This is a genomic window from Propionivibrio sp. (genome assembly GCF_041441355.1).
In the GTDB taxonomy this organism is placed as follows: domain Bacteria; phylum Pseudomonadota; class Gammaproteobacteria; order Burkholderiales; family Rhodocyclaceae; genus Propionivibrio.
Window position 1 is genome coordinate 111,020 of the sequence record NZ_JASDTF010000004.1, and the last position, 115,343, is coordinate 226,362.

The 115,343-nt window shown below is 64.3% G+C and carries 98 protein-coding genes, 3 tRNA genes, 1 pseudogene and 1 CRISPR repeat array (2 of these 103 running past the window's edge); of the genes and pseudogenes, 42 read left to right on the forward strand and 60 right to left on the reverse strand.

Features of this window, described 5'->3' with window-relative positions; translation table 11 throughout:
• The 5 genes from QMB55_RS01285 to motA form a co-directional block, all read right to left on the reverse strand.
• Positions 1-786, reverse strand: partial view of a chemotaxis protein gene (locus QMB55_RS01285; protein ID WP_497586843.1) — the 5' portion only. It extends 186 nt beyond the left edge of the window; the window shows 786 of its 972 coding nt (coding positions 1-786); it begins with the start codon at positions 784-786; its stop codon lies off the left edge, out of view.
• A 249-nt stretch (positions 787-1,035) separates the two neighbouring features.
• Entirely contained in the window at positions 1,036-1,689 is a 654-nt protein-coding gene (locus QMB55_RS01290) for a chemotaxis protein CheB (RefSeq protein ID WP_497586844.1), read from the reverse strand.
• Positions 1,664-2,560 carry a CheR family methyltransferase gene (locus tag QMB55_RS01295; RefSeq protein WP_497586845.1) on the reverse strand — a complete coding sequence of 299 codons (897 nt, stop codon included), beginning with the start codon at positions 2,558-2,560 and terminating at the stop codon, positions 1,664-1,666. Before QMB55_RS01295 ends, QMB55_RS01290 begins: the two co-directional genes overlap by 26 nt.
• Positions 2,561-2,597: 37 nt before the next feature.
• Complete coding sequence (motB, locus tag QMB55_RS01300; RefSeq protein WP_497586846.1) at positions 2,598-3,599, reverse strand: flagellar motor protein MotB; 1,002 nt, start codon at positions 3,597-3,599, stop codon at positions 2,598-2,600.
• A 39-nt stretch (positions 3,600-3,638) separates the two neighbouring features.
• On the reverse strand, positions 3,639-4,496 hold the full coding sequence (gene motA, locus QMB55_RS01305) for a flagellar motor stator protein MotA (protein ID WP_497586847.1): 858 nt from the start codon (positions 4,494-4,496) through the stop codon (positions 3,639-3,641).
• A 210-nt stretch (positions 4,497-4,706) separates the two neighbouring features.
• Between motA and QMB55_RS01310 the strand changes: the two genes are divergently transcribed.
• Positions 4,707-5,267 (forward strand): NUDIX hydrolase, encoded by a 561-nt coding sequence (locus tag QMB55_RS01310; protein ID WP_497586848.1) that lies wholly within the window; start codon positions 4,707-4,709, stop codon positions 5,265-5,267.
• 7 nt (positions 5,268-5,274) lie between these two features.
• On the opposite strand, the gene QMB55_RS01315 is transcribed toward QMB55_RS01310, so the two are convergent.
• On the reverse strand, positions 5,275-6,075 hold the full coding sequence (locus tag QMB55_RS01315) for an energy transducer TonB (RefSeq protein WP_497586849.1): 801 nt from the start codon (positions 6,073-6,075) through the stop codon (positions 5,275-5,277).
• A 263-nt stretch (positions 6,076-6,338) separates the two neighbouring features.
• Here QMB55_RS01315 and QMB55_RS01320 point away from each other — a divergent pair, with 263 nt between their 5' ends.
• From QMB55_RS01320 to QMB55_RS01350, 7 genes are all read left to right on the forward strand, one after another.
• A complete protein-coding gene (locus QMB55_RS01320; protein WP_497586850.1) occupies positions 6,339-7,298 on the forward strand; it encodes a cation diffusion facilitator family transporter in 960 nt (319 codons plus the stop codon).
• A 5-nt stretch (positions 7,299-7,303) separates the two neighbouring features.
• The gene (locus QMB55_RS01325) at positions 7,304-9,358 is read left to right on the forward strand and encodes a nucleoside recognition domain-containing protein (RefSeq protein ID WP_497586851.1); all 2,055 of its coding nucleotides are present in this window, start codon (positions 7,304-7,306) and stop codon (positions 9,356-9,358) included.
• A 108-nt stretch (positions 9,359-9,466) separates the two neighbouring features.
• Positions 9,467-10,030, forward strand: a complete 564-nt coding sequence (locus QMB55_RS01330; RefSeq protein ID WP_497586852.1) for a hypothetical protein — start codon at positions 9,467-9,469, stop codon at positions 10,028-10,030.
• 81 nt (positions 10,031-10,111) lie between these two features.
• Positions 10,112-10,756 (forward strand): hypothetical protein, encoded by a 645-nt coding sequence (locus tag QMB55_RS01335; RefSeq protein ID WP_497586853.1) that lies wholly within the window; start codon positions 10,112-10,114, stop codon positions 10,754-10,756.
• A 112-nt stretch (positions 10,757-10,868) separates the two neighbouring features.
• The gene (gene udk / locus QMB55_RS01340) at positions 10,869-11,504 is read left to right on the forward strand and encodes a uridine kinase (RefSeq protein ID WP_497586854.1); all 636 of its coding nucleotides are present in this window, start codon (positions 10,869-10,871) and stop codon (positions 11,502-11,504) included.
• Between the two features lie 134 nt (positions 11,505-11,638).
• Positions 11,639-11,962 (forward strand): hypothetical protein, encoded by a 324-nt coding sequence (locus tag QMB55_RS01345; protein WP_497586855.1) that lies wholly within the window; start codon positions 11,639-11,641, stop codon positions 11,960-11,962.
• A complete protein-coding gene (locus QMB55_RS01350; protein ID WP_497586856.1) occupies positions 11,959-12,507 on the forward strand; it encodes a GNAT family N-acetyltransferase in 549 nt (182 codons plus the stop codon). The genes QMB55_RS01345 and QMB55_RS01350 overlap by 4 nt, the downstream gene beginning before the upstream one ends.
• On the opposite strand, the gene QMB55_RS01355 is transcribed toward QMB55_RS01350, so the two are convergent.
• Together QMB55_RS01355 and QMB55_RS01360 are read right to left on the reverse strand one after the other, a co-directional pair.
• Positions 12,440-13,594: a YbdK family carboxylate-amine ligase gene (locus tag QMB55_RS01355; protein WP_497586857.1), complete on the reverse strand. Its 1,155-nt coding sequence runs from the start codon at positions 13,592-13,594 to the stop codon at positions 12,440-12,442. The genes QMB55_RS01350 and QMB55_RS01355 overlap by 68 nt on opposite strands.
• A complete protein-coding gene (locus QMB55_RS01360) occupies positions 13,591-14,805 on the reverse strand; it encodes a cation:proton antiporter (RefSeq protein ID WP_497586858.1) in 1,215 nt (404 codons plus the stop codon). Before QMB55_RS01360 ends, QMB55_RS01355 begins: the two co-directional genes overlap by 4 nt.
• Positions 14,806-15,152: 347 nt before the next feature.
• Between QMB55_RS01360 and QMB55_RS01365 the strand changes: the two genes are divergently transcribed.
• A complete protein-coding gene (locus QMB55_RS01365) occupies positions 15,153-15,632 on the forward strand; it encodes an SRPBCC family protein (protein WP_497586859.1) in 480 nt (159 codons plus the stop codon).
• An 18-nt stretch (positions 15,633-15,650) separates the two neighbouring features.
• Positions 15,651-16,085, forward strand: a complete 435-nt coding sequence (locus tag QMB55_RS01370; RefSeq protein ID WP_497586860.1) for a DUF3788 family protein — start codon at positions 15,651-15,653, stop codon at positions 16,083-16,085.
• Between the two features lie 59 nt (positions 16,086-16,144).
• Here the strand turns inward: QMB55_RS01370 and QMB55_RS01375 are convergent, their stop codons facing one another.
• The 6 genes from QMB55_RS01375 to QMB55_RS01400 all read right to left on the reverse strand — a co-directional run bounded on the left by QMB55_RS01375 (position 16,145) and on the right by QMB55_RS01400 (position 24,203).
• A complete protein-coding gene (locus QMB55_RS01375; protein ID WP_497586861.1) occupies positions 16,145-17,767 on the reverse strand; it encodes a methyl-accepting chemotaxis protein in 1,623 nt (540 codons plus the stop codon).
• Between the two features lie 187 nt (positions 17,768-17,954).
• Positions 17,955-18,995, reverse strand: coding sequence for a type II asparaginase (locus QMB55_RS01380; RefSeq protein ID WP_497586862.1), 1,041 nt, complete (start codon positions 18,993-18,995; stop codon positions 17,955-17,957).
• 195 nt (positions 18,996-19,190) lie between these two features.
• The gene (locus QMB55_RS01385) at positions 19,191-19,958 is read right to left on the reverse strand and encodes a hypothetical protein (RefSeq protein WP_497586863.1); all 768 of its coding nucleotides are present in this window, start codon (positions 19,956-19,958) and stop codon (positions 19,191-19,193) included.
• Positions 19,959-19,993: 35 nt separating this feature from the next.
• Entirely contained in the window at positions 19,994-20,947 is a 954-nt protein-coding gene (locus tag QMB55_RS01390) for an esterase/lipase family protein (RefSeq protein ID WP_497586864.1), read from the reverse strand.
• 360 nt (positions 20,948-21,307) lie between these two features.
• On the reverse strand, positions 21,308-21,583 hold the full coding sequence (locus tag QMB55_RS01395) for a hypothetical protein (protein WP_497586865.1): 276 nt from the start codon (positions 21,581-21,583) through the stop codon (positions 21,308-21,310).
• Between the two features lie 256 nt (positions 21,584-21,839).
• Positions 21,840-24,203, reverse strand: coding sequence for a putative bifunctional diguanylate cyclase/phosphodiesterase (locus QMB55_RS01400; RefSeq protein ID WP_497586866.1), 2,364 nt, complete (start codon positions 24,201-24,203; stop codon positions 21,840-21,842).
• 238 nt (positions 24,204-24,441) lie between these two features.
• On the opposite strand from QMB55_RS01400, the gene cas9 reads away from it, so the two are divergent.
• The 3 genes from cas9 to cas2 are packed head-to-tail and all read left to right on the forward strand — an operon-like array spanning position 24,442 to position 28,985.
• Entirely contained in the window at positions 24,442-27,759 is a 3,318-nt protein-coding gene (cas9, locus tag QMB55_RS01405) for a type II CRISPR RNA-guided endonuclease Cas9 (RefSeq protein ID WP_497586867.1), read from the forward strand.
• A complete protein-coding gene (cas1, locus tag QMB55_RS01410) occupies positions 27,746-28,648 on the forward strand; it encodes a type II CRISPR-associated endonuclease Cas1 (protein ID WP_497586868.1) in 903 nt (300 codons plus the stop codon). The genes cas9 and cas1 overlap by 14 nt, the downstream gene beginning before the upstream one ends.
• A gap of 28 nt (positions 28,649-28,676) precedes the next feature.
• A complete protein-coding gene (gene cas2, locus QMB55_RS01415; RefSeq protein ID WP_497586869.1) occupies positions 28,677-28,985 on the forward strand; it encodes a CRISPR-associated endonuclease Cas2 in 309 nt (102 codons plus the stop codon).
• A 62-nt stretch (positions 28,986-29,047) separates the two neighbouring features.
• A CRISPR array of direct repeats spans positions 29,048-30,490; the repeat unit is 37 nt; unit sequence GATTGTAGCTTTCCGGGGTGAGAGAGGGAGCTACAAC.
• A gap of 34 nt (positions 30,491-30,524) precedes the next feature.
• Here cas2 and cuyB read toward each other — a convergent pair.
• The gene (gene cuyB / locus QMB55_RS01420; RefSeq protein ID WP_497586870.1) at positions 30,525-31,889 is read right to left on the reverse strand and encodes a cysteate racemase; all 1,365 of its coding nucleotides are present in this window, start codon (positions 31,887-31,889) and stop codon (positions 30,525-30,527) included.
• Between the two features lie 224 nt (positions 31,890-32,113).
• Here cuyB and QMB55_RS01425 point away from each other — a divergent pair, with 224 nt between their 5' ends.
• Both QMB55_RS01425 and QMB55_RS01430 read left to right on the forward strand, forming a co-directional pair.
• A complete protein-coding gene (locus QMB55_RS01425) occupies positions 32,114-33,658 on the forward strand; it encodes an acyl-CoA carboxylase subunit beta (RefSeq protein ID WP_497586871.1) in 1,545 nt (514 codons plus the stop codon).
• A gap of 12 nt (positions 33,659-33,670) precedes the next feature.
• Positions 33,671-33,988 carry a biotin/lipoyl-containing protein gene (locus QMB55_RS01430; protein WP_497586872.1) on the forward strand — a complete coding sequence of 106 codons (318 nt, stop codon included), beginning with the start codon at positions 33,671-33,673 and terminating at the stop codon, positions 33,986-33,988.
• A 260-nt stretch (positions 33,989-34,248) separates the two neighbouring features.
• On the opposite strand, the gene QMB55_RS01435 is transcribed toward QMB55_RS01430, so the two are convergent.
• The 10 genes from QMB55_RS01435 to QMB55_RS01480 form a co-directional block, all read right to left on the reverse strand.
• Positions 34,249-34,647, reverse strand: a complete 399-nt coding sequence (locus QMB55_RS01435; protein ID WP_497586873.1) for a VOC family protein — start codon at positions 34,645-34,647, stop codon at positions 34,249-34,251.
• Between the two features lie 143 nt (positions 34,648-34,790).
• A complete protein-coding gene (locus QMB55_RS01440) occupies positions 34,791-36,314 on the reverse strand; it encodes a tripartite tricarboxylate transporter permease (RefSeq protein ID WP_497586874.1) in 1,524 nt (507 codons plus the stop codon).
• A 13-nt stretch (positions 36,315-36,327) separates the two neighbouring features.
• A complete protein-coding gene (locus QMB55_RS01445) occupies positions 36,328-36,798 on the reverse strand; it encodes a tripartite tricarboxylate transporter TctB family protein (protein ID WP_497586875.1) in 471 nt (156 codons plus the stop codon).
• Between the two features lie 179 nt (positions 36,799-36,977).
• Positions 36,978-37,970, reverse strand: coding sequence for a Bug family tripartite tricarboxylate transporter substrate binding protein (locus QMB55_RS01450; RefSeq protein ID WP_497586876.1), 993 nt, complete (start codon positions 37,968-37,970; stop codon positions 36,978-36,980).
• 672 nt (positions 37,971-38,642) lie between these two features.
• Positions 38,643-39,818 (reverse strand): beta-ketothiolase BktB, encoded by a 1,176-nt coding sequence (gene bktB / locus QMB55_RS01455; protein ID WP_497586877.1) that lies wholly within the window; start codon positions 39,816-39,818, stop codon positions 38,643-38,645.
• Positions 39,819-39,890: 72 nt separating this feature from the next.
• Entirely contained in the window at positions 39,891-41,330 is a 1,440-nt protein-coding gene (locus QMB55_RS01460) for a short-chain fatty acid transporter (protein ID WP_497586878.1), read from the reverse strand.
• Between the two features lie 71 nt (positions 41,331-41,401).
• Positions 41,402-42,061, reverse strand: coding sequence for a 3-oxoacid CoA-transferase subunit B (locus QMB55_RS01465; RefSeq protein ID WP_497586879.1), 660 nt, complete (start codon positions 42,059-42,061; stop codon positions 41,402-41,404).
• A gap of 1 nt (position 42,062) precedes the next feature.
• Entirely contained in the window at positions 42,063-42,728 is a 666-nt protein-coding gene (gene atoD / locus QMB55_RS01470; RefSeq protein ID WP_497586880.1) for an acetate CoA-transferase subunit alpha, read from the reverse strand.
• 316 nt (positions 42,729-43,044) lie between these two features.
• Entirely contained in the window at positions 43,045-44,439 is a 1,395-nt protein-coding gene (locus QMB55_RS01475; RefSeq protein ID WP_497586881.1) for a sigma 54-interacting transcriptional regulator, read from the reverse strand.
• Positions 44,436-46,304, reverse strand: a complete 1,869-nt coding sequence (locus QMB55_RS01480) for an ATP-binding protein (RefSeq protein WP_497586882.1) — start codon at positions 46,302-46,304, stop codon at positions 44,436-44,438. Before QMB55_RS01480 ends, QMB55_RS01475 begins: the two co-directional genes overlap by 4 nt.
• A gap of 188 nt (positions 46,305-46,492) precedes the next feature.
• On the opposite strand from QMB55_RS01480, the gene QMB55_RS01485 reads away from it, so the two are divergent.
• The gene (locus tag QMB55_RS01485) at positions 46,493-47,041 is read left to right on the forward strand and encodes a carbon-nitrogen hydrolase family protein (protein ID WP_497586883.1); all 549 of its coding nucleotides are present in this window, start codon (positions 46,493-46,495) and stop codon (positions 47,039-47,041) included.
• 268 nt (positions 47,042-47,309) lie between these two features.
• A complete protein-coding gene (locus tag QMB55_RS01490) occupies positions 47,310-47,936 on the forward strand; it encodes a class I SAM-dependent methyltransferase (protein ID WP_497586884.1) in 627 nt (208 codons plus the stop codon).
• Between the two features lie 27 nt (positions 47,937-47,963).
• On the opposite strand, the gene QMB55_RS01495 is transcribed toward QMB55_RS01490, so the two are convergent.
• The gene (locus QMB55_RS01495; protein ID WP_497586885.1) at positions 47,964-48,518 is read right to left on the reverse strand and encodes a deoxycytidylate deaminase; all 555 of its coding nucleotides are present in this window, start codon (positions 48,516-48,518) and stop codon (positions 47,964-47,966) included.
• Positions 48,519-48,761: 243 nt separating this feature from the next.
• Here QMB55_RS01495 and hflX point away from each other — a divergent pair, with 243 nt between their 5' ends.
• On the forward strand, positions 48,762-50,177 hold the full coding sequence (gene hflX / locus QMB55_RS01500; RefSeq protein ID WP_497586886.1) for a GTPase HflX: 1,416 nt from the start codon (positions 48,762-48,764) through the stop codon (positions 50,175-50,177).
• A 22-nt stretch (positions 50,178-50,199) separates the two neighbouring features.
• Here hflX and QMB55_RS01505 read toward each other — a convergent pair whose 3' ends face one another.
• The 10 genes from QMB55_RS01505 to fdxA form a co-directional block, all read right to left on the reverse strand.
• Entirely contained in the window at positions 50,200-50,598 is a 399-nt protein-coding gene (locus QMB55_RS01505) for a YkvA family protein (RefSeq protein ID WP_497586887.1), read from the reverse strand.
• 13 nt (positions 50,599-50,611) lie between these two features.
• Positions 50,612-51,091 (reverse strand): anti-virulence regulator CigR family protein, encoded by a 480-nt coding sequence (locus tag QMB55_RS01510; protein ID WP_497586888.1) that lies wholly within the window; start codon positions 51,089-51,091, stop codon positions 50,612-50,614.
• 93 nt (positions 51,092-51,184) lie between these two features.
• Positions 51,185-52,087: an amino acid ABC transporter substrate-binding protein gene (locus QMB55_RS01515; RefSeq protein WP_497586889.1), complete on the reverse strand. Its 903-nt coding sequence runs from the start codon at positions 52,085-52,087 to the stop codon at positions 51,185-51,187.
• Between the two features lie 141 nt (positions 52,088-52,228).
• Positions 52,229-53,773 carry a phosphopyruvate hydratase gene (gene eno, locus QMB55_RS01520; protein ID WP_497586890.1) on the reverse strand — a complete coding sequence of 515 codons (1,545 nt, stop codon included), beginning with the start codon at positions 53,771-53,773 and terminating at the stop codon, positions 52,229-52,231.
• 269 nt (positions 53,774-54,042) lie between these two features.
• Positions 54,043-54,387 carry a DUF190 domain-containing protein gene (locus QMB55_RS01525; RefSeq protein ID WP_497586891.1) on the reverse strand — a complete coding sequence of 115 codons (345 nt, stop codon included), beginning with the start codon at positions 54,385-54,387 and terminating at the stop codon, positions 54,043-54,045.
• A gap of 29 nt (positions 54,388-54,416) precedes the next feature.
• Complete coding sequence (gene crcB / locus QMB55_RS01530) at positions 54,417-54,815, reverse strand: fluoride efflux transporter CrcB (protein ID WP_497586892.1); 399 nt, start codon at positions 54,813-54,815, stop codon at positions 54,417-54,419.
• Positions 54,816-54,831: 16 nt separating this feature from the next.
• Positions 54,832-56,505 carry a long-chain-fatty-acid--CoA ligase gene (locus QMB55_RS01535; RefSeq protein WP_497586893.1) on the reverse strand — a complete coding sequence of 558 codons (1,674 nt, stop codon included), beginning with the start codon at positions 56,503-56,505 and terminating at the stop codon, positions 54,832-54,834.
• 160 nt (positions 56,506-56,665) lie between these two features.
• Positions 56,666-60,076, reverse strand: coding sequence for a UvrD-helicase domain-containing protein (locus tag QMB55_RS01540; protein ID WP_497586894.1), 3,411 nt, complete (start codon positions 60,074-60,076; stop codon positions 56,666-56,668).
• Positions 60,069-62,936 carry a PD-(D/E)XK nuclease family protein gene (locus tag QMB55_RS01545; protein ID WP_497586895.1) on the reverse strand — a complete coding sequence of 956 codons (2,868 nt, stop codon included), beginning with the start codon at positions 62,934-62,936 and terminating at the stop codon, positions 60,069-60,071. The genes QMB55_RS01540 and QMB55_RS01545 overlap by 8 nt, the downstream gene beginning before the upstream one ends.
• 20 nt (positions 62,937-62,956) lie before the next feature.
• Positions 62,957-63,280: a ferredoxin FdxA gene (gene fdxA, locus QMB55_RS01550; protein ID WP_497586896.1), complete on the reverse strand. Its 324-nt coding sequence runs from the start codon at positions 63,278-63,280 to the stop codon at positions 62,957-62,959.
• Positions 63,281-63,433: 153 nt separating this feature from the next.
• On the opposite strand from fdxA, the gene QMB55_RS01555 reads away from it, so the two are divergent.
• A complete protein-coding gene (locus QMB55_RS01555; protein WP_497586897.1) occupies positions 63,434-65,500 on the forward strand; it encodes a molybdopterin-dependent oxidoreductase in 2,067 nt (688 codons plus the stop codon).
• Here QMB55_RS01555 and QMB55_RS01560 read toward each other — a convergent pair.
• A complete protein-coding gene (locus QMB55_RS01560; protein ID WP_497586898.1) occupies positions 65,467-65,736 on the reverse strand; it encodes a hypothetical protein in 270 nt (89 codons plus the stop codon). The two genes, QMB55_RS01555 and QMB55_RS01560, sit on opposite strands and share 34 nt — an antisense overlap.
• Here QMB55_RS01560 and trxA point away from each other — a divergent pair.
• The 4 genes from trxA (at position 65,719) to QMB55_RS01580 (ending at position 69,804) form a co-directional block, all read left to right on the forward strand.
• Positions 65,719-66,045 carry a thioredoxin TrxA gene (trxA, locus tag QMB55_RS01565; RefSeq protein ID WP_497586899.1) on the forward strand — a complete coding sequence of 109 codons (327 nt, stop codon included), beginning with the start codon at positions 65,719-65,721 and terminating at the stop codon, positions 66,043-66,045. The genes QMB55_RS01560 and trxA overlap by 18 nt on opposite strands.
• A 201-nt stretch (positions 66,046-66,246) precedes the next feature.
• The gene (gene rho / locus QMB55_RS01570; protein ID WP_497586900.1) at positions 66,247-67,503 is read left to right on the forward strand and encodes a transcription termination factor Rho; all 1,257 of its coding nucleotides are present in this window, start codon (positions 66,247-66,249) and stop codon (positions 67,501-67,503) included.
• Between the two features lie 129 nt (positions 67,504-67,632).
• Positions 67,633-67,845: a 50S ribosomal protein L31 gene (rpmE, locus tag QMB55_RS01575; RefSeq protein WP_497586901.1), complete on the forward strand. Its 213-nt coding sequence runs from the start codon at positions 67,633-67,635 to the stop codon at positions 67,843-67,845.
• 186 nt (positions 67,846-68,031) lie between these two features.
• Positions 68,032-69,804, forward strand: a complete 1,773-nt coding sequence (locus QMB55_RS01580) for an ArnT family glycosyltransferase (protein ID WP_497586902.1) — start codon at positions 68,032-68,034, stop codon at positions 69,802-69,804.
• A gap of 9 nt (positions 69,805-69,813) precedes the next feature.
• Here the strand turns inward: QMB55_RS01580 and orn are convergent, their stop codons facing one another.
• The gene (gene orn / locus QMB55_RS01585) at positions 69,814-70,359 is read right to left on the reverse strand and encodes an oligoribonuclease (protein ID WP_497586903.1); all 546 of its coding nucleotides are present in this window, start codon (positions 70,357-70,359) and stop codon (positions 69,814-69,816) included.
• A 35-nt stretch (positions 70,360-70,394) separates the two neighbouring features.
• Here orn and QMB55_RS01590 point away from each other — a divergent pair, with 35 nt between their 5' ends.
• Genes QMB55_RS01590 through QMB55_RS01600 form a run of 3 tightly spaced genes read left to right on the forward strand, consistent with a single transcriptional unit; the run spans position 70,395 to position 72,799 of the window.
• On the forward strand, positions 70,395-71,630 hold the full coding sequence (locus QMB55_RS01590) for a M48 family metallopeptidase (protein WP_497586904.1): 1,236 nt from the start codon (positions 70,395-70,397) through the stop codon (positions 71,628-71,630).
• Complete coding sequence (gene rsgA, locus QMB55_RS01595; RefSeq protein ID WP_497586905.1) at positions 71,627-72,505, forward strand: ribosome small subunit-dependent GTPase A; 879 nt, start codon at positions 71,627-71,629, stop codon at positions 72,503-72,505. The genes QMB55_RS01590 and rsgA overlap by 4 nt, the downstream gene beginning before the upstream one ends.
• A gap of 15 nt (positions 72,506-72,520) precedes the next feature.
• On the forward strand, positions 72,521-72,799 hold the full coding sequence (locus tag QMB55_RS01600; RefSeq protein ID WP_497586906.1) for a polyhydroxyalkanoic acid system family protein: 279 nt from the start codon (positions 72,521-72,523) through the stop codon (positions 72,797-72,799).
• Positions 72,800-72,994: 195 nt separating this feature from the next.
• On the opposite strand, the gene QMB55_RS01605 is transcribed toward QMB55_RS01600, so the two are convergent.
• On the reverse strand, positions 72,995-73,687 hold the full coding sequence (locus tag QMB55_RS01605) for a hypothetical protein (RefSeq protein WP_497586907.1): 693 nt from the start codon (positions 73,685-73,687) through the stop codon (positions 72,995-72,997).
• Positions 73,688-73,923: 236 nt separating this feature from the next.
• Between QMB55_RS01605 and QMB55_RS01610 the strand changes: the two genes are divergently transcribed.
• Positions 73,924-74,364, forward strand: a complete 441-nt coding sequence (locus tag QMB55_RS01610) for a ProQ/FINO family protein (protein ID WP_497586908.1) — start codon at positions 73,924-73,926, stop codon at positions 74,362-74,364.
• 114 nt (positions 74,365-74,478) lie between these two features.
• Here the strand turns inward: QMB55_RS01610 and QMB55_RS01615 are convergent, their stop codons facing one another.
• The 6 genes from QMB55_RS01615 to ccoN form a co-directional block, all read right to left on the reverse strand.
• On the reverse strand, positions 74,479-74,997 hold the full coding sequence (locus QMB55_RS01615) for a FixH family protein (protein ID WP_497586909.1): 519 nt from the start codon (positions 74,995-74,997) through the stop codon (positions 74,479-74,481).
• The gene (gene ccoG / locus QMB55_RS01620) at positions 74,994-76,433 is read right to left on the reverse strand and encodes a cytochrome c oxidase accessory protein CcoG (RefSeq protein ID WP_497586910.1); all 1,440 of its coding nucleotides are present in this window, start codon (positions 76,431-76,433) and stop codon (positions 74,994-74,996) included. The genes QMB55_RS01615 and ccoG overlap by 4 nt, the downstream gene beginning before the upstream one ends.
• Positions 76,434-76,568: 135 nt before the next feature.
• On the reverse strand, positions 76,569-77,501 hold the full coding sequence (ccoP, locus tag QMB55_RS01625) for a cytochrome-c oxidase, cbb3-type subunit III (RefSeq protein WP_497586911.1): 933 nt from the start codon (positions 77,499-77,501) through the stop codon (positions 76,569-76,571).
• Positions 77,498-77,695 carry a cbb3-type cytochrome oxidase subunit 3 gene (locus tag QMB55_RS01630; RefSeq protein WP_497586912.1) on the reverse strand — a complete coding sequence of 66 codons (198 nt, stop codon included), beginning with the start codon at positions 77,693-77,695 and terminating at the stop codon, positions 77,498-77,500. The genes ccoP and QMB55_RS01630 overlap by 4 nt, the downstream gene beginning before the upstream one ends.
• Positions 77,696-77,699: 4 nt before the next feature.
• On the reverse strand, positions 77,700-78,317 hold the full coding sequence (gene ccoO / locus QMB55_RS01635; protein WP_497586913.1) for a cytochrome-c oxidase, cbb3-type subunit II: 618 nt from the start codon (positions 78,315-78,317) through the stop codon (positions 77,700-77,702).
• An 18-nt stretch (positions 78,318-78,335) separates the two neighbouring features.
• Positions 78,336-79,760 (reverse strand): cytochrome-c oxidase, cbb3-type subunit I, encoded by a 1,425-nt coding sequence (ccoN, locus tag QMB55_RS01640; protein WP_497586914.1) that lies wholly within the window; start codon positions 79,758-79,760, stop codon positions 78,336-78,338.
• Between the two features lie 511 nt (positions 79,761-80,271).
• Between ccoN and QMB55_RS01645 the strand changes: the two genes are divergently transcribed.
• Both QMB55_RS01645 and QMB55_RS01650 read left to right on the forward strand, forming a co-directional pair.
• Positions 80,272-80,886, forward strand: a complete 615-nt coding sequence (locus QMB55_RS01645; RefSeq protein WP_497586915.1) for an OmpW/AlkL family protein — start codon at positions 80,272-80,274, stop codon at positions 80,884-80,886.
• 105 nt (positions 80,887-80,991) lie between these two features.
• Positions 80,992-81,708, forward strand: coding sequence for a Crp/Fnr family transcriptional regulator (locus tag QMB55_RS01650; protein ID WP_497586916.1), 717 nt, complete (start codon positions 80,992-80,994; stop codon positions 81,706-81,708).
• Positions 81,709-81,800: 92 nt separating this feature from the next.
• On the opposite strand, the gene ccoS is transcribed toward QMB55_RS01650, so the two are convergent.
• Both ccoS and QMB55_RS01660 read right to left on the reverse strand, forming a co-directional pair.
• Positions 81,801-82,001: a cbb3-type cytochrome oxidase assembly protein CcoS gene (ccoS, locus tag QMB55_RS01655; protein WP_497586917.1), complete on the reverse strand. Its 201-nt coding sequence runs from the start codon at positions 81,999-82,001 to the stop codon at positions 81,801-81,803.
• 25 nt (positions 82,002-82,026) lie between these two features.
• Complete coding sequence (locus QMB55_RS01660) at positions 82,027-84,498, reverse strand: heavy metal translocating P-type ATPase (RefSeq protein WP_497586918.1); 2,472 nt, start codon at positions 84,496-84,498, stop codon at positions 82,027-82,029.
• A 299-nt stretch (positions 84,499-84,797) separates the two neighbouring features.
• On the opposite strand from QMB55_RS01660, the gene QMB55_RS01665 reads away from it, so the two are divergent.
• The 4 genes from QMB55_RS01665 (at position 84,798) to ispH (ending at position 90,076) form a co-directional block, all read left to right on the forward strand.
• Positions 84,798-85,730 (forward strand): bifunctional riboflavin kinase/FAD synthetase, encoded by a 933-nt coding sequence (locus QMB55_RS01665; RefSeq protein WP_497586919.1) that lies wholly within the window; start codon positions 84,798-84,800, stop codon positions 85,728-85,730.
• 9 nt (positions 85,731-85,739) lie between these two features.
• Positions 85,740-88,535, forward strand: a complete 2,796-nt coding sequence (ileS, locus tag QMB55_RS01670) for an isoleucine--tRNA ligase (protein WP_497586920.1) — start codon at positions 85,740-85,742, stop codon at positions 88,533-88,535.
• Positions 88,522-89,028 carry a signal peptidase II gene (gene lspA / locus QMB55_RS01675; protein ID WP_497586921.1) on the forward strand — a complete coding sequence of 169 codons (507 nt, stop codon included), beginning with the start codon at positions 88,522-88,524 and terminating at the stop codon, positions 89,026-89,028. Before ileS ends, lspA begins: the two co-directional genes overlap by 14 nt.
• A 124-nt stretch (positions 89,029-89,152) precedes the next feature.
• Complete coding sequence (gene ispH / locus QMB55_RS01680) at positions 89,153-90,076, forward strand: 4-hydroxy-3-methylbut-2-enyl diphosphate reductase (RefSeq protein ID WP_497586922.1); 924 nt, start codon at positions 89,153-89,155, stop codon at positions 90,074-90,076.
• A gap of 74 nt (positions 90,077-90,150) precedes the next feature.
• Here ispH and QMB55_RS01685 read toward each other — a convergent pair whose 3' ends face one another.
• The 8 genes and pseudogenes from QMB55_RS01685 to QMB55_RS01720 all read right to left on the reverse strand — a co-directional run bounded on the left by QMB55_RS01685 (position 90,151) and on the right by QMB55_RS01720 (position 99,185).
• On the reverse strand, positions 90,151-93,777 hold the full coding sequence (locus QMB55_RS01685; protein ID WP_497586923.1) for a pilus assembly protein: 3,627 nt from the start codon (positions 93,775-93,777) through the stop codon (positions 90,151-90,153).
• A 38-nt stretch (positions 93,778-93,815) separates the two neighbouring features.
• The gene (locus QMB55_RS01690; RefSeq protein ID WP_497586924.1) at positions 93,816-94,499 is read right to left on the reverse strand and encodes a pilus assembly PilX family protein; all 684 of its coding nucleotides are present in this window, start codon (positions 94,497-94,499) and stop codon (positions 93,816-93,818) included.
• Entirely contained in the window at positions 94,496-95,818 is a 1,323-nt protein-coding gene (locus tag QMB55_RS01695; protein ID WP_497586925.1) for a PilW family protein, read from the reverse strand. The genes QMB55_RS01690 and QMB55_RS01695 overlap by 4 nt, the downstream gene beginning before the upstream one ends.
• A gap of 26 nt (positions 95,819-95,844) precedes the next feature.
• Positions 95,845-96,327, reverse strand: a complete 483-nt coding sequence (pilV, locus tag QMB55_RS01700; protein ID WP_497586926.1) for a type IV pilus modification protein PilV — start codon at positions 96,325-96,327, stop codon at positions 95,845-95,847.
• Positions 96,324-96,863, reverse strand: coding sequence for a GspH/FimT family pseudopilin (locus QMB55_RS01705; protein ID WP_497586927.1), 540 nt, complete (start codon positions 96,861-96,863; stop codon positions 96,324-96,326). The genes pilV and QMB55_RS01705 overlap by 4 nt, the downstream gene beginning before the upstream one ends.
• Complete coding sequence (locus tag QMB55_RS01710) at positions 96,857-97,300, reverse strand: type IV pilin protein (protein WP_497586928.1); 444 nt, start codon at positions 97,298-97,300, stop codon at positions 96,857-96,859. The genes QMB55_RS01705 and QMB55_RS01710 overlap by 7 nt, the downstream gene beginning before the upstream one ends.
• A gap of 181 nt (positions 97,301-97,481) precedes the next feature.
• A pseudogene (locus QMB55_RS01715) lies at positions 97,482-98,366 on the reverse strand (IS3 family transposase); the annotation flags it as partial.
• 153 nt (positions 98,367-98,519) lie between these two features.
• Positions 98,520-99,185 carry a restriction endonuclease gene (locus QMB55_RS01720; RefSeq protein ID WP_497586929.1) on the reverse strand — a complete coding sequence of 222 codons (666 nt, stop codon included), beginning with the start codon at positions 99,183-99,185 and terminating at the stop codon, positions 98,520-98,522.
• 537 nt (positions 99,186-99,722) lie between these two features.
• Between QMB55_RS01720 and QMB55_RS01725 the strand changes: the two genes are divergently transcribed.
• Positions 99,723-99,798 (forward strand) — tRNA-Thr (locus QMB55_RS01725).
• A gap of 143 nt (positions 99,799-99,941) precedes the next feature.
• On the opposite strand, the gene QMB55_RS01730 is transcribed toward QMB55_RS01725, so the two are convergent.
• The 3 genes from QMB55_RS01730 to QMB55_RS01740 form a co-directional block, all read right to left on the reverse strand.
• Complete coding sequence (locus QMB55_RS01730) at positions 99,942-100,187, reverse strand: tyrosine-type recombinase/integrase (RefSeq protein WP_497586930.1); 246 nt, start codon at positions 100,185-100,187, stop codon at positions 99,942-99,944.
• Between the two features lie 368 nt (positions 100,188-100,555).
• Positions 100,556-100,649: transfer RNA gene (locus tag QMB55_RS01735), tRNA-Ser, on the reverse strand.
• Positions 100,650-100,705: 56 nt separating this feature from the next.
• Positions 100,706-101,932 carry an aspartate kinase gene (locus QMB55_RS01740; RefSeq protein WP_497586931.1) on the reverse strand — a complete coding sequence of 409 codons (1,227 nt, stop codon included), beginning with the start codon at positions 101,930-101,932 and terminating at the stop codon, positions 100,706-100,708.
• A gap of 264 nt (positions 101,933-102,196) precedes the next feature.
• Here QMB55_RS01740 and QMB55_RS01745 point away from each other — a divergent pair, with 264 nt between their 5' ends.
• A complete protein-coding gene (locus QMB55_RS01745; RefSeq protein WP_497586932.1) occupies positions 102,197-102,499 on the forward strand; it encodes a helix-turn-helix domain-containing protein in 303 nt (100 codons plus the stop codon).
• Between the two features lie 27 nt (positions 102,500-102,526).
• Here QMB55_RS01745 and QMB55_RS01750 read toward each other — a convergent pair whose 3' ends face one another.
• Positions 102,527-103,393: a radical SAM protein gene (locus QMB55_RS01750; protein ID WP_497586933.1), complete on the reverse strand. Its 867-nt coding sequence runs from the start codon at positions 103,391-103,393 to the stop codon at positions 102,527-102,529.
• Between the two features lie 190 nt (positions 103,394-103,583).
• Here QMB55_RS01750 and queD point away from each other — a divergent pair, with 190 nt between their 5' ends.
• Complete coding sequence (gene queD / locus QMB55_RS01755) at positions 103,584-104,039, forward strand: 6-carboxytetrahydropterin synthase QueD (protein ID WP_497586934.1); 456 nt, start codon at positions 103,584-103,586, stop codon at positions 104,037-104,039.
• Positions 104,040-104,203: 164 nt separating this feature from the next.
• On the opposite strand, the gene QMB55_RS01760 is transcribed toward queD, so the two are convergent.
• Positions 104,204-104,277: transfer RNA gene (locus QMB55_RS01760), tRNA-Thr, on the reverse strand.
• 103 nt (positions 104,278-104,380) lie between these two features.
• Here QMB55_RS01760 and QMB55_RS01765 point away from each other — a divergent pair.
• From QMB55_RS01765 to QMB55_RS01790, 6 genes are all read left to right on the forward strand, one after another.
• Complete coding sequence (locus tag QMB55_RS01765) at positions 104,381-106,180, forward strand: GGDEF domain-containing protein (protein WP_497586935.1); 1,800 nt, start codon at positions 104,381-104,383, stop codon at positions 106,178-106,180.
• 50 nt (positions 106,181-106,230) lie between these two features.
• On the forward strand, positions 106,231-107,733 hold the full coding sequence (locus QMB55_RS01770) for a class I SAM-dependent methyltransferase (RefSeq protein ID WP_497586936.1): 1,503 nt from the start codon (positions 106,231-106,233) through the stop codon (positions 107,731-107,733).
• The gene (locus QMB55_RS01775) at positions 107,730-109,007 is read left to right on the forward strand and encodes a glycosyltransferase (protein WP_497586937.1); all 1,278 of its coding nucleotides are present in this window, start codon (positions 107,730-107,732) and stop codon (positions 109,005-109,007) included. The genes QMB55_RS01770 and QMB55_RS01775 overlap by 4 nt, the downstream gene beginning before the upstream one ends.
• A gap of 62 nt (positions 109,008-109,069) precedes the next feature.
• A complete protein-coding gene (locus QMB55_RS01780) occupies positions 109,070-109,483 on the forward strand; it encodes a sugar 3,4-ketoisomerase (protein ID WP_497586938.1) in 414 nt (137 codons plus the stop codon).
• Positions 109,480-110,583, forward strand: a complete 1,104-nt coding sequence (locus tag QMB55_RS01785; RefSeq protein ID WP_497586939.1) for a DegT/DnrJ/EryC1/StrS family aminotransferase — start codon at positions 109,480-109,482, stop codon at positions 110,581-110,583. The genes QMB55_RS01780 and QMB55_RS01785 overlap by 4 nt, the downstream gene beginning before the upstream one ends.
• A 248-nt stretch (positions 110,584-110,831) precedes the next feature.
• Positions 110,832-115,343, forward strand: partial view of a glycosyltransferase gene (locus tag QMB55_RS01790; protein WP_497586940.1) — the 5' portion only. The gene runs 936 nt beyond the window's last position; the window shows 4,512 of its 5,448 coding nt (coding positions 1-4,512); the start codon lies at positions 110,832-110,834; its stop codon lies off the right edge, out of view.

Sequence of the window (115,343 nt, forward strand, 5' to 3'; positions counted from 1 at the left end):
CTTGATTCGTTTGGTCAGGATGTAACCGTCCATTTCGGGCATTTCGACGTCGGTCAGCACCAGGCTGACGAGATCGGTCACGGCCTGCCCAGAAGCCTGGGCGAAGGCAGCGATTTTTTCCAGTTCGTTCCAGGCCTCGCGCCCGTTGATCGAGCCGTTGTACTTGACGTGCATGGCATCGAGGGTCCGCATGATCTGCTTGCGCGCAACGATCGAATCGTCGGCGAAGAACACGGTCAGGTCGGGCTTATTGAGCGGCTTGATGTTGCGATACACCGCCTCCTCGTCGTAGTTGGTGGTCTCGGAGAGCACCTTCTCGACGTCCATCATCATCACCAAACGCCCGTCGGCAAGCTCGGTGACCGCCGTCACCAGACCGCCCATCTCGGCGACCAGCATCTCCGGCGGCACCTTCATCTGGCTCCAGTCGAGACGAAGGATGGTATCGACCGCCTCGACCAGAAAACCCTGCGTATGCCCGGCGTATTCGGTCACGATCATGATGTTGCGCGGCGTGTCGGTGTCGATGCGCGTGTAGCTGGCGAGGTCGACGACCGGAACCAGCGCGCCGCGCAGACTGACCATGCCCTCGACGGACGGCGGCATCTCCGGCGCACCGGTGATCGGCGGCGTGCGCATCACTTCGCGCACCTTGAACACATTGATGCCGAAGGTCTCGCGTCGACCGGTGCGCGCATTCGTGCCCAGCGTGAACAGCAGAATTTCGAGCTTGTTCGTGCCGGCCAGTTTGGTGCGGGCATCAATGCTCTTGAGCAGTTCTGACATGCCTAAACTCCCATTTGGGCGAACCCCATTGCTTTATTAGTTACATCTTAATCGATCAAACTTCAATTCACCACCCGAGTACACCGGGGAAAATCCCGCAAAGCCCCGAAAAATCTGCACTTGGCGAACGTCTCCCGCACCGGCTCATGCAAAACACAAGCGTTTTCTGCGCAATGGGATAAAGCGTCATGCCCGCGTCGACGAGCGGGGCATGACGACAGCGTCTTTACGGCCCCGGCCGCGTTTTCTTTAGGCGCCCGAGGACGCGGCAACCCGGCCGAGCAGCATCAACACCCGGCGCGACAGTTCGCCGAGTGGCGCCTCGTCCTCGACCGCACCGATCAGCGCCGCTTCACGCGGCATGCCATAGACCACGCAGGACGCCTCGTTCTGCCCCAGCGTCCGCGCCCCGGCCTTGCGCATGTGGAGCAGCCCGAGCGCGCCGTCCTTGCCCATCCCGGTGAGGATGATGCCGACCGCATTGCGCCCGACCACCTCGGCGGCCGAATCGAAGAGCACGTCCACCGAAGGACGGTGGCGATTCACCGGCGGCGTCGCCTGCAGCTCGGTGCAGTAGCCCGAGGGCGTACGCCGAACACGCAGGTGCGAATGTCCCGGCGCCACGTAAACCATCCCCGACTGCAGGCTCTCGCCGCCTTGCGCCTCGATGACGCGTGGACGACACAGGGTGTCGAGGCGCGCCGCGAAAGAGGCGGTAAAGGACTCGGGCATGTGCTGGACGATCAGGATCGGTGGGCAATCGACCGGCATCCCCAGGAGGAAGGTCTTGACGGCCTCGGTGCCCCCGGTCGACGCACCGACAAAGACAATGCGGCTCCCGGCCCCCACCGCCACGCCGACGCCCGGGCGGTGCGGATCAGTCGCGTTTTCGCGCAAGTTCATAGACCGTCTTGCCCTTCGAGTGGAACACGTCGGCGGCGTGCAGGAAGCTTTCGGAATGCCCTGCGAACAGCAGGCCGTCGTGACTCATGAGCGGCGCAAAACGCGTCAGGATTTTGTGCTGGGTCGGCTTGTCGAAATAAATCATCACGTTGCGACAAAAAAGCACGTCGAGCGGGCCGCGCACCGACCAGTTCGGTTCGAGCAGGTTGATGCGCTGAAAGGTGATCAGGCGACGCAACTCGGGCTTCACGGTATAGCTTTCGCCCGGCCCCGCCGCCCCCTTGGTGAAGAAGCGCGACAGCCGTTCGGGCGAGAGCTTGTCGACCCGGTCGCGAGGATAGACGCCCTTCATCCCGAAAGCCAGGACATTGGTGTCGAGATCGGAAGCAAAGATGGACACCGGGACATTGAAGCTGTTGAACGCCTCGACCACGGTCATCGCGATGCTGTAGGGCTCCTCGCCGGTCGACGCCGCCGAGCACCAGATCTTGATTTGCGAACGCCCTTGCGTCTGCAGTTTTTTCAGATGCTCAGCCAGGATCGGGAAGTGGTGCGGCTCGCGGAAGAAGGAGGTCAGGTTGGTGGTCAGCGAATTGACGAATTTTTCCCACTCCGCCTTGTCGCCGCGCTCGAGCAGGGCGAGGTAGTCGCCGAAGCTCTTCAGGCGCGTCTCGCGCAGGCGCCGCGCCAAGCGGCTATAGACCATGTCCTGCTTGGCCGGCGAAAGGGCGATTCCGGCGTGGGCGTAGATCAGCTTGCGCACGCGCTCGAAGTCGGCCTCGGTAAAAACGAATTCGCGCTCGGCAGCCTCGCGGGAGGCAAACGAGAAGGCCGGCGCAGCGGCCGGAGCGGTCGGTTTTTTTTCGATCATCGCTACCTCGTGAATGTCGGCGGACGGGCCGCCATCATCATCCGCCTCGCGTCGGCGCCGGTGGCGCCGCAGGGCTCGCCGGCACGGCGGGCGGCGCGGCAGGAACGGCGTTGGGCGCCGCCTCGCTCGGCGCCTCGTCATCGGCTTCGACGGTCACATTGCCGTCTTCCTGCAACATGGCTTCCTCGGTGCGCTTGTTGAGCACGACGATGTTGATCCGCCGGTTGCTCGCCGAAAGCGGGTCATTCTTGTCGAAGAGCACCGTCGACGCCAGGCCGACGACGCGTAGCACCTTGTTCTCGTCCATTCCGCCGGAGATCATTTCGCGCCGCGCCGCGTTGGCCCGGTTGGACGACAGCTCCCAGTTCGAGAAGCCGCGCTCGCCCGAGCCGTACTGCGCCGCGTCGGTGTGCCCGGAGAAGCTGACCTTGTTGGGCACGGCGTTGAGCGCCTGCCCGATCTCGCGCAGGATCACCCGCGAATACGGCTTGAGTTCGGCGCTGCCGGTGTCGAACATCGGCCGGTTCTTCTCGTCGAGGATCTGAATGCGCAAGCCTTCCGGGGTCACGTCGATGAGCAGCTGGTTCTTGAACTGGCGCAGCGCCGCATTGCCGTCGATGAGTTTTTCGATGCTCTTCTTGAGCTCGCCGAGCATCGCCTTCTCGCGTTTCTCAAATTCGCGCTTGAGTTCCTCGGAACGCGCGTCGCGGACGTTGGGCGTCTTGCGCGTCGCCTGCACGTCGCCGTCCTTGACCTGGCCGGCGCTGCTGGTGAGCACCTTGCCGCCGCCCTTGAGGATGCTGGTTGCGTCGCCCGCGCCCGAGCCGCCGGAGAGGCTGACCTTGAGCGGGTTCTGGAAGTAGTCGGCCAGCCCTTTGAGGTCGCCGGTCGAGGTCGAGCCGAGCAACCACATCAGCAGGAAGAAGGCCATCATCGCCGTCACGAAGTCGGCATAGGCGATCTTCCAGGCGCCACCGTGGTGGCCGCCGGCGACCTTCTTGATGCGTTTGACGACGATGGGGCGGACGTCTTCGCTCATCCCTGCTCCAGTTCCAGTTGCCGTTCGCCGGGCGCCGGCTTACTTGCCCTTGCGGGCCTTGAGTTCGGTTTCGAGTTCCATGAAGGTCGGCCGGTCGGTCGAGAACAGCACCTTGCGCCCGAACTCCACCGCCACCTGCGGCGCGTAGCCCGACATCGACGCCAGCAGCACGACCTTGATCACCTGATAGATCTTCGAGCCCTCATGCGCCTTCTGCTCGAGCAGCGAGGCGATCGGCGCGATGAAGCCGTAAGAGACGAGAATCCCGAGAAAGGTGCCGACCAGCGCGCCACCGATCATCTTGCCCAGCACGGCCGGTGGCTCGCCGACCGAGCCCATGACGTTCACCACGCCCATCACCGCGACGACGATACCGAAGGCCGGTGTCGCATCGCCGGTCTTGGCCATCACATGCGCCGGCACTTCGGCCTCGTGGTGGTGCGTCTCGATTTCGATGTCCATCAGGTTCTCGATTTCGAGCGCGTTCAAATTGCCGCCGACCATCATGCGCAGGTAGTCGGTGATGAACTCCATCACGTGATGGTCGTGCGAGATTGCCGGATATTTGCTGAAGATCGGGCTGTCGTGCGGGTTCTCGACGTCGTTCTCGATCGACATCAAGCCTTCCTTGCGCACCTTCGAAAGCACTTCGAAGAGCATCGCCAGCAGGTCCACATACAAGGCCTTGTTGTACTTCGAGCCTTTGAAGATGCTGGGCAGGGCGCCGACCGTGGCCTTGACGACCTTGATGTCGTTGCCGCCGACGAAACCGCCGAGGGTGAGGCCGACGATGGCGATGTACTCCAACGGCACCCAGAGCGCGGCCAGACTGCCGTGGACGGCGTAAGTGCCGACCGACGAAGCCAAAATGATGATGTAGCCGACGATCAAGAACATTAAGAATCCCCCTGTCATCGTGCGCGCATCGCCAAACCTCCGGGCGCCGCGCACCTATTCGTCGGTATTGTAGCGGCTGGGCCCGCGCCAGGAAAAGGAAAAGCGCGGGAAACGCGCGGAAAACACGCGCCTTGCCCGGCCTTTCCGTATCGCCGCGGCGACGGCGCACGGCGTCGTATAGAATCGAAGCCTCCGCCGAACGATCCCGCCATGAACTTCTGCACCCACTGCGGCACCCGCCTCGAACACCGCATCCCGCCGGGCGACAACCTGCCGCGTCACGTCTGCCCCCACTGCGGCGAAATCCATTACCGCAACCCGAAAATCATCGTCGGCTGCGTCGCCGAATGGGACGGTCGGCTGCTGTTGTGCCGGCGCGCCATCGAACCGCGCCTCGGCCACTGGACGCTGCCCGCCGGTTTCATGGAAGTCGGCGAAACGACGGCGCACGCGGCCACCCGCGAAACGCACGAGGAAGCCGGCGCCGACGTCGACATCGACGCCCTGTTCGCCGTGGTCAACGTGCCCCACATCGACCAAGTGCATCTTTTCTACCGCGGCCGCCTGCGTTCGCCGCAGTACGCCGCGGGCGAGGAAAGCCAGGCCGTCGAACTGTTCGCCGAAGCCGAGATTCCGTGGCCCGAACTCGCCTTCCGCAGCGTCGAAGCATGCCTGCGCGCCTACCTCGCCGACCGCCGCACGGGCCGCTTCGGCCTGCACGAGGTCGAACTCGGCCCGCTGCCGGCGCACGACCCGCGCACGGCGTACTAATCCCGCCTCAGCGCTCGTCTTCGAGGCTGAAGCGCACCGGCAGGTCGATGCGCAGGTCGCGCCCGCGCAGGCCGCCCGGCACCTCGGCGACGCGCACCGCCTGCGCCACCATGTCCATCGCCTGCGCGTCGAGCAGCTCGCGCCCGCTCGAGCGCATCAGGCGCACGTCCGGATGCGGCACGCCGGCGCGCAGCACGACGGCGACTTCGCTCGTCCCTTCCCAGCCGCGCTCGCGCGCCAGCGGCGGATAGCGTTTGAAGCGCCGCGCCGCCGAGGCCAGCGACACCCGGTAATGGCGCAGGTCGTCCGCCCGCACTTCCCCGCCTGCAACGCCCCCGACCCGCCCCTCGCCTGGCGTCCCGGCCGCCGGACGGCGCCCGTCGCCCGCCTTCGTCTCCATCGGCGCATCGCGCGCCGCCCCGAACGGCGCAAGGGCCGGGGCGGTTTCGGGCGCGGGCGCGGCGCGCGCTGCAGCGACCACCGGCCTGGACGGCCCATCCGGCGCGGCCTCCAGCGCCGCCAGAACGGGCGTCCCGCGCGGCGTCTGGCGCGGTTTTGGCGTGGCGGGCACAGGCAGCGTGGTCACCACGGCCGACGGCGGACGCGAGGCCGCCGTCGGCGCCTCGGCCCGACCGGCAGCCGAGGGCGCGCGCAGGCTCGCCTGGACCCGCGCTTCGCCCGCCGTCGGCGCCAGTGCCAACGGCAAAGGCACGGCCACGCCGACGAGCAGCAGCGCATGCGCGAGCGCGGACAACGTCAAGGCTCGGACGAGCGGACGGTGGGCGCGGTCGGGACGAGGGCGGGACATCAACGGATCGAAGAACGGAGCGGAAAATAGACGAAAAAAGCAACAATGAGGCAACAATGCAACGCCCCATCCCTCTGGAATGAAAGGCCGCGTCGGGCAGGCACGGCGCCCTGCGGTAAAATCCCCGCCGGACAAAACGACACGGCCGCCGGCTCAACGGGAAAACGCGCGCAAGAAACGACGCGACGCAAGTTTACCACCCGCCCGCCCTTCCCCACCGGGAGAGGCGTTTCCGCCGACGGCCGTCAAAACAAGGAGCTGGCGTGCCCATCCCCCATTTCGACCAGGACAACACCACCGAAGACACCGCCGCCACTGCCGCCGACCGCGCGGCGGCGGCCTCACGCAGCACCTGGGTCAGCGTCGGCGTCAACACCGTGCTCACCGTGGCACAGATTGCGATCGGCTTCGTCACCAAGTCGCAGGGCCTCGTCGCCGACGGCATCCACTCGCTCTCCGACCTCATTTCCGACTTCGTCGTCCTCGTCGCCAACCACCACAGCCAGAAGGAGGCCGACGACGACCACCCCTACGGCCACCAGCGCTTCGAGACCGCCGCCTCGCTGATCCTCGGCACCCTGCTGCTGGCCGTCGGTGTCGGCATGCTCTGGTCGGCCTTCGTCAAGATCCAGGCGCCGCACGAGTTGCCGGACATCCACGTCACCGCGCTATGGACGGCGCTCGCCGCGCTCGTCGCCAAGGAGCTGCTCTTCCGCTACATGCTCGCTGTCGCCAAGCGCGTCAAGTCGAGCATGCTGGTGGCCAATGCCTGGCACGCGCGTTCCGACGCCGCCTCGTCGCTGGTCGTCGCCCTCGGCATCGTCGGCAACCTCGCCGGCTACCCCATCCTCGACCCGATCGCGGCGCTGATCGTCGGCGGCATGGTCGGCAAGATGGGCTGGGATTTCGCCTGGGACGCGCTGCACGACCTGATGGATCGTTCGGCCGACGAGGCCGAGGTCGAGGCCATCCGCGAAACCATCCTTGCCACGCCCGGCGTGCTCGGCGCGCACGACCTACGCACCCGCAAGATGGGCGACATGGTCGTCGCCGAGGCGCACGTCGAGGTCGAAGCCACGCAAACCGTCGAGGCCGGGCACGAGATCGCCGTCGAAGTGCGTGCCCGCGTCCTGCGCCGCCATCGCGTGCTCAACCTGATGGTGCACGTCGACCCGGCGCAGCGCCCGGACCGGGACCATACCCCCCTTCTCCCGACCGCCTGACCGCCATGCCTGCCGCCACCGCCAGCATTCCCCTGCACGGCCCGCTGCTGCGCGGCGAGCGCCGTCCGCGCGTGGCGCTGATCGGCCGCTTCGGCGCAGGCAAGAGCAGCATCTTCGAAGCCGCCGCCAGCCCGGTGGTGCAACACGAGCGCCTGGCCGGCATCGGTGGCGCCTACCGCGAATGCGTGGTCGACGTCGGCCTCGACCAGATCTCGCTCGTCGACCTGCCGTCGATCGCCTCGCTGCACCAGCTCAACGGCCACGACCAGACCGTCCTCCAATACCTGCTCTGGGGCGACCGCTGGCCGCCGTCGGCCCGCCCCGAGCACGCCCCACCGCCCCCCGAGGCCAGCGCCTTCGCCGCGCCCGACGTGATCGTGCATGTCGTCGACGCCACCGCACTGGAAAAAGACCTCGAACTCGCGCTCGAACTCAACCTCTTCGGCCGCCCGCTGGTGGTGGCCCTCAACCGCGTCGACGAAGCCCGGCGCAAGGGCCTGTACATCAACGTCCAGGCGCTCTCCGAGCGCCTCGGGGCGCCCGTCGTGCCGACCGTGGCGCACATGGGCAAGGGCATCGCCGCGCTCTTTGCCGCCGTGCTCGCCGCCGCCCGCGAAAAAGCCTGCCCGCTGCCGCAGCCGCCGGCGCGTCACATCGGCGAAAGTCTCGCCGCCCTCAAGGCCGTGATCGCCCGACCGGAGATCGAAGACGTCTTCCGCGTCCCGCGCGCCCTCCTGCTCGCACAGCTCGCAGAGAACGACGACTACTTCCGCTCCGCGCTCGACGCCCAGTTTCCCGACCTCGCGCCGGCCATCGCCGCCGCACGCAGCGAAGCCGACGCGCGCCTGCCGCGCCCGCTCGCCGAAGAAGTCCATGCCGACCGCCACCACCGCGCCGCGCTCTTCTACGAAGCCGTCACCAGCGCCCGCGGCGCCGACACCGGCCAGGGCTGGCGACGCGCGCTCGACGAACTCTTCCTGCACCCGCGCTGGGGCCTCGTCGGCAGCCTGCTGGTCTTTGCCGCCGTGCTCTTTCTCGTCTTCGAGCTCAGCACCGTGCTCGACGGCCTCAGCTCGGCACGCCTCGCCGCCTGGGTACAGGAATGGCAGCCGCAATCGGCGCCCGGCGTCGTCGGCCGCGCCGTCGCCGACGGTCTGGTCGGCCTCGTCGGCATCGTCGTCCCCTACATGCTGCCGCTCGTCGTCCTGCTCGTCGCCCTCGAAGAATCGGGCGTCATGCACCGCGTCGCCTTCGTCGTCGACCGCGGCTTTCACCGCATCGGCCTGCACGGCGGTGTCGCCGTGCCCTTCCTGATCGGGCTCGGCTGCAACGTGCCGGCGATCTCCGCCGCCGCCACCAGCGGCTCGCGCCGCGAACGCATCGCCGCCGCCATCCTCATCACCTTCGTCCCCTGCTCCGCGCGCTCGGCGATCATCCTCGCCATCGGCGGCAAATACTTAGGCGGCCTGGGCGTCTTCGCCCTCTTCGCCCTCGTCCTCGCCACCATCGCCGCGCTCGGCAAGCTGCTCGCCCGGCGCCTGCCCGACCACACGCCGGGCCTCGTCCTCGACATCCCGCCTTACGCCCGCCCGACCCTGCGCGCCATCGCCGCCAAAACCTGGGAACGCACCAGCGACATCGTCACCATCGTCACCCCGCTGCTGGTGCTCGGCAGCGTCGTCCTCGCCCTGCTCGGCCACTACGGCGCCGACGCCCTGATCGACACCCTGCTCACCCCGATCACCGCCTGGTGGCTCGGCCTGCCGCCCGAACTCGGCGTGCCCATCCTCTTCGGCGTGCTGCGCAAGGAACTCTCGCTGCTCATGATCCAGCAGGCGCTCGGCACGCCCGACGTTGGCGACGTGCTGAACACCGGGCAGATCTTCACCTTCCTCGTCTTCCTCACCTTCTACGTCCCCTGCCTGTCGACCTTCGCCGTCATGCTCAAGACGCTGGGCCGGCGCGAAGCCTGGCTCTCGGTCGGCGTTTCGCTCGCCTGCGCCCTGCTGATGGCCGGGGTCGTTCGCCTGGGCGCCGCACTCCTCGGGCTCTACAGCTAGGCTGCAAGCCGCGCCACGCCTGGCGCGCAGGCCCGAGGTTGAACAAACCCCTCCGGCGGTGGAAGAATAGCGCCACCCCGCCTGCCGCACGCGCCCCCGGAGAGGACGATGGACGACCATCTGATCAAGGATCACGCGACGCTCGAACTCTACGCTTGGCTCGACCCCGAGGCCGACCTGCCGGGCTGGGACGTGCTGACCGGCAACCCCTTCGGCGTCTCGCTGCCCGAAGACCACTTCACCACGGTGCAGAACTACTTCGCCGAATACCACCTCGAGTACTACCGGCAGCGCCTCTACAAGCACTTTCCCAGCCGCCTGCACGCCCTGCTCCTCTTCGCCACCCGCGTCGACGCCGAGAATTTCCGCAGCAAGCACCCCGGCCGCGTCTTCGGAAAAACCCTGGCGCGCGCCCGCAGCGCCGGCCCCTACACCGTCTCCTTCCACGATTCGAGCTGGCTCGACTACCTGCGCCTGCCGCACAACCTGAGCCTCGAAACGCTCGACGAAGTCTCGCGCCACTACTGGTCCGGCACCCTGGTCGAAGAAGTCGGCCTGCGTTTTCTCGAAGAACGCTGGCGCGAGCCGCCGGTCATCGAAGCGCTCTTCCAGGGCACGCTCGAACCGCTGCACAAGCCGCAACGCTCGGCGTGGCTGCCGGGGTTTTCGTGAGCACGAAACAGCAGGCAGCAGGGCTAAAGCGCGCAGCCCACTCCAAACTTATTTGCGATCATTTTCAGAGCTAGATTTCACATGAACGCTTGGGAAACAATCCTACTTGCCATCGGCGGAAACGCCGCACTCCTTGCCTTGCTTGGCTGGCTAGCCCGCTCATTACTGGGCCAACTTGTCGCGAAGGATTTGGAACGATTCAAATCCGAACTAGCGAGCGCTTCCTCAACCGCCGCCGACCAGTTGCGGCATCAACTGCAGTTGGTAGCACAAGAGCACCAAATCGTAGTGGCAAAACTGCACGAGAAACGAGCCCAAGTTGTAGCCGAAGCATACGGACTGCTTGTTGAGGCACAATGGGCTGGTCAGGAATTTGTCTCGCCGATGGAATTTGCTGGTGAGCCGAGCAAACGGGAGAAGTACCACACGGCAATGAACAAATCGGCTGAGTTCTATCGATATTTTGATAAGAATCGAATCTATCTTCCTGCCAACCTCTGCCAACAAATTGACGAGCTTTTGCAAGCTATGCGCAGCAAAGTCATTGGGTTCGGTATCTATGCCCACAGAGAGGACAGCGAACTACCAGAGCAAACCTTGACCAAGAAGCATGAGTCTTGGAGTGAAGCTTCCGAACACTTCAATTCAGCAGTTCCAAAAGCGAGGAAAGCGCTTGAAGAAGAACTCCGAAAAATCATTGGCTCCGAAGCAAAAGATAAGAATTAATTTAGGTTGACGGTAACGACGTCCCCGGAAATACTCGCGATCACACCCACAAAAAAAGCCTTCGGTACGACTTCGGGCGTCTGATGAATCGACACAAAAACGGAGCCCCCGCATGACCCCCGATAAAGCCCTGCTCATCGGCATCGTCGGCGGCAGCGGAAGCGGCAAGACCTCAATCGCGCAGGAACTGATCCGCCGACTGGGCCAAGCCCAGGTCGAGACCTTGTTGCTCGACATGGACGCCTACTACGCGCCGCTGGAAGTCGTACGCGGACGCTTCGGCGAACGCCCGGTCAACTGGGACCATCCGCACGCCTTCGACCTCGAGCTGATGGCGACGCATCTGGCGGCGCTCAAGCGCAGCCAGCCGATCCGCAAGCCGGTCTACGACTTCTCGATCAGCGACCGCATCGGCTGGAGCGAGCCCATCCGGCCCGGACGCGTGGTGGTGCTGGAAGGGCTGCTCCTCTTCGCCCTGCCCGAACTCCGCGAGCAGCTGGACGTGAAGATTTTCGTCGATACCGACGCCGACATCCGCATCCTGCGCCGCATCCAGCGCGACACGCTGGAGCGCGGGCGCACTCTGGAAAGCGTCGTCGACCAGTACCTGAACTCCGTCCGCCCCATGCACCTCGAGTTCGTCGAACCCAGCAAACGCTGGGCGGACCTCATCGTCCCCGTCGGCGCCGAGAACGAGCGGGCGCTGGAAATGCTGCAGCACCACATTCTCGGCGTACTCAAAGCCTGAAGGCCTGAGCCGGCAGCCACCGGGCGCGGGCGGTATTTCGCGCCCCACGGCGGCAGCAATGTCTTTATCATGGCGTTGCCAGAGATCGGAACGCGCCGCCGCGCGTTCCCGTTCAAGCTTGCCGGGAGAACCTCATGCATGAGAATTCTGAGCCTGCGCCGCGCACCGATCTGCAAACCGTGAAAACGCTGCTACTGCGCAAGATGGGCAGCGACGCCAAGGCTTACCCGAAGGTGATCGAACAGAAGTTTCCCCACCTGCTGGCCCTTTTTGCCGATCAATGGGGCACACCGGCGCTGGACCGCTCGCTGATCGACCTGATGCTCTGCGACCGCGAGCAGCGCCAAGGTTTTCCGCCCGAAGTGGCGTCGGAGATTTTTGCCCTGCTCAACGTTCACCGCCGGCTGGGGCTAAGCCCGAAGGAATCCTGGCAGGATTGGGTGGGGATCGAGGAGTGAAGCTTCGCCCGGCCAGCCCCGAGGACCAGGATTTCCTCTGGCGGGCGCAAAGCCACGCGGCGCTGCTCGAAGCCGAGGACGACCCGGTCGGCACGGTGCGCCGCCACCCGATGCTCGCGCGCTACGTCGAGGGTTGGGGCCGGGCCGGCGACCTGGGCGTAATCGCCACACAGGCCGAACACGCCGGCGAGCCGATCGGGGCGGCGTGGTGCCGGTGCTTTCCGCGGACGGCCCCGGGCTGGGGCTGGATCGACACAGAAACGCCCGAGCTTTCGGTGGCCGTGTTGCCGTCATTCCGGGGCTTGGGCCTGGGCACGGCCCTGCTGACCGAGCTGCTGCGCATGACCGACGCGGCCGGCACGGCGCTCTCCCTAGCGGTACGCTCGACGAACCCGGCGCTACGACTCTATCTGCGCTTAGGTTTTTGCATCCTGCCCGAACGCGATTTCCTCAATCGCACCGGCATCCTTTCGCACGTCATGCTGCGGGCGCGCCCTCAGCTTCCCCGCGAAAACGGTGCGAAGCCGCCCGGACCACGTCGTTGAGGTTCTGCAAGCGATCGAACTGTGCCCGCACCCATGCGGCGTCGGGCGGCTGTGCGCCGCTCACCCGGGCCCGCAGGCGATCGATCCACGGCCGGCAAGCAAGGGCGTCGGCATCGTCTTCAGTCGCCCGGATAATCTCCTCGACCCAGGTGCGCAGGTCGATCTGGATGCGGCGCAGCGGATCGGACACCTTGGCGTCGAGCCCATAGCGGCAGGCCTGGTATTTGTTGTAGCGGGCCACGTGCAGGTTCAGCGCGGCATCCATCTCCGGCCGGGTGCGCAGCAGCCAGCGAGCGACGCATTGGGCAAATGCGGTCAGGCTGGTCGCCTGCTCGATCGTCAAGGGCGTGTCGAAAACCCGGATTTCAACCGTGCCAAACTCGGGCTTGGGGCGCACGTCCCAGTACAGGTCCTTGATGCCGGAGACGATGCCGCACGCCGCCATGAAGTCGAAGTACTCGACAAAGGCGTTCCAGTCGCGCAGGGGCGGACACTGGCCGCTGAGCGGAAAGGCTGAGACGGCGTTCAAGCGCGCCGACTGGAAGAAGGTGTCGACGCCGTCGACGTAGGGCGAAGCGGCGGACAGCGCGATGAAGGCGGGAACGTAGGGGCACAGGGCTTGCGTCAACCACACCGCGTCGTCGGCCGACTCACAGCCCAGATGGACGTGCTGGCCGAACACGGTAAATTGCTTGGCAAGATAGCCGTAGCGGCGGTAAGTCTGGTCGTAGCGCTCGCCCGGGCAGATCCGGCGGTCCGGCCAGTGGTGGAAGGGGTGCGTCCCGCCGCCGCAGACCGCGATGTTGTTCTGCGTTCCGCATTCGAGCAGGACGGCGCGCAAGCCCTGCAGGTCGAGGTGAATGCCATCGACGTGCGTCCGCGGCAAGGTGCTCACTTCGATCATGCTCTCGGTGACCTCAAGCTTGATCTCGCCGTAGCGCTCGTCGTAGTCGAGGGCATGCAGCAGATCGGTGGCCGCCCGGGTCAGGTCGTAATCGCGCAGCGACAGGAGCTGCAGCTCCAATTCGACGCCGAGGCTCAAGGCCGGGCTGGCCTTGAATTCCGGCAAACGGGGTGAGGTCGTCATCCGAGTCCTTTCGAGTGGGTTTCTTCCGCCGTTTCGCCGGCACTGCGCAGAGCAAAGCGGCACAACAAAGGCCCGGCCAGTTCCATGATCGTGGCGGCGAACAGGGGAAGCGCCAGCGCCGAGCGCCCCACTTCGGGATACAGGGCGGCGAGTTCGTAGGCCATGAAGATTGCCGTCGCCGACAACGGCTGGATGCCCAACCCGACGCACCAGCGCTTTCCGAACGGCAGGTCGCGCGCCAGTCCGGCGACGACCAGACATTTGCTCAGCCCGCGCACCAGCAACAGCCAGAAGGCCAGCATGCCGGACCACAGGCTGAAGTCATGCCACGGCAGCCAGGCGCCGACCACGACGAAGAGCAGGATGGAAAGCAGCCAGTGTGCATCGGGAAGGTTGGTGTAGCTGAGCACGTTCTGCGCGTCGCGCCAGGACAGCACGACGCCCATCATGAACAGCGTCAGGAAGACCGGCACGGCGACCATCCGCGCCACCCCGACGGCGAGCAGCGCTGAAGCGATGAGGACGAAGACCTGCGACAGCGAACGTTTGGCCAGCAAGGCGGCGACCTTCAAGGCCAGCGACGCCGCCAGCCAAGCGATCAGCGTCGCCCCGCCGCCGACCCAGAGCGGATGGACGAAGGCGCTCAGCCAGTCGTCGTTCTGCTGCGCATGGACGACGCCGAGCACCAGGGCGAAGACGAAGAACGACGCGGCCGAACTGAGCGCCGTGAGCAGGACGATGCGCTCGGTGACCTGGCCTTGCGCCTTCGTTTCGTCGGTGATGAGCAGAACCACGGCCGGCGCCGACGCCATGGTAACGGCGGCCGCCGCCGCGGCCCAGGCCACGCTCAGGCCGGCGATGTAATAAGAAAAAATGAAGACCGCGAGGAACGACACGACGATGTCGCCCAAGGCCACCCGCAGCAAGCGCCGGTTGCGCAGCAACCAGCCAAAATGGAGGCGTCGCCCCATTTCCAGCATCAGGATGCCCAGCGCCGCGTCGGCGATCGGGCGCATCTTGGCCACGGTTTCAAGGCTGATCCAGCCGAGCAGGCGCGGCCCCAGCACCGCCCCGGCCAACACGTAGCCGATCATCCGCGGCCAGCGCAAGCGGGCCTGCAGCCATTCGCCAGCGAGCAAGCCCAGAATCAGCAACAGGCTCACCGTCGCCAGAACATCAAAATGGTCCGGGAAAGGTGGTAAGAAAAACAATCTATCCTGAACGGCGGCCCACCCCTCTCGCAAAGGAGACAAAAGTGCATCTGCCATGAATGATCGGCTCCATTGAGGCCAAATTCTGTAAAAAGGAAAGCACAATTACATTTAAGGCAAATGTTCTTTTAACACGCATACGCCCGAACCACAAGCATTCGCGGTGTCCGCCGGCCGCCCTCAAACCCCTGATAACGCAACGGTTTCTCTTGACGCCTGCCAGCCCAACCCGCCCGCCAAGATGCGCCGCTTGACCCGTCTATCGCTTCACGGTTCACCCTGGCGCCAGCGCCGTCCCCGGCCCACTCTGCACGCCACCGCTCACCCACGTTTCGCCGAGGTCCATCATGCTCATCCTTCCTCCCGTCCGCGCTGCGCACACCTACACCCAGCACCTCGCGGCACCGCCCGAGGCGGTCTTTCCCCTGCTCTGCCCGGTGCGCGAGGCCGAGTGGATCCGGGAATGGGCCCCGACACGGGTGATTTCCGCCTCGGGCGTCGCCGAACGCGACTGTGTCTTCGTCACCGCCGACGACGAGGATGACGCCGATGGCGACGAAGCAGTGTGGTACGTCACCCGCCACGAGCCGGCGTCGGGTTTCGTCGAGATGCTCAAGATCACCCCGGCGGTCACGGCCTGCCGGCTGACAATTCAGCTGCGCCCGGCCGACGGGGGATGCACCGCCGAGATCGGCTACCAGCACACCAGCCTCGGGCCACGCGGCGACGCCTTCGTCGCCGAATTCACGGCGGAGGCGTATCGTCGTTTCATGACCGAATGGGAAGAGCGCCTGAACCATTACCTGCGGCACGGCAGCGCGCTGTAAGCCTAGGCGGCCTGCGCCATGACGCGGAACACACCGATGAACGCCCTGCGCGACTCCGCCATCGAACCGAACGACGCCGTCCTGGCCAAGGCCCTTGCCACGGCCCACCCGGCTTACGGCGCATTCATCGCCGCGCTCGGCGTACCGCCGCTCGAGCTGGGCGCGGACTGGCGCTATTACCGTGACGTGCGCGCCTGGCTTTGCCGCATCGTCGCCGGAAAGCGGACCGTGTCCTGGCTCTCCGTTTGGCCGGGCTATTTCAAGGTCACGACCTACTTCGGCCCCAAACAGGCCGAAGCGGCCCACCGGCTGGCGGTCGATGCCGCCCTCCTCGCCGCCTTCGAGGCGAGCGGCGAAGGACGGAAGAACCGCTACTTCATGATCGACGTCGCCGACGCGGCGCAACTGCCGGATCTCTACCGCATCCTGCGCTTCAAGCGTGAGTGCCGATAAAGGGCCTTTCCCCAAGCGCGACGACCTCAGCCACCTCGTGCGCTTGGGAAGAGAACGCCTCAGCCCACCCGGAAACGCTGCACCGACTGACGCAACACGGTGGACAGTGCTTCCAGTGCGCCGACGCGTTCGTTCGCCGAATTGACCGAGGCCGCCATCGAGTCGACCATCTGAGCGATCTGTTCGACGCTGCGCGCGATGTCCTCGGTCGCGCCTTTCTGTTCGGCCGTCGAGTGGCTCACTTCGCGCAGGTTCTCCAGCGTCACCCCGGTTTCATTGCGGATCGCTTCGAGCGAACGCCCGGCTTCACTGGCGATCTCGACCCCACGCGCCACCTGCGGCGAAACCGCCTGCATGCTGTCAACCACGGCCGCGGTGTCGGTCTGGATGTTGCGGATCATGCCCGAGATGCGCCCGGTCGCCTGCGCCGTCCGTTCAGCCAGCTTCCGCACTTCGTCGGCAACCACCGCAAAACCGCGCCCCTGCTCGCCCGCACGGGCGGCCTCGATGGCGGCGTTGAGCGCCAGCAAGTTAGTCTGATCGGCGATCTCGGCGATTTCTCGGGTGATGCCGCCGATCTCCTGGGTGCGGGAAACCAACTCGGTGATGCGCGCCGACGAATCGCCGACCTGGCGGGAAATTTCCGCCATTTCGCTCGTCAGATTACGCACCAGGGTCTCGCCGTTGCCCGCCAACTCGGAGGACTTGTGCGACAACGCCTCGGTGTTGCGCGCCGTTTCTGAGATGAGGCCGATGCTCACCGTCATCTCCTCGATCGCCGCCGCGGCTGAACCGGTGGAGGACGACGAATTCTGCGCCACGCCGTTGATCTGTCCCATCAGCCCGCTCAGCGAAGCGCAGGCCGCCGCCAGCGTATCGGCGCCGTCCTTGATCTGATGGACCATGGTGCCGAGGTTCTGGCGCATCTCGTCGACCGTCGCCAGCAGGCTGCCCGCCGGCGCGGGCGTGCGCAGGGTGTGCCCGAGGTTGCCCTGGGCGATGGCGCGCGCCACTTCAGCGACGTAGGCGGGCTCGCCGCCGACCCCGCGATAGATGCCCTTGACCAGCGCCACGGCGAGTCCGATCACGGTGAACACCAGCAGAACGCCGAAGGCGGCGAACTCGATCACGTAGAGGCGGAAGCTGGCGTCGATGTCTTCGAGGAAAACGCCGGTGCCGATCAGCCAGTTCCAGCCCGGCACCTTGGTCACGCCGTTCACCTTGGGCAGATCGACTTCACCACCCGGCCGCTTCGAGGTATTGAACAGGAAGCCGACCTCCTGTTTCTCGAGCGTTTCCAGATAGCCGGTCAACACTTTCTTCTTGCCGCCGGGCAGGAAGCCGCCGTCCGAGACTTTGCCTTCGAAACGGCTGTCCGGGTGCGCCAGCATGGTGGTGAAATTCTCGCCACCGCGCACGAACACGTAGTTGTCGCCCTTGCTCAAGCCGCGCATGGCTTCGAGCGCAGCGCGCTGCGCTTCGTCCCGCGAGAGCTTGCCGCTCTTTTCCATCTCCTGATAACGCCCGACCTGCCGGGCCGCCAGTTGCAACAGGATGCTCATCCCGGCCTTGCGCTCTTCGAGCATCGTTTCTCGGATTTTGTAGACCGCGAACCCGCTCACCGCGGACAGACCGAGCACCACTGCGGCGACGATCAGAATCAATCTGCTGGAGAGTTTCATCCCCGTGTTTCCCCCTTTTGCTTTCCATCGCCGGCCGGACCGCAAATGGACGACATCGACGATCGAAAGGGCATGAATTCTGCATGAAAGCAACAACCCGAATCAATCGAAACACCCATCCGGCGCGGCCTGCGTAAAAAAACGGGGAGCCAAGCTCCCCGTTTGCGATGCGAGACCTTACGATCGATCAGGAACCGAAGTAGGCCTTGATCTTCTCCATCGACGCGCCTTCGGCGAGCGCCAGGGAGAGCAGGATGCGCGCTTTCTGCGGGCTGTAGTAGCCGGCGCCGATGCCTTCCTGCTTGCTGGTGACAAAACCCGTGCCGACGCGCGAGGAGCGGACGACCGGGATGCCCTTGTCCATGATCTCGACCAGCTTGGCCTTGAGCGCGCTCGGCACCGAGCCGTTGCCCGTACCGGCGATGACGATGCCCTTGGCGCCGTCGGCGACCGCGGCGTCGAGCAGGGCGACGTCCTGATCCTGGTAGCTGTAGAGGATCACGACCTTAGGCAGGGTTTCGTACTTCGAGACGTCGAACTGGGGCTTGCCGATGGGCTTGGCCGGCTCATAGTAGAAACGCGGCACCAGGCCGACCATCGCGCCGAGGTAGCCCTGGTCGTAGCTGCGGAAGGTGTCGGGCGTCGTGGTGTTGGTCTTGGTGACGTAGAAGGCCGACGAGATGCGGTCGCCGAACATCACCAGCGTGCCGCGGTTCTCGGCTTCCTTGCTCGCCGCGAGGGTCACGGCTTCAAGCAGGTTCATCGGGCCGTCGGCGCTGATCGCCGTGGCCGGGCGCATGGCGCCGACCACCACCACCGGCTTCTTGCTCTTGACCGTAAGGTCGAGGAAGAAGGCGGTTTCCTCGAGCGTGTCGGTGCCGTGCGTGACGACCACGCCATTGGTGCCGCGCTCGCCGAGCTTGGCGTTGATCGACTTGGCCATCTTGAGCAGGATGGCCTGATTGATGTCGCCGCTCGCCACGTTGGAAATCTGTTCGCCGCTGACGTCGGCGACGTTCTTGATCTCGGGAACTGCATTCAGCAGGATGTCGATGCCGAGCGCGCCGGCGGTGTAACCGGTGGTGTCGGTCGCGCTCTTGGCCGAGCCGGCGATGGTGCCGCCGGTGGCATAGATCATCACGCCGGGTTTTTGGGCGAAAGCGAGGCCCGAGGTCGCCAGGAAAGCAGCGGCGATCAGGGAGGAGAGAATCTGACGCTGGTTGTTCATCGATCTGACTCCGAAAGAAAATTCGAATCCGCTCGCGCCTCATCTTGTGTCATGGCGGCAAGCGGGCTTGCCCGGCGATTATGCGCCGGACCGGGCCAGAAAGAGTGGCTTTTTACATCTTAAAAAAGCAATAACACCCCGACTTTCCGGCCCCCTGCGCAAGAACCGTTTTCGACCGGTAATCCGAGGGGATGGTCAAGGGGTATCGCGTCGCAACAGCCCGGCTTTCGGCGCCGCCGGGGACGGCGAAGTCGAGGGCATGCCCGGTTTCGGCTCAAGCGCCACACCGGGTTGCAGGCTCACGGGCTGACGGGTCGGCGGCGGCAGGGTCGCGCCCGGCAGGACGGGGCGCGGCTGGGGGTGTGGCGGCAGGTTGAGGCGCGAGGCATGGCGCAGGTAGAAACTGACCGGCGCCGCCTGGCGCAGCACGCGCCCGTCGCCGTCGACGATCGCCGCGTCGAGCTGCATGCGCTGGTTGGGCGGCGGCAAGGTGTCGCCCCAAAACTCGGGCGGGATCATGAACTCAGTGGCGGTGAAGCGGCGTCCAACCGGCTGGCCGTTGAGGCTGACCGTCACGGCGTGTCGGGCGCCGAGCTGGAGCGGCGGATCGACGGCCACGCGCACTTCGAAGACGGCGGTGTTGGCGACGACACTGCCCTCGTTCTCGGGGAAGACGATGGCGAAGCTGCGGTACACCGGTGGCGCGGCATCGGGCGTGGCCGTGCCGCTTTCGCTCGGCCGTGGCGGCGCGGTGCCGGAAGGACTGGCCCGGTCGCTCGACGTATCGATGACGTTGAGCGGCGGCAAGCTGACTTCGCGCGCGCCGGGTTGCGGCTTGTCGGAGAACACCGGCCCCTGCGCGCCTTGCGACTTGTACACGCCCTGGGCCTGCGCCGCCCCCAGGCTCAACGCCGCCAGCACCAGCGCGGCAGCAGCGACCCCACGCCCGAACCTTGCGTCCATGGTGTTTCCTCCTCGCCCCCGTCGCCGGCAAACGCTCAACGCTTCCAGCACAGGCGCTCCTCGTGACCTGATGCCTCGGACGCCTCGCCCGCCGCAACGGCGCGTGGCGCCGAGGCCGGCGCCAGTTCGGCGAGCAGCCGTCCGGCGACCTGCCCGGAATAGAGCAGCGACAGGTGACCGATGCCCTCCAGCACGATCCGCCGCGCCCCGGGCAGCTGCAGATGCGCCGACGGTGCCACGTAGTTGTCGTGCTCGCAGTAGAGGGTGAGCGTGTCGACCGGTGGCGGGCCGCCGGCGTTGAGCGCCGCCAGCCACTCGTTGCCGGGTTCCATCTGGCGGCCGTTGCGCCCCGGCGCGAGATACGCCAGGCGCGAGCCGCCGTGCGGCGTCCCCAGGGTGATCAGGCGCTGCACGCGTTCGCTGCCGTTGCGCGCGAGCCAGGCCCGTGCCACCAGCCCGCCCATGCTGTGCCCGATCAGGACGACCTGGGTGGCGCCGGTCTGGGCCAGCACGGCGTCGATGCGCCGGGACAGTTGCGGCAAATAACGCTCGATGTCGACGTAGAGCGGTTCGAGGCTGAGCGTTGCGACGTTGAGGCCGGCCGCATCGAGCTTGCGGCGCAGGAACCACCACGCGGCGCGGGAACAACTGAAGCCGTGGATCAAGATGACCGGTGGCGACCGACGCGCCGGATCGAGCCGGTCGTCGCCCATCCACCAGCATTCGAAAGGCGAAACGAGCAGGTAGTTGGCGACGAAGGCCGCGTATTCCCGCCCCCAGAGGCGCAAGCGCGCCGCGGCCCCGAGCGAGGGCCGGCCGCCGGCGGTCAGCAGAAAGGTCAAACCGCAGAACAGCAGGCGCACCACCAGTACGGCCACAACGCCCCACAGCAACAGCACCAGCCCCGTCTTTCCGTAAAACCGGCTCACCAGGCTGCCGTACAGCAGCACTTCGAGCGCCAACGCAAACCTGAGAATCCAAGCCAACATCGTCGTGTCCCCTCCTGATGTCCAGAGCGTCCTTGGCCAGGGCAGCGCGCGTGGCGGCACGCTGTCGCGTGCGGTCGACCAGCGTTTTTAGTGTTCTAGAGAAAGCCGCTGAGCCGGACCGGCAGGGGAAGAGCATCCTCCAAGCGCGCTTTTTGCGCAAGCCGCCCGGACTTTAGGCACTCCGGCCAAGGCCATCGGCCGCGCCCCACCGCACGTATCGGCGCGCCGTGGCGGCAGGCTGGAGGGCAATCAGGACGGCGCTTCCAGCGGCATGAAGCCCCCGAGCGCCCGTGAAACGGGCGCTCGGCCAGGACGCAGGGACAACAAACGCCGCATCCTGCCCCGGGACGCGTACGGGGCTTAGTTCTCGAGCACGTCGCTTTCGATCAACGCAAAGCTGCGCTCGGCATAGGCCGCGCCGAGGTCTTCGGAGTAGCTGAGCGACTTCCAGAGCGGCTCACCCGGCCCACCCGCGGCCGTCGGCATTTTGGCGAGCAGTTCCTCCGGATCGAATTTCAGCGCCGCGGGCTGGTCGGCAAAGCCGTCGACCATGACCAGCTCCGGCAAAACCTCCTCACGCAGGCATCCGCCGACGAGGAGTGCGACCGCAACCACCACCAGGGAAGCGTTTTTCATCACCGACTCCTTTCGATTCCAACCAGTCGTGCCGGGAAGGCGTGTCCCGGCGGACACGGAACGGCGCAAGCGCCGCCCGTATCGTTGACTGTTTTGCTCGGAATTAGTTCGGCTCGAAGCGGACGCCGGCGCCGCCTTTCGCAACGTCGACTCAGCAAGGGCAGAAAACAAAAACCCTTGCAACCTCAGTGGCTTGGACAGAGCAAACGGGCATCACCCAGCCACCGGGACGTGGCGCGAAGCGCCGGCCTAGGGCCTAGGCGCCCTGCGGGAACGCCTGCGCGTAGCCAGGCACCGAGCCCTCGGTTTTGAACGGGGCGGCGAACGTAAGCGCCGGCGCCACTCCGGCAAAAATGCGCTCGGCAAAGGCCTCGAATTCGCCGACCGGCATCGGCCGCCCGATCAGGTAGCCCTGACAGGCGGAACACCCGACGCTGGACAGGAAGTCGCGCTGGGCATGAGTTTCGACGCCCTCGGCGATCACCCCCAGGCCAAGGCTGCGCCCGAGGGCGACGATCGAACGAACGATGGTTGCGTCGCCTGCATTGCGCAACACGTCGCGCACGAAAGATTGGTCGATCTTGAGCTGTTCGAACGGCAGGCGGCGCAGGTAGGCGAGCGAGGAGTAGCCGCTCCCGAAGTCGTCGAGGGCGAATCCGACCCCGCGCGCCTTGAGCATTTCCATCTTCCCGATCAAGGACTCGACGTCGTGCACCAACAGGCTCTCGGTCAGTTCCAGCTTGAGCCGGCGCGGATTGGCGCCGGTCTTGCGCAGGGCGGCGAGCACCTGGTCGACGAAATAGTGCTGGCGGAACTGGTAAGCGCTGACGTTCACGGCGATGGTCAGCCCGGCCTTGGCCGGATCGGACGACCACAAGGCCAGCTGGGCGCAGGCGGCTTCAAGCACCTGGTAACCGATGGCGACGATCAGCCCGGTGTCTTCGGCCAGAGGGATGAACTCGGCGGGTGAAATCAGCCCGCGCCGCGGGTGATTCCAGCGCACCAGGGCCTCGGCGCCGACCAGACGCTGGTCTGCGACCTGAGGTTGATAGACGTTGAACAGCTCCCCGCGTTCGAGGGCGCGACGCAGGTCGACCTCCAGGGCGGTACGCTGACGGATGCCGCGCTCGATCATCGGATCAAAAAAGCGCACGGTATTGCGGCCAGCCCCTTTGGCCGCGTACAAGGACATCTCGGCCTGCTTGAGCAAATCCTGCGCCGAAGTCGCCGAGCCGCGGAACAGCACCACCCCGATGCTCGCCGAGGCGACCCGGTCGAAGAGGTGGAACTCGGTCAGCGATTCGAGTGCGTGCCGACATTTCTCGGCGATCAGGCTGGCCGCGCTGCCGGCGTCCTCGACGCTCGTCCCCAGCCCCCCGAGGACCAGCACGAACGCATCGCCGCCGGTACGACCCACCGTATCGCCTTCGCGCACGCTGCCCTGCAGCCGCTGGGCGACTTCGGCCAGCAGGCGGTCGCCGGCCTCGTAACCGAGCGTGTCGTTGATCATCTTGAAATGGTCGAGGTCGATCGCCATCAGCGCGCCGTAGAAACCGCTGCGCGCGCTGACGTTGATCGCCTGGCGCAGGCGGTCGTCAAGCAGGCGCCGGTTGGGCAGGCCGGTGAGCTGGTCGTGGAACGCGAGGTCGTGGATGCGCTCTTCGGCCGACTTGCGCTCGCTCATGTCGCGGACCTGGACGATCACGCTGTTCCCGCCCAGGTCGCGGAACGTGGCGACCGACACCTCGGCCGGGAACTCCGGCCCGCAGGCCGGGGTGAAACGGCATTCGAAAGTCTCCGGCGCCGCACGCCGCGCCCCCTGCGCGCCCAGACCGACACGCCGCACGAAGACCGCGGCTTCGTTCGTCGAGGCGCAGACGACCGCGATGTTGCGGCCGACCAGATCGTCCGGCCTCGCCATGCCGGTCAGCGCAAGCAGCGCGTTGTTGGCGATCAGGATGCGCCCGTCGACATCGCAGACCATCACCGCATCCGGGAAATGGCGGATGACGCGCTCAAGGCGGCGCTGCGAACGGCCGGCGGTGTAGAACAGCAGCACCAGCGCCAGCAGCAGGTGTGCCACCCACTGGACGTAGAACACCGCTTCGCTCTGCGCCGGGGTCGAAAAATAGGGCCAGTCGGTCAGCTTGTACAGGAAGGCCAAGGCCTCGAGCATGAACGCCACGCCCACCCAGACATGACGCAAGCGGAAAAGAAACTGCACGGCCGCCGCGGCGTAGCCGGAGACGAAGAGCACAGTGACCAGCACGCGCGCAGCGAGATCGCCGTAGGCGTACGAGACCACGACCAAGAGCACGGCGACGCCAAGCACCGCCGCGCCGACGCCGCCCAGGCGAACCTTGCGCCCGCCCATCAGCAGGGCGCCGACGCCGACCGCGACGAGGGAAATCGAGGTCGCCAACAGCGCCACGCCGCACAACCACAGGCTGGCCGCTTCCAGGTGGCGGAATCCCGACACCGCGGCGACCGCGAGCGCCAGATAGGACGCGCCCCAGGCCAGCGTGGCCCGGTTCGAACGCTCCCCACCCCAGACGAAGCAAAACGCCGCGCCTATGGCCATCAAGGTCGCGGCGACCACATCGTAAATCGGAAAGTACATCTTCCCCTTGACTCCCTCTGCACGACCCGGCGCTCTCTGTCGCCTGGGTCCGAAGGCGCATCATGCCACAGGCCGCTGATACGCCGAAGCAAAAGGGAAAGGCCCGAGCGGATGAACCGCTCGGGCCTTTGGGTACGGTCGCCGTCCGAAGACGGCACCTTATTGTAGCAACGGCTCTCACCCCGGAAAGCTACAAGGCTGATATTCTATGCCTCTCGGATATCGGAGTGCAAGGCATATGGAATCCCATACCATTGGCCTCGACATCGGAATCGCCTCGGTCGGCTGGTGTGTCCTCGGAGAGCGTCGGATTATCGATTTGGGCGTACGCGCCTTTGATAAAGCCGAAACCGCCAAGGAGGGCGAATCGCTCAACAAGGTGCGGCGCGATGCACGCCTGATGCGACATCGGCTGCAAAACCGCGCTTGGCGCCTGACCAAGCTGGCACGCCGACTAAAAAAATACGGTTTGATTGAGAACATCGCGGTGCTCAAAGCGCCACCGTGCAACGGCCAGAAGACCCCGAATTTATGGGCGCTACGCGTTGCCGCCCTTGACCGCTGCTTGTCACCCGAGGAATGGGCACGGGTTATCTACCATCTCTGCAAGCACCGCGGGTTCCACTGGATCAGCCGCGCCGAGGAAAAGAAGGCCGACGAAGACAAAACCGGCGAAGGCGGCAAGGTCAAGCAGGGGCTGGCTGGAACGAAAAAGCTGATGGCTGAGAACGGCTACCGCAGCGCAGCCGAGATGGTTGTCGCCGAATTCCCGACGGCCCAACGCAACAAGGCCGGCGACTACGGCAAGGCGCTCTCGCGGGTACTTCTGGCCCATGAGCTGGCACAGCTTTTTCAACGCCAGCGTGAACTCGGCAACCGGCACGCGGATTCGGGACTAGAAGAAGCCATCCTGGGCCAAGGCGACCGCCAGGGCGGTCTTTTCTGGCAGCAGAAGCCAGCTTTAGCCGGGGCGCAACTCCTTGCCATGCTGGGAAAATGCACCTTCGAGAAAAGCGAATACAGGGCACCCAAGGCCAGCTTCACCGCCGAGCGCCACGTCTGGCTGACACGACTCAACAACCTGAGAATTGTCGTCGACGGCAGCACGCGCCCGCTGAACGAAGCGGAACGCCTGCACGCCCTGCCGCTCCCTTACAAGCAAGCCGGCGACTTCACCTACAAACAATTGCATGCGGCACTGGCCAAAAAGGGCTTGCTGCCCGAATCGTTTGCCTTCGCTGGACTGCGCAGCAGCAAAGGCAAGGATCCTTTGAGCGAGAGACTCGTCAAGCTCCCGGCATGGCAGGAACTGCGCAGCGCGTTCAAGAAGGCGGGCTTGGAAACCGAGTGGGAAGGTCTGGCCGGCGCCGCGATGAGCGGCAATCCCGAAACTCTCGACCGTATTGCCCGGGTGTTGACCGTCTTCAAAGATGGCGAAGAAGTGGAACGTGAATTGCGCGCCCTGGCCCTGCCGGGCGCTGAAACAACCGTGCAAGCCTTGCTCGACCTCGGCTTCAGCGACTTCCACGCGCTATCGCTCAAAGCGTTACGCAAAATCGTACCGCTCATGGAGCGCGGCCTGCGCTACGACGAAGCCGTCACCGCCATCCCCGAGTACGGGCATCACAGCCAACTGGCCACCCCACTGCAAGGCAAGCAGCGTTATCTGCCGCCTTTCTACGCCAAGCGCGACGAAAAGGGGCGCATGGTTTTTGCCGAAGACCTCGACGTACCGAAAAATCCGGTCGTCCTGCGCGCGCTCAACCAGGCGCGCAAAGTGGTCAACGCCATCATTCGTGAATACGGCCCGCCACAAGCCGTGCATATCGAAATGGCGCGCGACCTCTCACGCCCATTGAATGGCCGGTGGACAAAAGAAGGGCGGTTTATCGAAGGGCGTAGAGATGTTGAAAAAGAGCAGGAGAATTTCCGCGAACGCAACGAAAAAGACAAAGCCGATTTTGCCGAGTTTTTCGGTCGACCGCCCAAAGGCAATGAATTCGAGAAATACCGCCTGTACCGCGAACAACACGGCCAGTGCGCCTACAGCCAGCAGCCGCTCGCGCCGAACGGCAACGTCGCGGCGATCTTCGCCGACGGGGCAACCGAAATCGACCACGCCCTGCCCTACTCGCGCAGCTTCGACGACAGCAAGAACAACAAAGTCCTCGTCCTGTCCAAGGAAAACCGTGACAAGGGCAATCTCACTCCGTTCGAATACTTCTACCGGGTCGACGGCGAGGCCGGCGGCCCGCGCTGGCAACGCTACGTAGCCTATGTTGAGGGCAACAAATCGTATCGCCAAGCCAAGCGTACCCGACTGCTACGCAAGGACTTCGGCGACAAGGAGGCTGAGGGCTTCCGTGAGCGCAACCTGAACGACACGCGCTACATCTGTCGTTTCTTCAAGAATTTCGTTGAACGTTACCTGCAACTGGCCGACGACAGCACCGCCAAGCGCTGCGTAGTCATCAGCGGCCAGCTCACGGCCTTCCTGCGCGCCCGTTGGGGCCTGCACAAAGTGCGTGGCGACAGCGACCGCCACCATGCGCTCGACGCCGCCGTGGTCGCCGCGTGCAGCCACGCGATGGTCAAGCGCTTGTCCGACTATGCCCGACACAAGGAACTTGCAGACGTGCGGAACGGGTTCCCCGATCCGGAGACGGGCGAAATCATCGACCCCGCGCTGTTCCGGCAAATACACGAGCACTTCCCCGATCCCTGGCCACACTTCCGGCATGAATTGCTCGCACGACTCAATACCGACGATCCGCGATTGCTCCGCGAAGACATGGCCCGCTTGGGCACCTACCCGGAAACCCCGCTTGCTTCACTACGGCCGCTATTCGTATCGCGCGCGGCTCAGAAGCGTGGCAGCGGACCGATTCATGAAGAAACGATTCGCTCCGCAAAACTGATTGACAAAGGCAAGAGCTTTGTTCGAACGCCTCTTTACAAGTTGAAACTGGCAGATCTCGACAATATTGTCGGAGCCACGTTTTCACACAATCATAAGATGATCGCGTTACTTCGAGAGCGCTTAACAACCCATGGAGACGATGGAAAAAAAGCGTTTGCAGACCCCGTATTCAAACCGTCGTCATCAGATATCCGTGGGCCTGAAATCAAGAAAGTGAAGGTTATTTCGACGCAGAAAGGAGGGGTGCGTATTCGGGGCGGAGTTGCGGAACTCGGGCCAATGCACCATGTTGATGTGTATCGACTTGGGAAAGGCTTTCAGATATATCCTGCCTATATCGCCAGTCATACCACGCGAATCAGCAATGAGGTACCGCCCGATAACGCAGTCTTCTGCTTCTCATTAACCAAGCACGATTACGTTGAAATTTCATTCGGTGACAAGAAATGCTCGGGCTACTTCGTGATGTACGAAAGCGATGGGCGCCTCACACTTCGCGCGCACGACCAACCGATACCCGATAAGAACTACTTCCGAAAATCGGTCCTATCTGCAACAAACATGCGGAAATTCAACGTCGACGTCTTGGGCAACATCTACCCCGCGCCAGTAGAGGCACGACGTGGGCTGGCGTAGCCTGCTGATCACCCGCCCGGCCCGGCTGCGGCGGGAGCATTTTTCGCTGGCCATCGAACAGGAAGAGACGGCCTACGTCCCTTTCGAGGACATCGCCGTCATCGTCCTTAATCACCGCGAGATCAACCTCACCCACTCCGTGCTCGCGGCCTGCGCGGAATACGGCATCGGCCTTTACGCCACGGGCGACAACCACCAACCGTCCGGTGTTTTCCTACCGTTCTTGCCTCACTCGCGCACAAATCGCTTGCTGCGCCTGCAACTCGACATCGCCCGCCCCTTGGCCAAACAGGCGTGGGCCGCAATCGTTCGGCGCAAGATCGAGAATCAGGCGCTCTGCCTGCGTTTGGCTGGACTCGACGGTGCCGACCGGCTTGACTCTTATGCCCGCCGCGTCCGCTCGGGCGATCCGGACAATCTCGAGGGCCAAGCCGCCGCCTACTACTTTGCACAACTCTTCGGCCCCGCCTTCTATCGCGCCGAAGAACGCTGGTGCAATGCCGCACTCAATTATGGTTACGCCGTGTTGCGTGGTTCCATCGCGCGCGCTCTGGTCGCGCATGGCCTGCACCCGACCATTGGTCTCTTTCATGACAGCGAACAAAACGCTTTCAACCTCGCCGATGACCTCATTGAACCTTTTCGCCCAATCGTCGACCTGCACGTACGCAAAAATCTTCCATCCGCCGAAGGCGAATTGACGCCCACGGACAAAGCGGCGTTAGTCGCGCTGCTTAACGTCGACACGGGCATGCCGCAAGGAAGCATGGCTGTACTTTCATCGATCGAATACGCCGCTCAGAGCCTGGTGCGACTCTTCGAGCATGACGACAGTACGCTCCATCTCCCGACACTGACCGGGCTCCAGGCACACCGCCTGGAATGCTGACGCCGTGGGTGAGGAGACACGCCGTTTCATGCGCCTACTCGTGTTCTTCGACCTCCCCACGGTGACCAAGGTCGAAAAACGTGCCTACGTCCAATTCCGCCGCTTCCTGATCAACGACGGTTACGACATGATCCAGTGGTCGGTCTACGCGCGCCTGCTCAACGGTGCCGACGCTCAGGAAAAACATCTCAAGCGCTTAGTCGACGCGCTTCCTCCAGCCGGTTCGGTACGCTGCATGACTGTCACCGAAAAACAGTTCACCGGCATCCGGCTACTTGTCGGCCTGCCTCTTTTCCAGGAAAAAAAGGTCAATGCTGATCAAATGCTACTGTTCTGAGACATTCTCCAAGAAAAAATCCCGCTCCCAGCCAAGGCTGGGAGCGGGATTCATGACTGCCAGATTGTAGCTTTCCGGGGTGAGAGAGGGAGCTACAACGGCTCGGGCAACGAGCCGATGGGCGTGCTCGATTGTAGCTTTCCGGGGTGAGAGAGGGAGCTACAACCTGCGCGCGGCCTCTCGTACTGCACGCTGGGATTGTAGCTTTCCGGGGTGAGAGAGGGAGCTACAACTGGTCGTGGTCGAGGTCGAGCCGTCCGGAAGATTGTAGCTTTCCGGGGTGAGAGAGGGAGCTACAACGGAGGGTCAAACCGCCTGATTAACCGCGTGGATTGTAGCTTTCCGGGGTGAGAGAGGGAGCTACAACTGAATCGGTCCTAAGGAAGAACCACCATGGGATTGTAGCTTTCCGGGGTGAGAGAGGGAGCTACAACTTCCGCCTGGAGAACACGCCGGTGCTGCGCATTGTAGCTTTCCGGGGTGAGAGAGGGAGCTACAACCGCAACCGGGATACGACAGCAGAGCATAGCGATTGTAGCTTTCCGGGGTGAGAGAGGGAGCTACAACGCGCAGGCGACGATGAAAAGGAGCGCGCTGGATTGTAGCTTTCCGGGGTGAGAGAGGGAGCTACAACGGCAGCGTCCCGACGGCGCACGCGGAGGGGGATTGTAGCTTTCCGGGGTGAGAGAGGGAGCTACAACACATCCGATGCAGTCTATGCCTTCGTGCGCGATTGTAGCTTTCCGGGGTGAGAGAGGGAGCTACAACTGCCGAACTGGGAGGGGCGTGATGCTTGAAGATTGTAGCTTTCCGGGGTGAGAGAGGGAGCTACAACCGTATCGCGTGGCGGGAAAGCAACAGACAAGATTGTAGCTTTCCGGGGTGAGAGAGGGAGCTACAACCGAAAGGGGCAGACGGCGGCAACAGGCGGCGATTGTAGCTTTCCGGGGTGAGAGAGGGAGCTACAACTCCCAGGTAGGTTGTTTGCCCTGCGGTAGGGATTGTAGCTTTCCGGGGTGAGAGAGGGAGCTACAACTGAATCGATCCTTAGGAGAACCACCATGGAGATTGTAGCTTTCCGGGGTGAGAGAGGGAGCTACAACTACCTTCATGTTCGGCCCGACCGGCGCGGGGATTGTAGCTTTCCGGGGTGAGAGAGGGAGCTACAACTTGCCGACCACGACCAGTACTGGCTGCGCCGATTGTAGCTTTCCGGGGTGAGAGAGGGAGCTACAACCTTCGCGGTGATGAAGGACGCGCTGACGAAGATTGTAGCTTTCCGGGGTGAGAGAGGGAGCTACAACGTTCTACGGCCTCTTCATCATCGAGGAAGTGATTGTAGCTTTCCGGGGTGAGAGAGGGAGCTACAACGACGTAGCGCGCTCGGCCAACTCGGCAAGCGATTGTAGCTTTCCGGGGTGAGAGAGGGAGCTACAACCGCTGGCCGATCGCGTCCTCGCGCTCGACTGATTGTAGCTTTCCGGGGTGAGAGAGGGAGCTACAACGTGCTTTTTGTTTCAGCGACGACGAACGGCGATTTCACGCCCGCGCCAGCGCGACGCAGGTGCGGGCCAGGATGGTCGTCGGGTCGAGCAGAACGACGCGGCGGTCGCCAACGGCGAAATTTTCGTCCATGGCCAGGATGAGCGGCAGCTCGGTGCAGCCGAGGAGCGCCACTTCGGCGCCGCGGTGGACGAGGTGTTCGAGGGCGCGCATCAGGTCATCGCGGCACGGGCCGGACGTAAAGCCGGCCTTGACGCCGTGCTCGCCGTAGATGGCGCGCATGACGAGCGCCTGATGCTCGGCGTCGGGCACCAGGATTTCCAGCCCCGCCGCCTCGACGATGTTGTGGTAAACACGGCTGGCGATGGTGCCGTTGGTGCCGAGCAGTCCGACGCGACGGCACTGCGGGTGCTGGGCGCGAATGTAGGCAACCGTTTCGGCCAGCATATTAACCACCGGAATCGAGAGGCAGGGTTGCACGCGGGCGACGAAGGCGTGTGCGGTGTTGCAGGGGATGGCAATGAAGTCGGCGGCGTCGAGTTCGAGCTGACGGCAGGTGGCATAAAGTTCACCGGTCGGGTCGACGCCGTCGCCGACGAGGTGGGCGGTGCGGTCGGGAATCTGCGGATTCATCTCGATGACGAGCTTGACGTGGTCCTGGTCACGTCCGGCCGGGGTGTTGCGCACGATCTTGTCGGTGAAGTCGACGGTCGCTGCCGGCCCGACGCCGCCGACGACACCGATCTTGCGCGGCTGCGTGCGCGGCGCAGCGTCGAGTTCGAGCGCATAACGGGCATAGACGAGGTTGAGGTCGACAAGTGGATAACCGCGCTCACCGAGGGCATCGACGGCCAGCGCGTAGCGGGCTTCGCCGGTGAGGATCAGCGCCGCGCCCTGTGCCCGTAGTTCGGCGCAGGCCTGCGCCAGACGCTCGATGCCGGCCTGGCTGAGAACGGCGACGTCGTCGGCAGGCAGATCGGCCGCCGCATCGGGGTAACACTGGGGCCAGCGCTCAAGACGCGCCGCCAAGGCGGCGCGCAGCGTCGGATCGGCGCCGAGCACGCCCAAGCGGAGGCCGCCGGGAGCAAAACGTTCGAGGTGCGCACGCACGGCGGCAAAGAGATCGACAAGCGCTGCAGGCGCCGGCGAATGCAGCCGGGCGTGATCCCCCAGGCCGGGCAACAGCACGCGCTCGGCGCCCTGCCGGCCGAGCGCTTCGAGGGCGTCAGCCACGATTTCGGGCGTGGCTACGACACGTTCAGCGTACAGGAGGTCGAGCGCACCGGCACCGGCACCGGCACCGTCGCGCGCCCGCGCCAAGCGACGCAGTTTGAAGACCAGATCCGCTCCAGCCAGACCGGCCTGAGCGCCAAAAACGCCAAAACAGTACTTCCGAGCCACCGAAACACTCCTTTGCTTTTTTGCCAGTTACCCGCCGTTCGGGGCACGTTTATGACCCGTTAGCGAACGATCAGCGATTTTACTAAGCCCTTTGAAAACGCAAGAAATATTTGCATTTTCACACATTAAAACACTTACTAGGTCCGTCTGCTCAATGCTGTTAAACTGCCGCGTTTTCAAGAATAACAACACTGTCGACTCACCTATATTGGAGAGCAAGTTCCATGTCATTCACTCAAAGAATCATCGACTTTTTCAGCCGTAAAAGCACCGCGTCCAAGGGCGGTGGCGACAAGGCGATCAGCAAACAGAAGGCCGGTGGCAAGCTTACCGCACGCGAACGGATCGAGGCCCTGCTCGACCCCGGTTCCTTCCACGAATACGATCTTTTCGTCCAGCACAAATGCAAGGATTTCGGCATGGACGGCAAGGAGCTCGCTGCCGACGGCGTGATCACCGGCACCGGCACCATCTCGGGTAAACCGGTGTGCATCTACGCGCAGGACTTCACCGTCGCCGGCGGCTCGCTCGGCAACATGCACGCGCGCAAGATCACCAAGGTGATGGACCACGCGATCAACCTCGGCATCCCCATCATCGGCATCAACGACTCGGGCGGCGCGCGCATCCAGGAAGGCGTGAACTCGCTCGCCGGCTACGGTGAGATTTTCTACCGCAACACCCTCGCCTCCGGCGTGGTGCCGCAGATTTCGGTGATCCTCGGCCCCTGCGCCGGTGGCGCCGTGTACTCGCCGGCGCTGACCGACTTCGTGTTCGTCGTCGACCAGATCTCCAAGATGTTCATCACCGGCCCGGAAGTCGTCAAAACCGTGCTCGGCGAGGAAATTTCGATGGAAGACCTGGGCGGTGCGCGCGTCCAGGCCGAGACCTCGGGCAACGCACACTTCTTCGCCCGCAGCGAACAGGAATGCTTCGACCAGATCAAGCGCCTCTTCGCCTTCCTGCCGGCCAACTACCGTGAGCGCTCCGAGCCGCTGGCGGTCAAGGAGCCGAAGCGTCAGTACAAGATCGAGTCGGTGATTCCGAAGGACTCGAAGGAACCGTTCGACGTGCGCGACGTGATCCGTGCCCTGGTCGACGACTCGGAATTCATGGAAGTCTATGAACTCTTCGCCCCCAACGCGGTGATCGGTTTTGCCCGCGTCAATGGCGAGACGGTCGGCATCATCGGCAACCAGGCGCTCTACCTCGCCGGCGTGCTCGACATCGACGCCTCGGACAAGATCGCCCGCTTCATCCTCTTCTGCAACGCCTTCAACATCCCGCTGCTGACCCTGATGGACATCCCGGGCTACCTGCCGGGTTCCGACCAGGAACACGCCGGCGTCATCCGCCACGGGGCGAAGGTGCTCTACGCCTACAGCGAAGCCTCGGTGCCGAAGATCACGGTGATCCTGCGCAAGGCCTACGGCGGCGGTTACATCGCCATGTGCTCGCACCACCTGCGCGCCGACTTCGTCTTCGCCTGGCCGACCGCCGAAGTCGCGGTCATGGGTCCGGAGGGCGCGGCCAACATCATCTTCCGCAACGAGATCATGTCCGCCGACAACCCCGACGAAATGCGCAAGCAGAAGGTGCAGGAATACACCGAGAAGTTCGCCAACCCCTACGTCGCCGCCTCCAACGGCTACGTCGACGCGGTCATCAACCCGGAAGAGACGCGCGCCTACATCGCGCACGCGCTCAAGGTTTCGCGCAACAAGAGCGAAACGCGTCCGGCGCGCAAACACGGCATCCCGCCGCTGTAAGCGAGGCCTGCCATGAGCGAACAGGAAAAGCTCGCCGTTCTCAGCCTCGAGGGCGGCACCTACGAAACGCGGCTGACCGAGAAATTCGCCCAGCGCCGCCGTTTCGAACCGCAGGACCCGCGTGTCATCAAGGCCGCGATTCCGGGCGTCATCGACACGATCGAAGCCACGCTCGGAAAAACGGTGAACGCGGGCGACACGCTGATGATCCTCGAGGCGATGAAGATGCGTAACCGCATCAAGGCGCCCCTGGCCGGCAAGGTCAAGGCCGTGCATGTCGCCGTCGGCGACAAGGTGGTCAAGGGCCAGACGCTGATCGAGATCGAATAAGCCGCGGCGCCTCAGGCGCCGTCCGAACAAAACGCCGGAAAGACCATCGAGCGGTCTTCCCGGCGTTTTTTTGCGCCGCATTCGGCCTTCATCCGGCCTTGCTTACGCAAAGCCCATTCCATGCGCCCTCTCGCCCGGCTGGAAGGCGCATGGAATGGACCGTTCAGGCCGCCATCCTGGCGATGGCGCGGCCAAAAAAAGACGCCCGCCGGAGGCCGTCCAAACGGGCACGGCCAACCGGCGGGCATCAGGACAATGGCTTAGGCGCCGGTGTAGAACTCCTTGTACTCGGAACTCGGCTCACGTTCGGTGTAAATGTAGAGCAGGACGCCGTTCGGGTCCTGGATGCTGAACGCCCGGTCGCCCCAGGGATGGTCGGTGATCGGCATGATCGGTTCGATGCCGCTGGCCAGAATGCGGGCGCATTCCATATCCACGTCTTCGACATGCAGGTTGTAGGTCAGCCCGGCCGGTGCGCACAAGGCCTCGCCATGCTGCGGTTTCATGAACTGCAGGCAGGCGCCGCGCTCGCCGAATTCGAGGTTGATGTACCAGCCGCAATCGAAGGTCACCCGGGCACCGAGGTGCTTGATATAGAACGCGCGGGTTTCTTCCAGCCGATCGGTGGTAATGCAGGCAGATATATCACGGACTTGCATGATCGTCTCCTCGTTCAACGGCACACGGAAAAAGCCCATGCACCTGTCCTGACTTTAGGCTTCTGTCGAACGGGCGTCTACCCCCACGCGCACCAGACGTGAAAACGCCTGCCCGCAGGCAGGCGTGGTCGGGAGAAATGCGCTCAGGCGGCCGGCGTTTCGTTCGCGCGCTCCTGCTCGCGCGCCGCCGCCTTGACCGTCTGCCAGACCGAATACGCCAGCGACAGGGCCGCCAGCGCGATGAAGAACAGGGCAATCGGCTTGTCGAGGAAGACCGAGAAACTGCCCGACTTCTCAACCATGGCCATGCGGAAATTCTTCTCCAGCGTGCTGCCGAGGATCAGCCCGAGGACCATCGGCGGGATCGGAACGTCGAGCTTCTGCATCGAGTAGCCGAGCAGGCCGAAGAGCACCAGCAGCACGAAGTCGAAGGCGCTGTAGTTCATCATGTAGGTGCCCATGAAGGCGAGACACATGATGATCGGGATCAGCAGGCGTTGCGGCAGGGCCAGCAGTTTGGCGATGTAGGGGACCATCGGCATGTTCATGAACACCAGCACGATGTTGCCGATGAACATGCTGGCGATGACGCCCCAGGCGACGTCCGGGCGCATCTCGAAGAGCATCGGCCCGGGCTGAACGCCGAGCATCATCAGCGCGCCGAGCATCACCGCGGTGGTGCCGGAACTGGGGATGCCGATCGCCAGCATGGGAATGATCGACGCCGTCGCCGAGGCATTGTTCGCCGCTTCCGGCGCGGCCACGCCGACGATGTCGCCCTTGCCGAAATCCTCGGGATTCTTGGCGAGCTGACGCTCGGTGGTGTAGGCGATGAGCGAGGTCATCGAACCACCAATGCCGGGCAGGCAGCCGAGCAGGAAGGCGACCGGCGTGCTGCGGATGATCGGCGTCTTGATCCGGTTCCAGTCCTCGCGGGTGATCATCACCCGGCCGATTCTCTTGGTATCGATCTCGTGCTTGACGTTCATCTCGGCGTAGCTGCTGAACACCTCCGAGAGCGCGTAGGCGCCGATGATCGCCACCAGGAAATCGACGCCGTCCTGCAGCACGTCGAGCCCCATGGTGAAGCGCACCAGGCCCGATTGCCCGTCGATGCCGATGCTGGCGACGACCAGGCCGGCGAAGAGCGAGGCGAGGCCGCGCAAGAGCTTGCCTTCGGCCAGCGTCACCGCCGCGGTCATGGCAAAGAGGATCAGCGCGAACATCTCGGCCGGGCCGAACTTGAGCGCGAAACTCGCGGCCAGTTGGGCGAGCAGCACGACCATCACGCAGGCGATCATGCCGCCGATGAAGGAGGCGATGGCCGATGTCGCCAGCGCCGCCCCCGCACGCCCGTTCTGCGCCATGCGGTAGCCGTCGAAACAGGTGACGATGGACGAGGCGTCGCCCGGGGTGTTGATCATGATCGAGGCGATCGAGCCGCCGAACATGGCGCCGTAGTAGATCGCGCACATGGTGATCAGCGCCGTCGTCGGGTCCATGCCGTAGGAGACGGGGATCAGGATGGCGATGCCGGTGGCCGGGCCGACGCCCGGCAGCATGCCGACGAGCGTGCCGAGGAAGCTGCCGATGACCACCCACATCAGGTTGGTCAGCGAAAGCGCGTTCTGGAACCCGAGGCCCAGGTTGGAGAGGACTTCCATCATGGTCGTGTCTCCCTCAGAAGGCCAGAATGCCGCGCGGCAGGCTGACTTCGAGCAGGACGAAGAACAGCACGTAGGTCGTCACCGCGAAGAGCAAACCGATCGAGAGGTTGAAGAGGTAGCGCCCGCCGTAGGTGATGAACATCATCGCGCTCATGAACAGGAAGGTCGCGATCAGGTAGCCGAGCGGCTCGAGGATCACCCCGAACACCAGGCCCGCGAGGCAGGTCAGGCCAATGCGCAGCATCAGCGGCTTTTCGGTCTTCAGGTCGAAGATCACCGCCCGGTTTTTCTCGCTCGGTTTCTCACGCTTGAGCACCAGCAGCAGGCCGACGCAGAGCAGCCCGAAGGAAACGAGATAGGGAAAGGCTTTGGGACCGATCGGATCGGCCACCGGTGGAACCACCAGGCAGCTCGTTGCATAAAGATAAAGGCCGCCGAGGATCAGGGACACGATCCCGGTCAGCCGGTTTTTGGTCAACGTCACGAAGTCACCTCAGAAATTGTGCTGTCCTGCTTAACCGGGACGCGGGCGCGCCCACCCTTCCGCCCGCGGCGGAAGCGGAAACCGCGATCGAGATCGCCTCCCCCGGTGCTCTTGTTCTCTGCACATCGGGCGAGCCGTCGCGGCCCACACCGCAACGACCCGCCGCGACAAGACTGCGTTTATTGCGCTTTCTTCAGGCCGAGTTGCTCGACCAGCGGCGCCAGGGTGGCGTTCTGATCGGCCAGGAAACGACGAAACTCGAGCGAGCTCTTGTACGTCACCTGCTGGTTCATCGACTCCATCGTCTTCACGAAGGTCGGGGACTTGGCGATCCGGGACAGGGCGTCATCCCAGTACTTGATCTGCTCCGCCGTCATTCCCGGAGGGCCCATCACGCCGCGCCAGTGCGGGAAGACCATGTCGATCCCTTGCTCCTTCCAGGTCGGAATCTCCGGCGCCATGCTCGAACGCTGGTCGGCGCTGATCGCCAGGATGCGCAGCTTGCCAGCCTTGTGCTGCTGCAGGGTTTCGGACATCGCCGTCGTTGCCGCGCCGAGGTGGCCGCCGAGCAGGCCCATCACCAGATCGCCGCCGGCTTTCTCATACACCACCCACTTGAGCTTGCTGACGTCGACGCCGGACGCCTTGGCGACGCGGATGAAGGACAGGTGGTCGTTGTTGCCGAGCGAGGGGCCGACGCCGACGGTGATCACGCCCGGATCCTTCTTCAGCGCCTCCATCAGTTCCTTGCCGGTCTTGTAGGGCGAATCGGCCTTGACCGCGACGCTGATCCACTCGCTGGTCAGCATCGCCAGCGGGGTGAAGTCCTGATAGCTCAGCTTGCTGCTGCCGAGCAGGTTGTTGAGCAGAACCAGCGACGAGTTCATCGCCAGATAGTGTCCGTTGCCTTCCTTGCCCTTGAGGTAGTTCCAGCCGGTCGCACCGCCGCCACCCGGCTTGTTCGAAACGATGATGTTCTTGCCGACGATCTTGTCGCTCGTCGCCGCCCGTTGCAGTGCGCGTGCAGTCAGGTCCCAACCGCCGCCCGGCCCGGCCGGAGCGATGAATTCGACGGTGGTGTCCGGCTTCCAGGCTTTATCCGTCGATTGCGCCTGGGCAGCGCCGAAGGTCAAAGCGGCCATGGCCATAATCAGGTATTTCGCGCTTCTCATTGTGTTGTCCTCGGTAAGAAATATCTGCATACAAATAATCCCCCCAACCCTGCGATCGACTTCGCGTCCCGAGCCCTCCCCGCCGCCGGAGCGGCGCCTCGAGAAACGGACCTCGGTCCGCTTCGCTCCTCGCATCACTGCAGTACAACAACACCCGACGGACGCCTCAACGCAGCGTTCCTGCGTCGAGCCTCGGCTCCGCATCGTGCGCGGCAGCCGTCCGGCGAAGCCGCCAGGGCGCATGGCGCTGGCGACCGGCTCGTCCGCTTTGATTTACAATCGGTAACACAGTTCAACCAATCGTAACCAAATCTATCGTGCTCCCGCGCCGACACCCGAGACGCCGGAGACACTGGCAAAAAAACGCCTGCCAAGCGACAGGCGAAAGTCATGACCAAACCGGCAACGGCGGCTCACTTCCCACACGCAAGCACAGGCTTCGCACGCTAACTTTCTTTCCGCACACGAAGCGCGATCACCAAGCACGCGACACACCACAACGTTTGCTTGGTTTACATTTTGTAACACAAGTCAAAGACTTATTACATTTGATTTTCGAATACATCCGCCGGAGGCCGTCGGACGGACAAAAAAAGCCCGCCGAAGCAGGCGGGCTGACAAGCGTCCGGGATTCGTGATCCCGGATAGGGGTACTGGCGAACTTCAATCCGTCTAGCAACGTTCCCAGATCGTGGCGATGCCCTGACCGCCGCCGATGCACATGGTGGCGAGGCCATAACGGGCGTTGGTGCGTTGCATTTCGTGCAAGAGCTTGGTGACGATCACCGCGCCGGTGGCGCCCACCGGGTGCCCCAGGGCGATCGCCCCGCCGTTCGGGTTGGTCTTCACGGGGTCGAGGCCGAGCCCCTTGGCCACGGCCAGCGCCTGCGCGGCAAAGGCTTCGTTGGCCTCGATGACGTCGATCTGGTCGAGCGAGAGGCCGGCGCGCTTGAGCGCCAATTGCACCGCGGGAATCGGGCCGTCGCCCATCACCCGGGCTTCGACGCCGGCCACGGCCTGGGCGACCAGCCGGGCCATCGGTTTGCGCGCCCCCACTGCGGCGCCGTCGGCCAGAACCAGGAAGGCTGCGCCGTCGTTGATCCCCGAGGCGTTCCCCGCGGTCACCGTTCCACCGTCCCGCTTGAACGCGGGCTTCATCTTGGCCAGCGCCTCAAGGGTGGTCGCGCGCGGATGCTCGTCGGTATCGAACACCACCTCGCCCTTGCGGGTCTTGAGCGTGATCGGAACGATCTGCGATGCGAACCGCCCTTCGGCGATCGCCTGCGCCGCGCGTTGCTGCGACACGAGGGCGAATGCATCCTGTTCTTCGCGGCTGATGCTCCACTTCTCTGCCTGGTTCTCGGCCGTCATGCCCATGTGGCCGGCGCCGAACGGATCGGTCAGCGCGGCGACCATCATGTCGACCATCTTGCTGTCGCCCATGCGCGCGCCGCTGCGCATCGCCGGCGACAGATACCCCCCGGCCGACATCAGCTCGACGCCCCCCGCCAGGCCGATTTCGGCATCGCCGGCCCGGATGGCCTGCGCCACGCTGATGATCGCCTGCATCGCCGAACCGCAGAGCCGGTTGCAGGCCATCACCGTCGACGTCATGGCCATCCCGGCATTGACGGTCAACAGCCGCGGTACGTAGGGGAAATTCACCCCGCAGGGGATCACGTTGCCGACCACGGCATAGGTCGCTTGCGCGCCGTCGATGCCGGCACGGACAAAGGCTTCACGGGCGACGGTGGCCCCGAGTTCCTCGGGGGAGAGCGTGGCGAGCGAGCCGCCAAAGGCCCCGATGGCGGAACGCGCCGCGCTCAGGGCAAAGACTTCATGGGTCATGAGGACAACTCCTTCTTTCTTCGTTGAGGCTTTCGCCTGCCCGGTCCTGGCCCGGGCAGGCGACGATCGGATTTACAGGTGCGGTGCAGTGTACGGCAGCGTGAGACCCAGCAACCAGAGCATGATCAGGACCACCGGCGTGTGGAAGATCAACTGCAAGGTCGAGTAACCGGCCAGGTCACGCGCCTTCACCCCCGTCAGCCCCATCAGCGGCAGCATCCAGAACGGGTTGATGAAGTTGGGCAAGGCTTCTGCCGCGTTATAGACCTGCACCATCCAGGCCAGGTTTACCTTCAGCTCGGTCGCTGCCTGCAGCAGGTAAGGCGCTTCGACGACCCACTTGCCCCCGCCCGAGGGCAGGAAGAGCCCGAGGATGGCCGAATAGATGCCGCCGATCACGGGCAGGGTTTCGGCAGTCGAGATCGAGACGAAGAAGTGCGCCAGCACTTCGTTCAGCCCGGACCCCATCATCACCCCGAAGATCCCGGCATAGAGCGGGAACTGGAGCAGCACCCCGCCGGTCATCGGCACCGATTTCGCCGCCGCGCGCAGGAAGGACTTGGGCGTCCAGTGCAGCAGCATGCCGAGGATCAAGAACATGAAGTTGTAGACGTTGAGGTCGAGCGCGGCGAGCCCGCCCTTGGTGCGGAAGACGTCGAACAGGTAGATCAGGCCCAGGGCGACGACGACCAGCGTCAGCACCGGGCTGTATTCGAGCTTCTCGCCCGGCGTCTGCGGCGTGCCGATGTCTTCCTGGCCGTCGTCCTTGTAGGTGATGCCGGCCATCTCGGCGGTCTTGGCGTGCTCAGCGTCGGGCGTCGAGACGTAGCAGATCCACATCGAGAGCACCACGAGGACGACGATCATCACCAGGTTCTGCCAGGTAAACAGCGTCTCGCTCAAGGGAATCACGCCGCTGATGTTGAGCAGCGCGGGCGGCAGCGAGCCTTTGGTGGCCATCAGCAAGGCGGCCGACGACGACAGGCCCAGCGCCCAGACGCTGCCCAGGCCCAGATAGCCGGCGGCGCCCATGGCGCGGTAGTCGATGCCCGGAACGCGGCGGCTGATCTCGCGCAGCAGGATGCCGGCGAAGATCATGCTGAAGCCCCAGCTGAGCAGCGAGGCGACCATTGCCATGAAGGCCACGTAGGTCACCGCGCCTTTCGGCGTCTTCGGGTAGCGCGCCAGGAACTGGATCACGCGGCGCACCGGCGGCGCGACCGCGACGATGTAGCCGCCGATGACCACGAAGGCCATCTGCATGGTGAAGGGGATCAGGTTCCAGAACGACTTACCGAAGTCGACCGAAATCTGCACCGGCGTGCGGCCCATCGCCAGCGCGGCGGCGGCCGTCACCAGCACCGCGATCGCCGCGAAAACGTAGGCATCGGGAAACCACTTCTCGCTCCAATCCGCGAGTGTTGCGCCAAGGCGGGCCATCGCCCCCTGCTCGGGCCCTTTGTCGTCGCGCGCAGCGCCGGTCGACTTGGGCGTGTTGCCATCACTCATCATTTGACTCTCCTCATTGGTGTTGTCGATTTTTCGGCGACCGCGACCATCCTGCGCGGCCGCCGGGATGCGGCCTACAGGCCGGCTGGAAGGCGCATGGAATGGCAATCCGGGGCCACCTCGAACTCGGCCTCGGTTTTGGCGCGCACGTCTTCGACGCTTACGCCGGGCGCCGTTTCGGTCAGCACCAGGCGTCCGTCGATGAAGCGGAACACCGCCAGTTCGGTAACGATGGCCGAGACCTTGCCCGCTGCGGTGAGCGGCAGCGTGCACTGCTTGAGGATCTTGGCGCCGCCGTCCTTGGTCGCGTGTTCCATGGCGACGATGACGTGCTTGGCGCCGGTGACGAGGTCCATCGCCCCGCCCATGCCCGGCACCATCTTGCCCGGCACCATCCAGTTGGCGAGGTTGCCGTGCTGGTCGACCTGCAGGCCGCCGAGCACGGTGGCGTCGACATGGCCGCCGCGGATGATGGCAAACGACGTCGCGCTATCGAAAAAGACCGTTCCCGGGACCATGCCGCAGGGCTTGCCACCGGCATTGACGAGGTCGGGGATCGGTTCGCCTTCGAGCAACCCCATGCCGAGGAAACCGTTCTCCGACTGCAGGGTAATGCTCACCTCCGGCGAGAGGTAGTTGGGCACCAGGGTCGGCAAGCCGATGCCGAGGTTCACCACGTCGCCGTCCTTCATTTCCTGCGCCACGCGGCAGGCAATCAGATTCTTCGCGTCCATCTCATTTCCCTCCGCTCAGGATCAGGGCGTCGACCACGACGCCCGGCGTCATCACGAGATCGGGGTCGATCTCGCCGGCCTCGACGATCTCGCACACCTCGGCGACCACGAAATCGGCGGCCATGGCGATCAGCGGATTGAAATTGCGCGCCGCGCGGCGGTACATCAGGTTGCCCTTGGTGTCGGCCTGGTGGGCCTGGACGATCGCCAGATCGGCACGCAGCGCCTGCTCGACGAGGTAATCGACGCCGCCGATCCTGAGTTTGGTCTTGCCCTCCTCGACCACGGTGCCGACGCCGGTCGGCGTCAGCACGCCGCCGAGGCCCGCGCCGCCGCAACGGATGCGCTCGGCCAGCGTGCCCTGCGGCACCAGTTCGACCTCCAGTTCGCCGGCAATCATCTGGCGGCCGGTCTCGGGGTTGGTGCCGATGTGCGAGGCGATCACCTTGCGCACGCGGCGCTGGGCGATCAAGACGCCGATGCCGAGCTCGGGGGTGGCCGTGTCGTTGCCGATCACCGTCAGGTCCTTGACGCCCGAGTCGAGCAGTTCCTTGACAATGCCTTCCGGCGTGCCGCAGGCCATGAAGCCACCGAACATGATGGTCATCCCGTCCCTGAAGTGCGGCCGCAAGTCGGCGTAAGCGATCTGCTTGCGGTGTGTGCTCATGGATTTCACTCCTTTGTTATGAAATGCAAACCATGTCACCTACAGCAGCATGCATGCCAGGTGCCGCAAGCACTTATTTAATCTACATAAATCACTTTTTCAGCTGTTTTTTTCGCCCCCAAGACCGCGCAAAAAACAGCGCACAAGAATCTGTCCTTTACGGCAGAAAAAAACACCAAAGCCTCTTGCCGACGTACGCCCGGGAGCCCCCTGACCGCGTGCAAGCTCAGGCCGCCTCACGAAGCGGGGACGAAAAAAAGGCCGCGATCGCGGCCTTTGGCGAGGGGGCACATATCACCCGGCTGGGTGCGCAATTTTATTCACAGGGAATACCCGAAAGTGCGCACTCGCCGTCGTCGAGATTGAGCTCGTGCAGCTTATAGAGCAGGGCCCGGCGACTGATTCCGAGTTCGTTGGCCGTACGCGAGCGGTTGTCCTGATTGCGGTCGAGCGCCTGACGAATGACGCCGGCCTCGAACTCGCGCAGCAGGGCCTTGAGCGTGCGCGCGGCGACTTCGGGCGCTGCGCGGCTGGCGGCGACGACCGGCAAAGGCAGGTCTTCGGCGAAGATCGTCGAACCGCTGCTCATCACCACCGCCCGCTCGACGGCATTGGAAAGTTCGCGCACATTGCCCGGCCAGGCATAACGCTGCATCACGGCCAGGGCATGGTCGTCGAAACCGTCGATCTCGCGCCCATGCTCGGCCGTGAATTTGCGCAGGAAATGCGCCGCCAGCACCGCGATGTCGTCGATGCGTTCCCGCAGCGGCGGCACGGTCAGGCTGACCACGTTCAGACGGTAGAAAAGATCGCTGCGGAACGTGCCCTCGGCGACCATGGCTTCGAGGTCGCGGTTGGTCGCGGCGACGAGGCGAACATCGACGCGCAGCGTCTTGTCCCCGCCGACGCGCTCGAACTCGCGGTCCTGCAGGACGCGCAAGAGCTTGACCTGCAAGGCAAGCGGCAGCTCGCCGATCTCGTCGAGGAACAGCGTGCCGCCGTCGGCATGCTCGAAGCGCCCGGTCCGCCGGGCCACGGCGCCGGTGAAGGCGCCTTTCTCGTGGCCGAAGAACTCGCTCTCCAGCAGCCCTTCGGGAATCGCCCCGCAATTGACCTTGACGAAGGGCTTTTGCGCCCGCGGGCTGTTGTAATGCAACGACGCCGCCAAAAGCTCCTTGCCCACCCCGCTCTCGCCGTGGATGACCACCGTGGCGTTGCTCGAGGCAATGCGCGCCACCGACTCGCACAGCGAGAGCATGCCCGGATCGCGCGTCACGATACGGTCGAAGCGGTAGGCCTGCGAGAGCTCGTGCTGCAACTGGCCGATCTGGCGCCGCATTTCGCGCATCTGGAAGGCGCGATTGACGAGCAGGCCGATCTCGGCGAGGTCGAAGGGCTTGATGACGAAGTCGAAAACGCCGTTCTTGATCGCCCGCACCGCCGTATCGAGGTCAGCGTAGGCGGTCATCAGGATCACCGTCGCGCCGGGGCGCAGCTCGAGCATCGCGCTCATGGCCTCGATTCCCGAGAGGCCGGGCATGCGGATGTCCATCAGCACGATGTCCGGCGACTGGGCGCGGAACACGGCCAGCCCCTCCTCGCCGCTGCCCGCGGTTGAAGTCTGGAAACCGTCGCGCGCCAGCACGGCGGCCAGCATGCGGCGAATGCTTTCGTCGTCGTCGACGATCAGGATCTGGTAATCGGCTCTCATGGTTTTCCGGGAGATGTCGAGGCCTGCGGCAGGATCAGGGTCACCGTCGTGCCGAGGCCTTCCTCGCTTTCAATGTCGATGCTGCCCTTGTGGCGTTCGATGATGCGCCGAGCAATTGCCATGCCCAAACCGGTTCCGGCGGGCTTGGTCGAGAAAAACGGTTCAAAAATCCGCTCACGCACCGCCGCCGACATCCCGCAGCCGTTGTCGGCGACGCTCAATGCGACGCCCGCAGGGTGCGCCGCGCTGACGATGCACACCGTCCCTTCGCCACCGGCCAGCGACTGGATGGCGTTAACCACCACGTTGAGCAGCACCTGCTTGAACTCGCCGGCGTCGACCTCGATCTGCGGCAAGCCTTCGGCCAGTTCGACGACGAATTCGACGCGCCCGGCGCGCGCACAGTCGCGGGCCAGCAGCAGGATGTCGCGCACCATCTGGTTGAGATCGGCTGGCGCGGCATGCAGCGGTCGCGAACGGACGAGGTCAAGCAATTCCGAGACGATGCGGTTCAAGCCATCGACCTCGCGTACGATGATGTCGCCGTATTCGCGCCACTCCTTGGGATCGGTCGAGCCTTGCAGGTACTGGACGAAGCCGCGGATCGAGGTGAGCGGCGTGCGCAACTCGTGGGCGATCCCCGCCGCCACCTCGCCGACCGCGGCCAGACGGTCGGCCCGGATCACCTGCAAGCGCAGAGAGTGCGTCTCGCTAATGTCGCGCACCACCGCCACCGCGCCAAGCTGGCGGCCACGCCCGTCGAACAGCTGGCTGGTGCTGACCTGGACGTGCGGCGTACGCTGCGGCAGCGGATAGTCGAGCTCGACGCCGCGATGCTCATGCCCGGTTTCCAGGGTATCGACGACGAGGCTGCAGAAATTGGCGTCGGGCCGAAAGAGCGCCGCATACGGCTGCCCGACCACGGCCGCGGCCTCGCAACCGAAGAGGGCGCAGCCGGCCGGATTGATGTAGGTCACACGATGCTCGGCATCGACGGTGATCACCGCATCGGCCAGGCTGTCGAGAATGTTCTGGTGCATCGACCGCGCCTTGAGCAAATCCTGCGCGAGGTCGTTGATCGCCTCGCCGATCTCGCCGATCTCGCCGCGCACCGGCGGAATCGAGGCGCGCAGGTCGAAACGCAGGGCATTCAGCCCGTCCTTGATCGAAGCCACCCCCCGCGTCAGCTGCGTAATGACGAAATAGACCACGCCCAGCGACAGAGCAAAGCCGAGCAGGGTCATCGAATAGACCGCCAGGCGCATCGTCCCGGCCTGACGGTCGATGGCGTCGAGCAACTCGTTGGCCCAGATGTAACCGACCACCTCGCCGTTTTCGACGATGGGGCGCATCACGTTCATGATGTTGCCGCGCACCAGCCCGCCGCTCACCGTCATCGGCGTCCGCGTCGCCATCACCTGCCAGCCCGGATGCTCAGGCGGGATGGTCATGCCCACCGTGTCGCCGTACTGAGCACTCGGCCCGTAAGTGACGATGGCCTGCATCCCCCGGTGGAAAAAGCCGACGCCGACCTCGGGAAAGGCGCGCGCCACCTCATCGGTGTACGGGCGCAAGCGCTCGTTGAGAAAGGCCAGTTGCGCCGCACGGTCGTCCGGCGCGCCGACATACCCCGCGAGCAGGCCGGCATAACCGCCCTGTGCCGCGAGGTGCGCCGCAAGCAGATCGCCGACGCCGGCCAGATGCACCTGTTTTTCCTCGACGATGGCTTCATGCCCGCGCAGCTTGAGCATGTAGCCGGTAGCGATGATCGGCAGACCGACGACCGGCAACAGGACGATCATCAACTGCAAGCGCAAGGATGACGGCCAGAAGCGGAAGAAGAAACGCAAAACGGAGCGCAGCATGGTCGGGACCGCAGCGAAACGGCACGCCCGGAGGGCAATGAAACCGCCGATGGTAACGCGCCCGGCCCGACGAAGCCATCCCCATCGCATACATCACGCACCGTTTCGAGGAAACCGAAGACGAGCCCAGCAGCATTTGACACAAGCGATCCCGGCCCACGAGAATCCGGATTTCGCGCGAAACTCCGATGCCGCCCTCCGACGCAGCCCACCGCCCCAGTTTCGCCTGCGCCGCCGCACAGATCGCCGTGCGCCGAGTCGACAGCGCGACCGACTTTGCCGCCAACCTGGCCGCGCACCGACGGGCGATGACCCATGCCGCCATGGCCGGCGTCGACGTCCTCGTCTTCCCCGAACTCTCGCTCACCGGCTACGAGCTCGACCGCCTCGCCGCGCTGGCCCTCGCGCCGGACGACGCGCGCCTCGATCCGCTGGCCGAACTCGCCGTACGCCACGGACTGACTGCGCTCATCGGGACGCCACTCACCAATGCTCGCGGCCAACCGCACATCGGCACCGTCATCCTGCACCCGGACGGCACGCGCAGCGCCTACGCCAAACAACACCTGCACGCCAGCGAAAATGCATATGCCACACCCGGCTCGTCAGGCGTAAACACCTTCTCGGTGGCCGGCCAAGTCTGCGCACCGGCGATCTGCTACGACACCGAACACCGTACCCATGCCGAGGCTGCGGCGCACGCGGGCGCCTCGCTCTACCTTGCCGGCGTATTGTGAAGCGAAGCGGGCTACGCCGCCGACGCCGCCACCCTGGCCGGACACGCCCGCGATTTCGGCCTCTTGGCCCTGGAAGCCAATCACGGTGCGCCTTCCGGCGGCTACCGGAGCGCCGGCCGAAGCGCTGTCTGGGCCCCCGGCGGGGCCCAGCTGGCGTGCGCGCCGGCTGTCGGCGACGCCCTGGTCGTCGCCCGCACCCACGGGGCGCATTGGCAGGGCGAAGTCCTGAACCTCGCCGACGCCTGAAAACGAAAAGAAAGGACGTGATTTGAGCCCCACGCCACCGCAAAATCCGGACGCACCCTTCGTCGCCCACGCGCACGACCGCTGGCTCGAACGCTGGCTGCCGCGCCTGCGCGAACGCACGGCCGACGCCCCCGTCCTCGAAATCGGCTGCGGCTACGGTGAAGACAGCGCCACGCTCTGCGCCGCCGGATTCGCACTCACCGCCTTCGACCTCGACGCCGAATGCGTCGCCGCCGCGCAGGCGCGCGCCCCGCAGGCCCGCATCTTCCGTCACGACACGCGCGACCCCTGGCCTTGCGCGCCGGCCAGCCTGGGCGCCGTGGTCGCCAGCCTGTCCCTGCATTATTTCGACTGGGCGACGACCGAGGTGATCGTCGCCCGCATCCATGCGGCCCTGCGTCCCGGCGGGATATTGCTCTGCCGCCTCAACTCAACCGAAGACCATCACTACGGGGCCAGCGGCCACCCGGAAATCGAGGCGCATTACTACCGCGTCGATGGGCAGCCCAAGCGTTTCTTCGACCGCACCGACCTCGAACAACTGTTCGCGCAGGGCTGGCGGGTGCTCGACTGCACGCACGGCGTCATCGGCAAGTACGCCCATCCCAAGGCGCAGTGGGAAATCGTCCTCGAAAAAGCAGACGTGTAAAGCAGGTCTGACCTGCGACCGAGGGGCTCAGCGCTGGCGCAGCGCGGTGACCGCCCAGGGCGCAACCGGGTCCTCGAAGTCCGGTAGCTGCACCACGTCGATGCGCGCCAGCAGTTTGGCGTATTCGGCCCGCATCGCCTCCTCCATCGCCGGGTCGGGGTTGGTCGGCAGCCACGGGTGCAGGTAGATCACCTTGGCGATCTTGGCCTGGACGATCTCCTTGGCACAGCCGTAACACGGCTGCATGGTGGTGTACATCTGCGCCCCCTCGACCGAGATGCCGAAACGCGCCGCCGCCAGCAGCGCATTCTGCTCGGCGTGCACGCAGATGCACAGATCGTAGCCCGTGCCTGTCTTGAACTGCCCGTTGGGGTTGTTGCAGCGCAGGCAACCGCCGTCGAGGCAGTTGGGCATGCCCGCCGGCACACCGTTGTAACCGGTGGCGATAATGCGTTTGTCCTTGACGATGACGGCGGCGACGCGGTTGCCCTTGCAATTGGCCTTGCGCCGCACGGCCAGGGCCACGCCCATGAAATAGTCGTCGTCGCTCGGCGGCGTGGGCGGGTCGAAACGGAGGGACATGGTTTTACCTTCGGGCAGCGGACAAGAATGAAAGGGTCGGCCCCAGCGCGGACAGGCCACGATGAACGGCTTCGGGCGGCCATTATGCCCAGAGGCGCCCGCCAGCGGCAACGGCGAAGCCGTGGCGCGGGCCCCGAACCGCGTTTCGTCGCGCCAAAATACCCCGCGGTACACTTTCACCACGGCAAAGCCGGCGTTAACGGGTACCATCCGCGCTTTGCTTCTTCCCCAGCCCCCTACCGCATGCAGACTGAAGGTCAAAAGCAGGCCGTCCGCGCCGTCGTGGCCGCCGTTCAACTCCCCAGCGTCAGCGACATCGAGTTCGACGCTTCGCTCACCGAATTGCGCGAACTCGCCAAGACCCTGGGCTTCACCGTCGTACGCACTTTCGTCCAGAAGCGCAACGCCTTCGATGCGATGGCTTACGTCGGCGTCGGCAAGCGCGAGGAAATCCGCCGTTTCGTCGATCCCGAGGCCGAAGCCGAGCTTGGACTCGACGACGATGCGGCGTTTTCGGACGCGGCGGAAGACGAGGCCAATGATGCCCCGGACCCAGCGGCCGCCGTCAGCGCCGAGCCCATCGACATCCTTCTGGTCGACCACGAGATCTCCCCTTCGCAAGCGCGCAATCTCGAAAAGGCGGTCGGCTGCGAGGTGATGGACCGGACCATGGTCATCCTCGAGATTTTCCACCGCAACGCCCGCTCGCGCGCCGCCCGCGCCCAGGTCGAAATCGCCCGCTTGGGCTACATGGCCCCGCGCATGCGCGAAGCGGCCAAGCTCGCCGGGCCGCAGGGCCGTCAGCGCAGCGGTCTGGGCGGACGCGGCGCCGGCGAATCGGCGAGCGAAATGGACCGCCGCAAGATCCGCGACCGCATCGCCGAACTGCAACTCGAAATCGCCGCCATGGAGGTCGAGCGCAAGACGCAGCGCGCCCGGCGCCAGGAGCGTAAGGGCCTGGCCAACGTGGCGCTGGTCGGCTACACCAACGCCGGAAAATCGACCTTGATGCGCGCCCTCACCGGCAGCGAAGTGCTGGTCGCCAACAAGCTTTTCGCCACGCTCGACACCACCGTGCGCACGCTCTACCCCGAAAGCGTGCCGCGGGTGCTGGTCAGCGACACCGTCGGCTTCATCAAGAACCTGCCGCACGGCCTCGTCGCCTCGTTCAAGTCGACCCTCGACGAAGCGCTCGACGCTTCGCTCCTGCTGCACGTGATCGACGCCAGCGACCCCGGCTTCGAACGCCAACGCGAAGTCACCGACCACGTGCTCGGCGAGATCGGCGCCGCCGAGGTGCCGCGCCTGCGCATCTTCAACAAGATCGACCACGTCGGCGACGCCGAGGCCCAAGCCGCCTGCACCGCCGCATTGCGCGCGCAGTACCCGGACTGCATCGTGATGAGCGCCCGCAACCCGGACGACGTCGCCCGCCTGCACCGGGCCATCGTCGCCTTCTTCCAGCAAGACCTGACCGAGGCAACGATCTTCCTGCCCTGGACGGCGCAGCAGGCGCGCGGCGAAATCTACGCCCACTGCGCCGTGCTCGAAGAGCGGGCCGACGCCGAAGGCGCCTATTTCCACGTGCGCGGCGAAGCCGACACGATCAACCGCCTGCAAGCCCGCTTCGGCTGCGGCGACGCGCGCGCGGAGATTTGAGGCAGGCGAGGGCTGACGCCGCTCAGGGCGCGCCCGCCAGCCAGCGCCAGGTGGCACGCAGCAAGGCCACGCCGACCACCAGCCAGAACAGGGCGATCAAGGCTCCGGCGAGCCAGCTGACCGGTTTGCGCGCCAGGTGGGCGGCCCGCTCGCTCGCCGCCGCCAACACTTCGGGGGGCGTCAGGCGCAGCACCAGCCAGAAGCCGAGCGGAATCAGCAGCGCGTCATCAAGGTAACCGAGGACCGGGATGAAATCCGGAATCAGATCGACCGGGCTCAAGGCGTAAGCCGCGATAAACAGCGCCAGCAGGCGCGCGCCCCAAGGCGTGCGTGGATCGCGGGCGACGAAATAGACGGTCAGCGTCTGCCGTTTGCCGCGCGCCATCGCCGTGCGCAAGCAGCGCAACACGCGCACGGACATGACGCCTCCGGGCTCAGCGGAAGACGTCTTTCAGGACGTCGGCGACGACGGCCGTCCCGGCCTGCACGAGGATGAGGTCGGTGCCGGCGAGCTGCCAGTCGTACCCTGGATGCTGCGGCAAGCGGGAGAGCATTCCTGCGGGAGCGGCTTGCTTGGCGATTCCCGGCGGCAAGGGTTTGCCACGTGCGAGGTTCTTGCGGATTCCGGGCGGCAGCGGTTTGTAGGCTCCGAAATCGAGGCGTGCATCCTGCGCGTACTGGCGGGCGAGCGAGATGCTGATCCCGGCCGACGCCAGCGCCGTACCGCCGCTGTCCTGAGACGCGCTCTTGTGCCCTTTGCCCCCCTTCTCGGTTTTCTCTGCCTTTTCAGACTTTTCTGCCTTCACGGCCTTGTCGGGCTTGCCTTTGCCCTCGGGCGGATCGGCCAGCGCCCCACCGGCCAGTCCGAGGCACAGCACAAACCCGAGCACACCCTGCCATCTGCGACACATCATCTCCATCTCCCGGCGATCAGACTCCTGTTCCACCATAGCACACAAAAAAAACGCACCGCCGCGGCGGTGCGTTTTTCAACCGGTTGAAACCGTTCAGAACACCGACCAGTCGACCGAGTAGCCGCTCGGATTGCTGAACATGTCGGCGGTCAAGGTGTTCGGCGCGACATTCAGGTTGAAGCTGCGTTGCGGCAAGGGCGACTGGAACCACTTGCTGTACAGCTTGCGCATCTGGCCCGACTTGTAGAGCTGCGCCATCTCGCGCTCGACGAGCGCGGCGAGGTTGCGGTCTTCCTTGCTGAACATGATCGCCAGCGGTTCGATCGACAGGCCGGCACCGACCACGGCAAGCTTCTCCTTGGCTTGCGCCTTCAGGCCGTAGAGCTGGATGTCGTCCTGGATGAACGCGTCGGCGGCCTTGCTCTCGACGGCGCTCAAGCCTTCGAGCGCATTCTCGACGAAGACGATCTTGAGGTTGGAGAGCGCGGCGCGGCGCGATTCGGCGATCTGCGCCCCGGTCGTGTTTTTTTGCACGGCCAGGGTCTTGCCGCCGAGGCTATCGATGCTGGTGATTCCTGAGCCTTCGCGCACCAGCAGCTTCGCCGAAGCGAAATACACGGGCATGCTGAAGGCCACCTGGTCGCGACGCGCCTTGGTGTTGGTAACGCCGGCACAGACCAGATCGACCTTGCCTTCAAGCACCTGGGGAATGCGGGTTGCCGCGGTTACCGGCACGAAACGCACCTCGACCGACTTGAGCTTGGCGTCGTTCTTGATCGCCTCGACGAGATTCGAACACACCTCGATGCTGTAGCCAGGCGGCGTGCCGCCTTCCGCGGGCTTGTAGGAGAACGGCAGGCTTTCCTGATAACCGATATGCACGACCCCGGTCTGCTTGATGCGTTCGAGCGTACTGGCCTGGCTGCTGGACAGACCAACGAACAACAGGGCGGCCGCGCAAGCCACTCGCGCCACGGCGTTGATTCCGGAATTCACGACGAGACTCCACGAAAAAGGGAAAAGCGGAATTTTACCGCCGACGGACGTCTATAACCATTCGCATATCGAATGCATCCATGCAGAAGCCATAAAAAAAGCACCGCCGAAGCGGTGCTTTTCCGGACCGAGGTTGACGGCTTAGTAGCCGGCACCCTTGATCGACTTCAGGCCCTTGTAGATGGCCTTGGCGCCGAGCTGCTCTTCGATGCGCAGCAGCTGGTTGTACTTGCAGATGCGGTCGGTACGCGAGATCGAGCCGGTCTTGATCTGGCCGGCGCCGGTGCCCACCGCGAGGTCGGCGATGAAGGAGTCTTCCGTCTCGCCCGAACGGTGCGAGGAGATGACGCCGTAGCCGGCTTCCTGGGCCATCTTGATGGCATCCAGGGTTTCGGTGACGGTACCGATCTGGTTGACCTTGATCAGGATGGCATTGGCGGCGCCCATGGCGATGCCCTTGCCCAGACGCTCGGGGTTGGTGACGAAGAAGTCGTCGCCGACGATCTGCACCTTCTTGCCCAGGGCCTTGGTGAGCTTGACGTAGCCGTCCCAGTCGCTCTGGTCGAGGCCGTCTTCGATCGAGACGATCGGGTACTTCTTGCACCACTCTTCGTACTTGGCAATCATGTCGTCGGAGGTGAAGAGCTTCTCCGGGTTCGACTTCCAGAACTTGTAGCCCTTGCGGCCGCCTTCGTCGTACAGCTCGGACGAAGCGCAGTCCAGCGCGATGGCGATCTGCTTGCCGGGCTTGTAACCAGCGGCGGCGATGGCCTGCATGATGACTTCAAGCGACTCGTCGTTCGACAGGTTGGGCGCAAAGCCGCCTTCGTCGCCGACGGCGGTCACGTGGCCGCCCTTCTTCAGGATCGACTTCAGGGCGTGGAAGATCTCGGTCGTCCAGCGCAGGCCTTCGGAGAAGGTCTTGGCGCCGACCGGCATGATCATGAATTCCTGGAAGTCGATCAGGTTGTCCGCGTGCTTGCCGCCGTTGATGATGTTGGCCATCGGGGTCGGCAGCACGAATTCCTTGTTCTTGTGCAGCTTGCCGATGTACTTCCAGAGCGGCATCTTGCTGACGTTGGCGGCGGCGACGGTGATCGCCATCGACGCGCCGAGCAGCGCGTTGGCGCCGAGCTTGGACTTGTTCGGGGTGCCGTCGAGGGCGATCATCGCCTCGTCGAGCTCGCGCTGCTTGAGCGGGTTCTTGCCCTTGAGCAGCTTGGCGATCGGGCCATTCACGGCGGCCACGGCCTTGGTCACGCCCTTGCCGAGGTAGACCTTCTTGTCGCCGTCGCGCAGTTCGCAGGCTTCGAATTCGCCGGTCGAGGCGCCCGAGGGCACGGCGGCGCGGGCCAGGAAGCCGTTGTCGAGCAGGATGTCGACTTCAACGGTCGGGTTGCCGCGCGAGTCGAGAATCTGACGACCGACAACCTTGCTGATCTTGACGAACGGGGCTTCGACCTTGACCGGGGCAGCGACCTTCTTGGCCGGAGCGGCGGCCTTCTTGACCGGGGCCGCAGCCTTCTTGGCGGGAGCGGCGGCTTTCTTGGCCGGCGTCACTTTCTTGGCGGCCAAGGCCTTGGTGGCGGCGGGTTTAACGGCAGGCTTTACGGCGGGCTTGCTGGCAACAGCCTTCTTGGCAGGAGCGGCTTTCTTTGCCGGGGAGGATTTTTCAACCTTGGCCATTTGGATTCCCTAATTCAAATAAAAGTTGGAAAGATAATACGAGTGATATATGACTATTGTTTTAATCGCAATGAATACCGTCGACGACCGATATCGAGGTGACCTCCATCTCTTTATCCCGGCGCCGGAAAAACCGCCAGGAATCAGGCCACGACGGCATTACTGCCTCCTGAATACATCTCCGCCAGTATACACCACGCAACAACGCCGCGCCGCCGCAAAAGCGCGCGACCAGTCGTCGGATTTGGCATTTTTACGTGCACGCCAACTCACGTTGACGCGGAGGTGTCGCTCTTGAATACACAGACGCTGACCGGCCATTGGGCAGCGATCGGATTCAGCCCGTTGGCCGCGATTTCGGCGCGCAAACGCTGGGCGGCCTCACCGTCAAGCACGAACTCGACGATGACGGTTTCATGACCAGCGAGTTCGACGAAACGGCTCTCGTGCAGCACATGCCGGCGACCGAAACCGCCGATGGCGCGCAACGCGGTTCCGCCCGGGAGGCCGAGCCCTCGCGCGGTCTGCAGCAACCACTCCCAGAGCATTACGCCGTCATGACGAGCGCCTTCCGCCACGTAGAAGCGGAGCATCATTCCTTCGTTGTCCTGCATGCAGCCTCCTGACTCTGGAGTCATGCCGCCTAGACCAGACCGCGCACGCTCCGGATGAAATGAACGGTACCGATGCCGGCCAGGGTCAACAGCAACGAGCCGGTGACATGCACCGCGATGGCCCCGGCCGCCCAGGCAAAACGCCCTTGCTGCAGCAGGGTGACGACCTCGACCGAGAAAGTCGAAAAGGTCGTCAAACCGCCGCAGAAACCGGTGATGAGCAGCAGCCGCCATTCGGGCGACAGTGCCGGCCACTGCGCGAAGAACGCCACGCATACGCCGACGACATAAGCGCCGACGAGGTTCGCGGTCAGCGTCCCCGGCGGCACGGTCGGAAACAACGCATTGAGGCGCTCACCGAGCTGCCAGCGCAGAAGCGCGCCGCCCGCGGCCCCAATGGCGATGGCGAAGACCGTTTTCCACATCATTCCACCCGATCCTCGCTCAGGCCTTACCCTGCACGTCGCGCAGTTCGCGCCGCAAGATCTTGCCGACGTTGGTCTTGGGCAGTTCATCGCGGAATTCAACGTGGCTCGGCACCTTGTAGCCGGTCAGGTTGGCGCGGCAGTGCGCGATGACCTGGGCGGCGGTGAGGTTCGGGTCCTTGCGCACGATGAAGACCTTGACCGCCTCGCCGGCCTTCTCGTCGGCAACGCCGACCGCCGCCACCTCCAGAACGCCGGGATGCAGCGCCAGCGCGTCCTCGACCTCGTTCGGATAAACGTTGAAACCGGAGACCAGGATCATGTCCTTCTTGCGGTCGACGATGCGCAGATAGCCCAGCTCGTCCATCACCGCCACGTCGCCGGTGCGCAGGAAGCCGTCGGGCATGAAGACGTTGGCCGTTTCCTCGGGACGCTGGTAGTACCCCTTCATCACCTGCGGCCCGCGCACGCACAATTCGCCGCGCTCACCGAGCGGAACGTCGGCGCCGCTGTCGTTGCGGATGGCGATCTCGGTCGACGGAATCGGCAGGCCGATCGAGCCCGTGTACTCGGGCACAGTCAGCGGGTTGATGGTGACGATGGGCGAGGTTTCGGTCAGCCCGTAGCCTTCCATCAACGGCAGTCCGGTGGCTTTCTTCCAGCGTTCGGCCACGCCACGCTGCACGGACATGCCGCCGCCGAGCGCGACCTTGAGGGTGGAGAAGTCGAGTTTTGCGAAGTTGGCGTTGTTGAGCAGCGCGTTGAACAGGGTATTGACCCCGGTGATCACCGTGAACGGGTACTTGGCGAGTTCGGCCACGAAGGCCGGGATATCGCGCGGATTGACGATCAAAAGGTTGGTCGCGCCGATGCGCAGGAAGAGGAAGCAGTTCGCGGTCAGCGCGAAGATGTGATAGAGCGGCAAGGGAGTGACGACCAGCTCGCAGCCTTCGCCGACCACCGGCGACACCCAGGCGTGCGCCTGAGTCAGGTTGGCGAGCATGTTGCCGTGGCTGAGCATCGCGCCCTTGGAGACGCCGGTCGTGCCGCCGGTGTATTGCAAGAAAGCAAGGTCGTCCCGGGTGACGCGCACCGGGCTCAAATGGCCGGCGGCGCCGCGCGCCATGGCCGCGGTGAAGTCAACGGCCCCCGGAATTTTCCAGGCCGGCACCAGGCGCTTGACGTACTTGACGACGAAATTGACCACCGCCCCCTTGGGAAAGCCGAGCAGGTCGCCCATCCGGGCGATGACGACGTGCTTGACGTCGACCCGCGCCATCACCTGCGCCAGCGTGTGCGCGAAGTTCTCGAGCACGACGATGGCCTCGGCCCCCGAATCCTTGAGCTGGTGCTCAAGTTCGCGCGCCGTATAGAGCGGGTTGCAGTTGACCACCACATAACCGGCGCGCAGCGCGCCGAACAGGCACACCGGATACTGCAGGATGTTGGGCATCATCAGGGCGATGCGCGTCCCCGGTGGCAAGGCGAGCGAATTCTGCAGATAGCTGGCGAAATCGCGCGAAAGCCGGTCGAGTTCTCCGTAAGTCAGTTGCGCGCCCATGCAGACGAAGGCCGGGCGATCGCGAAAACGCGCCACGCTTCGCTCGAACAGTTCCCCCAGAGACTGGTGCTCGTCGAGGCCGATTTCAGCCGGCACCCCGGGTTGATAACTGCGCAACCAGATCTTCTCCATCCGTCCCTCGCTCAGACCATTATTATCGTGTCGTCAGGATATCATCGGCGCGCGCCGCGACGCGGGCGCGCCTACGTCCACAGACGCAGCGCGTGGACATTCGTTCCGAAAACCCCGGGATGGTATGCCATGCCCGGCGCGCTGAAAAGTCGTCGGCGGCTTATTCGACCGCCAGCAGCGTGCCGTCGGCGAAGAGCAAGGCCCCGCGCACCACGCATCCCGGAAAGGCCTCGGCCAGCGCACGGCAATAGCCGGCCACCTGGGCACGGTACTCGGGCAGGCGCGGCGTGTCGCTGCCCGAACTCTTGTAGTCGAGGACATGGTAACCGTCATCGCTTTCGACCAGGCGATCGAGGCGCAACACACCGCCCTGGCCATCGCCCACCTCGACTTCGTTCCAGGCGCGCCGGTAGCGCGTCGGGTCAAAGTAGGCCTGCGCTGCCGGCAAGGCCAAGAGGCGTTCGGCGACCGGCAGGACGCGCCGGTATTCTTCCGGCGTGAAGCCGAGTGCGCGCCACCATTCGCCGTCGGCCGCCAGCGCTTCAGCGGTGCGCCGTTCGAGCAAGGCGTGCAACAAGGTGCCGAAACGCGCACCAGCCTCAGGCGTGGCGCGGCGTTCGCCGACCGGCGGCAGGGCCGCGACCGCGAGCCGCGCCGCGCCTGCCGCGACCGGCAGCACGGGCTCGCCGCGCGGCAAGTCGTCGCCGTAGGCAATGCCCTGGACGGTAAAATCCTGAGCCTCGGCGGCTTCTGCCGCTCCCGCGCCGCCTTGCAGGCGCGTCAGCGCCGCGCCGAGCAGGCGGTAAGGCGTGCTCTCAGCCGCGCGCTGCTGCGCGCTGCCGCTGGCGATGAACACTTGGCGTGCGCGCGTGATCGCCACGTAGAGCAGGTTGAGTTCCTCGCGCTGCGCCGCCTCGGCCTCAGTGGCGAAGAAGGGCTCGCGCACCGCGCCGCGCGTCTCGCGCGTGCCGTAGAAGGAGAAATGCGTCGGCCCAGCCCGCTCGGGCGGCCAGTCGACCAGAACGTCCCAGGCTTCACCCGGGCGCGGCGAGGCGTTGGCGTCGAGCAGCCACACCACCGGCGCTTCCAGGCCTTTGGCGCCGTGGATGGTGAGGATACGCACGCGACCGCCGGCGGCATCCGAATCGTTCTCCCCTTCGGCCTCGAGCGCGATTTCACCTTCGTCCGGCGCCGCGTCGTCGGCGGCGCGCAGCTCGCGCAGTTCGTCGAGGAAGCGCGGCAGGCTCGGGTAGCGCCCGCCGTCGAGGTCGAGCGCCAGTTGCAGCAAGGCGTCGAGGTTGGCCGCGACGCGCGCGCGCTCGGCCTCGGGCACCGCCAAGCGGTAACGGGCGACGACCTCGCCCTGATGGTAAATGCGGTCGATCAGGTCGTGCGCCGGCAGGCGCGCGGCAAGCGGCAGCCATTCGCCCAACAGCCGGTGCGCCCGCGCCAGGCGCGGCGACGCTTCGCCGGCCGCGACCAGCGCCGCAAGTCGCGTCCACCAGCCGGCTTCGTCGCGCGCCGAGACGGCGAGCAAATCGTCGTCGGTACACGCAAAAAGCGGCGTGCGCAGGGTATGGGCGAGCGCCAGGTCGGCGCCCGGAGTGACCAGGAATTCGAGCAGGGCCGCGAAGTCGCGCGCTTCCAGCGCCTCGAGCAAGCCCCCGCGCGAGCCCGCAGCAAAAGGAATTCCGGCGGCGGCCAGCGCACGCTCGTAAATCGCGAGCTGGCTGCGGGTACGCACCAGCAGCATGATGTCGCCGTAACGCAGCGGACGCTGCCCGGCGCGCCCGTCGGCACTGCGCGTTTCGATCTGCCACGGCGAGCCATCGCGCCCGACCATGCCCAGGATGCGTGCGGCCAGCGCACCGGCCTCCTGCGCCCGACGCGCGTCCTCGGGCTCGCTCGCGGCCTCATGCAAGGGATTGCGCAGTCGACCGGCGGAGGCCATATCGACCGCCTCCGCCTCAGCCTCACCCTTGACGCACAGCGGCAAGAGCTCGACGCGCCCCGGCAGCGCGCCGGCCAGCGAGGATTGCTCGCGGAAGGGCGTAAACAAGGCCTCGGGCGCAAACACGGCATTGACCACGTCGACGATGGGGCGCGCGTTGCGCCGGGTCACGTCCTGCGCCAGCGGCTCGGCGTCGAAACGGGCGACGAGGAAATCGCGCGCCACCGAAAAGAGGCGCGGCTCGGCGCGACGAAAGCGGTAGATCGACTGCTTCGGATCGCCGACCAGGAAGACGCCCGGACGCGCGGCGTCCGAATACGCTGCCAGCCAGGCGAGCAGGATCTGCCACTGCAAGGGATTGGTGTCCTGGAACTCGTCGAGCAGGACGTGCTTGTAACGCGCATCCAGCCGCGCCTGCAGGAAGGCCGCCGTCGCCTCGTCGCGCAGAAGGCGCAGCACCGTCCATTCGGCGTCGGCGAAATCGATCTGCCGGCGCGCGCGCTTGAAGGCATCGACCTCGGCGAGGAAGGCGGCGAAAACGCGGCAGGCATCGGCGTTGAACGCCAGGATGGCCTCGGCCAGCTGCGCTTCGCGGCAGGCCAGCAGACGTGCCCCGAGCTGCGCGTGCAAATCGAGGAAGCGTGCCGCGCCGGCTGGCGTGTAGCGCGCATCGAGCGCCTTGCCTGGCTTGCGACTGCGCAGCGTGCCTTGCTGGGTGAGGAACACGGGTTGCAGCGCGGCAAAACGCGCCGCGGGATCGAGCGCGCCGTCGAGCGCGCGGCGCAGGGCCTGCGCGCCCTCCTGGTCGCCCTTCAGCTCGCTGGTTTCGAGCAGGCCGAGGAAGGCGTGAAAATCCGCCGCCCAGTCGCCGGTAAAGAAGGCGGCGAGCGCCGTGCCGGGTGCGCCGGCGCCAAGTTCGACGGCCAGCGCGGCGAGAACGGCGTCGGCGCGCTGGAATGACGGGCCTGCGGCGGCGGGGTCGTTCACGTCACCGACTTCACCCGCCGGCAGCGCATCGGCTTCGCCGTAGGAGAGCCATTCGCTGCGCCGGTCGAGGGCGCGGCGCATCAGGCGGCGCGCGGCATCCAGCCCGGCGGCGTCGAGCAGGCGCACGAAAGCCTGGGTCGTCTCGCCCTCGGGCGTCCGCTGCAGGCGCGCGGCGAACTGCTGCCAGAGTTCGTCGAAGAGGCGCGAATCGGCGTCGACCAGCGTCGCCCCGGCCAGATTGGCCGACAGCGGCGCGGCATCAACGAGCTGCAGGAACCAGCCGTGAAAGGTGTTCACCGCCAGCGATGGCTGCGCCGCGAGCACGCGTTCGTAGAGCCCGCGTGCGCGGCGGCGGACGGCTTCGTTTGGCGTCACACCGCGTTCGGCAAGAAAAGCATCGAGCGTGGCGTCGTCGCCGGTCGCCAGGAGGCGCAACCAGTCGACGACGCGCTCTTCGATCTCGCGCGCGGCCTTGCGGGTGAAGGTGATGGCCAGGATTTCGCCGGGCGCGACGCCGGCCAGCAGCAGGCGCACGATGCGCGCGGCGAGCAGCCAGGTCTTGCCGCTGCCGGCGCAGGCTTCGACGACGACGCTGCGCGCCGGATCGAGCGCGGTACGGATCAGATCAGACATGGTCCCTCCGGCACAGGCCGCGCATCTCGCAGAACGTACAGACGCGATCGGCGCCGTGCGCCGGCAGCGCCGCGCCGGCGCGCAGTTCGGAGAGCAGGCGCACCAGACGCTCGCCCTGCGCCTCCGCCGCTTCGGCCAGCGACGGTTCGCCCGCCTCGTCATCACCGCCGGCGGCGACCGCGACGATGCGTTCGTCATCGAGCGCAATGTAGGCGGCGCGCTCGACATCCGCCGCAACGCCGTACAAAAGCGCATACACCGGCAGCTGCACATCGTCGGCAAGCCGCCCCGCAATAGCCGCCGCGCGCTGCGTCTTGTAGTCGTAAAGCGCGACACAAGAGGCGTCGTCGGCACGCGCATCGATGCGGTCGATGCGTCCGTAGAGTTCAACCTCCTCGCCGTCGGGCAGTGGCAGCCGGCGTGTCACCCGCGCCTCGGCCTCGCGCCAGCGCCAGCCTTCAGCCTCCAGGGCGCGCTGCCAGTCGAGGTATGCGACGAGACGCTTTTCCCAGCGCAGGCGCCAGCCGGTGGCGAGAAAATTGTCGGCCACCGCAGCGGCGAAAACTTCGTCGCCGATCGCGCGCAAGGCCGCCAACGCCGCTGCGGGCGTCAGCGCGGCAATCGCCGGATGCGCAGCATGAAAGCGTTCGAGAATGCGGTGCACAAGCTCGCCGTAGCCGCGCTTGTCGAGGTCTTCGCTCACTTCGTCGAGTTCGCCCAGGCCCAGCACGTGACGGGCGTAGAAGCGGTACGGGCAGGCGACGAGGCTGGCGTAGGCGCTCACCGAAACGCGCAAAGGCACACGCGCGGCCGGCACAGTGAGCGCCGCAAAACCCGGCACCGGCGCGGTCTCGGCCCCGGGCTCGGCTTCGGGGCGCGCCGGCAAGGGCGCGCACTGCAAATCGCCCCCCCAGGCCAGCGCGTGCAGCGTCGACAACAAGGCGAGGTCGGCGGCGAGGCGGTTGGCTTCGCCATTCTGGGTCGCCTGCCAGGTGACGACAACGCGCGGCACGGTGGCGAGCAGGAGTTCGAGGTCGCGGCGCAGCTCGCGCTCGGCGTCCTCTCGCGTGCGCAGGCCGAGTTCGCGGCGCACGGCGTGGTTGAAGAAGGCGCCGGGCACGGCCGGCGCCAGCTGGCGGGCGTCGCCGCCGAGCAGCAGCACGGCCTCGAAGCGGCGCAGGCAGACGGCGTTGAGCGCGGTCATGACGATGGGGCTGTCGATCGCCGCGTCGCGGAACGTGGCGCCTTCGAATTCGCGGTTGAGCCAGTCGCGCCACGCCTGGAAGGAGAATTGCGCGGCGTTCGTTTCGAGCTCCAGGCGGCGGGCTTCGATCAGGTCCAGCACCGCCTGCCCGGCGATGTCGCCGGAGAGCGCAGCGTCGGCGCCGACTTCAGCCAGCGCGCGCTGCAGGCGGGCAAGCCAGCGCGCGAGCGGCGCCGGCCGTGCGTCGAGCAGCGCCGTCGCCGCCTCGATCCGCTCGAGGAGGCGCAGCGCCTGCTCCAGTGCCGCCGGCGGTGCGCTGCCCGGCCGCGCGCCCTGCACGGCGCGCTTGTACCGCGCCAGCCCGCGCCGCACCGAGGCCGAACGCAGGGCCGCCTCCAGCGCCTGCACCGCGGCGGCGCGAGTGTCCGGTTCGAGGTCGGCAAAAACGTAGGGCGACTTGCACAGGTCAAGCAGGTCACGGTGATAGGCTTGCCCGGCGACGCATTCAAGCAGCGCGTCGACGCAGGCCGCGGCGCGCGAGGTCGAGAGTTTCCAGCCCGTCTCGTCGCTCACCAGCACGGCTTCGCGCTCGAGCAAGGCACGCACGCGGCGCGCGGTCAGCCGATCCTGCGCGACGATGGCGATGCGCCGCAGCCCGGCCTGCAACCAGGCGCCGAGCTGGGCCACGGCGGCACGCGCCTCGGCCTCGCGCCCGTCGCTGGCGACACTGGCCAGACGCCCGGCGAGCGGGCTTTCGGGCACCTCACGCGCCAGTTGCGCGGCACGCTCGTAGAGCGGCAACGGCGCCCGTTCGGTTTCTGCCGCGTCGTGTTCGCCCTCCGGAGCCTTCATGATCGGCCAGGCTGCGGCGAGCGTGCGCGCAAGCGGCGTCGCCCCCTGCTCGCGCGGCTCGGGGTAGAACACGGCCAGCGGCTGCACCTCGGCCCAAGCCGCAAGAAAGGCCGCCTCGGCCGGGGCCAAGGCTTCGCTGGGCGGCGCATCGAGCAGCACGCACAATGGCGACGCGCCGTGCGGTCGAGCCGCCGCCTCGCGCGCCAGCGCGGCCAGACGCAGGCGCTGCAAGGCCGCCAGAACGGGGCTGCCGGCCGCCGCCAGGGCGCGCCACAGCTCGTGCACAACGCGGGCCTCGAAGGCCAGCGGCGCCGAGGCGCGCAAGGCGTAAGCCGCTTCGAACAGCGATGCGAGGCCGGCTTCGTCGGCTGGCAGCGCGTCTTCGCCGGCACGGGCAGCGCGCGTCAGTTCGTCGAACAGATCGCCCATTTCGGCGGCGATGCCCCACAGGGCGCTCTCGTCAAACCAGCCGCGGCCGCGCAGGGCTTCGTGCAGGAGAACCAGGCGCTCGCTGGCGGCGAGCGGCGCCGGCAGTCCGGACGAATCGGCCGTCTGCGCCCACAGCGAGAAAGTCGAGAACTGCGGCAGCAGCATCGGACGACCGGCGGCGCGTGCCAGCGCCGGACGCAGCTCGGCGGCCATCGGCAACGCCGGGAGCAGGACGCGCAGCGACGAGAGGTCGCCGACCAGCCCGTGCGCAACGCCCTGGCCGACGATCGCCTCGGCGAGCGCCGGATAGAAGCCGTCGCCGGGCGGCAGTGCCGTTCCGGTCAGAACGGGGGCAAGGGATGGGCTGAGGTTCAAGAGGGGGCCGTGTGTGCGGGTCAGCGCTCGAGGTCGGCAAGCTTGTCGGGCTTGCCGTTCCACGCGTCGGCATCGGGCAAGGGATCGCGGCGCACCGCGATGACCGGCCACGTCTTGGCCAACTTGGCGTTGAGGGCGATGAAGGCGCGCTGATGCTCGGGTACCTCGTCCTCGGCGTAGATCGCCTCGGCCGGGCATTCCGCGACGCACAGGGTGCAGTCGATGCACTCTTCCGGATCGATGACGAGGAAATTCGGCCCTTCGTGGAAACAGTCCACCGGGCAGACCTCGACGCAGTCCGTGTATTTGCACTTGATGCAGTTCTCGGTGATGACGTAGGCCATGGTGTACTCCCAGCGAACGAAACGGAAATGGGTCGGCAGATCATAACGCAATTGCTCGCACCCGAGGCCTGAAACCTTGTACCGGCAAGGGTTTTAGGCACACTTGAACGTCTCGGCTAGCCAAGCCGAACGCATCCGCGCTAGCATAGACCAATGGAAAAAACCTCGGCCTCCCGGACCTTCGCGCGCAGCGTCTGTCCGCACGATTGCCCCAGCGTCTGCGCGCTGGATGTCGAACTCGCCGGCGACGGCCGCATCGGTCGCGTGCGCGGCGCGCCGCAGCCTTACACCGACAGCGTGATCTGCGCCAAGGTGGCGCGCTACGCCGAACGCGTGCACCACCCTGAACGCTTACTGCAACCGCTGCTGCGACGCGGCGCCAAAGGCGGCGGCGAGTTCACGCCGATCAGCTGGGACGCGGCGCTCGACCTGCTCGCCGAGAAAATCACGACGGCCGTCGCCCGCCACGGCGCCGAAACCGTCTGGCCCTACCACTACGCCGGCACCATGGGCCTCGTGCAGCGCGCCGCCCTGCGCCGACTGGGCCTTGTTTCAGGCTGGTCGCGCCAGCGCGAGACCTTCTGCGTCGCCCTCGCCGACCCGGGCTGGCTGGCGGGCGTCGGCGTCAAACGCGGCGTCGATGCGCGCGAGGTCGTCGATTCCGACCTGATCGTCGTCTGGGGCGGCAACCCGGTGCACACCCAGATCAACTTCATGCACTGGATCCAGAAGGCCAAGCGCGAGCGCGGCGCCCGTCTGGTGGTGATCGACCCTTACCGCACCCCGACCGCCGAGAAGGCCGACCTGCACCTCGCGCCGCTGCCCGGCACCGACGGCGCGCTGGCCAGTGCGGTGATGCACGTGCTGCTCGCCGAGGGCTATGCCGACCGCGACTACCTGGCCAAGCACACCGATTTCTCGCCGGCCGTCGAAGCGCACTTCGCCCAGCGCACGCCCGAATGGGCGGCGGCGATCACCGGCCTCTCGCCCGCGCAGATCGTCGAATTCGCCCGCCTCTACGGCGCGACGCAACGCAGCTACCTGCGCGTCGGCTACGGCTTCACCCGCCAGCGCAACGGTTCGGCGGCGATGCATGCGGTGAGCTGCCTGCCGGCGATCACCGGCGCCTGGCAACACCCCGGCGGCGGCGCGCTGTTCGGCCAGAGCGGGCTCTACGGCCTCGAGCGGCGCTTCCTCCACGGCGAAGACGCCCCCAACCCGCCGGCCCGCACCCTCGACATGAGCCGCCTCGGCGCCGTGCTCGCCGGCGAAAAGCGCGACCTCGGCGACGGCCCTCCGATCTCGCTCCTGCTGGTGCAGAACACCAACCCGGCGGTCGTCGCGCCGGAAAGTGGCCGCGTGCGCGAAGGCCTGCTGCGCGAGGAGCTGTTCACCTGCGTGCACGAGCAATTCCTCACCGACACCGCCAAGCTCGCCGACCTCGTCCTGCCGGCGACCACCTTCCTCGAACACGACGACCTCTACCAGGCCTCTGGCCACACCTTCCTGCAAACTGCGCGAGCCTTGATCCCGGCGCCCGGCGAATGCCGCTCGAACCAAGTGTTCATCGGTCAGCTGGCCGCGCGTCTCGGGCAAGCGCACCCTGCCTTCGCACTCGACGCTTGGGCGCTTGTCGATCGTGTACTCACCGACTCCGGCAAACCCAGCGCCGACGCGCTGCACGCCGCCGGCTGGCTGGACTGCGCGCCGCCGTTCGAAAAAGCCCACTTTCTCGACGGCTTCGGCCATCCCGACGGCCGTTTCCGTTTTGCCCCCGACTGGGCGGCACGCGGCGAACGCCACGCGACGATGCCCCCGTTGCCCGACCATCAGGACGTCATCGAGAAGGCCGACGCTGAACACCCGTTCCGCCTGGTCGCCGCGCCGGCCCGCAACTTCCTCAACACCACCTTTGGCGAAACGCCGACTTCGCGCCGTCACGAAGGCCGCCCGATGGTGCTCGTCCATCCGGCCGTGTGCGCCCGGCTGGGCATCGTCGACGGCGACGTCGTCACCCTGGGCAACACCCGCGGCGCGCTGCGCCTGCACGCCCGCGCCGGCAGCGGGCAGCTCGAAGGCACGCTGGTGGTCGAAAGCCAGTGGCCGAACGATGCATTTATCGATGGCATCGGCATCAACCTGCTGGTCGGCGCTGAGCCCGGATTCCCCAGCGCCGGCGCCGCCTATCATGACACTGCGGTATGGTTGCGCCCGGCCTGAGCGGCAAACGCCTCCGGCACGAAAAACGCTTTCAGGACAATGGGAAACATGCCGCCGCCCCGGCGGCGGCATGAACCAAGCGACTGCGCGGCGTGTCCTTCCCTTGCGGATTTTTTTTGGTTAGCATTGGTCAATTCCTTGCCGTCCCCCGTATCGCGCTTTTTCCGCGTTCCCGGCACCACCCCCTCCTCACCACTCGATAACAAAGAGGTCTTTCCATGAGCGAACACATCCATTACGTCACCGACGCCTCCTTCGAAGCCGACGTCCTCAAGGCCGACCAGCCCGTGCTGCTGGACTACTGGGCCGAATGGTGCGGCCCCTGCAAGATGCTGTCGCCCATCCTCGACGAAATCGCCGCCGACTACGCCGGCCGCCTCAAAGTCGCCAAGCTGAACATCGACGACAACCAGAACACGCCGGCCAACTACGGCGTGCGTGGCATCCCGACGCTGATGATCTTCAAGAACGGCGCCGTCGAAGCCACCAAGGTCGGCGCGATGTCGAAATCGCAGCTCTCGTCGTTCATTGACAGCCACCTGTAAAATTCGTTACCCTCCGCCTGAAGGTTCCCAGCGTCGCCCTGCCTATACCAATAGAGTCGAAACGCAGCCGACCCGAGCCTTCAGGCAAGCCTCCCCCGTAGTCCCCACACTGTTCTCTCCCCAGCGCCTCTGGCCGCGTCCGCCGCATTCGGCAGAGATGCCGCCAGCCAGCTCAGGCCACCGACCATCTCAACTCCGCTCATGCATCTCTCCGAACTCAAAGCCCTACATGTAAGCCAGCTTCTCGACATGGCGGTCGCCAACGACATCGAGGGCGCCAACCGGTTGCGCAAGCATGAACTGATCTTCGCCCTGCTGAAGAACCAGGCAAAGAAAGGCGAAACCATCTTTGGCGACGGCACGCTCGAAACGCTGCCCGACGGCTTTGGCTTCCTCCGTTCGCCCGACACCTCCTACCTCGCCAGCACCGACGACATCTACGTCAGCCCGAGCCAGATCCGCCGCTTCAACCTGCACAACGGCGACACCATCGAAGGCGAGATCCGCACCCCGAAGGACGGCGAACGTTATTTTGCGCTGGTCAAGGTCGATCGCATCAACGGCGAGCCGCCCGAGGCGTCGAAGAACAAGATCATGTTCGAGAACCTCACGCCGCTCCACCCGGAGAACCACATCCGGCTCGAGCGCGACATCCGTGGGGAAGAGAACACCACCAGCCGCATCATCGACATCATCGCCCCGATCGGCAAAGGCCAGCGCGGCCTGCTGGTCGCCAGCCCGAAGAGCGGCAAGACGGTGATGATGCAGCACATCGCGCACGCCATCACCGCCAACCATCCCGACATCAACCTGATCGTCCTGCTGATCGACGAACGCCCTGAAGAAGTCACCGAAATGACCCGTTCGGTGCGCGGCGAAGTCGTCGCCTCGACCTTTGACGAACCGGCCACCCGCCACGTCCAGGTTGCCGAAATGGTCATCGAGAAGGCCAAGCGCCTCGTCGAGCACAAGAAAGACGTCGTCATTCTGCTCGACTCGATCACCCGCCTCGCGCGTGCCTACAACACCGTCCAGCCGGCCTCCGGCAAGGTACTGACGGGCGGCGTCGACGCCAACGCGCTGCAAAAGCCCAAGCGCTTCTTCGGCGCCGCGCGCCACATTGAGGAAGGCGGCTCGCTGACCATCATCGCCACCGCCCTGATCGACACCGGCAGCCGCATGGACGACGTGATCTACGAGGAATTCAAGGGCACCGGCAACATGGAGATCCACCTGGATCGCCGCATGGCCGAGAAACGCGTGTACCCGGCCATCAACGTCAACCGCTCGGGCACGCGCCGCGAAGAACTGCTGCTCATGCCCGACGTCCTGCAAAAAATGTGGGTACTGCGCAAATTGCTCTACAACATGGACGACCTTGAGGCGATGGAATTCCTGCTCGACAAGATCAAGGCGACCAAAACCAACGCCGAGTTTTTCGACTCGATGCGCCGCTAGACCGCGCCCTGAGACAACGTTTGCAAAGCGCAAAGAAAACAAGGATAATGCCCCGTTTCCCGGAGTCGGCCACCGAATCGTCCATGGCGTTTCGAGCCGGCTAGATTTGACCTTCAGGAATTTCCAGCGATGAAATCCGACATCCATCCCGATTACGCCGACGTTCAAGTGACCTGCTCGTGCGGCAACGTGTTCACCACCCGTTCGACGCTCAAGAAGCCGCTGCACATCGAAGTGTGCTCGGCCTGCCATCCGTTCTACACCGGCAAGCAGAAGATCATCGACACCGCAGGTCGCGTCGAGAAGTTCAACAAGAAGTACTCGATGTACAAGTCGGCCTAAGCCGTCCTCGCTTTTCGCGACCGGAAAAGGCAGCCAGCGGCTGCCTTTTTTGTTTTAGCCACGCCGCGCAGGATCGCGCCGCACGGGCGAGGCGACGTAAAATACGCCGACTCGGACTGAGCCCCAGCAGTGGAGCACAGCACACCGGCCAGCACCACAAAAAAACACAAGAGCGAGCCGTACCCTATGCCTTTCCTTCAGGACCACCCGCGTTTCGCCGGCATCAGCCTTCCTCCGAGCGGCTGGGTGCTGGCCATCCTGCTCGCGCTCTACATCTGCGTCGGGCTGATCGGTCACGACCCCTGGAAGCACGACGACGCGATCACCATCGCCCTGGTCTACGACATCTACACCAGCGGCCACTGGCTGATGCCGCAGCTCGCCGGCCAGCCTTACCCCGATGCGCCGCTCTATTACTGGGTCGCTGCCGGCGCCGCCCACCTGTTTTCCTGGATCCTGCCGCTGCATGACGCCACCCGCCTGGCCAGCGGCGCCTTCACCCTGCTGGCGCTGGAGTTCATCCTCCTTGCCGCGCGCGAACTGCACGGCAAGGAGCACGCCGCCAGCGCTCCGCTGGCGCTGGCCGGGAGCATCGGCTTCCTTTACCACGCGCACGAAGCCCAGCCGATGCTTGCCGCGCTGTGCGCGCTGACCGCCGCATACTGGGCGCTCGCCCTGCTCCCGCGCCGCCCGCGCTTTGCCGCCCTGATCCTCGGCGGCGCGCTGGCCGGCGGTTTTCTGGCCAACGGCATGCTGCCGCTGCTGACCATGTTGCTGGCCGCCTTTCTGGCCTGCTGGAAAAGCGAGAACAAGCCCCTCTTCGCCGCCCACCTGGCCGGTGCCGCCCTGCTCGCAGCCGCGCTCATCGGCGCCTGGATCCTTCCGCTGAGCAGCCGTGATCCGGAATACTTCGCGCGCTTTCTTGCGGCCGAAACGACGCCGCTCTTTGCCGCGCACAACCCGGCGGCCAACATCCTGCGTCAGCTCAGCCTGCTCGTCTGGTACGCCTGGCCGGCCCTACCGCTCGCCGCCTGGGCGCTGTGGGCCAAACGGCGGGCCCTGACGACGCGCGCCATGGCCTGGCCGGGACTCGCTTTCATCGCCACGTTGCTGCTTCTCGGGGTCGGCGTCGAAGTGCGCAGCGCACCGGCGCTCCTCTTGCTGCCGCCACTCGTCCTGATCGCCGCACCGGGCGTTGCCCTGCTGCGCCGCGGCGCGGCCAACGCCTTCGACTGGTTCGGCATGATGACCTTCACCTTCTTCGCCGGCCTCACCTGGATCGCGTGGAGCGCAATAACCTTCGGCTGGCCCGAGCGCCTGGCCCGTCAAGCGGCACGCCTGGAACCGGGCTTCGTCGCCCGTTTCGACCTGATGACCGTGCTCATCGCGCTCGCCTGTACGCTGACCTGGTTCTGGCTGATCGTGACCAGTCCGCGCTCGCCGATGCGCGGGCTGATGCACTGGATGGCCGGACTGACCTTGTTCTGGGTGCTGATCGCCAATCTGCTGATGCCCTGGATCGACTACGGCAAGAGCTACCGACCGGTCGCCGGCCAGCTGTCGGCCGCGCTGCCCGCCCGCATTCAGGACGGCAAGCCCGAGCGCGGCCGCTGCATCGCCAACGGCAACCTGCCCAATTCCATCCTGGCCAGCTTCTATTACTTCGAGAACCTGCGCACGCTGCCGCTGGAGAGCGAAGACGGCAAACGGTGCAACTGGCTGCTGGTCCACGGCGAGGTGCGTGATGCCGCCGGGATGAGCGCCGCCGGCTGGCGCAAAGTGTGGGAAGGCAAGCGCCCGGGTGACCGGCGCGAGAGCGACAAATTCCACGTCTACCGGCGCGAACGCAACCGCCCGGCGGCGGAACTGCCCGAGCTGCCGCCGACCGACACGCGCGAGACGGCACTGCCGGCCCCGCGCCCGTCCACGCCGGCGCCGGCCAGCCCGCCCGCGCCCTGACGCCGCAACTCAAGCCCGAATGAAGTGCTCGCGGTAGTAACGCAACTCGGCGATCGATTCGCGGATGTCGGCCAGCGCGGTGTGGTCCGCCTTCTTGACGAAGCCCTTGGCAACCTCAGGCTTCCAGCGTCGACACAGTTCCTTGAGCGTGCTCACGTCGAGGTTGCGGTAATGAAAATAGGCCTCGAGGCGCGGCAGGTAACGGACCATGAAGCGCCGGTCCTGGCCGATCGAGTTGCCGCACATCGGACTCGCCCGTTCGGGCACCCACTGCTGCATGAAAGCCAGCGCCTCGGCTTCCAGACCGGCCTCGTCGAGCGCCGAGGCACGCACGCGCTCGATCAGGCCCGAACGCCCGTGCGTCGCCTTGCACCAGTCGTCCATCGCATCGAGCAGGGCATCGGGCTGATGCACGACCCAGACCGGCGATTCGGCCAGGGTGTTGAGCTCGCTGTCAGTGACGATCACCGCCATTTCGAGGATGCGTTCGCGTTCCGGGTCGAGGCCGGTCATTTCCATGTCCAGCCAGACGAGATGATTGGCGTCCTGTGCCATATAATTCCTCCAAAACTCCATTTTCTCACAGCCGCATGGCCAATTCCCTCACCCTCGCCGTCCTTCTCGCCCTGCTTCTGATGCTGGCCCTGCGCCAGTGGCTCGCCCGCCGTCAGATCGCCCACGTCCTTGCCCACCGCGACCAGGTTCCTTCACAGTTTGCGCACCGCATCGAGCTCGCCGCGCACCGGAAGGCCGCTGACTACACCGTCGCCAAGACCCGTTTCGCGCGCTTTCACCTCGCGCTCGAGACCGTGCTCCTGCTCGGCCTGACCTTCGGCGGTGGGCTGCAGGCGCTGCACGACTTCTGGAGCGCGCACGCAAGCGGCCTGACGTACGGCGTCGCCCTGATCTTCAGCGTGATGCTGATCTCGGCGGTGCTCGAACTGCCGCTCTCGCTCTACGCGCAGTTCGGCATCGAAGCGCGCTTCGGCTTCAACCGCATGAGCTACGGCCTGTTCTTCGCCGATCTCGTTAAGCAGACCTTGCTCGGCGCGGCAATCGGCGCCCCGCTGCTCTACGCCGTACTGTGGCTGATGGAGGGCATGGGCAGCCGCTGGTGGCTCTACGTCTGGCTGCTGTGGTGCGGCTTCAACCTGTTGATCCTCTTCATCTACCCGACCTGGATCGCGCCGCTGTTCAACAAGTTCTCACCGCTCGAAGACAACGAACTCAAGGCGCGCATCGAAGCGCTGCTCGGGCGCTGCGGCTTCGCCGTCGCCGGTCTCTTCGTCATGGACGGCTCGAAGCGCTCGAACCACGGCAATGCCTACTTCACCGGCTTTGGCCGCAACAAGCGCATCGTTTTCTTCGACACCCTGCTTGCCCGCCTCCAGCCGGGCGAAGTCGAGGCCGTGCTGGCGCACGAGCTCGGCCATTTCAAGCGCCGCCACATCGTCAAACGCATCGTCCTGATCTTCGCCGCCACCCTCGCCTTCCTCGCCGTCCTCGGCCAGCTCATCGACCAGCCGGCCTTCTACGCGGGCCTCGGCGTCGAAGCCCAGAACACGGCCATCGCGCTGATTCTTTTCTTCCTCGTCGCACCGCTATTCACCTTCCCGCTCACCCCGCTCACCAGCCTGCTCTCGCGCCGCCACGAATACGAGGCCGACGCCTACGCCGCCGAGCAGACCTCGGCCACCGACCTCGCGCAGGCCTTGGTCAAGCTCTACGAGGACAACGCCGCGACGCTGACCCCCGACCCGCTGCATTCGCTGTTCTACGATTCGCACCCGCCGGCCGCCCTGCGCGTCGCCCGGCTCAGCGCATGAGCCACGGCACCGTCATCGCGGCGCACGGCCGCCAATACGTCGTCGAGCTTGAAGACGCGGCACACACGACGCTGCGCTGCTTCACCCGCGGCAAGAAGAGCGACCTCGTTTGCGGCGACCGCGTCGAAATCCAGGCCAGCGGCGACGGCCAGGGCGTTGTCGAGCGCATCGCCGAACGGCACAGCCTGCTCTACCGCTCGAACGAATTCCGTGAAAAGCTGATCGCCGCCAACGTCACCCAGGTGCTCATCGTCGTCGCCACCGAGCCCTCGTTCTCCGACGAACTCATCACCCGCTGCCTGCTCGCCTGCGAGAGCCAGGACATCGCCCCGCTGATCGTGCTCAACAAGTGCGACCTCGCCGACCGCTTGCCGGCGGCGCGCGCCGCGCTGGCGCCCTTCACCGCGCTCGGCTACCCGCTGCTCGAACTCTCGGCCAAGGGGGCCACGAGTGACCTCGCCGCACTGCGCGCGCACCTCGCGGGCCACACCAGCGTCCTCGTCGGGCAGTCAGGGATGGGCAAATCGACGCTGACCAACGCCCTCGTCCCGCACGCCCAGGCGGCAACGCGCGAAATCTCGAGCGCGCTCGACTCCGGCAAGCACACCACGACGCACGCCACGCTCTACCGGCTGGACGACAGCAGCGCCCTGATCGACTCGCCGGGACTGCAGGAATTCGGCCTTGGTCACCTCGACGCCACAGCACTCGAACACGCTTTTCCCGAGTTGCGCACGCGCCTGGGCGAATGCCGTTTCCGCGACTGCCGCCACAACCGCGAACCGGGCTGCGCGGTGCGTGCCGCGCTCGACGCCGGCGCCATCGACGCCCGCCGCTACGCTGTCTTCCGCAGCCTGCGCGATGCTCTACGCTGATTGAGGAGTTCCGCCATGAGCGACATCGTCATTTATCGCAAAAACAACAAAAACGTCGCGGAGGCACGTACCGCCGCCGAACGACTGGCCGGAGAACTCGCCAACCGTTTCGGCCTGCGCAGTCATTGGCAGGACGACACCCTGATCTTCGAACGCCCGGGAGCGAATGGCGAACTGGCAATCAGCGAAGAAGAAGTCATCCTCACGGTCAGCCTCGGCCTCTTGCTCCGCGCACTCAAGCCCAGCCTCGAACGCGAAATCCAGCGTCAATTCGACGCCGTCTTCGGCACCTGAAGATCGCCCAAGCCCTCCTCTGAAAGCGCCATTCCACGCGCCTTCCAGCCCGGCTGCAGGGCGCACCCAGTCTTGGCTTCGGGCACGATGCGTTGAATGCGGCGCGCGGCAGCCGCCGTACCGGGCTCAAAACCCATCGGGACGACCGCCGCGGACAAGGCGCACGGAATCGTGCGCCGCGAGCGCATTGCCGCTCTAGCGCTGCCGCCGCACGGGCTCCGGGTCCATCAAGCTGACGCAACGCTTCAAGATCGCCGCCTGCTCTTCCGGCGTCTTGCCGACCAGATCGCAGCTCTGGGCACTGCTCCGGGCCTGCGCCGTCACCGGGCGCTCAGCCGCCGGCTCCGGCGCGGCGGCGCGCGGCTTGCCCGCCCTGGCGGGCGGCTCGACCACCGGCTTTTTGCCCACCGCTTTAGCTGCTGCCTCCTTTACCGCCGCCTCTTTCTCGGCCGCTTCCTTCGCCGTGGCGGCCGCCTGGCGCTGCGCCTCCTCGGCCGCCGCTTTTTCCGCTGCCTTCGCCTCCGCCTCAACGCGCTTGGCCTCGGCCTCGTTGAGTTTGACGATCTCCGCCGTCAGCGTTTCAACGCGCTGGTTCATTTCGCCCAGCGCCGCGTCGCGCTTTTTGATCTCGGCGCGCAGCGCCTGCAACTCGCCGTGCCCCGCCTTGCCCGACTGGGCAAAGAACACGCCGACCGCCGCCAACAGGGCCAGCACCGCAGTCGCCAGCGCGGCGATCGCAAGCAGGCTGGGGCGCGATTTCGGCGCCACGTGCCCTTTCTCCGGGGCTTCATGTTGCCCCTCGCCATCGCCATTCGGGGTTGAGGCGCTCGACACAACCAGGGTCGGCACATCAGCTTGGTTAACTTCCGTTTCTTTCTCTGCGCTCACCGCATTCTCCCCATAGGTTGCCGAAACCGCCCCGCACATCGAGCAAGGCGCAAGGCGGCGCACCGCGCCGACCGCACCCTAGCATCATAGGTCAGGATGTGCCCGGACGCGCCAGAATGCGCCAGCAGGCCGATCTTTACTGCGCGCCCGGGGCACCGCCCGACGCGGGCGTGGTATGCTGCCTCCTGCGGCGCTCCACAGCACCGCCAGGATCAACCACGTTGCACACCCAGCCTATGAACACGCCTCCTACCGCGAGCCCGCCCGGGCCCAACCCACGCGCCCTGCTCAAGACCCTGCAGGCGACCTATCCCGTCTTCCGCGACCACGCCCCGCTCGCCATCGGCATCGACAAGCAGCTGCTGGCCCGCCAGCCGGAGCTCGAGAAGAAAACCCTGCGCATCGCGCTAAGCATGCACACCGGCTCGCTGCGCTACCTCAAGACGCTGGAAAAGGCTTCGCACCGCCTTGACCTCGACGGCCAGCAGACGGCCGAATTGACCGACGAGCACCGCCAGCACGCTGCCGAACAACTGCGCGAGCGTTTCCGCAAGGAAGCCGAACGGCGCAAGGCTGAACGCGCCGCCGAGGCCGCGCGCGAAGCCGAACGCATCCAAACGGAAAAGCGCGCGGCCAAGCTCAATCAGCTGGTCGAGAAGTTCGCGCGCAACAAATAAACCCCGGTTCCCCCTGAACCGCCGTCGCGCCTTTGGCGCAACCCCGCAGCACCACACGCCGCCTCGCCGGCCCAGGCCCCAGCCTCGGCCGGCGCTGACGTTTACGCTCGGTTATTAAGGGGATGCGCGCGGCAATTGCAGGACGGGATGCTGTTCCGGCGTCCAGATGCCGGTCAGGCGCCAAGTCTGGGTATCGTCCTCGAGGGTGGCCAGCCAGCGCCCGCCCAGTCCGCCGGAGAATTTTCCGGCATAAACCCCGCCGCCGCTGGCGCTCAGCGTATGAAAGCGGTCAACGCCTGCACGGGTCGGATGGGAAAGCTGCAGACGCAGGCCCTCCGGCAACGCCACACCGGCCGGCGCGCGCAACACGATGCGCACCTGATCGCCCTTCTCAGAAATCATGACCTCGCCCTGAAGGCCAAGCCGCAGGGCTGTCTGCTCGCGCTCGGTGACCTGATTGACCGCCAGCCCCTTGCGGTAATAATCGTCATCGACGAGGCCATCGTTGCTCTTGAAGGCAATGTAGGCGGTCAACAGGCCCGCGACCACCACGACGAAAGGGCCAAGCATCAGCAGCCACGGCCACGGATGACGATACCAGGGCAAAGCGAGTTTAAGTGTCTTGTCGTTCATGGCATGAAGAAAGTGGCTTTTTCGCGCACGGCGATGGCGTCGTTCGCCATCGACCGCACCTCAAAGTAAATCTTGTTCGACCCTTTCGGGGCCGCCCCGTAGTCGACCGCGACGACCACCGGAACGTTCCGGTTCGATGCCGCCGGCACCTCGACGATCCGCTCGCCGACGATGCCGATGCCGCCGACACCGCCGACGCTGAGCGCGTAGCGGTGCGTCGATTCATCGGTATTCATGATGTGCAGGCGGTAGACGTTCTCGATCCCGCCGTCGTCGTCCTCGCGGTAGAGGCTGCCGCGATCGCGCAGCACGTCGACCTTGAGCGGGATGCGCGTCGCCAGGCTCCAGGCGGCGGCGGCGACGATCAGCACGAGCAGGCCGGTATAGATGAGCGTGCGCGGCCGCAACAGGTGCCGGACGATGTCGCCAAAACCGTAGTGACGCGCCAGCGCGTTCTCGGTCGAATAGCGCACCAGCCCCCGCGGCAAGCCGACCTTGTCCATCACCGCATCACAGGCGTCGATGCACGCCGCACAGGCGATGCATTCGTACTGCAGGCCATTGCGGATGTCGATCCCGGTCGGACAGACCTGGACGCAGATGCCGCAGTCGATGCAATCGCCCTTGCCCGCCGCCTTGGCGTCCTCGCCCTTGCGCCGCGGCGCGCGCGGCTCGCCGCGTTCGGCGTCGTAGGTGATGATCAAGGTGTCGGGGTCGAACATCACGCCCTGGAAGCGGGCGTAGGGGCACATGTACTTGCACACCTGCTCGCGCATGAAGCCGGCCATCATGTACAGAAAGCCGGCATAGAAGAAAATCCAGAAGAATTCCCACGGCCCAAGCGTGAACGCGGCGAGCGAATGCGCCAGTTCGCGGATCGGCGAGAAATAGCCGACGAAGGTGAAGCCGGTCCACAGGGCCACCGCCAACCACAAAAGGTGTTTGGTCAGCTTGATGCGGAACTTGCGCGCATCCATCGGCTGCGCGTCAAGTTTCATGCGCGCCGGGCGATCGCCTTCGACCTTGCGCTCGATCCACATCAGGATTTCGGTATAGACGGTCTGCGGACAGGCATAACCGCAGAACAGGCGCCCGCCGATCGCCGTGGCCAGGAACAAGAGATACGCGGAAATGACCAACAGGATCGCGAGGTAGATGGCGTCCTGTGGCCAGAACACCATGCCGAAGACGTAGAACTTGCGTTCTACGAGATGGAAGAGCACCGCCTGCCGCCCGCCCCAGTCGAGCCAGCACAACCCGTAGAAAATGGCCTGGGTGAAGAAGACCATGATCCAGCGCCAGTTGCCGAAGATCCCGCTGACGCTGCGGGCATACACCGTCTTGTGCTTCTCGTAGAGCCTCTCGGTATTGACCACGGCGACCCGTGGCCCCGCTGGTGCCGGGGTCTCCGGCGCCGGTCCGCGCTTCTCGTTCATCGTTCTCGACCCAATCCGTTTCAAAACCGCACGCCAGAGGGATTCCGGCATACCCTTTCGAAAAGGATCGGGCGGGCCTCGGCCCACCCGTGATGCGCGCACCGGGCGGCCGAAGCCGCCCGGAACAGGGCCATGCTACTTCTTCTCGGCGCCGCCGGAGAGGCTCAACACGTAGGCAGCCAGCACCTGCACCTTGCCTTCGCCGAGGAAGTCCTTCCAGGCCGGCATCTGGTTCATCCGCCCACTGGTGATGGTCTCGACGATGCGGGCTTCCGAGCTGCCGTAGAGCCAGACCTTGTCGGTCAGGTTCGGCGCGCCGAGTGCCGCCATGCCCTTGCCGTCGGCGCCGTGACAGGCAAAGCAGACCTGATCGTAACGTGCCTTGCCCTGCTTCGCCAGTTCGGCATCATGCTTGAGGCCGGAGAAGGAACGCACATAGTTGGCGATTTCCTTCGCCCCCGCCGCACCGCCGACGACTTCCGGATTGCCCCCCTCGGGCGGCATGACGCCGGTGCGCCCGTTGGAGATCGTTTCCAGGATCTGTTCCGGCGCATTGCCCCAGGAGTAGGTCTTCGAGGTCAGGTTCGGAAAACCCTTGTCGCGCGAACCTTCACCGGTCGCGCCGTGGCACTGCATGCAGTAGGTCTGGAACAGGCGCGAACCCATCTCCATCGCCTCTTTGTCGGCCGCCACGGCCGCCAGCTCCATCTTGAGGTACTTGTCGAAGAGCGGCTTGACCTTCTCGTCGGCGGCCGCGACCTCCTTCTTGTGCTGATCGGCGGTCGACCAGCCGAAGATGCCGGGGAAGCGTCCCAAGGCCGGATAGAGCACGACATAGACCAAGGAAAACACGACCGTGATGTAGAACAGCCACATCCACCAGCGCGGCAGCGGGTTGTTGTACTCCTCGAGGTTCTCGTCCCAGACGTGGCCCGTCGTGTCCTGGCTCTTTCCGGATTCCGGGCGATGGATGCTCTGGGACCAGAGGAAAACGCCGCAGGCGATGATGCTGATCAGGACGATCAGCGTGACATACCAGTTCCAGAACTCGCTGACAAAATCGCTCATGATGGTTTCCTTTGTTCATTGCCGGACGACAACCCGAGTTCGGCGCGATCCGCCGCATCGTCGGCAAAGGGCAAGTTGGCCGCTTCGTCGAAGCGCCGCTGGTTGCTTTTCAGGCCGTAGGCCCACCAGACGATGCCCAGAAAGGTGACCAGGGAAAGCACCGTCACGGCGGAACGCAGATCGTTGATGTCCATGGCTTTACTTACCCGCGCTCTTGAGTTCGACCCCCAGCCCTTGCAGGTAGGCGATCAGGGCGTCCATCTCGCTCTTGCCCTCGACCTGCTTGCTGGCCTGCGCGATCTCCTCATCGGTGTAAGGCACGCCGATCTTCTGCAAGGCGCGCATCTTGGCCGGCGCACCGGCGGCGTCGGCCGGGGTCTTCGCCAGCCAGGCGAAGGCCGGCATATTGGACTCGGGCACCACGTCGCGCGGATTGATCAGGTGTGCACGATGCCACTCGTCGCTGTAGCGGCCGCCAACCCGGTGCAGGTCCGGCCCAGTCCGCTTCGAGCCCCACTGGAAGGGGTGGTCGTAGACGAACTCGCCGGCCACCGAGTAGTGCCCGTAACGCTCGGTCTCGGCCCGGAACGGGCGAATCATCTGCGAGTGGCAGAGGAAGCAGCCTTCGCGGATATAGACGTCGCGCCCGGTCAGACGCACCGCGTCGTAAGGCTTGAGCCCGGCGACCGGAGTGGTGGTCGACTTCTGGAAGAACAGCGGAACGATTTCGAGCAGCCCGCCGACGCTGACCACCAGCACGGTCAGGACGATCAACAGGCCGACATTGCGTTCGATCTTGTCATGCGTAAGTTTCATTCTTCGCAAGCCTCCCTCTTAGGCGTGATGACCGGACGGCAGCAGCACCGGGGCATCCTCGGTCTTGCCACCCGCCATCGTCTTGAACATGTTGTACGCCATGATCAGCATCCCGCCCAGGAACAACACCCCGCCCATCAGACGGATGCCCCAGAAGGGATAGGAGACCTTGACCGACTCGACAAAGCTGTAGGCCAGCGTGCCGTCGGCATTGACCTGGCGCCACATCAGGCCCTGCATCACGCCTGCGATCCACATCGAGGCGATGTAGAGCACGATGCCGATCGTCGACACCCAGAAATGCACGGTGATCAACTTGACACTGAACATCTCGGGCTTGCCGAAAAGGCGCGGCAGCAGGTAGTAGATCGAACCGATCGAGACCATCGCGACCCAGCCGAGGGCGCCCGAATGCACGTGGCCGACGGTCCAGTCGGTGTAGTGCGAGAGGGCGTTGACCGTCTTGATCGACATCATCGGCCCTTCGAAGGTCGACATCCCGTAGAAGGACAACGAGGTGATCAGGAATTTCAGGATCGGGTCGTCGCGCAGCTTATGCCAGGCGCCGGAGAGGGTCATGATGCCGTTGATCATGCCGCCCCACGACGGCGCCAGCAGGATCAGCGAGAAGATCATGCCCACCGATTGGGTCCAGTCCGGCAACGCGGTGTAATGCAGGTGGTGCGGGCCGGCCCACATGTAGGTGAAGATCAGGGCCCAGAAGTGCACCACCGAAAGGCGATACGAATACACCGGGCGCTCGGCCTGCTTGGGCACGAAGTAGTACATCATCCCGAGGAAGCCGGCGGTAAGGAAGAAGCCGACCGCGTTGTGGCCGTACCACCACTGGATCATCGCGTCCTGCACCCCGGCGTAGACCGAGTAGGACTTCAGGAAGGAGACCGGGATCGCCGCGCTATTGACGATGTGCAGCAGCGCCACGGCCAGGATGAAACCGCCGTAGAACCAGTTGGCCACGTAGATGTGCGTTACCTTGCGCTTGGCGATGGTGCCGAAGAAAACGATGGCGTAGGCCACCCAGACGACGGCGATCAGGATGTCGATCGGCCATTCGAGCTCGGCGTACTCCTTGCCTGAGGTAAAGCCCAGTGGCAGGGTGATGGCGGCCAGGACGATGACCGCCTGCCAGCCCCAGAAGGTGAAGGCCGCCAGTTTGTCGCAGAACAGCCGGGTGTGACAGGTGCGCTGCACCACGTAGTACGACGTGCCCATCAGCGCGCAACCGCCGAAGGCGAAAATCACCGCATTGGTGTGCAAGGGACGCAGGCGTCCGAAATGCAAAAAGCCGATGTTGAGCTCCGGCCAGACCAGCTGCGCGGCGATGATCACCCCGACCAGCATGCCGACGATGCCCCAGATCACGGACATCACGGTGAATTGCCGTACAACCTTGTAGTTATACGTTGACTGAGTATCCGACATGGACCCACCTCACAGTTATCGAAGAATCTGTTTGCGACCCATCGCCCGCCGCCTTTGCACGAAAAAGCCCGGCCAGAGCAGCATGGCGTCGATGCGAGCGCGATTTGCACACCGCCAAGACAGGCCGGACGCGCAATAAGTTCGCACAAAGGGAATTTTGACGAGCATCAGCCACTCGACAATCGGTGCCCTCCCTGTTGCGCAGACCTTCGCCGCCGATGACGCCGACCAATCTACACACCTTTCTTTTTTTCTGTCACACCGAACAATCTAGTACACCGAACAACCCTGCTGCCAGAATTGTTATACCCGCATCATGGTTGATTTGGATCAATCGGTCAAGCACGACCCCATTGCCCTTGGCTGACACACCGTTGCCCAATGACAACACCAAACCGCCCGTCACTCAAAAAAGATTGACCCAGATCAATCCGAAGCCAAAAACCGGATAGAATGCCCACTCGCAGACTGTGGTTTTTATTCATCAATCACGACATACGGGAGATCTGTCATGGGCAAAACCCTCACCCTCACGGCCCTCGCCTTGGCTTGTGCCGCCGCACTTCCCGCCGCCGCACAACAGTCCAGCGACGGCAACTGGCTGGTCCGCGGCCGCGCCGTCAGCATCGGCTTCGACAATGGACAATCGAAGACCGTCAAGACCCTGGACATCACGGCCGACGACCGCTGGATTCCCGAACTCGACATCACCTATTTCTTCACCAAGAACCTCGCCGCCGAGCTGGTTCTGACCTACCCGCAAAACGTCGACATCAAGGCCGGCAGCACCAAGATCGGCACCATCAAGGCCCTGCCCCCGTCGCTGATGCTGCAGTACCACTTCACCGACTTCGGTGCCTTCAAGCCCTACGTCGGCGCCGGGGTGAACTACACCTACTTCAGCAAGCGCGACCACATCCTCGACGGTGCCGCCTCGGTCGAGCGCGACAGCTGGGGCCTCGCCGCGCAGCTCGGCTTCGATTACGCGCTGGACAAGAACTGGTCGCTCAACCTCGACGTCAAATACATCCAGATGGACACCGACGTCCGCGTCGGCGGCACCAAGATCGGCACCCTCGACCTCAACCCCATCACCTGGGGTGTAGGCGTCGGCTACCGCTTCTAAATCCAACCCCCTGTGCCGTTCCGCCCCCACGCGGAACGGTTTTTTTTTGCTACGATGCCTCCTCTCATCGCCTCTCCCACACCGTCCGCCTGTCCGACGCCCCTCGTGAACACCCTGCGCACCTGCACTGCCTGGCGTGGAAACGCCAACTGCCTCGCCTGCGACGGCCGCGAGAATTCCTTTTTTGTCGGCCTCTCCCCCGACGCCATCGCCAGTCTGCATGTCGACGTCGCCAACACGGGACAAGCTTCGGGCAGTGTGCTCTACCGCCGCGGCGAACGGGCGGAACAAATGTGGGTTCTGCGCACCGGCGTCGTGAAGCTGCTGGCCGAATCCTGGGACGGTGGCCCGCGCATCGTGCGCATCCTCAAACCGGGCGACGTCGCCGGCATCGAGGGGGTGCTCTCCGGCACCTACGCCCACACTGCGGTGACCGTCGGCGACGTGCATGCCTGCCAGACCCCGGTTCGGGCCGTCCGCGAGCTGTGCCTGGAACAGGCCGGATTTCAGTGGAACCTCATGCAACGCTGGCAATCGGCCCTGCAGGAGACCGAGCAATGGCTGGTGGACATGACCAGCACCGGCGCCGCGGCGCGCGTGCGCATGGCGCGCCTCTTGCTGCACCTGCGCGACGGCGACAGCAACCGCATCTACAACTTCAGCCGCGAAGACCTCGGCCTGATGCTCGGCACGACGATCGAAACCGCCAGCCGCATCATCGCCGCCTTCCTGCGCGAACGCCTGCTCGTCAAGCGTGAGCCCGGCAGCCGTTTCTACGATGGTGACATCGTCCGCCTGGAAAGGGTGGCGCAAGAACGGTAAGCACAATGACTCACGCCGTGAAACACGGCCTGAAATGACGCAAAAAAACCGGAGCACTCTGCTCCGGTTTTTTTATCCCCTTCGTACGCGCGTCACTCTGCGGGGGGCGTCGATTTTTCCTTCGCCGGCTTTTCCTTAGCCTTTTCCCGCGTCTTGTCGTCGTCCATCAGCACCCGGTAGCCCGGGCCCTCGAGGTCGTCGTACTGGCCGCTGCGCAGCGACCACCAGAAGGCAATGCCGATCAGGAAGACCAGCACCACCGAGATCGGCACCAGCAGATAGAGGATTTCCATACGCGGAGTTGCGGAGTTCGCCGCTCTAAGGGTTGTCGGGGCGCTGCAGACGCAGCGAGTTCATGACCACCAGCAAGGAGCTGCCGGACATGCCGATGCCGGCCATCCACGGCGTCACCAGGCCGACCATGGCCAGCGGCAGGGCAACGAAATTGTACGCGAACGACCACCACAGGTTCTGGCGGATGACGCGCAGCGCCCGCCGCGCCAAGCGGTAGCCGTGGCGCAGGTGATCGAGGTTCTCCGAGAGCAGGACGAGGTCGGCCTGCGTCCGCGCCAGTTGCGCGCCGCCGCCCATGGCCACCGAAACCTGCGCCTTGGCCAGGACCGGCGCATCGTTGATGCCGTCGCCGACCATCGCCACCACCGCCCCCGCGGCCTGCAGCCCGGCAACGAAATCGTGCTTGCCCTGCGGCGAAACCTCGGCGCGCACGTCGTCGATCCCCAGCGCCTGCGCCACACGTTCGGCCACCGGCCACGCGTCGCCGGTGAGCAGCGTCACCCGGCGCCCGTCGGCGCGCAGCGCGGCGATGAGCGCCGACGCCTCGGGGCGGATCGCGTCGCCGAGGCGGAAGAGCGCCAGCCAGCCCGTCGTGTCGCCGAGCGCCACCACCGTCTCACCACAATCGAGCAGGTGCTGCGCGGCCTCGGACAAGGGCTGGCCGTGCAGTTCGCCGACAAAGCCCGGCCGTCCGAGGCGGACCTCCGCCCCGGCGCCGACGCACACCACGCCGCTGCCCGGCACGTTGCGCACTTCGCCCGGCACCGCCGGAAGCGCTGGAGGCGCCATTCCACGCGCCCTCCAGGCGGCCTGGAGGGCGCGCCCGATGGCGTGTTCAGAGGTCTGTTCGAGCGCCGCGGCGAGCGCCAGGCACTCCACTTCGGACACACGGCCGAGCGGCAGGGTGTCGACCAGCGTCAGCTCGCCGCGGGTCAGCGTTCCGGTTTTATCGAAGACGAAGTGCGTCGCCCGCGCCAGCGTCTCGATCGCGTGCCCGCGCGTCACCAGCAGGCCGGCGCGCGCCAGCGCGCCGCTGGCGACGGTCAGCGCCACCGGCGTGGCCAGCGACAGCGCGCACGGGCAGGTGACGACCAGCACCGAGACGGTGATCCACAAGGCCTGCGTCGGATCGATCCAGACCCAGACCACCGCCACCGCGGCAGCAACCAGGAGCAAGGCTGCAATGAAGCGCGCCGCGATGCGGTCGGCGAGTTCGACGAGTTTCGGCTTCTCCTGCGCCGCGCGCTCCATCAGGCGGACGATGGCCGACAGGCGCGTGCCTTCGCCGACCTCGGTGACGCGCATGTAGAGCGGGCTCTCGATATTGAGCGCACCGCCCGTGAGCGAGGCGCCGACGCTTTTTTTCTGTGGCGCGCTCTCGCCGGTGAGCAAAGCCTCATTGGCGCTGCTCTCGCCTTCGACGACCACGCCGTCGGCCGGGATCGCCTCACCGGCGCGGACCAGCACGACGTCGCCGGCTTGCAGCTCGGAGACCATCACCTGCTGCGCTTCGCGCGCGGCCGGAAAGCCGGCGACGCGTTGAGCGAAGGCCGGCATCAGCTTGGCCAGTGCCTCGGTGACGCTGACCGCGCGCTGGCGTGCGGTCATCTCCAGATAGCGCCCGCCAAGCAGGAAGAAGACGAACATCGTCACCGAGTCGAAATAGACCTCGCCCGACGCCGTCAGCGTCGCCCAGACGCTGGCCAGGAAGGCCGCGCCGACGCCGAGCGCCACCGGCACGTCCATACCCACGCGCTTGAAGCAGAGGTCGCGCCAGGCGCCGCGAAAGAACGGCGCGGCCGAATAGAACACCACCGGCAGCGTGAGGATGAGACTCGCCCAGCGCATCAGCTGCTCGATCTCGGGCGTCATCTCGCCCTCGCCGGCCAGATACACCGGCACGGCGTACATCATCACCTGCATCATCCCGAAACCGGCGACGAACACGCGCCACAGCGCGGCGCGCCGCTCGGCCTTGGCCAAGGCCTCGCTGCGCGCGGTGTCGTAGGGATGGGCACGGTAGCCGATGGCAGCGATCGCCGCCAGGATGCTCGACAGCTGCGTCCGGCGCGTGTCCCACCGCACCCGGGCACGCCGTGTGGCGTAGTTGAGGTCGACGGCGAGGACGCCCGGCTGGCCGGCGAGATGGCGTTCGTTGAGCCAGATGCACGCGGCGCAGGTGATGCCTTCGATGATCAGCGCCGCCTCGCGCTCATCCGGCCCCGGCTCGCGCACGAAGCTCTTCTGGAAATCGGCGTTGTCGTAGAGGGCCAGCCCCTCGAGTACCGCCGGCAGCGCCTCGCGCCGGCCGGCCTGCGACTCGGGCAGGGCATCGCGGGTGCGGTAGTAGTCGCCCAGGCCGTTGGCGACGATGGCCTGCGCCACCGCCTGACAGCCGACGCAGCACATGTGGCGCGTCTCGCCGCCAATCTCCACATGCAGCTCGATCCCGGCAGGAATCGGCAAACCACAGTGATAACACCCCTGATCGCTCATCGTCCTTCAATCAAAAAAACGGCCGGCGGCCCGGCGGAACGAAGTGCCCGCCCCAACGGCCTGGGCCGTGAGACGGCGCCAGTATAGTCGAGTTCCCCGGCGTCGCACGGCCAGCCGCCACGACAGTGGAATTACCCCAGCCATCGCCTTGGCATACTCGAAGGTTCGGCAGATGCGCGAAAACCGTCGCCGCGAAAGTGCGTCGATTGCACGCCCAAGCCCAAAAAGCAGGCCAAAACCGTTACAATTCAGGCTTTTTCCCCGCACCCTTCCTTCTTTTCGCGAGACTGCGAACCCAAATGCTCGTCCTGCGCGGATTACAAACTGTGGCGCCCGCCCCGACCGTGCTCACCATCGGCAATTTCGACGGTGTGCACCTCGGTCATCGCGCCTTGCTCCGCCGCCTGGTCGCACATGCCGCGGACAGCGGCTTGCAGCCCGCCGTACTCACATTCGAGCCGCACCCGCGCGAGTTTTTTGCCCGGCACACGGCGCCGACGCGACTCTCGACCCTGCGCGAGAAGCTCGAACTGATTGCCGAGGAAGGCGTCGCGCTGACCCGCGTCTGCCACTTCAACGCCCGCCTGGCCGGGCTCTCCGCGGAAGACTTCATCGCCCGCGTACTGGTCGACAGCCTGCGCGTCAAACACCTCGTGATCGGCGACGACTTCCGCTTCGGCGCAGGCCGGCAGGGCGACTTCGCACGCTTGCAGGCGGCTGGGGCGCAGCACGGTGCGAAGGGATTCACGGTCGAAGCCATGCCCGGCGTCACCGTGCTCGGCGAACGCGTTTCCAGCTCGGCGGTGCGCCAGGCGTTGGCTACGGGCCAACTCGAACGCGCCGCCCAACTGCTCGGCCGCCCCTACGTCATCGACGGGCGCGTCGTGCAGGGCAAGCAGCTTGGACGCGAGTTCGGCTTCGCCACCGCCAACATCCGCATCAAGCACGACCGCCCACCGCTCACCGGCGTCTTCGCCGTCGAAGTGCACGGCTTGACCGATGCCCCCCACCCCGGCGTCGCCAACCTCGGCGTGCGCCCGAGCGTCGACCGGGTGTCCCGCCCCATCCTCGAGGTACACCTGCTCGACTTCGCGGCCGATCTTTACGGCCACCACCTCAGCGTGCGTTTCCTGCACAAACTGAGAAACGAAGTACACTTCCCCGATTTCGCGGCGCTCAAGGCGCAGATTGCCCAAGACGTCCGCGACACCCGTCTTTATTTCAAGCTCTGAGTATCTGCCATGGCCGACTACAAGAATACGCTCAACCTCACCGACACGCCCTTCCCGATGCGCGGCGACCTCGCCAAGCGCGAACCCCAGTGGGTCAAGAACTGGCAGGAGAAGAAACTGTACGAGCGAATTCGTCAGGCGGCGGCCGGACGCCCGCGCTTCACGCTGCACGACGGCCCGCCCTACGCCAACGGCGACATCCACATCGGCCACGCGGTCAACAAGATCCTCAAGGACATCATCGTCCGCTCGAAGACGCTGGCCGGTTTCGACGCCCCCTACGTGCCGGGTTGGGACTGCCACGGCCTGCCGATCGAGCACCAGATCGAGAAGCTGCACGGCAAGCACATTCCGGGCGACCAGGTGCGCAAGCTGTGCCGCGACTTCGCCGCCGAACAGGTCGAGCGCCAGAAGAAGGACTTCATCCGCCTGGGCGTGCTCGGCGAGTGGGACAACCCCTACCTGACGATGGCCTTCAAGACCGAAGCCGACGAAATCCGTGCGCTCGGCAAGATCCTCGAAAAAGGCTACCTCTATCAGGGCCTGAAGCCGGTGAACTGGTGCCTGGACTGCGGCTCGGCGCTCGCCGAGGCGGAGGTCGAATACGAAGACAAAACCTCGCCGGCGATCGACGTCGCCTTTGAAGTCCATCCCAACCACGCCGACAAGCTGGCGCACGCCTTCGGCCTCACCCACCTGCGCGGCCCGGCCTTCGCCGTGATCTGGACGACGACGCCCTGGACGCTGCCCGCCAACGAGGCGGTGAGCGCCCACCCCGACTTTGACTACGACCTGATCGAAACCGAGAAAGGCGCGCTGATCCTGGTGCGCGACCTCGCCGAAGCCTGCCTGAAACGTTACGGGCTCGAAGGCAAGGTCGTCGGCTCGGCCAAGGGTCGCGCGCTGGAACACGTGCTGCTCAAGCACCCCTTCCAGAACCGCGACGTGGCCCTCATCTGCGGCACGCACGTCACCGTCGAAGCCGGTACCGGCCTCGTGCACACCGCCCCGGCACACGGTGCCGAGGACTACCAGATCGGCAAGGTCTACGGTCTGCCGGTCAACAACCCGGTCGGCGACGACGGCAAGTTCCTCGCCAATACGCCCGCCCTCTCGATCGCCCCGCTCGCCGGCAAGACGGTGTGGGAAGCCAACCCGCTCGTCCTTCAGGAACTCGAAGCGCAAGGCCGCCTGCTCAAGATGGAGAAGATTGCGCACAGCTACCCGCACTGCTGGCGGCACAAGACGCCGATCATCTTCCGCGCCACGACGCAGTGGTTCATCGGCATGGACCACAAACGCGACGAGAACGCCGCGACGCTGCGCTGGATTGCCGAGCGCGCGGTCGACGAAACCGAATTCTTCCCGTCCTGGGGACGCGCCCGCCTCGAAGCGATGATCAAGGGCCGTCCGGACTGGTGCGTCTCGCGCCAGCGCAACTGGGGCGTCCCAATCCCCTTCTTCCTGCACAAGGAAACCGGCGCCCTGCACCCGCGCACGCCGGAACTGATCGAAGACGTCGCTCGTCGCGTTGAGCAATCGGGCATCGAGGCCTGGTTCTCCCTTGACGCTCAGGAACTGCTCGGCGAAGAAGCCGCGCAATACCGCAAGATGAGCGACACGCTCGACGTCTGGTTCGACTCGGGTGTCACCCACATGAGCGTGATGCGCGGTTCGCACGCCGCGCAGTGCGACTTCCCGGCCGACCTCTACCTCGAAGGCTCGGACCAGCACCGCGGCTGGTTCCAGAGTTCCTTGCTGACCGGCTGCGCGATCGACGGCCGCGCGCCGTACAAGGCGCTCCTGACGCACGGCTTCGTGGTCGACGGCAAGGGCCTCAAGATGTCCAAATCCAAGGGCAACGTCGTCGCGCCGCAGAAGGTTTCCGACACCCTCGGCGCCGACATCCTGCGCCTGTGGGCCGCGGCCACCGACTACTCGGGCGAGCTGTCGATCTCGGACGAAATCCTCAAACGCGTCGTCGAGGCCTACCGCCGCATCCGCAACACCCTGCGTTTCCTGCTCGCCAATACCTCCGACTTTGACCCGGCGAAAGACTTGCTACCGGTCGAAGCGTGGCTGGAGATCGACCGCTACGCGCTGGCCATGACGCGCCAATTGCAAGCGCAGTGCGAGGCCGACTACGGCAAGTACGAATTTCACCGCGTGGTGCAGGCGCTGCAGACCTTCTGCTCCGAAGACCTGGGCGGCTTCTACCTCGACATCCTCAAGGACCGCCTCTACACCAGCGCCGCCGACAGCCCGGCCCGGCGCGCCGCGCAGAGCGCGCTGTGGCACATCACCGAAACCTTCGTCAAACTGATGGCGCCCATCCTCTCCTTCACCGCCGAAGAAGCCTGGCGCACGGTGCATGGCGAGGACGACTCGGTGATGCTGCACACCTGGCAGCCACTGCCCGCGCCGGAAGACGAAGCCGCCCTGCTCGACAAGTGGAACAAGATCCGCGCCTGGCGCGCCGACGTCACCAAGGCGCTCGAAGAGCTGCGTGTCGAGGGCAAAATCGGCGCCTCGCTGCAGGCCGAAGTCACCCTGCACGCTGACGGCGAGAAGTACGACCTGCTGGCTTCGCTCGGCGACGACCTTCGCTTTGTGCTCATCGCTTCGAAGGCGAAGGTGGTCAAGAGCGGCGAGGACAAGATCGAATGCGCCCCGCTCGCCCACGCCAAGTGCGAGCGTTGCTGGCACGTGCGCGAGGACGTCGGCGCCGACCCGGCGCACCCGGAACTCTGCGGCCGCTGCGTGAGCAACCTGCACGGGGAAGGGGAAGCGCGTGCCTGCGCGTAACATCCGTCCCTGGCTGTGGCTGGCCGCGATCATCGTTCTCCTCGATCAGGTCAGCAAGTGGGTCGTGCTCGGCGTCATGCGCCCGGGCGAAGTCCGTTACGTCGCCCCGTTCTGGAACTGGGTGCTGACCTTCAACCCCGGCGCGGCCTTCAGCTTCCTGGCCGACGCCGGCGGTTGGCAGCGCTGGTTCTTCACCGTGCTGGCACTCGGTGTCTCGGGCTGGATCGTGGTCATGCTGCGTCGCCATTGCGGCGAATTCCGCCTGGCGCTGGCGCTCACCCTGATCCTCGGCGGCGCCCTCGGCAACGTCATCGACCGCGTGCGTTTCGGCGTCGTTGTCGACTTCATCCAGTGGCACGCGGCCGGCTTCTACTGGCCCTCGTTCAACCTCGCCGACTCGGCCATCTGTGTCGGCGCGGCGCTGATGATCTGGGACCAGTTCCGGGCGAAACCCGAAGACGGAACGGCGGTCGAATCCGGATCGAAACACTGAAAAGCATCCCCGCGGTGGACACGAAGCCGACGAAGCGCTCCCCAAGCAGAGGAGTCGCGCTGGCCTGAAGCTCCAGGCGCTTCTATCCTTCGTTCCCCGCGTGCTTAAACGAGGCTCATCCCCCATGCACATCCTCCTCGCCAACCCCCGCGGCTTCTGCGCCGGCGTCGAGCGCGCCATTGCCATCGTCGAGCGCGCGATCGAAAAATTCGGCGCGCCGATCTACGTCCGCCACGAGGTCGTGCACAACAAGTTCGTTTGCGACGACCTGCGCGCCAAGGGCGCGATCTTCATCGACGAGCTCGCCGAAGTACCGACCGGCGCGACAGTGATCTTCAGCGCTCACGGCGTCTCGCCGGCGGTGCGCGACGAGGCCGAGGCGCGCGGACTCAAGGTTTTCGACGCCACCTGCCCGCTGGTCACCAAGGTCCATCTCGAAGTCGCCCGTCAGCGCAAGGAAGGGCGCGAAATCGTGATGATCGGCCACAAGGGCCACCCGGAAGTCGAAGGCACCATGGGGCAAAGCCCGGACGGCATGCTGCTCGTGGAAAACGCCACCGACGTCGCCGCACTCAAGGTACGCGACCCGAAACAACTCTCCTACGTCACCCAGACTACGCTCTCGGTCGACGACGCGCAAGCCGTCATCGGCGCACTGCGCAGCCGCTTCCCGACCATCGTCGGACCGAAGAAAGACGACATCTGCTACGCCACGCAGAACCGCCAGGACGCCGTCAAGCAACTCGCGGCACAATGCGACCTGCTACTCGTCGTCGGCTCGAAGAACAGCTCCAACTCCAACCGCCTGCGCGAAGTCGCCGCCAACGCCGGCCTCCCGGCCTACCTCGTCGACGGCCCCGAAGACATCGACCCGGCTTGGCTCACCGGTCACAAACGCATCGGTGTCACCGCTGGGGCGTCGGCACCTGAAGTATTGGTTGAACAACTGAACGCCCGCCTGCTCGCTCTGGGTGCAAAAACCATCATAACCACACCAGGCGCCGATGAGGATATAACGTTTGCACTGCCAAAGTCGCTCTCGCAATAGCCGCTGCCGAAAGACAAGGAGGGCGCCACAGCGCCCTCGCCCTCCTTCTTAGCCCAACCGTCCGACCATGACCACTATCGGTCGATCCACACTTCGCGCCACGAAATGCGCCGCGTTTTGGTAGGCGCGCCCGTCGGCGGCCCAGGCATCGTTTGAAGCTTACCGTCCGAGCGCATGAGTTCCGTCCAACTCTTACCGTTACCCTGAACCACATTTGGACGGCTTGCAAGAACATTGCCAAGTGACCACGAGCCAACCCCAAAAACCGGCAACATCGTCCCTGATTTGTAATCGAGCATGTTCAGCCAGCTACTCCCTCCTGGGGTACACACGTCACTACTGGGGATATTTGTAGTAAAAATCAATGTCCCAAGCGCCACCAGCGGATGGGTATTAACCCGCTCGCCTGTGATCGGCAAATCAATATACCAGCCTTTCTTGGTCGAATAATCAACCGGATTGGTACTCGTTGTCCGTGTCTCGCTACCGTTCGACAACGTCTGCTGCTGCAGATTACCGCGTAGCGAAGCAATCACTGCGGTTGTCCCGGACGGATTCGACAAATCATCCGTCAATCCGTACATCGTCTGTCGTTGCGAAGCATGCCTGTTCGCCCCAGCCGCACCTGGAATGTCACTATCGCCGTAATATTGCCCAGTCCCGACGTAGACGAAACGACGGTGGACTCCTGCTATGGTGATCAACGCCAACTCGGGCTCGGTCGTCACGGGCTGTGTCGCACCAGCCCCATCCACAAGTGTGGTCAACTTTTTAAGCTTCCAATTGGCGGCAGAGGCATCATTCAGGTCAAAACGCCAAACATTACCCAGAAGGTCCCCGCCGTACACATACTGGACCGTGTTGTCCCCGAGTGAATCGTCGACAAAAGCGGAAATAAATGCCAATCCGCTCGGGGCTCCTGAATCTCCGACAGTGGTATCGAAGACATGTAGCAATTTCCCGGTCCGCACATTAATGACAAACAGGTAACCACGTCCATCTCCACCGGTGTCACCACCGTTGTTGTACCCCGAGGAGACCAAAGCAACCCAACCGTGTGCTTTCGTTTTCGTGACAATCGGGCGCCCGTGAGTGTACCCAATCTTGTTCACGCTCATCGACCATCCCGAAGAACTCGTACCGGACGGCGTTGTCCTCGACACCTCACCGTTAGTGCCGCTATTCGGAAATTCCCAAAGCACTTTACGCGCTGCGTCAGGCTCACTGCTCGCCGTCGGGGTTGTCACATCAAGCGCATAGTAACCTCGCCCGCCTTTACCGAGCCCACCGATCAAAAGCGTTCGCCAATCCGCACGCGGCAAGGTCAACGGACGCGGGCAACCGGAATCAGGACAGGTGTTGCTAAAATCCGCATCGCCTGTTACGGGCGTCGCATCAATGTAATACTGATGGGCAAACCCAATCCGCTTGCTGAGGTCGCGTAATTTGCTTGGCCCGTTGAACAATAGATTCGGGATATAACTCCAGCTTTCCACGCCATCGGACGCCCGGAATGCATGCACCATTCCGTCATTAGCGGCTTGAAAAATTGTCTGAACCCGACTCGGCGAATTATTCGTCACAGTTTGCGCCGCACGAAACTCCGCATAACCGTCATCCGCATACTTGAAATACGGGGTCCCCACCACAACGGCCTCAGCATTGATGATATCCCCAAGACGAGAGCTGCGTACTCGGTAAGTGCTCGTTTCCAGGCTTCGATCGCCACGTAGATAATGCAAAACGTTTTCTCCGTCGCTCGGTCCCGGCGGAGTGCTCGAGGAATTCAGGTAAGCTTGCTGAACGATGGAGAGCTTAGACTGGATAGTACCGTCGATCGTTGCCGATACAGGCCGAAATTGAATCCCTTGGTTCTCACCAAACGCCCCCGAGTAGGTCACGATACGTCGACTATCCGGTGTCACATTTGACGCATCGAGTTCCGCCTGCGCAGACCAAATCGGCGCCGACGAAGCTTGCCCGGTACCGACACTAACCAAATATTTCTGCAGATCTCCGCTCCAAGACCCCGAGTTGTACTTCGAAGCGAACAACGCATTGTCAACCGCCAGGTTGACGTTGGCGACTGCAACTGCAGCAGCCGCCCCTGTGCGGTTGATGATATCGTCAAGGATGCTTCTTAGCGATGTTCTCAAAGCACTTGGATCTTTAGCAGAAAAATAACGACCATGACCATTGACTGCGGCATGCCATAAGTCATCGACCGCGGTGTTCTTATCAGCCTCCGGCTTAGGCCAGTTATCCGTGCCAATTAACAAATCCCGATAAAAACCGCTGCTCGCCGTGTCGTAGTCCGGTCGGTAAGGTTTGCTGCCATCCACCCCGAGACCGATGGTAAACGTGGTCATATGCTGCCACGAAGCACGATCGGACGTACTCGTCGGGACGTTGTTCGTCATCCCTGAGCGCAAGTCATTTACCCAATAGTAAGCTGCCACGTCAGCCAACGTGTCACTCGTTGCTGTCGGCCCCTCGTAAATCGGACGCGGCCAAGTTGTCCCGGCCGTCAAACCAGGATTCACAGGTGGGTTTAGCGCCGACGAGGGGATCGATGGAACCGTTCGGTCCTGGTTTCCGACATCCACTGTATTGCTGTTCCAATAACCATCCGTCGACAAAATGGCGAAATTTTGTTGGCAAGAGTACTGAACCGGATCTTCTTCGCCAACGCTGTCGGAATAGCCCATGCCGTCACCGGAATAATATTGACCAACACGTTGCAAGGCTTTTTGCAAAGGCGTTCCATAGATGGGATCGATGCCATAGAGCGTCGTATACCAGGTTCGTTTCGTAGCATCGGTAAAATCGGCAATGCTGCGGAAATTTTGTCCAGTCGGATTTCCTGTCTGCTCTGAATTATTGATCGTCGAAAATCCAACGCGATATTTGTTTCCCATTGCTGCAAACGCCTGCCCCATGGTCGTTTTCATGGTCAGGATGCGGGTACGGTAATAACTGTGCCAATTCGCGAAGTTCTGGATTTCTTGAGCGTAGGAACAACTCCGGCCACTTCCGCTCGTCGAGCAATCGGTACGGCTTGCCGCGCGCGTGAACGGCGCGTTCTCGGAAACGATATCGCGCCGAACATACGATGTACTACTGCCCGGTGTGGGGATGCCTCCTCCCGTGTATTGATAGTAATAGGCAGAAAATGCAATCGGCCCGTACCGGTAGGTCGATGAATATGTCCGGCAATTACTGGTCGTCGGAACGAGCGGCGGGGTTGCAGTGCTGTAATAGCATTTCTTGGTCAAGTCCGTCCGTCCGGACGAGGGACTCAGATAGGGGTCATTCAAAGCTCCGTTACTGCTCGCATCCGCATTTCCCATCGACACCCCTTCCGGATTATCGGCGGAAAAACTTGAAGCAACAACAGGCGGTATATAGCGCACATCGGGGTCGTAATACAATTTATTCACGAGGCTTGAGTAAAAATCGATGGCAGTCGTGCTGTATTGATTCAGACCATCGGTCCCTGTCGTTGACCGCCAATCCATACTCCCCGAATTATCGAGGATAAACATAATATTTGGTTTTGCTGCATTTTTAACCGCCAGTGGCACATCGGAAAAATCCGTGGAATCTGAAAGAGCTGGAAGTGGCAGCATGCAGGAGAGGAAACCAATACTGATTATGGCGTTCCGAGAAAAAAGGATAGAGACCATAGCTCTCTGGCTCATCGAAAACCCCTCAATAAACTCACAAAACACCATAATAATCAACGCTCAAGAACACCTTGAACGAAAGTTGTTGTATTTCGCGGCCCACGCACTCGAACTGTCACCCTGTACATAACTCCAGATTCTTTTGATAAACCATGCCCCCCTTGCTTCGCTGATTTATCAGCCGGGCTCGCCTGAAGCATGCAAAGCGACACGGCATCATCATAAAGAGCAGGAGTGGAAAGATTAATTGCGACACCACTATCTGGATTGCACAGACGCTCAACAACGTATTGAATTTCATTGCCATCGACTGTCGTCACAGGAATATTGCCCCTACTTGACCAATCAATGAGCGGCAGGCCCATAGCATCCTGTGGCAAAATCCGAGATGAATACCGACAATTTCCGGTCGCTGCAGGCACCGGAGGGTTCGCTGCGCTACCAATGGCACACCCAGCAGGAATGTTCGCGTTGGGCGAGGCCGACACCACGTTATGCAAATACGCTGCAGCAGCCTCCAACCCGAGGTCGCTAGCATTCAGCCCTGCACTACGAAAGGCCATGTTCCCCGCAATCTGGTTCGCGGTATCAACCGAACGCATCAGCGACAAACCGGCGACAGTCATCAAAAGAAGCGCAGTAAGTGCCACGAACAGCGAAATGCCCCGTTGCTGCCGCGAAGACAAAACCGAGTGCCGGGAAACCCTAGAGATACAGCGAAGAGGCAGAGTATTCATAGCTCGGGCCACAGGATGTTGCGCATGGGGATAACCGTCTGATAGACGCGATAACGGTAGTGCTGCCACTCGGTATCTCCTGGCGTACTGCGCAAATCAATCGCAGGCGCAGGATTCGCCGCAGAATCGTCCGTCCAGGCGCAAGGACCAAAATTGGATCCCGCAGGCGCATTGTTCTCTGCACATGGTGTCGTCACCTCGCCCCCATCCCGCATCCCACTCCGAGCCACGATAGCAATCCTAACCGCCTTGATTCTCAATCGATTATCAATAGCTGAAGCAGTGACTACCGCAGGATTCAAGGCAGCACTTCCCCATGTAGCACCACTAGGATTGACCCACAGGGCAACCTCTTGCGACGACGGCGTCGCAGAAATTCCATATTGCGCCTGCAAGGCAACGACATCGCTTGCAAGCACTTCCACTCTACTCGCAGCCCCCTGATTACCGCTAATTTGCGCCTCTAAACTACCGCTGGCATTGATTTGGTAAGTTGTCTGCAGCACTCCACCCGAGGCGGTCGAGCCCAAGCGGAACAATAGGTCATTTTTTTTATATCCTGCATCTGATCTTGAGCCAAAGCCAGGCCAGTTATTATTTTCCATGAATGCATGCGACGCATTGTATTCTGGATTTTTTCCTGCCGGTCCATTCACTACACGGACGATGCTTCGCCCAAACGAATCTGCGGTTATGGAAGATACCTGCATCAGGCTACAACGGGCCACATTATTTCCGGTAGGCGCATCAAAAATAGCCTCTCTATCCGCAACCACAATGAGATCCGGTTCGCCAGGGCGCGCAGGACTAGGCTCTCCTTGCAAAGCGAAACCGCGTTCCACTTTAAAAAGAAGAGCTGGGTCTGCTGTCTTTTCCATATCAGCGGAGAGCAGCGTCGCAACCGCTCCTTCCAGATACGAAGCAGCCCTTATCGTAATCCGATCGTTAACCGCACCATCATCGAGCAGGACGGGAAAGGGTGCCGCGGTTCCAACTGCAATAGGAGCACCAACTCCGCTACGCTCCTGATAATAGGAGTAAAGATTCTGACAACGCATCAGACTTGGATGGTTAAACCCAGCGGCCGCCCGTCGAACATCTTGCTCAATCGCGGACAACGCCAACAGACCATTCTCTTGTGCATCGGCCGCTGCCGTCGTCGTGGTTTTGTGCACATCGAAAACTGACAAAGTTTGGCCGATTACGAGTAGCGCAATAAGGCCTATCGTCATCCCAACCATTAGCTCGATGAGACTAAATCCGAACTGCTGCGCGGAACTCATCGAAAAACGGCCGCGTACAGCAGCCTGAAACTTCATAGGGCGTCTCGACATGGACACTCCCGTCACTCGTTGCGGTTGATCTGAGCAGATACCACGTGATTGTGGTAAGCCCCGCCGGCGTTGTCTGAACGATCCTGCCAACACACTCGGACCGTAACATTATTGTTTGCAATGGTAATTTGCTGCCTAGCCGCCTGCGCTTCTGGCAGCAACCTAGCAACCTGCCCTAACCACGCCAGCGCTTCAGGCGCCGACGCAGCAGCACCGCCAGCCGCACAGCCCCCCGCACCGGCCTGCGTCGCATCAAGCCCGTTTACGTAAGCTCCTCGACTGGCCTGCCCTTCAACCCAAAGCAAACCAACCAATTGATTCGCCAAAAAAGCGGCATCTGCTCTGTACTTTGCATCAATTGTGCTGCGTGCAGCTGCCGTCTGCATACTAACCAGCGCGAGTATGCCAAAAGAAAAAATCAAGACCGCGATCAAAGCCTCTAGGAGCACAGATCCATATTGAGCACGATTCGAAAAATGAGTTTTTTTTCTCATATGCACCTCCTTGGATCAGACAGCGCAGAGATATCTGGATCGCATAGACGCACCTGTCCTCCGGCTGTCGCGAAATCAATCTGCCTTGTTTGAGTAATTTCTGGGACAGAAAAAACAATACGTGCCAAAGCAGCAGTCCCGTCAGCGTTGTTTGCCAGAGGCCGGCCCAAACCATTGAAGGTTACTCGAGAGGCATTGGCCGGAGTTGTATTCACAGCAACTGTCCCACCGCCTTCACCACTGTCCCTCGACTGGGCGATAGCCACTCCAGCATCATCCAGCACCGACCAAGACGTTGCACCAACCCCTGCCCCAAGCACAAAAACAACCATAGCGTTCCTCTTGACGGCTTCGCTTCGCGCCAATTGCACCGCATCAAGAATGGATTCTGCCCCCGCACGGAGTTGGTTACGGCGAATAAAGTCGGCGAATGACGGCAAGGCAAAGCTCGCAAGAATACCAACGATCAGCACCGTTACGACCAGTTCTGTCAATGTAAACCCTTGACTGCTACCCGCCCTGACTTTAGTTAGCATGAGTCGCCTCGGCGCATCATCCAACAATTTCGGTTTTCAACACGCCCCAGAAAAGAGGTTGTGCGCCGAAGCCCCGTTTCGCTTACAGTAAAAACGAATCCATTCATCGAACCGATGCCGGTCGCCGTAAGCGTATAAGCAGCCGCGGTCGCATTATCGCAAGTGAACCGGAACGCATTACCCTCAGGCATTCTCACACCACACACGGCGCCATTTAAGTACGTTCGGTTATCCTGGAAAAAACGCTCCATCCGGACGCGAAGATCAGCAAGCGTTGATGTTGCCTCAGAAACCCTGCTCCTCTGGACATATTCCGTATAAGACGGATATGCAAGGGAAACGAGGATGGCAATAATCACCACCACAACCATCATTTCCATCAACGTGAACCCCCTGTTTGAACAGCTGCAATATTGACGTCGCATAATCGCCTCCATTTTTCTTTTTTAATTCGAACACCATAATCAGAAACCAACCACACCTTTCCGATCAATGGTCATTTAACCGCAATGAACGGCCCTTTCCGCCCTGTCATGGCTAAGTGTTAGAAGCTGTTCACGATCTTTTTAGGATGAGAGCCAGAAAGGCCAGGTGGACGAATTGTGAATCGCCCCGTCTTTAGTAGACGCTCTGTTGCCGGTTGAAATACTGCTTTTCGAACTCTACCGGAGAAAGGCCGTTTGCATAACCATGGCGGCGTTTCGGGTTGTAGAAGAGTTCGATGTAGTTGAATACATCACGTCGCGCTTCTTCGCGGTCGCGGTAGATCTTGCGCCGGATACGTTCGCGCTTGAGCAGTTGGAAGAAGCTCTCTGCCACTGCGTTGTCGTGGCAGTTGCCTCGCCGACTCATGCTGGCGCTCAGGTTGTGCGCACGCAGGAAGGCTTGCCAGTCATGGCTGCTGTATTGGCTCCCCTGGTCGGAATGTACGATGACGGGGCCAGAAGGATTGCGTCGCCAGATCGCCATCAGCAAGGCATTGAGCGCTAAGTCACGATCCATGCGCGACTGCATTGACCAGCCGATAACTTGGCGCGAGAAGAGATCAAGGACGACCGCCAGGTAAAGCCAGCCTTCATGGGTGCGGATGTAGGTGATGTCCGTGACCCAAGCTTGATTCGGTGCTTCGACGTCGAACTGCTGAGCCAACTGGTTCGGGGCAACGACGGCAGGTTTGCCATACGCCCCGGACCGACGCCGATAGCCCGTCTGCGAACGCAACCCTTCCGCGCGCATCAGGCGGTAAACGCGATGCTTGCCGCAACGCTCACCTTCATCGCGCAGATCCCCGGTAATCTTGCGATAACCATAGACACCACCGCTTTCAAGCCAGAACTGCTTGATCAGGCCAGAAAGGCGTTGGTCTTCCTTTTGCCGCGCGGAGATCGGGTTGGCTTTCCAGGCGTAGTAGCCGCTGGGATGCACAACCATCATCTGGCACAACCGACGGACCGGGTGCTGCGCTTCATGCGCACGAATGAAGGCGTACCTGTCACTATTGACCGGTGATCGGCCAAAGCCGCCGTTCGCGGAGGATGACTGATTCGCTCAGCAATGCGACGGGAAGCTGTCGTTTTAGTGCTTTAGAGACTGGATATTCCTCGGGAAAAACAGACCTTCCGGGGGGATGTGTGAATTCCAGACCCCGCGTAGTGTTCAAGTTTCAGAACTGATCCGCAGAGGCGGTTTGGGGACATTCTGATCCACCATCACCCCGAGTAATTCCCGGATCGGTCGGACACCGACGTAGCTGTCGCCCCAGGCCTTGCACTGCACGATGGCCGTCGCTTGGCCGGAGTCATCCTGGTACAAGCAGATGTCGATCCCACCATCTGGCCCCAAGGGGGTGCAGACGCTGCGGATGCCCTTCGACTCGTAGAACTTCTGGCACACGTCTTCAAAACGCTTCCACTCGATGGTCTGGATCAGCTCCAGCGACCATTCCAGCGGCTTCGCAGGCGCGGGGTCAGCCCCGAGCATCGGGTCGCGCGGAATGGTTGCCCCCGGCGCTTCGTGTCCCGACGGTCGTTTGAAATCGTAGAGCTTGCGCGAGGGCGTACCGCTGCCCGCTGTGCTTGGCTTTCTTACTTTGTCGGCAATGAATTTGATGAGCGAGACGATTCCAAACAGGCCTGCGGCGATTAGGACGGCAGGCTTGATCCCTTGCACCATCGCGAGCAAGAAGGGGTTGCCACGGGCAAAAAACGGGAACACCACAAGTCCGACCCCGAGGATCGCCACCGCAATCGTCGCCGAGACCGGCCGCGACGAAGAAACAGCGATATCGAACAGTGATTCAGAGTTCCTGCGACGACGCCCCATGGCACCCCCCTCGCAATACGCATGACATATCGTACCAAGGCTCTGGCGAGTGCGGCCAGCACGATGCGCGTTCACAACCCATGGGGATATCTCGGTGCGCCTTTGCAAGAGGCGCGGAGTGTTGAGCGGCGTCTTCTGTAAAGGGCTCCGGCATCGACTTGGTGCGATTTTCTAGGAGCTACTCATGGACTTCTCCATGCGGATTTACTTCAAACTACTGAGACGCAATTTTTACGTCGTTACGGCAGATGACATTCTGCCTGCGGAGGGAGGCGGGCAGCGCTTCCGTCTTGGGGTCGGGGTGGTGGTTAGTGTATTCGCGTCGGGTACCGTCCTTGTTCAAGGGCGATTTACACCGCGCAGCAGTAAATGGGGGCGCCAAGCACTCTCCAGCATCCTTCCCGCGAATACTCGGCGGCAGCTTGGCTAGGTAACGCAACCCCCTGTTGGTCAGGGAATTTCAGCCCAACAGGGGCTTTGCATTGTGGTCCGACGTTGTTATAATTCGCGGCTCGCAGTTATCTGGGTTTCCTTGCTGCCGCTGTAGCTCAGTCGGTAGAGCAGCGCATTCGTAATGCGAAGGTCACCAGTTCGATTCCGGTCAGCGGCACCAAAAATCCAGATAAAACAGCGAATTAGAAGAAGCCGCCAAGTGCGGCTTTTTTGTTTTGTGCGTTCTGTGGCACAGCTGGCACATTTTCTCGGCGGGTGTTGTGCCCCGCGAAGCGCCTTTTGCGTGTTGCGGCGGCACTCCCGTTATCCTGGCGATTCCTCGGTTTTGATTCGTGCGCTGCTCATTCGGGTCTTCGTGGTTTTCGGCAAAATCAAGCCAAACTCTTCGTCGCTCTCAAGGATCAGGTCGCGCCAGCGCAAACCCATGATTTCACCGTGGCGCATGCCCGTCGAGAGGGCAAGTGTCACAATCGTGGCCAGATAGCGATTGGCGGATTGCTTTGTGGCCGTCACCAAGCGCTGTTGTTCGTCCTCGGTCAGGTAGCGCAAGCGGGCATTGTTGACTTTGGGTTTGGCCAGGCAACGATGACAAGCTCAGTAGCCCCCCCCTCCCCCACCCGTTGCCTGTTAAAGCAGACCGTCAGGTGAACTCCCGACATCCAAAGCTGAAGCGTAGAGCCTCGCTCATCTTCAGTGCGCGGTATGTCGATCAGCTTCTCTCCTTGAAGATTCCGCCAATCCACAGCAAAAAAACTTTGGCGACAGGCCGAAAAAGGTCGCTCCGAACGTCGCCAAGACCGCCTGAGACACCCATGGCCGCAAAAGGCCAACCGGGGCAAATGGAAGTGATAAACAAGAAAAAGGCCATACTTCGTAAGCCGTTGTTTTGACTTAGAAATACAGCCCTTTAATGATACTGGCGGAGACGGAGGGATTCGAACCCTCGATACAGGTTTTAGCCCGTATGCTCCCTTAGCAGGGGAGTGCCTTCGACCTCTCGGCCACGTCTCCGAAAGGGCGCGATGATAGCTTGTCTGGCGCCCCGGGTCAAACATTTAACGGGGGTATCACTCCGACTGATCGAGACCAAAAGCCTTGTGCAACGCACGCACGGCCAGTTCGAGATATTTTTCCTCGATCAACACCGAGATGCGGATCTCCGACGTCGAGATCATTTGGATGTTGATGCCTTCGGCTGCAAGAGCTCCGAACATTTTGCTCGCCACTCCCGGGTGCGAACGCATCCCGACACCAACCGCCGAAACCTTGCAGATTTTGTTGTCGCCGACCACGCCGCGCGCGCCCAGCGCGTTCTTGACGCTCTCAAGCACGCCCAGCGCCTTGGCATAGTCGCTGCGGTTGACGGTAAACGAGAAGTCAGTCGTCCCGTCATGACTAACATTTTGGATGATCATGTCGACATCGACATTCGCTTCAGCAATCGGGCCGAGAATCTGGAAAGCGATTCCTGGGCGATCAGGGACGCCGAGAACGGTCAGCTTGGCTTCGTCGCGGTTGAAGGCGATGCCGGAGATGATCGGTTGTTCCATGCTCTTTTCTTCCTCAACAGTGATCAGGGTGCCCTCGCCTTCGTCCTCGAAGCTGGAAAGCACGCGCAGTTTGACTTTGTATTTGCCGGCAAACTCGACCGAGCGGATCTGCAGCACCTTGGAGCCGAGGCTGGCCATCTCCAACATCTCCTCGAAGGTGATGGTGTCGAGCTTGCGTGCCTCAGGAACGATGCGCGGATCGGTCGTATAAACGCCATCGACATCGGTGTAAATCTGGCATTCGTCGGCATTCAGGGCCGCGGCGAGCGCCACGGCCGAGGTATCGGAACCGCCACGCCCAAGGGTGGTGATATTCCCGTCCTCGTCCGCCCCCTGGAATCCGGCGACCACCACCACCCGCCCTTCGGCGAGGTCTTTTCGGATGCGCTGGTCATCGATCTGCAGGATGCGCGCCTTGGTGAAGGTGCTGTCGGTGAGTACCTTCACTTGCGGCCCGGTGTAGCTCTTCGCTGCGACGCCTTCTTCCTGCAGGGCCATAGCGAGCAAGCCGATGGTGACCTGCTCGCCGGTCGAGGCAATCACGTCGAGTTCGCGCGGGGCGGGCGAAGGCGAAATCTCTTTGGCCAGCGCCAACAGGCGATTCGTTTCGCCCGACATCGCGGAGGGCACAACGATAATGTCATGCCCCATGGCTTTCCAGCGGGCCACCCGCTTGGCGACGTTTTTAATGCGTTCGGGATTGGCAACCGAAGTGCCGCCGAATTTCTGAACTATCAGGGCCATTCACTATCCAATTATTCGGGTTGCGGAAATGACCGATATTACCCAAAAACCGCCGCCCGTGAAACGAAAAATCCTCCGAGGTATTGCCGTAGCAAGCGCCTTAATGCCCAAAAGGCATAAGCATGTCACTTGCAATCATATGTGGCTGTACTATACTCCGGGTCCGCTACTCCAAAAGTCATAATTCAAATCTCATTGCGGAGGGATGGCCCAGGAAGGGAATCATTGACCGGCCGAAAGGCCAAGACTAATGAAAGGACTGCCATGACCAACGCAAAAACAACCGACAAGAACGAGCCGCGCGAAATCCGCCGCAAGCTTGGCCTGAACCAACAGCAGTTCTGGTCCAAGATCGGCGTCACCCAAAGCGGTGGTTCGCGCTACGAAAGCGGGCGCAACATGCCGCGCCCGGTGCGCGAGCTCCTCCGTCTCGTGCATGTCGAACAGATCGACATTCAGCGCATCAAGCGCGAGGACATGGAAGTCATCGAATACCTGCGCAGCGAGGAGTCCGAACTCTTCAAGACCCTGAAGAAGTCGGCCAAGGCCTGGAAGAAAGGGGCCTGAGCAAACGCTCCCGGCGACGGTCCCGCCTTATGCGCTGACCGTCACCCGCAGCCCCAGCGCGGCGATCTCCGCCGCAAGCCGCTCCAGCTCGGACAAGGGCGCCGCCGTCAGGCGCGCGGCCCCCGGCTGCATCGAAGGGCGTGCCACCCCGTAGAGGTGCACGCCCTTTATCTTGTCGCGAACACTGGATAACGCGGTGAGATAGGCGCGTTGTTCCTCGCACGAGGGCAAGGCGCCGTCGAGCGCGAAATAACAGGTTTGCACCCAGGTCGGCGCAAGGGTGGCGCACAGGCTCAAAGCCTCCAGCGCCCGCTCAGGCCGCTGACGGACGCCATTGACCGCCCGCACGCCGGCCGGGCTAGCCCGGTCGAGCTTGAACCACACTTCCCCGCCGCAAGCGCCCAGCTGCACGATGCCGCGTTGCACCTCCGGCCGATGCAGCAGACTGCCGTTGCTGATCAAACGCAAGGGAAGGCCTCCGCCAGGCAGCAGCTCCGCCAGCACGGCAACCACCCGGCCCACGGCGGCCTCGAACTCACGAGCGGCGGTCGGTTCACCATTACCGGAGAAGGCTACATCCACCAGCCGACGTGCGCCTTCGGGCACGTGCTGCTGCAGATAATCGCCAAGCACGATTTCGCCCAGCAGCCCGCGCAACTCGGCCTCAAGCAGATCGAGATCGACCGCCGGCGGCCCGCCGCGCGCCAACCCCGGAACCTGACAGTAAATGCACGCCCAGTTGCAGGCATTATTGACGTTGAGGTTAATGCCCACCGACACTCCGCCGGCGCGCCGCGAGACGACGGGGTAGACGTAGCGCAAGCCGGCGCTGTCGCGGCTATGGTCATGGACGCTCAGCTGTCGTGCAGGCGTTCTGATTTGGCGTTCGCTCACGGACTTTTCACCTCGGGGATGCCGGACGCGGGGCCCGGACGGTCATCAATGGGGGGATGATATAATTTTCGCTCGGCGATAGCCCCATCCGCTTTTGCCGCCAGCCTTTTTCGCCTGCGCGCCCGACGCCGCCTTGACGCTTCGGACGCCCCGCCTTCTCATTCCCCTCAGCCTGCTTCAGAGATTCCGCATGCTCGTCACCCGCCGCCTCGAATTCGATGCCGGACATCGCATCCCCGACCATAAAAGTCAGTGCCGCCACCTGCACGGCCATCGCTACGCCCTCGAGGTGACGCTTTCCGGAGACATCATCGAACGCCCCGGCGATCCGGCCAACGGCATGGTGATGGATTTTTCCGACATCAAGGCACTGGCGCAGGAGCACGTCGTTGCGCGCTGGGATCACGCCTTCCTGGTCTATGCGGGCGATACCGCGGTACTCGATTTCCTCAACGGCCTGCCCGACCACAAGACCGTCGTTCTCGACTGCATTCCGACCGCCGAAAACCTGGCCCGGGAAGCTTTCCGCATCCTCGACGCCGTCTATCACGACACCTATGGCAATCACTTGCAGCTCGAACGCGTCCGCCTCTACGAAACGCCCAACTGCTGGGTCGATGCCACGCGCCCGGGCGAGAACGGTTAATACAGGCGCGCTTTAGGCCGCCAAACTCCGCTATCATTGAACGTGTTCCGCAGCGGTTCGGACCGTATGACGCCGGGCATGTTACCCGCAAACAACGAAGGAAAGCGCGACCGATGGGCGCAAAAAAACCGCGCCTTCAGCGCGGTTCTTCGTCGGCAAAGGTTTGGTGCCCCCGGTCGGAATCGAACCAACACCTGATGATTACAAATCAACTGCACGACCTTCATGCTACGGGGGCAAACCTGCGGCCGAGGCGCGGATTATAGCCCAAGCCGCGGACCGCCGGACACGCGGCGATCGCACGCAGACGCTCCACAGGAAAGTCGAAGTTCAACGACACCATGGCCACGTTCACCAACCCTGCCGAAATCGCGCGCGAAACCCTCAAGCTGCTACTGGCCCGGCGCATGCCGCCGACCCCGGACAATTACCGCGCGATTTACAATGAAATCGCGGAGTTGGGCGATGCCGATGCGCCGACGCCCGAGCGTGAATTCAAGGCCCTGCTCCTCGCGCTACCGAAGGAAACGCCCGCCCAGCAAGGCCTCGCGCGCCAGCTCGAAAGCGCCTTGCGCGGCGAGAACTGGGAGGACTACCGCAAGACGCTGAGCGACTTCGTGCGCGAGCACAGCGCCGAATCCGAGGCCGACTGGGGCGAGTTGATCGGCGACCTCCTGCGCCTGTGGGAAGCCAAGCAAAGCGGCCTGACCCCGGCGCGCAAACGCGAGATGCTCGACCGCGTGCTGTCGTCCGGGAGCAAGAACGCCGAACTGTTGCACGGCCGCCTGCAAGGACTGACCCGCGCCTGGGGCCAATACGACCCGGCCGCGAGCGACACGCAGTTTTCGGAGGGCTCGCCCGAGGACAGCGCGCTCACCGCCGCCGCGATCCTAGCGCCGGGGAACGGCGCTGCGCCCGTCGCGCGCAACGGTGAACACATCCTGCTCGTGCCCGAACTGCGCGACCTGCTCGCCTTCACCCTCGACACGGCCATCGCCAACCAGCTGGAAGAGAGCCCCGAACTCGCCACCGAGGCGCGCAACATCGCCGTCGCCGTGCGCCAGGCAATGTCCCCCGCCGCCGTTCAGGACGCGCTGGCGGCGACCAAGCGCCTCGTCTTCAAACTCGAACTCCTCGCCGAAGACCGCGGAGAACTGCGCAGCGCCCTGCTCAAACTCCTGCAGCTGATGCTCGAGAACGTCAGCGAGCTGGTCGTCGACGACCGCTGGATGAACGGCCAGATCGCCGTCGTGCGCGACATCGTCGCCAAACCGATGAACATCCGCACGCTCAACGAGGCCGAAAGCCGCCTCAAGGAAGTCATCTTCAAGCAGAGCCAGCTCAAACACAGCCTGATGGAGGCGAAGGAAGCGCTGAAGACCATGCTCGCCGGCTTCATCGACCACCTGGCCGAATTCGCCGACTCGACCTCCGGCTATCACGACAAGATCGAAGTCTGCGTCCAGAAGATCAGCCAGGCCGACGACATCACCCAGCTCGAAGACGTGCTTGCCGAAGTGATCCGCGAGACGCGCATCGTCCAGCTCAACGCCCAGCGTTCACGCGACGACATGCGCAGCACCCAGACGCGCGTCGAGGCCGCCGAACGCCGCGTGCGCGAACTGCAGGACGAGCTCGACAAGGCAAGCGCCCTGGTACGCCACGACCAGCTCACCGGCACGCTCAACCGGCGCGGCCTCGAGGAAGCCTTCGAGCACGAGTTCGCCCGCGCCCTGCGCCGCCGCTCGCCGCTTTGCGTCGGCCTTCTGGACATCGACAATTTCAAGAAACTCAACGACACCCTCGGCCATGACGCCGGCGATGCGGCCCTGATTCACCTGGCCACCGTCATCCGCGACACGCTGCGCCCGCAGGACACCCTCGCGCGTTTCGGCGGCGAGGAATTCGTCGTCCTCCTGCCCGACACCGCGCTCGACAACGCCGTCACCGCGCTCGTCCGCCTGCAGCGCGAACTGACCCGCCGCTTCTTCCTGCACGACAACGAGAAGCTGCTCATCACCTTCAGCGCCGGCGTCACCGACTATCGCGCCGGTGACACGCAGACGACACTCACCAAACGCGCCGACGAGGCGATGTATACGGCCAAGAAAACCGGCAAGAATCGGGTAGTATCCGCCTGATCTTCGCCCGGCCGTACCGGTCCGGAATGCCCTGCCAGGAAGGAACCTGCATGCCCACCGCCGTCCGCTCCGACCGCCCGATCCGGATCGTCCTCGTTCAACCCGAAGGCTACGCCCACGCCGGCGCGCTTTCCGAACTCGTCGAAACCCTGCTCTACGGCCTTAATGCCCTCGGCATTCCTGTCGATTTCGCGCTTAATGAATGCGCCGCCGGCGCCACCAACCTCGTCGTCGGCGCCCACCTGCTCGACGCCGACGGGCTCGCCGCCCTGCCCTCCGATGCCATTCTCTACAACAGCGAACAGATCGATGAGAGCTCGAGCTGGATGCAACCCGCCTACCTCGCCGCATTGCAACGACACTCCGTCTGGGACTACGGCGCAGAAAACGTGCGCCGTTTGCGAGCCCGCGGTGCCGGCCAGGTGCGGCACGTGCCGCTCGGCTACGTGCCGCAACTCACCCGCATCCCGGTGTTGCCGCCCGAAGAGCAGGACATCGACGTCCTGTTTTACGGCGCGATCAACCCGCGCCGCCAGGCCGTCCTCGAAGGCTTGATCGCGCACGGCCTGCGCATCGAGTTCCTGTCCGGCGTCTACCGCGAAGAACGTGACCGCTACATCGCCCGCGCCAAGCTCGTGCTCAACCTGCACTACTACCCGGCAAGCGTGTTTGAAACAGTGCGCGTGAGCTACCTCCTGGCCAACGAAAAAGCCGTCGTCGCCGAATGTGGCCCCCACACCACGCTACCGCCCGAACTCGCCGACGCGCTTTGCGCCGTGCCTTACGAAGGCCTCATCGACGCCTGCTGCCAGCTCGTCGCCGACGCCGGCGCGCGCGCCAACCTGGCCCGGCGCGGCTTCGAAACTTTCACCCGCCTGGACGCAGCCACACACCTCGCCGCTGCGCTTGAATACCCCACGCCGCCCACTGCCCCGATGCTACCGGCCTACCTCAACCTCGGCAGCGGCAAAGACTGGCGCGCAAACTGCCTCAACGTCGACCTCGACACCACCTTCCGTCCCGACGCGGTGCTCGACATCGCCCGTCCCGACGCCCTTGGCGCGCCGCTGGAGAGCGCGCGCTTCGGCGCGTTCAGCCTGCACGACAACCAGTTCGAGGCAATCTTCGCCAACGACGTGCTCGAGCATATCCCCGACCTGAAAACGGCAATGGAAAACTGCCTGCGCCTCATCAAGCCGGGCGGAAGTTTCCACATCCAGGTGCCGTACGAACTCTCGCTCGGCGCCTGGCAGGACCCGACACACGTGCGCGCCTTCAACGAAAACAGCTGGCTCTACTACACCGACTGGTACTGGTATCTTGGCTGGAGCGAAGCGCGCTTCGACCGACTCGGCACCGAATTCGAGCTCTCCGCCCTCGGCCACGAACTGCATGCCGCCGGCACGTCGCTCGCCGAAATCCTGCGCACGCCACGCGCGGTCGACGCCATGCGCGTCGTCCTGCGCAAACGCTACCTGCAGGAGTCCGAGATCGAACGCGCCGCCAACGCCCTGCAACGCCCGTGGGACGCCGCCGAAGGGCCGCAGCCGTGAGCCCTGCATGCCGTCATTTTCCCGACGAGTTTTATCGAGACGCCGACCTGCGTCTCGTGCAAGCCATTCCACCCACAGCGCTCGACCTCCTCGACACCGAGAGCGAGAGCGACGCGCTCGCCGAAGTGCTGCGCCACCTCATCCCAGAACGCCGCGTCTATGGCCTGGGCAACGCCTCCGTCGGCGCCTTCTCAGCCTGCTTTGCCGACACCGAAGACGCCGCGCGTCGCCTGCCGGCTGGAAGCCTCGACCTCATCCTCGCCGGCCCACGCAGTCTCGCCACACCAGCCCACCTCGCCGCGCTGCACCAGCTTTTGCGCCCGCACGGGCGCCTGCTCGCCGCGTTGCCCAACGCCCAGCACTGGACGCAATTCGACCGTCTGCTGCGCGGTGAACCGGCCGCTGGTCTCACCGCGCCGCAAGGCGTGCGCGCCCTGCTCGATGCCGGTTTTCTGCCACGAATCGAAGACCGCCGCGTCCATGCCCTGCCCGACGCCTGGCTCGCGGCCCTGCCGGCGCTCGCCGAACGCCAGCGCCTCGGCCTCGAGACCTGCCTCACGCGCAGCCAGACGCTCACCTACATCGTCGGCGCTAGGCCGCTGCCGGAGCCCCCGGCTGGCGTCGTAGCACCAGTCACCGTCGGCGTCTGCTGCAACGACGCCGAGGTGCTCGCCGACAACCTGCTCGCCTCGCCCGACCTGCAAGACGGCCCGCATCAGGTGCTCACAATCGAAGGCGCCAGCAGCCTCGCTGCCGGCTTCGATGCCGTGCTCGCGCAAGCGCAGCACGACCTTGTCGTGTTCGTGCATCAAGACGTCTATCTGCCGCGCGGCTGGTTCGCCCGCCTGCGCCAGCAGTATGTCGCGGCCCAACGGATGACGGGCGAGCGCGTCGGCGTGCTTGGCGTCTACGGCGTACGCGGCACGCCCGATGGATTCGTCCGCGCCGGCCGCGTCGCCGACCGCGACGCCCTGCTCGACGAGGCCACGCCGCTGCCGGAAATCGTCTCCAGCCTCGACGAAATCGTGCTTGCCGTGCCGCGTGATACCCCGCTGCGTCCAGACCCGGCGCTGGGGTTCCACCTCTACGGCAGTGACCTCGCACTCGCCGCCGAGCGTGCTGGCCTCGTCGCGCTGGCGATCGACGCCCCCTGCCACCACAACTCGCAGCAAGGTCGCGAACTGCCCGCCGCCTTCCACGCCAGCGCCGCCGTGTTGCGCGCGCGCTGGCCCGAGCGCCTGCCGCTGGCGACGCCCTGCATGCTCATCAAGTAAGCCACCGATCCGCTCTGCTATAGTGAGCGACAAATGCGGTGACTACGGGCCAGGAGATTAAAATGACAATCGAGAAGTGCCGACTGCTTGAATTTCCCATCGTATCCGACCCGCGCGGCAACCTCACTTTCGTCGAAGCCAACCGCCACATCCCCTTCGACATCAAGCGCGTTTACTACCTCTACGACGTTCCTGGCGGCACCGAACGAGGCGGCCACGCCCACCGCAGCCTGCATCAGGTCATCATCGCCATGTCGGGCAGTTTCGATGTCGTTCTCAACGACGGCCTGCGCAGCCACCGCTACCACCTCAATCGTTCCTACTACGGCCTCTACATCTGTCCGATGATGTGGCGAGAAATCGACAATTTCTCATCTGGTTCGGTCTGCATGGTCCTCGCCTCCGACTTTTACAACGAGGCCGACTACTTCCGCGATTTCGGCGATTTTCGGCAAACCGCCTTGGCCCAACGATGAGGGTTCCCTTCTACGACTTGGCGCCGCAGCACGCCCCATTGCGCGAAGCGCTCGACGCCGCTTACGCGCGCGTGCTTGAGCGCGGCCACTTCATCCTCGGGCCAGAAGTCGAGGCTTTCGAGGCCGAGTTCGCCGCCTGGTGCGGCGCACCGCATTGCGTCGGCTGCTCGAACGGGCTTGATGCCTTGCAACTCATCCTGCTCGCCGCCGGCATCGGCCCGGGCGACGAGGTCATCGTCCCGGCGCACACGTTCGTCGCCACCTGGATGGCCGTCAGCGCGGTAGGGGCCACCCCCGTCGGTGCCGACTGTGATTCCGTCACCGCCAACCTCGACCCTGCTGCTGCCGCCGCCGCTCTCACCTCGCGAACCAAGGCCATCATCGCCGTTCACCTCTATGGCCGCCCCGCCGACATGAACGCCTTACGCCGCCTTGCCGACCAACACGCGCTCCTGCTCGTCGAGGACGCGGCCCAGGCGCACGGCGCCACGCTGGAGGGTCGGCGCGCCGGTACGTTGGGCGACGCGGCCGCCTTCAGTTTCTACCCGACCAAGAACCTCGGTGCGCTCGGTGACGCCGGCGCCGTTGTCACCACTGACCCCGTGCTGGCTGCCCGTGTGCGGCGCATCGCCAACTACGGTTCGCGCGAAAAATACCACCACACCGAGTTCGGCCTCAACGCCCGCCTCGACGAACTCCAAGCCGCCTTGTTACGCGTCAAGCTGCCCCACGTCGACTCTTGGAACGCCGAACGACAGGCGCTTGCGGCCAGTTACGACGCCGCCCTACGCGAGTTCGCATCCCTACTGCGCCCGCCCCTGGCCGCGCCCGACGAAGCCACGTCGGTCTGGCACCTCTACGTCGTGCAAAGCGAAGACCGCGATGCGATTCAGTCACGACTGGCCGCCGCGGACATCCAAACCCTGATCCACTATCCTGTCGCACCGCACCGCCAGGACGCTTACCGCGCCAGCGCCAACGGTGCCTTCCCGGTTGCAGAGGCCCTCAGCCGGCGTGTGCTCAGCCTGCCCCTCTATCCGGGCATGGATGAAGGTGCACTCACCCACGTCGCCGCCGCTTTGCGCGCAGCGCAATGTTAAGCGGACAACGCTCGCCCTTTTTGCTGGCCGATTACGACGGCACCGACATCGCAGCCGTCGCCGGTCCCTTCGACGTGAAGGCCGCGGAAGCCCTCTGTGCCACTATCACCGCTTTCGACACATCCGTCTCGCCCCCTCTCGACCTTCTCATCGATGCAAGCCTTCTGAGCCTTAGGCAAAGACGCTCGCACGATGCCAATCAACTGATCGAAGATGCAGCAAGACAACTCAGCACAGAGACAGAGGCCTTGCGCCTGCTAGCAAGGCTGTTCGCCAACAAGGCCATCGAACAAGCAGCTCTCTTTCTCGAGCGCCTACGCCCACGCCTGAAGCACCCCAACCGCCTCGATCGTGCCTTTGCGTACTACCGCCGGCAGTGCTACCGCGACCTGCTTTCTCATCGTCCGGCCAAAAATGCTGCCGCGCTCGCTGCGCAATGCGACGATCTCAATGCTCTGGCATTGCGACTTGGCGATCCAGCGGCCCCTTTTGTTGTCCGCCAGCTGCTACGCAGCGCGGAATGCGGCGCCTCCGTGCCCGTTCCCGGCATCGCCTCCGCGCCGCTACTGCCAGCGGGACCGTGGGGCGTCGCCACCGACGGCACACCGACACCCCCGCTCGTTTTTTCACAGCGCGCGGCATCTGGCGACTTCATCCTCATCGACGACGTCACGCTTACCGGTCGTCGCTCGCTGCTGCAACGCTCCAACGTCGTTATCGATGACACCCTGCCGCGTCACGACGACCCCGCCGAGTTCGACCCATTCGGCACCGAACAGGTTTACCACGATCTACTTTACCGCTATGTCCGTTTTGCTGACGACGACCACAGAGCCATCGTGGCCGAGCAACACCCGCGGCGACGACTGGCGCGCGGCATTCTGTTCTGCGGCCCCTATCAGGCCAGCTACTATCACTGGCTGGTCGAATACCTGAGCAAACTCCCGGCAATCCATCGTCTACCGCCCAAGTACGACGACTGGCCGCTCCTTGTCTGCCAGGAGGCCTGCACCCACCCCAGCCTCGTCGCCGCCTTCGAGCAGGCGCTGGCGCCGCATCCACGCCCAATCGAACTAATCGGCAAAGACGAATGCGTCGAGGTCGCGCAACTCCTCGTTCCGCCTCACACGGCCTGGCTCAAAACGGGGCTGACCCGCGTACATATCGATGCCCACGATATCCTTCTAGCGCCCGCCGCACTGCGCGAACTCAGCACCTTCCTTGCTCTGCCCGGCCGGCCGTCGCGCCGTTTTTTCCTCGCCCGGCGCAAGAACGATCGCTTGACTAACCAGGACGAAATGTCGCGCCTGTTCGCAGCCCACGGGTTTGAAACGCTGTACCCCGAAGACCTCGATTTTTCCACCGCGCGCGAACTTTTTCGCGACACGGACCTCCTCGCAGGCCCACCCGGCTCGGCTTTCGCCAACCTGCTGCTCTGTCCCCCCGGCACCACAGCCATCGTCCTGATGCCCGACATCGGTCCGCAAGCCGCTGTATTCTCCTCGCTGGCCAGCGCGCTCGGCCAGCGCCTCATCAACCTGTGTGGGCCGACGGACGACCCAGACAATTTCCACAGCCGCTTTTGTGCCGATCCCGAGGCGGCGCAGCGCCTGCTCACCCACCTCGACGCCATGCCACGTACCGCCCCCCCACCGTTCCCCGTCGCCGACACGCGCACCACGCTTTGCACCGCCCCGGGTGTACCGCTCGTTTCCATCCTCATTCCCGCCTACAAGCCGCGCTGGTTCGAACGCGCCTTGCGTTCGGCATTAGCGCAGGACTACCAGAATCTCGAGATTCTGGTCTTCGACAACTGCCCAAACGAAGACATCCGTGACATCTGCGCACGCTACCCGCTCGTCACCTACTACCGAAACCCCAACATGGGGCCCCAAAACAGTCTCGACATCGCCAGCGCCTCCCGCGGCCGCTACGTCAAGCACCTCTTCGACGACGATCTGCTCGAACCCGATTGCGTCAGCGCACTGGTCGAAGCCATCGAGCGTGCGCCCGGCACCCTGCTCGCCTTCGGCGCCAGCTGGACGATTGACGAGAACGACCAGCGCACCGGCCTGCGCCAGGAAATCGAGACGCCGGAGACGGTACACCTCTACGACGGCAACGCGTTGTGCCGCGCCTTCGCCACGACCTGCGCCAACATGATCGGAGAATTCACCTCCGTGCTCATGGACGGTCATTGGTTGCGGGAGGACGTGCTTCGCCTGCGCCGCGCCGAAGCCTTGAACCGCGAACTGTTCGGTCTCTGCGACGTGATCTGCTTCATGAACGCCGCCGCCGACCGACCAGTCGCCTTCGTGAACCGTCCGCTCACCTCCTTCCGCATCAACAGCGAGTCGAACAGCAATCCCGAGCGCAACCCGGCCTTCATCGAAGCCATCACCGACTGGCGCGAGATCATCGCCGAAGCCGAAGCCCGCGGCCTGCTCACGCCGGACGAACGCGGCATTGCGCGCAACAGTTACAACCTGCGCGCCACCGGCATGGGGCAGACCTTCGCCGGTTTATGCGCCGGGATCGCGCCAACGCTTTTTGCGCCGGACGAATTACCGGCCCACGCCGTGGTTGAAGCCTGTCTCGTGCTCATTCACGCCGGGCGCAGCGACGAAGCGGCGCCGCGCCTCATCGCCCTGGCCGAAGCGCAGAGCGCGCACCCCGGTGTTTTCGCCATGCTCGCCGAATTGGCCCTCGGCAGCGGCGAGCTGGCCGTCGCCGCGCGCTTTAGCGAACGCTCCGTCAGCCTACAGGCCTATCCACTCTCCGCCTGTGCGGCGCACCTTGCCCTCCTTGAAAAGCACGGCCTGCACGAGGTGGCAACGGCGTTCCGTGCCGATGCCTTGCGTCGTCACCCTGAGGCGCCCGATTTAATCTCGCCGACGCCGAAGGCCGAGCCTGCCGACGATCGTTTCGCCCCACCGCTGCCCCCCTGCCCCATGACGGCAGCACCGTCCGAAGCCGGCCTGCCCGCGCCCTACCAGCGCTGGCAGGTCCGCCGCACCCAGGGCGGACTGCAGGCCGACGACTACCAGCGCCGTGTCGCCTGCCTCTGGAAACGACGGCCATTGTTCGAAATCGTGCTCGTCGTTGGCACGGGTGAGAAAACGCTGCTCGCCGACAGCATCGACGCCCTCGCCGCGCAGTACTACGATGGCTGGCGACTGTCGATCTTCGCCCCCTTCTCCTCGCCGGACGCCGAATTCCTGGCCCCCGACAGTCCGGTTCGCTGGTTCGCGCTCACTCGCCCGGAGGATCCGGAAGCGCTCGCAACAGCGATCGACTGCCGCCTCGCCGAAAGCCGCGCCGACTGGATCTCTTTCCTGGCCTGCGGCACCCGCTTGGCCCCCGAAGCCCTGCTCTGCATCGGTGACTACCTCGCCCTGCATCCCGATTGGCGCCTCATTTACAGCGACGAAGACACGCTCGCCGCCGACGGAACGGGCGAAGCGCCGCAGTTCAAGCCCGATTTCAACCTCGAACTTCTGCGCGCCACCGATTACCTCGGCGGCGTTTTCGTCGAGCGCGCCGCCCTGTGCGCCGCCGGCGGCTACGCCCGCTGCCCGGGCGGCGAAACCTACGACCTCGCCCTGCGCCTCGTCGATCACGCTGGCGAGGCGGCCATCGGCCACATCCCGGAAGTCCTTCAACGCCGTCCCGTTTCCGCCCGGACCAGCGCCGAGGACGACGCAGCACGGCAGGCGCTCGCCGCCCACTTCGCCCGTCGCGGCATCGACGCCGAGATTCTGCCCGGGCTCATCGACGGGCAAAGCCGACGCCCGGTGTACCGCCACACCACGCGCCCCCTCGTTTCGATCATCGTGCCGACGCGCAACCGGCTCGACCTGCTTGCGCCCTGTGTCGAATCCCTGTTCGCCAACACGGCCTATCCGAATTGGGAACTGATCATCGTCGACAACGGAAACCCAGAACCCGCCACGACGCATTACTTTGCCGAATTGCGCGCAGCACAGCCGCAGCGGGTGCGCATCATGGCGCAACCGGGCGACTTCGATTTCGCCCGGCTGAACAACCACGCCGCCGAGCTGGCGCACGGCGACTACCTGCTGCTGCTCAACGACGACACGCAGTGCATCCACGACGACTGGCTCGACGCACTGCTCGCGCACGCACAACGCCCCGAGGTCGGCATCGTCGGCGCACGGCTGCTCTTTCCGGACTCGCTCAAAGTGCAGCATGCGGGCGTTGTTCTCGGCATGAGCGGCAGCGCCGGCCATGTCTTCTCCAACCTTGACCACGACGCGCCGGCTTACCTTGGCCGCGCCCAGCTCGATCAGGAATATTCCGCGGTCACCGGCGCCTGCCTGCTGATCCGACGCCAACTCTACCGGGAGCTGGACGGCCTCGACGGCGCCACGTTCAAAATCAGCTACAACGACATCGACCTTTGCCTCAAGGTACGCCAGCGCGGACTAAAGATCATCTACACCCCGCACGCCACCTTGCTCCATCACGGGTCGGCGAGCCAAAAGGGGACGCCGCTCACGTCCGAAAAAAGCGCGCTTTTCCAGCAGGAGACCGCCGCCTTCCTCACCCGCTGGCGGCACTGGCTTCAAGCCGACCCGGCTTGGAGCCGCCACCTGAGCCTGAGCGACTCCCTGCCGACGCTGGAGAGTGAAATCGTCCCGGCGTGGAACTCCGATTTTCAGGACCGACCGCGTATCCTGACCATGCCTTCGCCGAGTCCCGGCGCGGCCGAATACCGCAACCTCGCGCCCTTGCGCGCC

Bases quoted from the DNA above. Each gene is read 5' to 3' on its own strand.
- QMB55_RS01290 (WP_497586844.1), bottom strand. From the start codon at position 1,689: ATGAACTTGCGCGAAAACGCGACTGATCCGCACCGCCCGGGCGTCGGC.
- QMB55_RS01295 (WP_497586845.1), bottom strand. From the start codon at position 2,560: ATGATCGAAAAAAAACCGACCGCTCCGGCCGCTGCGCCGGCCTTCTCG.
- motB (WP_497586846.1), bottom strand. From the start codon at position 3,599: ATGAGCGAAGACGTCCGCCCCATCGTCGTCAAACGCATCAAGAAGGTC.
- motA (WP_497586847.1), bottom strand. From the start codon at position 4,496: ATGTTCTTGATCGTCGGCTACATCATCATTTTGGCTTCGTCGGTCGGC.
- QMB55_RS01310 (WP_497586848.1), top strand. From the start codon at position 4,707: ATGAACTTCTGCACCCACTGCGGCACCCGCCTCGAACACCGCATCCCG.
- QMB55_RS01315 (WP_497586849.1), bottom strand. From the start codon at position 6,075: ATGTCCCGCCCTCGTCCCGACCGCGCCCACCGTCCGCTCGTCCGAGCC.
- QMB55_RS01325 (WP_497586851.1), top strand. From the start codon at position 7,304: ATGCCTGCCGCCACCGCCAGCATTCCCCTGCACGGCCCGCTGCTGCGC.
- QMB55_RS01330 (WP_497586852.1), top strand. From the start codon at position 9,467: ATGGACGACCATCTGATCAAGGATCACGCGACGCTCGAACTCTACGCT.
- QMB55_RS01335 (WP_497586853.1), top strand. From the start codon at position 10,112: ATGAACGCTTGGGAAACAATCCTACTTGCCATCGGCGGAAACGCCGCA.
- udk (WP_497586854.1), top strand. From the start codon at position 10,869: ATGACCCCCGATAAAGCCCTGCTCATCGGCATCGTCGGCGGCAGCGGA.
- QMB55_RS01345 (WP_497586855.1), top strand. From the start codon at position 11,639: ATGCATGAGAATTCTGAGCCTGCGCCGCGCACCGATCTGCAAACCGTG.
- QMB55_RS01355 (WP_497586857.1), bottom strand. From the start codon at position 13,594: ATGACGACCTCACCCCGTTTGCCGGAATTCAAGGCCAGCCCGGCCTTG.
- QMB55_RS01365 (WP_497586859.1), top strand. From the start codon at position 15,153: ATGCTCATCCTTCCTCCCGTCCGCGCTGCGCACACCTACACCCAGCAC.
- QMB55_RS01370 (WP_497586860.1), top strand. From the start codon at position 15,651: ATGACGCGGAACACACCGATGAACGCCCTGCGCGACTCCGCCATCGAA.
- QMB55_RS01375 (WP_497586861.1), bottom strand. From the start codon at position 17,767: ATGAAACTCTCCAGCAGATTGATTCTGATCGTCGCCGCAGTGGTGCTC.
- QMB55_RS01380 (WP_497586862.1), bottom strand. From the start codon at position 18,995: ATGAACAACCAGCGTCAGATTCTCTCCTCCCTGATCGCCGCTGCTTTC.
- QMB55_RS01385 (WP_497586863.1), bottom strand. From the start codon at position 19,958: ATGGACGCAAGGTTCGGGCGTGGGGTCGCTGCTGCCGCGCTGGTGCTG.
- QMB55_RS01390 (WP_497586864.1), bottom strand. From the start codon at position 20,947: ATGTTGGCTTGGATTCTCAGGTTTGCGTTGGCGCTCGAAGTGCTGCTG.
- QMB55_RS01395 (WP_497586865.1), bottom strand. From the start codon at position 21,583: ATGAAAAACGCTTCCCTGGTGGTGGTTGCGGTCGCACTCCTCGTCGGC.
- QMB55_RS01400 (WP_497586866.1), bottom strand. From the start codon at position 24,203: ATGTACTTTCCGATTTACGATGTGGTCGCCGCGACCTTGATGGCCATA.
- cas9 (WP_497586867.1), top strand. From the start codon at position 24,442: ATGGAATCCCATACCATTGGCCTCGACATCGGAATCGCCTCGGTCGGC.
- cas2 (WP_497586869.1), top strand. From the start codon at position 28,677: ATGCGCCTACTCGTGTTCTTCGACCTCCCCACGGTGACCAAGGTCGAA.
- QMB55_RS01425 (WP_497586871.1), top strand. From the start codon at position 32,114: ATGTCATTCACTCAAAGAATCATCGACTTTTTCAGCCGTAAAAGCACC.
- QMB55_RS01430 (WP_497586872.1), top strand. From the start codon at position 33,671: ATGAGCGAACAGGAAAAGCTCGCCGTTCTCAGCCTCGAGGGCGGCACC.
- QMB55_RS01435 (WP_497586873.1), bottom strand. From the start codon at position 34,647: ATGCAAGTCCGTGATATATCTGCCTGCATTACCACCGATCGGCTGGAA.
- QMB55_RS01440 (WP_497586874.1), bottom strand. From the start codon at position 36,314: ATGATGGAAGTCCTCTCCAACCTGGGCCTCGGGTTCCAGAACGCGCTT.
- QMB55_RS01450 (WP_497586876.1), bottom strand. From the start codon at position 37,970: ATGAGAAGCGCGAAATACCTGATTATGGCCATGGCCGCTTTGACCTTC.
- bktB (WP_497586877.1), bottom strand. From the start codon at position 39,818: ATGACCCATGAAGTCTTTGCCCTGAGCGCGGCGCGTTCCGCCATCGGG.
- QMB55_RS01460 (WP_497586878.1), bottom strand. From the start codon at position 41,330: ATGATGAGTGATGGCAACACGCCCAAGTCGACCGGCGCTGCGCGCGAC.
- QMB55_RS01465 (WP_497586879.1), bottom strand. From the start codon at position 42,061: ATGGACGCGAAGAATCTGATTGCCTGCCGCGTGGCGCAGGAAATGAAG.
- atoD (WP_497586880.1), bottom strand. From the start codon at position 42,728: ATGAGCACACACCGCAAGCAGATCGCTTACGCCGACTTGCGGCCGCAC.
- QMB55_RS01475 (WP_497586881.1), bottom strand. From the start codon at position 44,439: ATGAGAGCCGATTACCAGATCCTGATCGTCGACGACGACGAAAGCATT.
- QMB55_RS01480 (WP_497586882.1), bottom strand. From the start codon at position 46,304: ATGCTGCGCTCCGTTTTGCGTTTCTTCTTCCGCTTCTGGCCGTCATCC.
- QMB55_RS01485 (WP_497586883.1), top strand. From the start codon at position 46,493: ATGCCGCCCTCCGACGCAGCCCACCGCCCCAGTTTCGCCTGCGCCGCC.
- QMB55_RS01495 (WP_497586885.1), bottom strand. From the start codon at position 48,518: ATGTCCCTCCGTTTCGACCCGCCCACGCCGCCGAGCGACGACGACTAT.
- hflX (WP_497586886.1), top strand. From the start codon at position 48,762: ATGCAGACTGAAGGTCAAAAGCAGGCCGTCCGCGCCGTCGTGGCCGCC.
- QMB55_RS01505 (WP_497586887.1), bottom strand. From the start codon at position 50,598: ATGTCCGTGCGCGTGTTGCGCTGCTTGCGCACGGCGATGGCGCGCGGC.
- QMB55_RS01510 (WP_497586888.1), bottom strand. From the start codon at position 51,091: ATGATGTGTCGCAGATGGCAGGGTGTGCTCGGGTTTGTGCTGTGCCTC.
- eno (WP_497586890.1), bottom strand. From the start codon at position 53,773: ATGGCCAAGGTTGAAAAATCCTCCCCGGCAAAGAAAGCCGCTCCTGCC.
- QMB55_RS01525 (WP_497586891.1), bottom strand. From the start codon at position 54,387: ATGCAGGACAACGAAGGAATGATGCTCCGCTTCTACGTGGCGGAAGGC.
- crcB (WP_497586892.1), bottom strand. From the start codon at position 54,815: ATGATGTGGAAAACGGTCTTCGCCATCGCCATTGGGGCCGCGGGCGGC.
- QMB55_RS01535 (WP_497586893.1), bottom strand. From the start codon at position 56,505: ATGGAGAAGATCTGGTTGCGCAGTTATCAACCCGGGGTGCCGGCTGAA.
- QMB55_RS01540 (WP_497586894.1), bottom strand. From the start codon at position 60,076: ATGTCTGATCTGATCCGTACCGCGCTCGATCCGGCGCGCAGCGTCGTC.
- fdxA (WP_497586896.1), bottom strand. From the start codon at position 63,280: ATGGCCTACGTCATCACCGAGAACTGCATCAAGTGCAAATACACGGAC.
- QMB55_RS01555 (WP_497586897.1), top strand. From the start codon at position 63,434: ATGGAAAAAACCTCGGCCTCCCGGACCTTCGCGCGCAGCGTCTGTCCG.
- trxA (WP_497586899.1), top strand. From the start codon at position 65,719: ATGAGCGAACACATCCATTACGTCACCGACGCCTCCTTCGAAGCCGAC.
- QMB55_RS01560 (WP_497586898.1), bottom strand. From the start codon at position 65,736: ATGGATGTGTTCGCTCATGGAAAGACCTCTTTGTTATCGAGTGGTGAG.
- rho (WP_497586900.1), top strand. From the start codon at position 66,247: ATGCATCTCTCCGAACTCAAAGCCCTACATGTAAGCCAGCTTCTCGAC.
- rpmE (WP_497586901.1), top strand. From the start codon at position 67,633: ATGAAATCCGACATCCATCCCGATTACGCCGACGTTCAAGTGACCTGC.
- QMB55_RS01580 (WP_497586902.1), top strand. From the start codon at position 68,032: ATGCCTTTCCTTCAGGACCACCCGCGTTTCGCCGGCATCAGCCTTCCT.
- orn (WP_497586903.1), bottom strand. From the start codon at position 70,359: ATGGCACAGGACGCCAATCATCTCGTCTGGCTGGACATGGAAATGACC.
- QMB55_RS01590 (WP_497586904.1), top strand. From the start codon at position 70,395: ATGGCCAATTCCCTCACCCTCGCCGTCCTTCTCGCCCTGCTTCTGATG.
- rsgA (WP_497586905.1), top strand. From the start codon at position 71,627: ATGAGCCACGGCACCGTCATCGCGGCGCACGGCCGCCAATACGTCGTC.
- QMB55_RS01600 (WP_497586906.1), top strand. From the start codon at position 72,521: ATGAGCGACATCGTCATTTATCGCAAAAACAACAAAAACGTCGCGGAG.
- QMB55_RS01610 (WP_497586908.1), top strand. From the start codon at position 73,924: ATGAACACGCCTCCTACCGCGAGCCCGCCCGGGCCCAACCCACGCGCC.
- QMB55_RS01615 (WP_497586909.1), bottom strand. From the start codon at position 74,997: ATGAACGACAAGACACTTAAACTCGCTTTGCCCTGGTATCGTCATCCG.
- ccoG (WP_497586910.1), bottom strand. From the start codon at position 76,433: ATGAACGAGAAGCGCGGACCGGCGCCGGAGACCCCGGCACCAGCGGGG.
- ccoP (WP_497586911.1), bottom strand. From the start codon at position 77,501: ATGAGCGATTTTGTCAGCGAGTTCTGGAACTGGTATGTCACGCTGATC.
- QMB55_RS01630 (WP_497586912.1), bottom strand. From the start codon at position 77,695: ATGGACATCAACGATCTGCGTTCCGCCGTGACGGTGCTTTCCCTGGTC.
- ccoO (WP_497586913.1), bottom strand. From the start codon at position 78,317: ATGAAACTTACGCATGACAAGATCGAACGCAATGTCGGCCTGTTGATC.
- ccoN (WP_497586914.1), bottom strand. From the start codon at position 79,760: ATGTCGGATACTCAGTCAACGTATAACTACAAGGTTGTACGGCAATTC.
- QMB55_RS01645 (WP_497586915.1), top strand. From the start codon at position 80,272: ATGGGCAAAACCCTCACCCTCACGGCCCTCGCCTTGGCTTGTGCCGCC.
- ccoS (WP_497586917.1), bottom strand. From the start codon at position 82,001: ATGGAAATCCTCTATCTGCTGGTGCCGATCTCGGTGGTGCTGGTCTTC.
- QMB55_RS01660 (WP_497586918.1), bottom strand. From the start codon at position 84,498: ATGAGCGATCAGGGGTGTTATCACTGTGGTTTGCCGATTCCTGCCGGG.
- QMB55_RS01665 (WP_497586919.1), top strand. From the start codon at position 84,798: ATGCTCGTCCTGCGCGGATTACAAACTGTGGCGCCCGCCCCGACCGTG.
- ileS (WP_497586920.1), top strand. From the start codon at position 85,740: ATGGCCGACTACAAGAATACGCTCAACCTCACCGACACGCCCTTCCCG.
- ispH (WP_497586922.1), top strand. From the start codon at position 89,153: ATGCACATCCTCCTCGCCAACCCCCGCGGCTTCTGCGCCGGCGTCGAG.
- QMB55_RS01685 (WP_497586923.1), bottom strand. From the start codon at position 93,777: ATGAGCCAGAGAGCTATGGTCTCTATCCTTTTTTCTCGGAACGCCATA.
- QMB55_RS01690 (WP_497586924.1), bottom strand. From the start codon at position 94,499: ATGAATACTCTGCCTCTTCGCTGTATCTCTAGGGTTTCCCGGCACTCG.
- QMB55_RS01695 (WP_497586925.1), bottom strand. From the start codon at position 95,818: ATGAAGTTTCAGGCTGCTGTACGCGGCCGTTTTTCGATGAGTTCCGCG.
- pilV (WP_497586926.1), bottom strand. From the start codon at position 96,327: ATGAGAAAAAAAACTCATTTTTCGAATCGTGCTCAATATGGATCTGTG.
- QMB55_RS01705 (WP_497586927.1), bottom strand. From the start codon at position 96,863: ATGCTAACTAAAGTCAGGGCGGGTAGCAGTCAAGGGTTTACATTGACA.
- QMB55_RS01710 (WP_497586928.1), bottom strand. From the start codon at position 97,300: ATGGAGGCGATTATGCGACGTCAATATTGCAGCTGTTCAAACAGGGGG.
- QMB55_RS01720 (WP_497586929.1), bottom strand. From the start codon at position 99,185: ATGGGGCGTCGTCGCAGGAACTCTGAATCACTGTTCGATATCGCTGTT.
- QMB55_RS01740 (WP_497586931.1), bottom strand. From the start codon at position 101,932: ATGGCCCTGATAGTTCAGAAATTCGGCGGCACTTCGGTTGCCAATCCC.
- QMB55_RS01745 (WP_497586932.1), top strand. From the start codon at position 102,197: ATGACCAACGCAAAAACAACCGACAAGAACGAGCCGCGCGAAATCCGC.
- queD (WP_497586934.1), top strand. From the start codon at position 103,584: ATGCTCGTCACCCGCCGCCTCGAATTCGATGCCGGACATCGCATCCCC.
- QMB55_RS01765 (WP_497586935.1), top strand. From the start codon at position 104,381: ATGGCCACGTTCACCAACCCTGCCGAAATCGCGCGCGAAACCCTCAAG.
- QMB55_RS01770 (WP_497586936.1), top strand. From the start codon at position 106,231: ATGCCCACCGCCGTCCGCTCCGACCGCCCGATCCGGATCGTCCTCGTT.
- QMB55_RS01780 (WP_497586938.1), top strand. From the start codon at position 109,070: ATGACAATCGAGAAGTGCCGACTGCTTGAATTTCCCATCGTATCCGAC.
- QMB55_RS01785 (WP_497586939.1), top strand. From the start codon at position 109,480: ATGAGGGTTCCCTTCTACGACTTGGCGCCGCAGCACGCCCCATTGCGC.